A 114,080-nucleotide genomic window follows, 5' to 3' on the forward strand; every position below is an offset into this window, starting at 1 on the left:
CCAGATGACCGACGAAGCCGGCGGCGACGCCAAGGTGCTGTGTGTGCCGGCCGGTGACCACCGGTGGGACCACATTCAAGACATCAGCGACGTGCCCGACTACGAGCTGGACGCGATCAAGCACTTCTTCGTGCACTACAAGGACCTGGAGCCGGGCAAGTTCGTCAAGGCCGCCGACTGGGTGGGCCGCGGCGAAGCCGAGGCCGAGATCACCCGGTCGATCGAGCGGTTTAGAGCAGCCGAACACTGAGTCTGCTCAAGCTGGCCAAGAAATTCCAACGCGCGGCCCACGATTGTTCGGTCGCGGGCCGTCTGGTTCGGTAGGTATGCGAGGCCCACTGCTTGCCAACGCTCGGCGTTACGGTATTGATGATTAGTGGTGCTTCGGGTTCCTTGGCGACATTGATTGTGAAGGTGGTTCCGGTGTCTAAAAGTACACCGGCGCTGCGCGATTCGTTGCTAATCCTGCGCGGAAAGATAGTTCAGAAACGTAAAGCGTGGCACGACTGGCAATATTCTGTACATCGCCTCGGATTACCTTGTCTTTACTGGTGATTCGCGGCCAATAGGGGTAATGTTCACAACAGAACGGCGGTGGGGCTCGCCATAACTGCGCGTCGCGTGTCGACGGCCAACGGTCCCTGTGGAATACAGCGAGAGTGGCTGGCAAGTCTGCGGCCACATGTAACACAGGGGCAAGTCAGTGACCGTTCGATATTTGCGATCATGTCAGTGATCGAGATTTTGCGTCGCCGTGGCTGGCTGACCTTTGCCGCCACGGTTGCGTTCGACCGTGGGTTGCCGCGGTTGGCAACTCCGAGCACGGATTTTGTTCGACTGAATTCTAGGCGCGCAGATTCGCCGACCGTGAAGACGCCGTCGAGCGGTCAACTGGTCGATATGGCGAAAGATGACGTAGCGCAACAGGATGCGATCTCGTCACACGTCGCCCGGACAGGTTCTGCGTGGGTAGAACCGCCGGGCGGGGCGTCATCGGGCGGTCATTGTTGTGGGTTTAGAGGCGCACCTGCCGGACACCAATTTCGAGTTGGCGGTTTGGCCAGACGTCGGGCAGGAACGGAAGGGCCGATCTCGCCCGCCCCCGATTCGATTTCGGGCCGGCTGAGAGTCAATAACCAGTATGCGGCTCACGTGGACTCGCGCCTGCGCGGAGCACTGCATGAGGTTGCTCCGAGATCGCTGCGGAGAGGTAGGTAGCGCGCGTGAACCGGCAGCATCGCATCGTCGAGTGGAACCCCGAGAATGTTGCGGAGTGGGAAGCAGGCAATAGGCTCATCGCCCGCCGCAACCTGATTTGGCAGGTCGTGAATGTGCACATCGCGTTTGGGGTTTGGTACCTCTGGTCGGTGATGGTGCTGTTTATGCCGCAGTCGGTGTACGGCTTTTCCTCGGGCGACAAACTGCTGCTGGGCGCCGTCGCGTCTCTGGTAGGAGCGGCAGCGCGTATCCCCTATGCCTTTGCCGCCAACTGGTTCGGTGGGCGCAACTGGACGATCTTCTCTTCATCGATCCTGCTGGTTCCCACTTTCGGGACGATTCCGCTTCTGAGCCATCCGGGGTTGCCGTTGTGGCCGTATGTGGCGTGCGCGGCGCTCACCGGGTTAGGCGGGGGCAGCTATTCGGCGTCGCTAGCTAAGGTGGACGGTCTATTCCCTCAGCGACTCAAGGGGTTTGCGCTGGGACTTACCGGGGGGATGGCCAATCTTGGTTCCGCTGCCGTCCAGGCGGTCGGATTGGTGGTGCTGGCCATTGCGGGCCAGAAGGAACCGTATTGGGTATGCGCGGTCTATTTGGTACTGCTGGCCGTCGGCGGCCTCGGGGCGACCCTGTTCATGGACAACGTCGTTGCGCACCGTACGGGCATATCGCTGGCGAATCTGCGCGCTGTCCTGAAAGTTCCCGACTCGTGGGGAATCTCGTTCCTCTACCTTTGCGCCTCGGGCTCGTTTCTGGGGTTCGCGTTCGCGTTCGGAGAGCTGCTTGAGCACAACTTCGCGTCCAGCGGGCAGAGTCCCGCCCAGGCGTCGTTACATGCCGCCGAGATCGCTTTTACCGGGCCGCTGCTAGGTTCACTCGCACGGGTGCTCGGTGGCCGGTTGAGCGACCGATTCGGTGGCGGTCCCGTCAGTCTGGCGGTGTTCGCCTCGGCAACGGCCGCCGCAGGGTTCTTGGTCGTTGTGAGTACTCATGACGACGTCGCTCGTGGAGCGGGAGATCCGGCGAGCGTTGGTACGACCATCGCATACACGGCCGGTTTCATCGCGCTCTTCCTGTTCTGTGGCGCGGGAAAGGGAGCGGTCTACAAGCTGATCCCTTCGGTCTTCGATGTGCGGAGTCGCGCCCTCGACCTCGACGACGATGAACGCCACCATTGGACGCGCGTCCGGTCTGGGGCACTGATCGGGGTTGCCGGCGCGTTCGGCGCGCTCGGCGGTGTCGGAATCAATCTGGCTCTGCGGCAGTCCTATGCCAGTACCGGCACCGAGACTCCTGCGTTTTGGGCTTTTCTGGCGTGCTATGTCGCGGCGGCGGTCCTGGCGTGGGTGCGATACGTGCGGCACCAGGGTGACGGACGTGAGACGCCCCGGCGGCGTGAGCGTTGGGAGTCCGCCCATGCGTGAGTTGAGCCGAACCTGGCGGCGAACCCGAGGCGCCGCCATCAAGCAAGAAATAGGCAATCGCCAAACTGCCCTGACGGAACGGAGACCGGAAGCCATGGATGAAGCCGCAGTCAGTGAATGCCTGGACAAGATGATTGCAATAGCAGTCGAATCCGGGCACCTCATTCTCAAGTCGTACCGAAATCCCGAGCTTGTCCGGGATAAGGGAGATCATGGTGAGGACACTTCGCCGCTGACTGTGGCGGATTTGGAGTCAAATAAAAATATCGTCACACAACTCACGGCGTTCTACCCGCGCATCCCGATAATTTCAGAGGAGGCCGTGCTACCGGACTACGACAGCAGAAAGATGTGGCCGTTGTTCTGGCTGGTAGATCCGTTGGACGGCACTAAGGAGTTCTTGTCGGGGAACGATGAATTCACGGTCAATATCGCCCTCATAGAGAATGGCCGGCCGGTGTTAGGCGTCGTGTACATACCACCGAAAGATCTCCTCTACTACGCGGCAGACGGACGGGGAAGCTGGAAACGGGAAGCGGGAAAGCCACCCGTCCGGATATATTCGTCGGTGCCGGATCTGAGTCGAGGTCTCACCATCGTAGAGAGTAAGTCACACCCGTCGCCTGCCCTCGAAAACTACTTAAAAGATTTTCCCGTCAAGAGACGGATTGCCGCAGGTAGCTCGCTGAAATTCTGCGCAGTGGCCGAGGGGCTCGCTGATATCTACCCTCGGCTCAACCCCACGATGGAGTGGGATGTCGCCGCAGGCGACTGCATCTACCGAAATTCCGCCCGGTCAGGGCAGCGTAGATCATCGTTGACTTACAACAAAAATACGCTGAAAAACGACAGTTTTGTTATCGGATTCATGTAATGACCCGACGGCGATCATAGTGCATTCGTTGCGACCACGAACGAGAAGGATTCTGCTATGAATTTGAACATCACCTGGCATGAACAGAGCGTCACCCGTAAAGAGCGGGAGGTGCTCAACGGCCATCGAGGATGCGTCATCTGGTTTACCGGGCTGAGCGCTTCCGGCAAGAGCACCGTGGCGAACCTGGTCGACCGAAAGCTCTACGAGCGTGGCACCCACGCCTATTTGCTCGACGGAGACAACGTCCGGCATGGCCTTAATGCCGGTCCCGGATTGCTCAAAGATCGGCACGGAGAGAAGTTTGCTAAACGGTTTGGGCTCGGATTCTCATCCGATGACCGTGAAGAAAACATTCGCCGCGTCGGAGCGGTTGCCAGACTGTTCTGCGAAGCGGGAGTCGTTGCGTTGACAGCATTTATCAGCCCCTATCGAGTTGACCGGGACGGGGTGCGGTCCACCTTGGCCGAGAATGACTTCGTCGAGATCTTCATCGACACGCCGATAGAGATCTGCGAACAACGCGATCCGAAAGGTCTGTACAAAAAGGTTCGCGCGGGCGAGATCAAAGGATTCACCGGAATTGACGATCCCTACGAGGCGCCGGTGAATCCAGAATTGAGACTCGACGGGGAACGGGATGCGGACTCCCTGGCGGATGAAGTAATTCGTTATCTTGAGACGGTCGGTGTGATTCCATGCTTGTCGACTACCGGTCTTGGCCTTGCCCGGGATTAGCCTCACGGCCTGTTGTTATCCGCTGATTCGTCATGATGTCCATGAAAGGCACTTGCGAGATGCTGCATAATCACAACTTCACGTCTTGGGATCCGGAAGACAGCGCAGCATGGGAGGCCGGCAACAAACTCGTCGCCCGCCGCAACTTGGTCTGGGGCATCGTGACCTCGCATATCGGGTTCTCGATCTGGTACCTATTCTCCGTCATGGTTCTGTTCATGCCGGAGGATATTTACGGATTCTCGACCAGCGACAAGCTGCTGATCGATGCCACCGCATCGCTGGTAGGAGCTGCCGTGCGCATCCCTTACCCGATGCTCAACGCCAAGTTCGGTGGCCGGAACTGGACGTTTTGGTCTTCGGTGGTACTGGTGATCCCCACCGTCCTCACCATCGTCCTGTTGGCGCATCCCGGTTGGCCGTTGTGGCCGTATCTCGTCTGCGCCGCGCTGACGGCACCTGGCGGCGCCAACTACACGGCGTCGTTGGCCAACGTCGATGCCCTCTACCCCCAGCGACTCAAGGGCTACGCGATGGGGCTCGTGGGCGGGATATCCAACCTCGGTTCGGCGTCCATCCAAGCCGTCGGATTGTTGGTGATAGCAATCGCTGGCAACAGGCAACCGTATTGGGTGTGCGCCATCTATTTGGTGGCGCTCTCGGTCGGCAGCGTCGGCGCGGCGCTCTACATGGACAATCTCAAGTACCGCGTGAAGGTGAGCGACCTCAAAGCCGTTCTCGCCGTATCTGATACGTGGCTCATCTCGTTTCTCTATCTGTGCTTCTCGGGCTCTTACCTGGGATTCGCGTTCGCTTTCGGTCAGTTGCTCCAGCACAACTTCGTCCTCGCTGGGCAGTCGAGCGGCCAAGCAGCGTTACACGCCTCCGAGATCGCGTTTATCGGACCGCTGCTGGGAGGAATCACGCGTATCTACGGCGGTAGGTTGAGCGACCGTTTCGGCGGCGGGCACGTCAGTCTGGCCTTGTTGTTCGGGATGATCCTCGGTGGTGGATTCATCGTCGGTGTCAGCACCTACAGCGACCATAACGGTGGCGACGGCCACCAATCGCTGCTGGGTATGGCCGGCTACGTCATCGGCTTTATGTGGTTGTTCGCGTTCTCTGGCGCGGGCAAGGCATCGGTGTACAAGCTGATTCCATCGGTCTTCCGAGCGCGCAGCCACCATTTGGACCTCTCCGAGCCGGAACGCAACCAGTGGGCATTGGCCCGATCGGGATCCGCGATCGGATTGGCCGGCGCATTCGGTTCCTTTGGCGGAGTTGGGATCAACTTGGTGCTGCGGCAGTCCTACAAGGCCACCGGCACTGAAACCCCGGCGTTCTGGATCTTCTTGGGATGTTACGTGCTGGCCGCGTTCGTCGCTTGGGCACGTTATGTGCGGCCGCGAGAAATAGACGAAGCTATGCCGACTCCGGCCCCCCAATTGACCGGCGCCGAGGCCGCCGTCGTGCGCTAGCGATGACTAGCAGGCAGGCCGTCGGAGGGTGCTGCGGGTGGTCGGCATGCAGGACAGGCCGGCCTCTGCGGTGCCCCCTTGGCGCGCCACCGACGCGTTCAGGGCTGAAGAAAGCCGCTGGAAGTGTGCTGTGCATCCGCTTGGGTCTTATCCGTGCAGAGCGTCCCCTGTGTACCATTGAAAACCACGGCGATGAAGCTCGCCATAACCGCCCGCAAGGCTGATGGCTTCTACTCGTACAGCGACGATGAGTAGAAACGGGTTTACCTTATGCGGCTTGTGCGGATTCTCTTGTATTTCCTGATCAAAGCCCCGCTTCCGACAACTGCGGGTACTTCCCGCGTGTTCGGTCGTCCTGGGCTGAACACGGGTCAGCTCCGATGCTGTCTGGAATTGTTCCAGGTCACGGTCGCGGCCGGCTCCACCGGAGAAATTGACGGTATCTGGCCCGGCGCGAGAATGCTCTGACCTGTCCCTGCTTGCGTTGGCGTATGGGGAACGATGGTGCGGATCAATAGATCTAGTCGACAGAAATTTGCGTCATGCAGTTTTCGGTAGTTCTGCGAGAAAGGGTTGGCCATGTCGGATTTCGGGATTTTGCCACCGGAGATCAATTCCAGCCGGATGTATGCGGGTCCGGGGTCGGCGCCGTTGACAGCGGCGGCAGCGGCGTGGGCGGCGCTGGCGGGACAACTGGATGCTGCCTCACGTACCTACTTGTCGGTGGTCTCCGGACTCCGGGGCGAGGGGTGGTCTGGAGGCGCATCGGATGCCATGGCCAGCGCTGTCGGCCCCTATGTCGCGTGGGTGACAGCGCTGGGAACGCAGGCGGAGGAGACCGCCAGCCGAGCGCGCGCCGCCGCGGCAGCCTATGAGGTGGCGTTCGCCGCGACCGTGCCGCCCAACCTGGTGGCGGCCAATCGTGCCCAGCTGACGGAGCTGATCGCGACCGACTTCCTGGGACGGAATGCGACGGCGATCGCGGCGACCGAGGCGGCCTATGCGGAGATGTGGGCACAAGATGTCGCGGCGATGTACACCTACGCTGCGTCGTCGTCCGCAGCGACCCAGCTGACACCGTTTTCCCAGCCGCCGCAGACCACGAACCCTGCAGGCCAGACCGGGCAGTCGGCCGCTGTGGCCAATGCCGTCGGATCGACGAGCGCAGGGAATGCCCAATCGACGGTGTCACAACTGATTTCAGCGATACCAGCGCAGCTTCAAGCCCTCACGGGGGGTGCCGGTGGTGGAGCTGCAGCCGCCCCCACGGCGGCAGATGCGAGCTCCTTGCTGACATTGTTCAGTAGTTTCAACACTTTTACCTGAGTTTGGACACGCTCAGCGATTTTGGCGTTGCGTAGCTTCCTGACCTGGTGTTTTGATCGCGGGGGCGGGTGGTTTGGGGTACTAACCGGGTAGGTTCGTGCGGTGGCGTACGTGCGGAAGGTGCGCACCGCCTCGGGCGCGGTGGCGGTGCAGGTGGTGCGTAAGGACCGGGGCAAGGTGGTGATCCTGGCGCATCTGGGCTCAGCGCATACCGATGCTGAGCTGGGGATTCTGCTCGATGCGGCCGAGCAGGTGGTCCTTGACGGCCAAGCTGCACTCGATTTCGAAGTCGCCGCGCGCGCTCAGTCGATGGCTGATGTGGCCGACTTCCGGGACCGCGCGTTGATCGCAGCGCCGGCTGAGCCCACGGCCCCAGCACCGGTGGTGCCGCCAGGTCGCACGCTGGGCACGAACTCGCGGCTGCTCTATGACCTGCTGGCCCATGTGTACGAATGGCTGGGTTTCGACGGGGTCGGCGACGCGGTGTTCCGGGACTTGGTGATCGCCCGAATCGTGGAGCCGACCAGCAAGATCGACGCGTTGCGGGTGCTGGCCGACCTGGGGGCGACACTGGTGTCATACAAGACGATTGACCGCCATGTCCGCGGCCTGCACGCCGGCCCGGCCCGGGGTATGGTCGCCGCGAAATGCTTTGAGTACTCCCGTGATTGCGGTGGTCTGTCGCTGCTGCTTTATGACACAACGACGCTTCATTTTCAGGCCGAACACGAAGACGAGCTGCGCCGGGTCGGGTACTCCAAAGACCGGCGGGTCGACCCTCAAATTGTCGTCGGGCTGCTGGTGGACCGCACCGGGATGCCGTTGGAGATCGGCTGTTTCGAGGGCAACACCGCCGAGACGACCACCATCGTGCCGATCATCTGCGACTTCGTCGAACGCCACCAGTTGCGGGGCATTCCGATGGTGGTGGCCGCTGACGCCGGGATGCTCTCAGCGGCCAACCTCAAAGCCCTCGATGAGCTGGAGCTCTCCTTCATCGTCGGGTCCCGGATGACCAAAGCACCCGGTGATCTGGAGTCCCATTTCCATTGGAACGGCGATGTTTTCGCCGACGGGCAGATCATCGACACCGTGACCCCGCGCCACGCCAACAGCACCGTCAACGACACTAATAGACGCGCCGAACCAGTCTGGGATCCCACAACGCATCCCGATGCGTGGCGGGCGGTCTGGGCATACTCAGCCAAACGTGCCCGCCGCGATCAGAAGACCCTGGCCGCCCAGGAGACCCGGGCCCGGGCGATCGTCGACGGCAGCAAGCCGGGTAAGTCCGCCCGGTTTGTCAAGGTCCGCGGCGATGACCGCACTGTCGATGAGCCCAGTCTGGCCCGCGCCCAGTCACTGGTAGGCCTCAAGGGATATGTGACAAATGTGCCGGTCACGGTGATGCCGGCTGGCGAAGTCATCGCGAAGTACCACGACCTGTGGCACGTGGAGAAGTCGTTCCGGATGTCCAAGAGCGACCTGCAAGCCCGGCCGATGTTCAACCGGATGCGGGACGCGATCGAAGCACACCTGACCATCGTGTTCGCCGCCCTGGCAGTCTCCCACGTCATCCAGTCGCGCACCGGCGTCTCGATCGCCAAGGTCGTCAAGGCACTACGGCCGCTGCGCAGCGCCACCATCAACATCAACGGCGCTACCCAGACCTTTCCACCGGCAATCCCCACCGCCGAGGGCAAGATCCTCAGCGATCTCGGCTTCAAACCGGGGTACTAAGCCAAATGTCCAAACTCAGGAGCGCAGGGAATGCCCAATCGACGGTGTCACAACTGATTTCAGCGATACCAGCGCAGCTTCAAGCCCTCACGGGGGGTGCCGGTGGTGGAGCTGCAGCCCGGCGGCGGCGGGGCGGTCCACGGTGAGCAGCGTCTTGCGGGTCGGGCCCCGCCGCTTCAAGATGCCCCGGCCATCGGCGGGAGGTTAGCGACAGAGCTGGACGTAGATACGCGGTCGGCGTTAGTGGGTGAGTCGGCGGTCAGGAGAGGAGGGGAGACCCATGCTGGATTTCGGTGCTTTGCCGCCCGAGATCAACTCGGCCCGGATATATTTCGGCCCGGGGGCGGGGCCAATGATGGCCGCCGCGGCAGCGTGGGGAGCCTTGGCCGCGGAGTTGGAGGTCGCCGCATCCTCCTACCAGGCGACGGTGTCGGAACTCGCGCAGAGCTGGCAAGGCCCCTCGGCGACCCGGATGGGCGTTGCGGCCGCGCCCTACGTCGCTTGGATCAGGCAGACCGGCGTCGAGGCTGAGCAGACCGCCGCCGCGGCAACCGCTGCCGCGGGCGCCTATGAGGCCGCTTTTGCCGCGACAGTCCCACCACCGGTCATCGAAGCGAATCGGGCGTTGCTGATGTCGCTGATCGCCACTAATTTCCTGGGGCAGAACACGCCCGCGATCGCAGCCGCCGAAGCGGCCTATGCCGAAATGTGGGCGCAAGACGCAACGGCCATGTACACCTACGCCGCATCCTCCTCGACCGCAACCCGACTGACGCCGTTTGGCCAGCCGCCGTCGACCACCAACAGCGCCGGCCAAACTGCCGCTTCGGCACAAGCCGTGGCAGGGCATGTTCAGGGCGCCCTCGCGCAGCTGGTGGGGGCGACTCCTGCGCACCTGCAATCCCTCGCGGCAGCCGGCACCGCCAACCCTGTTGCCGCACATGCCGCCCCGGCCGCGACAACACCATCACTGCTCACCTTGTTCAGTGATTTCAACGCCTTCGCTGGACCGCTGACACCGGCCTGGCAGACCACATACTCGACCTTTCAGTGGGTAAACCTGGGTTATGCGGTCAAAAGGGACTTGGAGGCCAACCCCGCCCCCAATCCGAACCCGGTGCCGCAACTTGTCACCGCTACGCCGGCGGCGCCGGGCACCGATCCGGCCGCCGGACGCCATTCCGTACTCGTGCGCATCGGCCAAGCACCGACCGTCGGCCAACTGTCAGTTCCCCAGACGTGGGCATCGGCGGCACCGACATCAGCGACTGTCGCTGAACCGGTGGGTCGTGCGGGCACAGGTTTCCGCGCGCTTCCCGCCTGGGCGACCAACCAACCGAGCCAGGCCGTCCCGGGAGCGCCACCGGCCATCGGCCCGATGAGAGACATGACGCCGGCCCCAGGAAAAAAGATCCTCGCCATGCGGGACCGCCGTTTTAAGATGCCCCGCCCGGCGGCAGGCGGATAGCACCACGAACTGTGTCGAAGATGTCTATCAGGCGTGAAGTCCGCATTCGACCTTGCCGGTGCCCTGCCAGCGTCCGCTTCGCGGATCGGCCCCGGCAGCCGGCCTCGCCGTGCAGGGAGCGCAGCCGATCGACGGGTATCCCTCGTCGATAAGCGGGTTGACCAGCACGTTGTGTTCGGCGATGTAGTCGGCCACTTGGGAGTCGGTCCAGTTGACCAGCGGATTGATCTTCACCAGGCCGAACTTGTCGTCAAAGCCGACTACCGTCGCGTCGTTCCGGGTGGACGCTTCGTCACGCCGCAACCCCGTCACCCAAGCGGCGTAACCGCGCAGTGCTTTGGACAGGGGAGCGACCTTGCGCAGCCGACAGCATTCGTTGGGGTCGCGGGAGAACAGATTCTTGCCGAGCAGGGCGTCTTGTTCCGCCACCGTGTGTTCGGGAGTGATGTTGAGTACGCGGACGTCGTAGACCGCTTCGACGGCGTCTCGGGTGCCGATCGTTTCGGCGAAGTGGTAGCCGGTGTCCAGGAAAAGCACTGGGACGCCCGGCCGAACTTTTGCGGCGAGATCGATCAGCACCGCGTCAGCCATGCTGGCGGCCACCACGTAATTGCAGGTCGCCGTGCTGCGCGGACCGCCGACACCGCCGAAGGTTTCATCGGCCCAGCGCAGCACCTCGGTGGCAGAGGCGCCCTCGAGCTCGGCCGAGCCGCGTTCCGCCAGCTCTCTCAGCCTGGCCTCGGGCCATCGGTTTGTCGCCGGGTCTCCCGATTTCCAATGTCCGCGAGGCGCGGCATCGCTACGCGTCTTGGGTAATGTCATCGGATCTCCTTCGCGGGAGGAGCCGACCTGGATCACGACAATCGCCGGTGCCTGGTCCGGCGACGCAGATCCGGCAGCCAGCTAAAAAAGCAAGTGGGACGGGTCTACGGCATCAAGACAGACAGCAACAGCTACAGACACGCTTGAAATCGATATGCCGCCGCTCCGTCAACGGGACAGAGAGCAAAGCGGACACCTCATCAGTCTGCCACGAAGGCCACGACGGTCCCAAACTGAAATGAATTGGCGGGGCAGGCTTGTACCGAAGCCAGGTTCGGTTTCTGCAGCACAAGACGGGCGCGGCTATAGTAACTGGCTAAGTGATGTGAATGACCTGTACATAAAAATGGTGAATGGATCGGGGCCAATTGAGTTCTGCCCCTTCCGGCGCGCTGCGGCCCTGGCCGCCACGACAGGCACCATGTGCAACCGAAACCGAATGTGAATTGACCCATGCCGATGCACAGTCCTGGCGGAAACGCTAGTTGCGACCTCTTCGCTTGGCGTCGACGGGCTTCGACGGCACGCGAACAGGCGCCGGTGGTTGCGGCAGTCGCTTTGGGTGGCGCCATCGGCGCGTGCGGTCGCTACGCCATGGATTTGGCGTTGCCGACCAGAGCTGACGGATTTCCCTGGTCGACATTGGCTGTCAACATAAGTGGGTGTGCGCTGATGGGTGCGTTGATGGTGGCGATCACCGAACTGTGGGTGGGGCACCGGCTGTTGCGCCCGCTGTTGGGTACCGGCGTGCTCGGTGGCTACACGACGTTTTCCACCTTCGCGGGCGATGTCGACGGCCTCGTCGGCGCCGGACATTCCTTCCGGGCACTGGTCTATGTGCTGTCCACGCCGATCGCGGTGTTGATCGTGACGTGGACCACCGCGAGCTTGACTCGACGTCTGATCATTAGGAGGACATCATGACCCAGCTCAGCGGCTCCGCGCTCCGGATGACAGTGTTCGTGGGGGAGAGTGACACGTGGCGCCGCAAGCCACTATTCAGCGAGATCGTGCACCGTGCTCGGAAGGCCGGGCTGGCCGGTGCGACGGTATTCCGCGGTGTCGAGGGCTACGGTGCGTCCTCGATGATCCACACCACCCGACTGTTGTCGCTGTCGGAGGACCTTCCGGTCTCGGTCATCATCGTCGACGCCGCGGAGCGGATCCGCGCCTTCCTGCCGGAGCTGGACGAGTTGGTGACCGAAGGCCTGATCATGCTCGACGAGGTCGAGGTAGTCCGGCACGTCGGCCGAACTGCCGACGGCCAGTGACCTGGCTGCTGGTCATCGCCGGCGCCGCGGTGGGGGCACCGCTGCGCTACCTGACCGATCGATTCATCCAAGCCCGCCACGACTCCACGTTTCCGTGGGGAACGTTCGTCGTCAATGTGCTGGGCAGCCTGATCCTGGGTGTGGTCACCGGCGCGGTCAGTGCCGGCGACGTGAGTTGGCACCTACTGATCGGCACCGGCTTGTGCGGGGCGCTGACCACCTACTCGACCTTCTCCTACGAAACGCTGCAACTGGCCGGAGCCGGCGCGCGGCTCTACGCGGTGGGCAATCTGGTGCTCACCCTGACCTGCGGGCTGGGGGCCTACTACGCCGGCAGCTTCGCGGCACACGCTATCTGGTCGTGACCTCGAACACCCGCTGGAAAGAGTCGACGCCGTAACTCGTCGGCTTGGGCTCACCCGGGCTCAGCCGGAAGGTCCGAGCACCGTCGGGGCGGCGTTCGGCGCGCAGAAACAAATCTCCCGGATCGCGACGTTCGCACATCCCATGGGCAAGGTCGTAGAGGTGGGTGACGAACACGACCTTGACGCCGGCCTCGACCAAGGCAGTGATCACCCCACGCGCGATTTCAGATCCCTCGCGTTCGTTGGTTGATGCGAAGGATTCGTTGCACAGCAGCAGGGCCCCCGGGGCGATGAAGTCCGCTATTCGGCGCATCCGGGCGAGCTCTTCGTCGAGCTTGCCGTGCGTCATGGTGGTGTCCTCCTCCCGTTTGAAATGAGTGAGGATCCCGTTGCGGACGTCGGCCTCGAAAGACTCGGCAGCGACAAACATCCCTGCCTGCATCATCACCTGCGCGACACCGACGCTGCGCAGAAAGGTCGATTTGCCTCCTTCGTTCGCACCGGTGATCATGACCATCGTCTTTCCGGTGGCATCGACGTCATTGCCGGTGACGCTCTTCTCGGTGGCCAGGCACAACCCCACGTCTCGTAGACCCCGGAAGTTCAACCGGGGGCACCCGGGCGCAGTCGGCACCGGATAGCAGATCGGGACACCGGATTGGCTGAGCCGGTCATACAGGTTGGCGCAGCCGAGGTAGAAGCCGAGTTCGGTGCGTAGCTTCCCGAAGAAGCCCTGGACGTGATCGCTGGATTGCGTGACCACATTGGCGACGTCGTTGACTGCGCGCCCGGCCAAGGCGGTCAGGGCCTGCGAGCCGGCCTCGTCGCGGTCGTCGACCACGAAGCCGTGGTTGTCATGACCATCGGTCAGCTTCTCCCACCAGCTACGCCTGGGTGACTGGTGCAGTCGGTGGAGCTCGCCCTTGTTGCCGAGTCCGAGCTGTGCGGAAAGCAGCACACCGCGCGGCAGGTGGAGTTCTGCGAGCTGATCATCCAGCTGGCTCAGGTACTCGTCAGAGAGCTGTTCGCTGAACATCGCCAGCAGCCGGCGGAATCCCCGGGAGTGAAACGTCGATGAGTGTTGGTCGGCCAGGCTGCGCAGCTGCTTGAGGTTGTTGCTCAGGTATTCCAGAATTCGCACCGATCGGCGTAGTACGGTCTCCGGATCGCGAAACAGCATCCCGCCCAGGAACACTTTGCGATTCACCTCGGAACCATCCGTGGCCAGATCGTAAATACGTTGCACGACAGCCCGGTTCGTCAAGGTATCCTGCAGGATCTGCTGGCGGTAGACGAGCGCACGACCATCGACCACTGTTGCTCGGAGTGCTTTGCGAGCCGTATCGAGCAGAAACGCGTCACCGGCGGCCATCGCCGTGTAGACCCGGGACAGTTCCAGATCGCTGTCGACCAGGTCGGTCAAGTCCCAAGGCAGGCGCTCCGCCATGTCGAAGTCGCGGTCGGGATCTAACAGGCGGACCTTCATCGCGTGACCCTCCGTAGTAGCGCGTCATGGTTGAGTCCGTATTTGTCGGCCAGTGCTGCGGCATATGCCAATCCGTCGGCGGGGCGGCGGGTGAATCGAAACGTTCGACGGGTCGGATCGTCATGGGCGACTTCGCCGACCATGCTGACGCACACTGGGTCGAAACCCGCCAGTTCATCAAGGAAGGTGACGTAGACGGCTATGCAGCCAAGCTTGATCATGCGGGTGAGCACCTCGACGCCGATCTGCAGGGCGTCGCAGGCGGTGGTGGAGGCGAAGCTCTCGTTCATCACCACCACGCTCGCCGCGGTCGCGCGGGACAGGATGTCGTGGATTCGCACCAACTCGTCATCGAGCTTGCCGTGCAGTGTCGCCAGTGTTTCTTGCCGTTCGAAGTGGGTGTAGATCTGATCCGGCAGCGTCAGCCTCGCGGCGCGCGCGGGCACCGGGCAGCCCAGGGTGGCAAGGTACAGGCATTGGCCCACCGTTCGTGCGAATGTCGTCTTGCCCCCCTGGTTCGGGCCGGTGATGACGAAGATCCGCTCCGGACCAGACAGCGCAAAGTTGTTGCGTACGAATGGTGTGTTGTCATCGATCAATTTGATTGCCAACGCCAGGTCGAACGCGTCGTCGACGTCGATGACACCGGGTTCCGAGGTGACGTCGGGGTAGCTGAACTCCAGGCCTGCAGCGGTGAACCGCTCCATGAGGGACAGGTAGCACAGATAGAACGGAATCTCGCGGTCGAACCGGGCAACGGTCGGTTCAAAGAACGCTGCGTTGTCAGCGCAGAACCGGTCCAGCTGTCCAAACTGGTCGGGATACAAGTTGGCGACGTGTTCGAGTATCTGCTCCTCGACGTGGTTCATGTCGGGGTACTGCTGCAGATCGATGCGGTAGTCCTTGGCTTCCTGGCTGACGAACCGCTCGAACACGGCGATGACTTGGGCGGTGTAATCGGTTTGACCGGTGTACCTCTCGACATGTACCCGCAGACCGTCGATGTGGACCGCGTAGCGGACCTCACGTAACCGGTCCCGGACGTTGTGGGTATCGGTGACCAGGACCCGGAATCCATTGCCGTGGACGTAGCCCGCCAGAAAGTCAGCGAAGTCGCGCAGGCCGCGCGATACCGGATTGATTTGAGCCAGCTCGTTGTGGAGGATCTCGACAGCGTCGCAGTACGCTTCGGCCGCGTAGATGAACCACCCCTGTTGCTGCAGCGGATGCCAGAGGTGTGCCGACTGCTCCAGGCGTTGCCGGGTGGTACGCATGCCTGCGACGAAATTCTCGATGGGCTGTTGGACTTCCGGGCGCTCCAAATCGCGAAAGATGTCCTGGCGATATCGCACGGTCGCGGTGTCTTGCAGGGGCACGTAGAAGAACGGCTCCAAGCCTTCGTCGGCGTGGCCGAAGGTTACCCCGGCGATGATCTGGTCCAGATAGAGATCATCGAAGCACTCAGGCCGGGTGACATCGTCGAATGCCATCTCATCGGTCGACAGGATGCTGGCGAAGCCGCCGCTGTTCGTCATCTCGTGCACCTCAGCCGGCTGCCGGTGACCGGGGTATGACACTGGGCCGCCGCAGTCTCGCTGCGGCATTATTGGCGCCGCGTCCTGCCAGCGTGCCCAGCATGGCCTCTCCGAAGACGCCCGGTGGCAGGGTTGAAGACATCGCCGGCGTGCTCATCGGACCGCTTGTGCCGGTGCTGGCGAGGGCACCCGGAGCAAGAGGTGCCGCGGCTTCGACCGCAGCCCAGCTCTGCGGCACCGACAACGTCCCCACCACACTGGCCCGACCCATCAATGCTGAAACGGGCGGAGCGGCAACGGCTACCGGGCTCAGCGAGACCACCGGCCGGACTGCGCCGGCGATGAAGGGTCCGATGCCCTGGTGCTCGTCACGCAGCGCGTTGACGGCCAGCGCGTGGTTGGTGGTCTGGATGGCGACGCCTGAGAACGTCGAGCTCGTCGTCGACGCGGCCGCACTGGTCAATGACGGGACGTCCAGTGCGATCGAAAGCAACGTGGACGGGTCTAGCGCCTGTGCGGGTTGGGCGGCCACGGCCGGCGCGGAGGTCGTCACGGCGGGGGGTGCGGTGAACGGCGTCAGCGTTGAGGCGCTCGCAGCCGATGCGGCATAACCGTGCATGGCGACGGCATCCTGGGCCCACATCCGCTCGTAGTCGGTTTCGGTGGTGGCGATCGCCGGACTGTTCTGGCCGAAGAAGTTGGTGGCGATCAGTGCTGACAACTTAAGTCTGTTGGCCGCGATCAGTGGCGGGGGCACTATGGCAGCCCGAGCCCTCTGGTAGGCCGCCGTCGCGGTCCTGACCTGGGTGGCGGTCTGTTCGGCTTGGCCGGCGGTCGCATGCAACCAGTCCACGTACCGGCTCGCCGCGACCGCCATCATCGCCGATGACGGACCCCGCCAGCCGTCGGTGGCCAACCCAGCGACTGCCGAGCGGTAGGACGCCGCCGAGCTATTCAACTCCTGGGCGAGCTGTTCCCAGGCGGTAGCTGCCGCCAGCATCGGGCCGCTGCCCGGCCCGCCGTACATTTTTCCCGAGTTGATCTCCGGTGGCAGAGCACCGAAATCCATATCGAAGTCCATGGCGTGACCGTCCTTTCTAGCCGGCTGCGGGGCAGCGCACGATGATCGGTTTGCTTTTGGCGGGTGCGGTTTTGGGACCGTCCCGCGACAGCGTTCCCAGCACGGATTGGCTGAAGATGCTGCCGGCAGTGTCGGCGGATGTGGCCGGGACAAGATCGGTGGTTGGAGCCGGCAGTACCATTGCGGCCGGACGTATTTCGGGTGCGGCGGCAACCCACGATTGCGGGGCGGAGAGCCGGCCTACCAGGGTGGCCCGGCCCACAGCCGCAGCGACCGCGGGCGGCGCCGGCCGCGAGGGGCTGGTGCTGACCAGCTGTGGTACCGACACAAGCCGTGTGTCGGGCGAGAGCTCCTCCTGGGCGGCAAGCCGCATGTTGATGACATAGATTCCGCGGCCCGAGGTGACAGCGTTCGACGAGGACAGCACGGAATTCGTCACGTTGGGGACGTGCTCGAGGATTTGGACCAGCGGTGAGGACAACGCCGTCTGAAGCTGCTGAGCTCCGGTCTCGGCGGCTGGGTTGACCGTCCGTGGTGGTTGGTTCAACGACGGCAACGCGGTTGCGAGCGCCGAGGTTTGGGCATAGACGTTCATAGCGGTGGCATCCTGGACCCACATCTGCGCGTAGTGCGCTTCGGTGACGGAGATCGCCGCGGTGTTCTGTCCGAAGAAGTTGGTGGCGACCAGAGCCAGCAGCAGGCTGCGGTTGGCCGCGACCACCGGCGGTGGAACCGTCATCGAGAAGGCAAGCTCATAGGCTGCGGCGGCCGCCCTGGCTTGGCCGGCGAGCTGCGCAGCGTTGCCGGCCGTCTCATTCAGCCAGCCCGAGAACGGTGTCGCCGCCGCCGCCATCGCCGCCGAAGTCGACCCCAGCCAGGCGATGCTCGTCAGTTCGGAGATGATCGAGGTGTACCCGCTTGCGGCAATGGACAATTCGGCGGAAAGTGCGTCCCAGGCACCCGCGGCCGTCAACAAGGATGCCGAGCCTGGGCCGAGATACATCCGTCCGCTATTGATTTCCGGAGGAAGTGCGGCGAAATCCAGCCCTGCGGCGGCGGAAGCGATGTTGCCGTAGACCATCCGGCACCGCCTTCCACCGCGAATAAATCGGGGTAGAAGCTATTAGCCGGGCGCGGCGGTTAAGGTGAGCCTCATCACCTAGTGGAATGCTACCCGTCGGGATTGGTCAAAGGACAGTCATTCGGGAGCATCAGTTCGCGGTGCGGTTGCAGGCTTCCACCAGCCAGACGCCGTCGACCAGGCTCAACTGATTCCAGCAGGCGGTGTCCTGGCGGACCTGCTCCAACGAAGGGTCGAGTTGCTTGAGCAGCGCCTGGTTGAAGGCGTCGTGAGAGACCATGACCAACGGACCGGGACCGAACTCAGCCACCAGTTCGAAGAAGGCTCGCCGGGCCCGCTCGGCCAGCGCATCGACCGGTTCCACGCCCGGGGCCGCATCCACGCTCCCGTACTGGCTTTCCACCTCGGTGCGCGGCCGGCCGGTCTGCGGCCCATAATCGCGATCGTTCAACCGGTTGTCGACCTGCGCGGTGACACCCGCAGCGTCGGCGATCGCCTGGGCGGTCGCCACTGCACGCTGCAGTGGACTGGAGATCACCAATGTGGGCTTGCGGGTGGCGAGGTCCGCGGCCAACCGGGCCGCCTGGTCGATGCCCACCTGGTCCAGCGGCGGGTCCGCGAGCCCGCGCAGTCGCCCGTCGGCGTTGAGCGCGGTGCGTCCGTGGCGCGCCAGGTACACCCGTGTCGTCTCCGGCATGCCAGCCTCCTTGCAATCGTCGACTTAGCTCTGCACACATCATTGGTGCCGGCCGTGGTCCACGACAAGACCGAGATGCCACAATCAAGCCGGCTTGTCCAATGGCCGCCCACGGATTCCCAGGAGAGATCATGACGTTCTCGGTAGAACTCAGTGATGACGTGATCGAGGTGCGCGACTGGGTGCACCAGTTCGCTGCCGACGTCGTTCGCCCCGCCGCCGCCGAATGGGATGAGCGGGAAGAGACGCCGTGGCCGATCATCCAGGAGGCCGCCAAGATCGGCCTGTACTCGCCCGAGCTGTTCGCTACCCAAGCCGCCGAACCGAGCGGGATCGGCATGCTGACGGTGTTCGAGGAGCTGTTCTGGGGTGACGCCGGCATCGCGTTGTCGATTCTGGGCACGGGCCTGGCGGCAGCTGCCCTGGCGGGCAACGGCACCCCCGAACAGCTGGGCCAGTGGCTACCGGAGATGTTCGGCACCGCCGATGACCCCAAACTCGGAGCCTTCTGCTCCTCGGAACCGGACGCCGGCTCGGACGTCGGCGCAATCCGGACCCGTGCCCGCTTCGACGAGGCCACCCGCGAATGGGTGCTTAACGGCACCAAGACCTGGGCCACCAACGGCGGCATCGCCAACGTGCACATCGTGGTCGCCTCGGTCTACCCCGAACTCGGCTCGCGCGGACAGGCCACGTTCATCATCCCGCCCGGCACCGCCGGCCTGGCTCAGGGGCAGAAGTTCAAGAAGCACGGCATCCGGGCTTCGCATACCGCCGAGATCGTGTTGGACAACGTTCGCCTGCCCGAGGACCTGATCCTGGGCGGTCGGGAGAAGTTCGAGGCTCGTGTTGCCCGGGTCAAATCCGGTGCGTCGGCCGGCGGACAGGCCGCCATGAAGACCTTCGAGCGCACCCGCCCGTCAGTGGGGGCGATGGCTGTCGGAGTGGCCCGCGCCGCCTACGAGTACGCCCTCGACTACGCCTGCCAGCGCGAGCAATTCGGTCGCAAGATCGGCGAGTTCCAGGCCGTCGCCTTCAAGCTGGCCGACATGAAGAGCCGCATCGACGCCGCCCGGCTCATGGTGTGGCGGGCCGGCTGGATGGGACGCAACAACAAGGCGTTCGACAATGCCGAGGGCTCGATGGCCAAACTGTTCGCCAGCGAGACCGCGGTCTATGTCACCGACGAGGCAATCCAGATCCTCGGCGGCAACGGCTACACCCGTGACTATCCGGTCGAGCGAATGCACCGGGATGCCAAGATCTTCACCATCTTCGAAGGCACCAGTGAGATCCAACGACTGGTCATCGCGCGGGCAGTGACCGGCTTGCCGCTGCGCTAGCCGGCCGTTTTCCCGTTGTCGGTCAGGTAGACCGCGCCGTGCACCGCGGCAGCGGCATCACTGGCCAAAAAGGCGATCACCTCGGCGACGTCGCTCGGGGCGCTCATGCCGCGCGGCGAGGCCACCCGCATGATCAGGTTGACGTCGGCGCCCTCGGGGAGCTGGAAATTGGTCACCTGCGGTGTCAGCATCCCGCCCGGGCAGACCGCGTTGACCCGCAGCTTCTCCGCGGTGAACTCCACGGCCAACGCCCGGGTGAGCCCGACGAGTCCGTGCTTGGCTGCGCAGTAGCCCGCCGAGTACGCCTGCCCTTCCACCCCGGCGATCGAGGCGACGTTGACGATATTGCCGGCGGTCTCCAGCAGATGCGGCAGTGCCGCGCGGCACAGGAAGAACGGCCCGTTGAGGTTGACCGCCAGATCGTGGGCCCACTCGTCGTCGGTGACGGCCAGCGTGTGGCGCATCTGATGGGCGCCGGCAACGTTGACCAGAACATCGAGCCGGCCGAACTGGGCGATGCACTGCTCGACCGCCGCGGTGCACGCCGCCGCGGTACTGATGTCGGTGGGTGCGTACTGCCCCCCGGGTACGTCGGCGAACACCGCGGCCAGCCGCTCGGCATCGCGCGCCAACCCGAACACCGTCGCGCCGCGCCGGGCGAACAGTTGGGCCGTCGCCGCGCCCAGTCCGGACGACGCTCCGGTCACCAACGCCACTTTGCCTGACAGATCGGTCATTTCGACTCTCCGCATCACCCAGTCGACCGGCACTGGGGCGCAGCCGTCTACCGTCCAGTTATGGCTTCAGTATCAGTGATCACCGGAGGCGCGGGCGGCATGGGTCTGGCGACGGCCAAGATCCTGGGCCGAGACCACACCGTGGTGCTGTGCGATGTCCGGCAGGACCGGCTCGACTCGGCCCAAGCCGCGCTCGAGGACCTGGGCATCGCCGCGACCGCCGTCAACTGCGATGTCACCGATCGTGACGCGGTCACCCGGCTGTTCGACACCGCGACCGGTCTCGGGACGCTGGCGTCGGTAATCCACACCGCAGGGGTGAGCCCGAGCATGGGTGACGCCGAATTCGTCATGCGGACCAACGCGTTTGGCACCCTCGTCGTCAACGAGGTGTTCTACGACTTGGCAGGGGACGCCCACGGCGACGGCGCGGTGATCGTCAACGTGGCGTCGATGGCCGCGCAGCTGCTGCCCGACAAGGCATATCCCACCAAGCAGTTCCCGCTGGCGTACAGCGACGGCGACGCCTTCGTGGCGGCGATGACGGCGTACTGCAACAACGCACCCGAGCAGCTGCGCTCGGGCTTCTCCTACACGGTCAGCAAGGCCTTCGTGAAGTGGTATTGCGCTTCGCAGGCCGAGCGCTTCGGCGGCCGCGGGCTGCGCATCGTCTCGGTGTCGCCGGGCAACATCGATACCGAGATGGGGCGGCGCGAAGAGAAGGCCGGGGTGGGCATGATGATGCCCGACGCGCTGATCCCGCGGTGGGGCACGGCCGAGGAGATGGCCGAGCTGTTCGCCTTCTGCGCCGGCAACAAGTGCGCCTACCTCACCGGCGCCGACATCCTCGCCGACGGGGGAGTGGTCGCCTCGATGGCCGAACGCGCCCGGGTGGCCGCCGAAGTTGGGTAGCGTGCCGGTGAGGGGAAGGGAGCGCCCATGCACTACACCCGCACCGATCCCATCACGGCCCGTCCCAGCGACGTCTGGGCCGTCCTGACCGATGTCGAGCATTGGCCGGACTGGACGGCATCGATGCGTGAGATCCCCCGCCTCGACTCCGGTCCGCTGCGAGTCGGCAGTACCGCACGCGTCCGCCAACCCACCGGCCGGCCGATGGTGTGGACCGTCACCGATCTGGTTAACGAGAGATCTTTCACCTGGACGGCGTCGACGGCCGGAATCCGCTTCACCGGCTTCCACGAGCTGACGCCGACCGCGTCGGGGGTGCGGGCGGTGTTGACTTTTACCCTGACCGGTCCGATGGCCTGGCTGGCCGGCCTGCTCGCCGGTGGCCGGATTCGTCGCTACGTCGACATGGAGGCGGACGGACTCAAGCGGCAGTCGGAAGGCCGCGCGAGGCCCTAGTGGCGACCGCCGGAAGGGCGGCTGCGGTTGGCGCGTATTGCTGAGGGTTCCGATGGTGCTGGGGCCAGACGCGATGTCCTTCCGTCGGCGGTGCGTATTCGATCGATCGATTTCTGCCCCGTTCGGCGGTCGAGGCTGCGCGTTCGGCTTGACCAAACGGAATCGTCGTTGGTTAACTTGCACCGGGCGATGGGTCCCGCCGGGAAGCTCGACTTCCGAACCGCCACGCTGCTGATGGCCCCTGCGAACGAGGGAGTCGCAGGGTGGCGGATGTCGTTTTCCAGTCTGGTCCGGTTCGACCATGACCAATTTGCCGCTGCCGGTGATCCAATGCCTGCAAGTGATTACTGTCGCTGGCGGTGCACCGGGTGTAAGCGGTTTCATCGCCGCCTTCGAGGCTCGACTGCAGGGCCGTCGCGGTCCGCGCATCCTGCAGCCCTACTTCGATCTGGTCAAACTTTTCGGCAAAGAATCGCTGGCGCCGCACGGAGCGGGCCCATTCTTTCGCCTCGCGCCGGTCGCATCCTTCGCCTGCTATCTCACCGTCCCGATGTTGATCCCGGTACTCACCAGTTACGCGCTCCCGCTGGGATACATGGGGGACATCCTCGGTGGCGGACTGATCCTGGCGTTCGCCAGCTTCTTGGTCGCGGTCGCCGCGGCCGAAACCGGAGACTCCTACGCCCAATTGGCCTCCAGCCGAGCCAAGACGTTCGCCGCGATCACCGAACCGGTGATGCTCCTGGTGTTCTTCACCGTCGCGATGATCACCACCACCGACCTGCCGTACGTTCTGGCAGCCACGGTACGTAGCGGGCCCAACCAGATCCTGCGGCCCGCGCACCTTCTCGCCTCCGCGGCGTTATTCATGGTGATCCTCTACGAGACGGCGCGCATTCCGGTAGAAACACACACGGGCACAATCGAATTCGGGATGATCGAAACTGGACGGGCCTTCGAGTATTCGGGGCCGGATCTGGCCCTGCTGCACTGGGGATCTTCGGCCAAGCAGTTGGTGCTCTACACCATCTTGATCAACGTCTTCGTTGCCCCGTGGGGGCTGGCGTCCGACGCCTCTCCGATTGCGGTCGGGCTCGCAATACCCGCCATTCTTGTCAAGGCCGCACTGCTCGGATGTGTAGTCGCCGTCGTGGACAACAGTTACGCCAAGCTGCGGTTGTTCAAGATTACCGAGTTCGTTTCGGCGGCATTTCTGTTGGCGATCCTGGCGGTCTTCACGCTGTACCTGGGGGGCGGCTGATGACGGTGACGGCCAGCCAGTACGTCCCGCCTGTCTTCGACGGCGTGGCGAACACCGTGGCGCTCATCGTGCTGCTGCTGGAGTTCGGGATGCTACGGGCAGCGCTACTGCGCGCACAGGTCCGCCTGTACGCGGCCCAGTCCCTCGCCGTGAGCGTGCTCGCCGCGGTCGTCGCGTTCGGTCACAATGTTCCCGAACTGTATGCACTGGCGGTGCTTTCACTGCTGCTCAAGGTGATCGTCGTGCCAGTGCTGGTGCTCAGGCTGTTGCGGGAAGCCAGCGAGGAAATCGCCGGGAGCGGTCTGCTGGGTGTGGCCAACGAGGTGCTGATCTCGATTGCCGTCGCAGCATTCGGGTTTTTCGCCGTCGGCGTCTTGGACATTCACTCCGACATATTGCCCACCGCCGCGTTGAGCTTGTCGGTCGCTGTGGTGCTGGTCGCGTTCATCCTGATGATCGTGCGCCGTGACGTAGTGAGCCAGGCGATCGGCTTCTTCTCGCTCGAAAACGGTGTGTCGGTAGCCAGTTTGGTGGTCGCTGCGGGAATGCCGCTGATCCTCGAGGTGGCGTTCCTGTTCGACTTGCTGGTGGCGGTGGTGGTCTTCGGGGTACTCATGCGCACCCACCATCGGCGAACTCGATCCCTGTCCACTGCCACCCTCGACCGACTCAGGGGTTAGCCGATGTCCGTGGTGATGGTGCTCCTCGTGCTGGTACCGCTGGTAACCACCCTCGTTTGCGCACGTGTCTCACATCGCGTTGCCGCGACAGTCACTGCGCTGACCGGAATCGCCACCTTTGTTCTGGCGGCGACATTGGTGCCGGCCAGCGTCGCCCACACCGTCACCGCCCTGCGCTACCTGCGCGCCGACGCGCTGTCGGTGGTGTTCTTGCTGGGCACTTGCTTCCTGTATGCAGTCGTCGCGATCTACTCGATCGGCTATCTGGCCGACGAAGAGCGCGCGGTGCGCTCCGACAGCGCCGAACAGCAGGCACTGTTCGCCCGCCACAGCACGCGGTTCTATCTTGGCCTGAATGCTTTTGCGTGGTCGATGATCTGCGCGCCATTGGTCAACGGGCTTGCCCTGTTGTGGATCGCCGTCGAAATCACCACCGTGGTCTCCGCACTGCTGGTCGCACTCGACGACACCGAGGGTGCGACCGAGGCGGCGTGGAAGTACGTTCTGATCGCGTCGTCGGGACTCGGGATCGCGCTGCTGGCGACCATCTTCATGTATTACGCCGGAGCGCAGCAGCTGGGTCAGTCCTATGATCTGGCGTTCGATCCGCTGCTCGGAGCAGCCGGCCAATTGCAGCAAACGCCGGTGCGATTGGCATTCGTGTTGGCCGTGGTGGGATTCGGCACCAAGGTGGGGTTGTTTCCGGTGCATACCTGGCTTCCTGATGCGCATGCCGAGGCACCTACCCCGGTTTCGGCGCTGCTGTCCGGATCGCTGCTGGCGGTGAGCTTCTATGCGATCTTGCGGTACTACCAGATCAGTGTCATAACACTGGGGCCGCGCTTCCCGCAGACGGTGCTGCTGGTCTTCGGCGTGCTGTCCTTGCTGCTGGCGGCGCTGTGTCTACTTGAGCAACGCGACATCAAGCGACTGCTGGCCTATTCGAGTGTCGAACACATGGGCATTCTCGCCATCGGTGTCAGCTTCGGCGCCCCAATCGCCCTGTCCGGGGTGCTACTGCATGTCTTGGGGCATGCGGCTGCGAAAGGGAATGCATTCATGGGCGCCGGGGTGTTGGTGCGCAAGTTCGGCACCAAGGAACTCAGTAAAATGGCCGAGGGTGTCCGGCTGTTGCCATGGTCGGGCCCGCTGTTTTTGACCGCTGTGATGGCGCTGTCGGCGATGCCGCCGTTTGCCTTGTTCCGCAGTGAATTTGAGATCGTCTCGGGTGGCTTCGCACACGCACGCAATGCTCCCACCGCGGCGCTGGTCTGCCTGGTCACCCTGGCCTTTTTCGGGCTCGCGCTGGCGACCACCCGGGTCTTGTTCCGCCCCAAACCGGATATGCCGATCGCGGGGTCACTGGTGCTGGCCCCAGGTGAACCGAGCCGCTGGATGGTGGCACCGGTGGTAGTCGGGGTACTGGTGCTGCTGGTGCTGGGCCTTGCGCCGCCGTCAGATCTGGTTGATCTGCTCAACCGCGCCGCTGTCGAACTAGCGGTGGGTGCGCCGTGACGACCGCGACATCAACTACGGTCCTCGACCTACCACCGGAGCAATGGCGACTGCGGATGGCCGAACGTGTCGCGGGCGGTGATCGCTTCGCCGGCGTCTATGCCTCCCACCGTGGCGATGCCGCACAACTGCACGGCTTGCTGGTCGGCGGCGACACCGTCAGCTGCCTGCGAACAGAGCTGACCCCGGACGCGGCGGGCGCGCTGGTCTATCCGTCGTTGACACCCGATGTGCCGGCGGCGTTTTGGTATGAACGTGCGCTGCACGACCTGTCGGGCGTGCTACCGACCGGACATCCGCGACTGGACCCGTTGCTGCTGCCCCGCACTCCCGGACAGGCCTCGCCGCGGCCCGGGCACCCCGACCGCAGCGTGCTTGATCAGCACATCCACTCCAGCGCCACCGAACAGCACGGACCAGTCGATGTCGCCGGCGGCGGGGTGTTCACCCTGCCGCTGGGGCCGGTGCGCTCCGGTGTCTTCGAATCGATCGAATTCCTTGTCGAAACACCCGGTGAGGACATTCCGCACCTGAACATCCGCCCGCACTACAAACACCGCGGGATCGCCAAGGCCTTCGAGACGCTATCGATGGCAGACGGGATTCTGGTGGCCGAACGCGTCGAGGGCATTGCCTCGGTCGCGCACGCGTTGGCGTTCGCGCACGCCGCCGAGCAGCTGTCCGGGGTGGACCCGCCCCGGCGGGCGCGGCTGATCCGGGTGATCCACGCCGAACTGGAACGCATCGCCAATCACCTCGATGTGGTGACCCGACTCTGCGATGCCGCCGGGATCGCCGTGCCGACCGCACGGTTCGGGTGGCATAAGGAATGCGTGATGCGCCTGGTATCGGCATTGTGTGGAAACAGGTTTGGCCGATCGGTGATCTGTGTAGGAGGGGTGGCAGCCGAGCCACGATGGACTCCGCACGCGGTGTCTGACCAACTCGCGGTGATCGTGCGGCGGATTCGAGGCGATCGAGACGCCCTGATGGTCGACGCGTCGTTCCTGGACCGGCTGCGCGGCACTGGCCACCTCGATCCGACGCTGGCCGCCTCGCACGGGGCGTTGGGGCCGGTCGGCCGCGGCTCCGGGTGCGACGACGATGCCCGCCGACGTGGCTACGACGGCTATCTGGAACTGCCCGGGGTGGAGGGGGGATCAGGGGGACGCGCTGGCCCGGCGGGGGGTTCGGTGGACCGAAATCGACATTGCCGCCGAGCTGATCCAGCGGGCGTGCGACCGGCTGACCGGGCTGGCCGACGCCCCGATCGTCGCGACCGCCCCGGTGGTCGACGGCTTCGCATTGGGTTGGGCCGAGGCGCCGCAGGGCGAGGTGCTGTACGGCCTGCAGGTTCGCGACGGCGTGATCGGTCGGTGTTTCGCCCGTTCTGCCTCACTGCACAACATGCTGCTCTTCCACGATGTGTTCAACGGCGACGTCTTCACCGACTTCCCGTTTATTGAAGCCAGTTTCGGGTTGTGCTACGCCGGGGTGGCGATGTAGATGGCGTGGATATTCCGAGGGTTGCGCAACGGGATCGTGACGACCCGGTGGCCCAAAGCTGCGGATGAGTACTTCGACCGGTTTTCCTCGGCGGTACGGGTGATCGACCGAGCCGACACCGCGGTATCGGCCACGGCCGTCGTCGCCGCCGCGGAGGCATGTCCCACCGGTGCGATCTCGGTGGACCCGCGGCCTGCGCTGGATCGTGGCCGCTGCATCCTGTGCGGTCGTTGCGTCGAGACGGCACCGGACTGGTTTTCCTGGGATCGCGGGTCGGCCACCGCGGAACTGAGCCGCGGCGCGCTGGTGGTCGGTGAGGTCGAAGAAACCGATGCGGCGCTGTCCGAGCTGCGCGCCGGCCTGGCGCGGCGAGTACGCAGGCTGCGCCGCTCGGTGCATCTGCGCCACGTCGACACCGGCTCCGACGGCAGCGACGAATGGGAGATCCAGGCCCTGACCAACCCGGTCTACGACCTGCACCGGTTGGGGATCTTCTTTACCGCCAGCCCCCGGCACGCCGACATCCTGCTGGTCACCGGTATAGGCGCCGCCGGGATGATCGAACCGCTGCGCCGCACTCTCGACGCGATGCCGGCGCCGACCGTGGTGATCGCCGTCGGCGCCGACGCCGTCAGCGGGGGGCTTATCGGCGGTGCTTACACAAGGGACGTCGGCATCTCCGAGCATGTGCCGGTGGACATCTGGGTGCCGGGAGCCCCCGCGTCTCCGTTCAGCGTGCTGCACGCGATCCTGCTGGCGCTCGGCCGGATACCGGTTCCTGAAGACGGGGCTGCGCGGTGATCGGCGCCGGCCTGCTCGCCACCGCCGTGGCGGCACTGATCGGTTGGTGTGCGGGGTCGACCGGCGGCAGACGCGCGCCGATAATCCTGAGCACGGCCGCGTGGACGGTCAACATCGTCGCCGCGGTGTTCTTCGTGCTCGCCGGCGCGACCGGCCTCGCCGGTCGTGCCGAGCGGGTCGACCTCGGCGGGTTGGCCGGTCTCGGTCCGGCCAGCCTGTCCGCCGACGCGTTGTCCGGACTGTTTCTCGTCATCGCGTTCGGTGTGGCCATCCCCGCCCTTGCTGTCGCTGCGGCACCGGGTAATCGCAGCCGTCCGCGGTTGCCGGTGGCAGTCGCCCTGACGCTGGGCGCCGTCGCTGTGATCATCACGGCCGACAACTTCTTCGTGCTGCTGTTCGGATGGGAGTCGCTGACCGTCGCCTTCTACCTGATGGCCGGCTACGACCGAGATCTGCCTGGTAGGGTCGGCGGCTCGGTCATCACCGTGGTATTCGGAAAGGCCAGCGGCGCAGCGGTGTTGATGGGTGCCCTGCTGCTGGCCGGGCAAACACACACGTTCGCATTCACCTCGGGCTCGCTGGACCCGCACAGCGCCGTAGGTCAAGCCGCCTACGCGCTGTTGCTGTTCGGATTCGGAATCAAAGTCGGATTGGTCCCCGCCCATGTCTGGATGCCGCGCGGCTACGCCGCGGCTCCGGGGCCTGCACGCGCGGTAATGGCCGGCGTCGCGGTCAATGTCGGCTTCTACGGCATGTGGCGAACTCTCCAGGTGCTGGGTGCTCCACCGGTGTGGCTGACCTGTGTGGTGCTGATCGTCGGCGGAATCACCGCGATCCTGGGTATCGCACATGCCACGGTCAACCCTGATCTGGCCGGGCTGATCTCGTGGTCGAGTGTCGAGAACGCGGGTGTTATCACCGCGGGATTCGGGGCGGCGATGGTCGGCGCGGCGGCCGGTGAGCCGAAGCTGACCGCGGCCGGCTTGGTGGCCGGCACCGCGCAGGTGATGGCGCACGCATTAGGTAAGACATTGCTGTTCGTGTCGGCGTCTACCGTCGAGCAGGCAACCGGGACTACCGATCTGGACCGACTCGGTGGCGTGGTGCGCCGGCTCCCGTGGGCCGGCACCGGTTTGGTGATCGGCTCATTGACCCTGGCCGGACTGCCGTTGACCGCCGGTTTCGCTTCGGAATGGTTCACGTTGGAATCGCTGATGCAGCAGTTCCGGGTTTCGGGTCTGGCCATGCAGTTGTCCACCGCCGTGACCGGAGCATTGGTTGCGCTGACGATCGGTCTGGCTGCGGTGACTTTCGTTCGGCTGGTGGGTCTCACCGTCTTCGGTCCCGCCCGCGTCGATGAGCCGCAACTGGATCCCGCTCTGAGCCGGGTGGATAGCCAGTGGCCCTTCCGATTCGGAGTGGCTGTTTTGGTAGCGGCCTGCCTGGGTGCGGCGGCGGTCGCGCCGCTGCAGGTGCGGTTGATGGCACGCGGCTTGAGCCCCATCGTGGGAGGCCAGGCCGACGCGGCCAACGCCGGGCCCTGGGTATTACAGCCGGTGTTCGCCGACTTCTCCGCGCTGTCGCCGAGTTGGCTGTGGATAGCGCTTCCCGCGATGTCGGTCCTGATCAGCGTTTTTGCCGCGTTGTTCGCGGGCCGAAACCCGTGGCGGACGCGCCGTGTGACGCCATGGTCGTCGGCGTCGCCGGGCGTGGACCGAGGTGTCGGTTACACCTCGTCCGCCTACGCCAACCCGGTGCGCAACGTATTGGCGAACGTGTTGTTGACCCGGACCGAACTGGTGAAAACGGCTGCAGGGCCCAGCGACCAAGTCGTCGCCCCGCTGTTGTTCACCTACCGCGTCGATGTCGTCGACGTCGTCGAACGTTTCTTCTATCGGCCGTTGACCAGGGCGCTGCTGTTCGTGTCACGCGCGGCGCGCCGATTGCAATCAGGTCGCCTGGACGCATACATGGCTTACATGCTGATTGCGGTGCTGGCGGTGCTCGCCGTGGTGATTGCGACCGCATGATCGGAGCTGATCAGTGAGTGGCAGGCGGCAGCCCGAAGGACAGTTCGGGGGCCGAGGCGGTGATTTCGAGGAGCCTGTTGTATTTGGCTACCCGTTCGCCCCGTGCCGGCGCACCGGATTTGATCTGACCACATCCCGAGCCCACCGCAAGGTCGGCGATGAACGAGTCGTCGGTCTCGCCCGAGCGATGCGAAATCATGGCGCCGTATCCCGCCCGTCGGCACACGCTCAGCGCTTCAAGGGTTTCCGACACCGTGCCGATCTGGTTGACCTTGATCAGCGCGGCATTGCCGATACCGGAACGGACCGCGGCGGCGATCACAGCCGGGTTGGTCACGAAATTGTCGTCGCCGACCAGTTGTACGCGGTCACCGAGCGCAGCAGTGAGCTGCTGCCAGCCCGCGGCGTCGTGTTCACCCATCCCATCCTCGAGACTCCACACGGGAAACTCGTCGACGATTCGGGCGTAGCGCTCGATCAGTTCCTGACTCGACAACGATTCCCCGCCGACCCGGTAACGGCCGTCGCGATGGAACTCGCTTGCGGCAGGGTCCAGCGCGATGGCGACGCCGTCTCGCCCGGCGACATAGCCGGCATCGCTGATGGCTGCGGTGAGCAGTGTCAAGACCTCTTCCGGGCTGTCGATCTCGGGGGCGAAACCGCCCTCGTCTCCCAATCCGGTGGACATTCGGCGGTCGGCCAGTGTCGAGCGCAGCGTCCGGTATATCTCGGCGCCGGCCCGGATCGCCTCCGGCAGCGACGGCGCACCGACCGGCGCGATCATGAACTCTTGGAAGTCCAGATTGTTGAGGGCGTGTACTCCGCCGTTGACGACGTTGAAGTGCGGGACGGGCAGCCGCGGCAGCGCTTCGGCGGGAATCAGATACCGCCACAACGGTTGTCCAGATTCCAGTGCGAACGCCCGGGCGGCGGCCATCGAGACACCGACGATCGCGTTGGCGCCCAGCCGGGACTTATCAGTGGTGCCGTCCAGATCTCGCAGTACCTGATCGACATCATCCAACGAGGAGAACGATCGGCCGATCAAGGCATCGGCGATTGGCCCGTTGACGTTTTCGACAGCCTGCCGCACACCTTGGCCGGCGTACCGCGCGTCGTCATGGTCCCGCAGTTCGACGGCCTCGCGGCTCCCGGTCGAGGCGCCAGACGGTACGCCGGAACGCACTTGCCTCCCATCGCTGAGCGCCGCCCACACCGACAGGGTGGGCCGACCGCGCGAATCCAGGACCTCGATTGCGGATATCGACGAAAAGCGTACGGCCATCTGCGTTCCTCCGCGCCAAAGCTGATCCGGTGTCGCTGGAGGGTGAGAAATCCGCCGACGACTGTGCCCGCCAGCCTACCAGCGCAGCCAGTCCCCGGGAATCCTCGAAATCATCGGAAGACCGTGTGGTGCAAGGGAATGAGGGTACCGCGCTGGGCGGTGCTGCGGGACGCGAGCGTCGTGATTGGAGCACTGTTGCTGACGGCGAGCTGGACGGCGTTGGCGGTATCGGTCGCGGCGCTGGGCGGTCTCGGTGTGCTGCTGGCGACAAACGTGGGCGGGCGGCGATCGGTGTGGGCGGCGGGCTCGATCATCGCCGAAATCGTTGTGACGACCATCGGAGTGGAAGTGGATCTCGTATGAGCGAGGAGATCGCGCCCGGTGCGCCCCGTCGACGCTTCCCGCCCGCAATGAAGTTCGTGTTGATGGTCGGTGTGATGAGTTTCTTCGCCGACTTCACCTACGAGGCATCCCGCAGCATCGTGGGCCAGTTTCTGGGCCTGTTGGGAGCCGGTGCACTGGCGATCGCGGTGATCACCGGCTTCGGGGAGTTGCTCGGCTACGGGCTGCGGTTGTTCTCCGGGCGCAGCGCCGACCGCACCGGACTGTACTGGCCGATCACCATCGGCGGCTACCTGCTGCAGATGTCAGTGGTGCCGCTGCTGGCGCTGGCCGGCAGTTGGCAGATGGCCGCCGTCCTGGTGATCGCCGAACGGATCGGCAAGGCCATCCGCAATCCGCCGCGCGATGCCATGCTCTCGCACGCCGCCAAGCAGATGGGTTACGGCTGGGGCTTCGGCGTGCACGAGGCGCTGGACCAGTTCGGCGCCATGTTCGGCCCGTTACTGATCGCGTTGGTGGTGGCCAGCACCAACGACGACTACCGGCTGGCATTCGCCACGCTCGTCGTCCCGGCGGTGATCATGTTGTCCCTGCTTGCGGTGGCCCGGCTGCTCTACCCGCGTCCGCAGGATCTCGAGCAGGCCGCTGGTGCTGTACAAACCCACGGCCTGCCCCGGGTGTTCTGGGTCTACCTGCTGGCCGCGGCATTGGTGGCCGCCGGGTTCGCCGATTTCCCGGTGATGGCCTACCACTTTCAGCAGGCCGGGAGCGTCTCGACCACCTACATCCCGCTGTTCTATGCGGCCGCGATGGCGGTGTCGGGCACCGGATCGTTGGTGTTCGGGCGGCTTCTCGACCGTTTCGGGATCGGTCTTTTGGTACCGCTGACCGTCGTCGCGGCGGCCTATGCGCCGCTGACGTTTCTCGGCGGTTTCTGGCCCTCACTGATCGGCAGCTGCTTGTGGGGCCTGGGCATGGGTGTGCACGAATCGATCATCCCCGCCGCGGTGGCACCGATGGTGTCGCCGGATCGGCGAGCCTCCGCTTACGGCTTGTTCACCGGCGTCTACGGCGTCGCCTGGTTCGCTGGCAGCACCGCGATCGGTGCGCTGTTCGGGGCGTCACTGAGCGCCGTCGTCGTGTTCTGTGTGGCCATCGAACTTGCTGCTGTCCCGCTGATCGTGGTGGTCTGCCGGCGCCAGCCGGTTTCGGAGGCGCCCACCGAATAGGCGGGCAACGCCGCGCGACGACCTAGCGGCGTTAGCTGGGGCGGCTGATCGGGTCGGTGGATTCGGGATGCGGGATGCGCCGAAGCAGCTAAGTTAACGGTTGACACACGGCGGGGTGGGTGCTTACCGTGGACCAAACCTACGGGACCGTAGGTTGGCTGGGGGGCCAAGCGACAACCCACTTGTCGATGGGGGAGGGGACCAAAAACTATGGTGAATGTCCAGACGGCATTGCTTCATGAGCTGGAGCCGATTGTCGAGCAAAACCTCAATCGGCATCTCAAGGCCGCCAAGCCGTGGCTGCCGCACGATTACGTGCCGTGGAGCAAGGGGCGCGACTTCGCCTTCCTCGGGGGCGAGGACTGGGTTCCCGAAGACTCGCCGCTGGACCCGGTCGCCAAGGCCTCGCTGCTGGTCAACCTGCTGACCGAGGACAATCTGCCGTCGTACCACCGCGAGATCGCTACCCGTTTCGGTCGCGACGGCGCCTGGGGCACCTGGGTCGGGCAGTGGACCGCCGAGGAGGGCCGCCACAGCATCGCGCTGCGCGACTACCTCGTGGTCACGCGCGGCATCGACCCGGTCAACCTCGAGAACATGAGGATGCGGCACACCATCGCCGGCTACGACTCCGGCGACAAGACGCCGCTGCAGGCGCTGGCCTACGTGTCGTTCCAGGAGCTGGCCACCCGCGTGTCGCACCGCAACACCGGCAAGGCATCCGGCTGCCCGCTCGCCGACCAGTTGCTGGCGCGGGTCGCCCTCGACGAGAACCTGCACATGGTGTTCTACCGCAATCTGATGCAGGCGGCCCTGGACATCGCCCCGGATGAGGCCATGTGCGCCATCCGCGACGAGGTGCTCGGGTTCTCGATGCCCGGCATGAACATGCCCGGTTTCCAGGACAACGCCGTCCTGATCGCCAAGGCCGGCATCTACGACCTGCGGATCCACCACGACGATGTCGTGCAGCCGGTGCTGCGGTTCTGGAAGGTCTTCGAGCGCGACGACTTCGGCCCGGCGGGCGAGGAAGCCCGCGAGCAGGTCGACGGTTTCCTCAAGATGGTCGACGAACGGGCCACCTACTACGAAGAGAAGGCCAAGGCGCGCGAGAGCGTCTCCGCCTGATCGGGGCTAACCTCGCTTGATCGAGGTGTAGTAGGTTGTGTCGGCCATCGACACCGAGTCGGCGCCCCGGGCGGGCGTCGGGCGGCCGTGCTGCGTCAACAGCTCGGTCATGGACTGGCCCGTCGAGGACCAGCCCAGGCCGTCGAGGTACTCGGCGACGTCGTTGCGAGCACCCTGATAGCCCAGTTCGGAGAACTCCAAGTCGAAGCCGTGCGCGCGCCATTTCTCGGCGGCGCTGCGCATCATTTCCTTGGCCTGCTCGTGCTGGGCCTCGGAGATGTTGGGGATGGCCTCGGTGGCCAGTCGGCTGCCGTCAGCGCTCAGTGCGGTGATGTTGTCCAGCAGCCGGTCCTGTGCTTCGGGTGGGAGATAGCCGAGCAGTCCCTCAGCGATCCATGCGGTGGGCTGGGTGCGGTCGAACCCCGCCCCGATCAATGCGGCCGGCCAGTCATCGCGCAGATCGACGGCGACGCCGCGGCGATCGGCGGTGGGCTCCGCGCCCAGGTCGGCCAGTGTCGCGGTCTTGAAGGCCAGCACCTGCGGCTGGTCGATCTCGAAGACTGTCATACCGGCGGGCCAGGCCAACCGGTAGGCGCGCGCGTCGAGGCCGGAGGCCAGGATCACCGCCTGGCGGATTCCGGCCTGAGTGGCGTCGGCGAAGAACGCATCGAAAAAGCGGGTGCGGACGGCCATTGCGTCGGGCATCTGCCCGAGCTTCCAGATGGACTCGTGGTCGTCGAGATCGGCGTCGGCCAGATCCCCAGTGGCCCACTTGGTCAGGAAATCGACGCCGACGGCCCGGACCAGTGGCTCGGCGAAGCGGTCGTCGATCAGGGGATTGTCGGCCTTGGTGGCGATCGCTCGGGCGGCGGCGACCATCGTCGCCGTGGCTCCCACGCTGGTGGCCAGGTCCCAGGTGTCGTTGTCGGTGCGTGCCATGAGCGCTCCTTGAATTGGTGGACAGGGCGATTTGCTTAGTCTAGCAATTAATTAGTTCATTTAACAAACGTTACGAGTTGGACGATGGTTCCCGGTCTGCCGCCCAGGTAGTGGGCAGCATCGGAACCGTCGGGCCACTGGAGTGGGTTCGGCCAGGCCTAAGGAGGCCCGTGTTGGGGTCGGACACCGTCGCCTAGCGCAGGGTCAGATAGATCAGCACCACATTGAGCAACCCGATCACCACGGTGATCGCCCAGCCGAGGGCCGAGGTCAGCGGGCCGTTGGCATCGCCGCCCATCAGCGCCCGGTCGCCGGTCACCCGGATCAGCGGTACCAGCGCGAATGGAATGCCGAAGGACAACACCACCTGCGAGATCACCAGTGCCCGAGTGGGCTCGATCCCCAGGGCCAGAATCGCCAGCGCCGGGCCCAGCGTGATCAACCGGCGCCAGAGCAGCGGCACCGACACCCGCAGCAGGCCCTGCATGATCATCGCGCCGGCATAGGCGCCCACCGAGGTCGATGCCAATCCGGAGGCCAGCAGTCCGATCGCGAAGAACAGGGCGACCGTCGGGCCCAGGGTGTTGCCGACCGCGGCGTGTGCGCCCTCGATGGAACCGGCGTCGTCCAGGCCGCGCAGGTTATTGGCGGCCACCACCAACATGGCCAGGTTCAGTGTGCCGGCCACCAACATCGCCAGCCCCACGTCCCAGCGCGTCACTCGCAGCAGTCGCCGTCGCGCCGGGCCGGGTTCGGGCTGGCCGTGCCGGTCGCGGGCCAGGCCCGAGTGCAGGTACACCGCGTGCGGCATCACCGTCGCGCCGAGGATCGCGGTGGCCAACAGCACGCTTTCGGTGCCGTCGAAACGGGGCAGCAGGCCGGCGGCGACCTCGGCTGGCGCCGGTGGGGCGACCACCAGGCTGGCCAGGAATCCGATAGCGATGATGATCAGCAGCCCGCTGGTCACCTGCTCGAAAATCCGCGGGCCGCGCCGGTCACCCACCACCAGCAACACCATCGACACCACCCCGGTGATGACGCCACCAAGCAGCAGCGGCAGCCCGAAGATCAGGTTCAGTGCGATCGCACCGCCCACTACTTCGGCGAGATCTGTTGCCATGGCCACTAATTCGGCCTGGAGCCAATAGGCGATCCGGGCCGGTTTGCGGCTGTGGGCGCCGATCACCTCTGGTAGCGAGCGGCCGGTCACCAAGCCGAGCTTGGCGGACAGGTACTGCACCAGCCCGGCCATAACGTTGGCCGCGACGATGACCCAGACCAGCAGGAAGCCGAATTTCGCCCCCGCGCTGACATTGGCGGCAACGTTGCCCGGGTCAACGTAGGCGATCGCAGCGACAAAAGCCGGGCCGAGCAACGCCCAGCCCGGCCTCTCCCGCTGCTTCATCAGGGCCTAGCGTAGAGCCCTCGTCCGGTGACCAGTGGCAGGTCCAGCGTGGTTCGGATGCCCGGTTCGGCCGCAACCACCGCGGGAATGGCGTTGACGACCCGCATCGCGGTGGCCACCAGGCCGGCGTGGTTGTGGTCGCCATTGGGGCTGGACAGGCACAGGTCCAGCGCGTACGACGGCTCACCGGTCACCTCGACGCGGTAAGAGCCGCCGGGTTGGGCCGGCTGCGGCCAGTCCGGGCAGAGGTCTTCGCGCAGCCGGGTGACGTGCTCGAGGACCACGGCGGCGTTGCCGTCAACCATCCCGCGTACCTCGAATCGCAGTGCCGCGGCGGTGCCTTTCGCGATGTCACCCGACGAGATCGAGAAGTCCTCCGGTGCGGGCACCCGAATATGGGACTGCTCGACCGAGTCGAGTTCCAGGCCCAGGCCGGCTGCGAGCTGGCGCACCACCGAACCCCACGCCAGGCTGAGTACGCCCGGCTGCAGCAGCATCGGGGTGTCGTCCATCGGCCCGCCGAAGCCCATCACGTCGAACATGACGGCGGCGCTGTCGTAGGTGGCGTAGTCCACGATCTCCATGCAGCGGATCTGCTGCACGCTTTGGCAGGTGCCGGCCAACGCCAGCGGCAACAGGTCGTTGGCGAAGCCCGGGTCGATGCCGTTGACGAACAAGCTCGAATTGCCTTGCTGCGCAGCCTCGTCGATCGGGGTCAGCATCTCTGCCGGGATCACCTGCCACGGGTATTGCAGGAACACCGCGCTGCTGCCGACCACGTTGATACCGGCGGCCAGGATGCGCTTGAAGTCTTCGAGCGCCTCGACGAGCCGGTTGTCGGCCAGTGCGGTGTAGACCACGCAGTCGGGCTTGGCGTCGAGTACTTGCTGCAGGTCGGTAGTCGCGAGCACGCCGGTCGGCGTGTTCACACCGGCCAGTTCCGCAGCGTCTTTGCCGGCCTTGGCCTCCGAGGACACCCACACCCCGGTCAGGTCGAACTCAGGGTTGGTGATCAACGCTTTCAGCGCGTGGACACCGACGTTGCCGGTGCCGATCTGCGCGACACGAATAGTCATAGGTCAGTTCCTCACAGGTCGGGGACGGGCAGGTCGAGGTTCGGGAAGGTGATGCCGCCGTCGACTTCGAGCACCTTGCCGGTCAGGTAGGCGCCGGCCGGGGAAGCCAAATACAGGGCGGCGGCCGCGATCTCCTCGGGGTCACCGAGTCGACGCAGCGGCGTGGCCTTCTCCATCGGGGTGCGCAACTCCTCGTTGGCAGCCACCACGTTCAGCGCCGAGGTCATGATCGATCCCGGGGCAATGGCGTTGACGCGAATCTTGGGGCACAGATCCAGCGCGGCCAGCCGGGTGTAGTGGGCCAGCGCGGCTTTGGCCGTGCCGTAGGCCGCGAAACCCCGTCCGGGCACCCGCCCCATGGTGGAGGTGATGTTGATGAACGACCCGCCACCGGAGTGCTCCAGCATCAGTGGCACTGCCGCGATGGTCAGCGCATGCGCCGTCGCGACATTGAACGTGAAGGCGTCTTTGAGGTCTTTGGTCGACGTGGTCAGCAGGGTGTTGGGCATCGTCCCGCCGACATTGTTGACGACGATGTCGAGCCTGCCGAACGCCTCGACCGCTTCGGCGGCCAGCTTCGCCGTCTCCTCGGGATGGGCGAGATCGGCGACGACGATGTGGGCACGACGACCCGCCGCGCGGACCTGCTGCGCGACGGCCTCTAGTTCAGATTGGGTACGTGACGCGATCACCACGTCCGCGCCGGCTTCGGCGAATGCTACCGCGATGGCGGCGCCCAGGCCCCGGCCAGCGCCGGTAACGACGGCTGTTTGATTATCGATCCGGAATTTGTGGAGTATCACGGCGCCACGCTAACAAGGATCGATCGTGCGCTGAACCCCTTTTTTGAAACACGTTCTAACGGCGCGCGGATCGGCTGACAACGGCCCTGCGACGGTCAGCTGTGATGTCTCAGGACATCGGTGACAGTTCTGCATCAGGACAGTGGTGACACTTTGTGTGTCAGGACATCGGTGACGGTTTCTCGGGGTCGGGGCCGGCCCGTAGTCCTGGGTCCGGCATCAGTCGACGCAATCGGCCGGGACCGGCAACTCCTGCTCGGACCTGTCCGTACCGCAAGTGGGACCGGCGACACGGACGAAGTGGTCGGATCGGTCGACGAAGGCATCCGCCCCGGAGCACTGATGCCGACCACACACAATGGTCAGATCCTAATGGTCTATGGCATAACTGCCACTGGCCAAGACGCTGGGGACCGGGCACGATCGGTTACCGATGGACAATCACTTCATTGCCGTTGTGGCCCTCGACGGCGTCACCGCACTGGACCTCGCGATTCCGATGGACGTCTTCGGGATCGACCCCGACGTGCCCTATGAGCTGCGTGTCTGCGGCGTGACTGACCGCGTCCAGACCGCATCCGGTCTGACATTGGCGATCGACCACGGTCTTGAGGCCGTAGCCGAGGCGGACACCGTCATCGTTCCGGGATATGAGCCGGTAGATCGACCCGTCCCCACCGCGGTACTCGACGCACTGGCAGCCGAGGTCGAACGGGGCACGCGAGTGGCGTCGATCTGCACCGGCGCGTTTGCCCTGGGCGCAGCCGGCATTCTCGACGGTCTACGCGCGACCACGCATTGGCAGCACATGAAGGAGTTCGAGGCGCGGTTTCCGTCGGTGCACCTCGACCGAGACGTGCTTTACGTCGACAACGGCAACATTCTTACCTCTGCCGGAATGTGCTGCGGAATCGACATGTGCTTGCACATCGTGATGCGGGATCTCGGGGCGGCTACCGCCAATCGGGTGGCCCGCACGTTGGTCGCCGCGCCTCATCGCGATGGCGGCCAGGCGCAATACATTCCCGCCGCGGTAGCCGTCGCCGGTGATGCTTCATTGGCCGCTACCCGGGCTTGGGCGTTGGAACATATAGCCGATCCCATCGGCGCTTCGGAGATGGCCAGACATGCCCGGATGTCGATGCGGACTTTCATGCGCCGCTTCGCCGAAGAGACTGGAACCACCCCGTTCCAGTGGCTGCTGAATGCACGCATCACCTCCGCACGCGAACTGCTTGAAACGACCGATTATTCGGTTGACCGTGTCGCCCGGGACTCCGGGTTGGGATCAGCCGCCAACCTTCGACTGCACTTTCGCCGGAGCCTGGCGACCACACCGACCGGGTATCGCCGAACTTTCACGTGCGTTCCTGACACTGCGGCCGGCTGAGGGACCCCGGGCAGCGATCGGTGCCCGGTCGCCGCCATCCACGATGGACCGAATCATCGCGCATTCCGAACATCGGAGAGCTCAGGGGCCGCCCCAGCGATCGAGACGGCCCCTGCTCAACTCCCGCCGTCAGCCCCCAGCCCCGATGATGGCGACCACTTCGACCTCGATGCGCATCTCGGGCATCCCCAGCGCCTTCACCCCGAGCGCGGTCCACAACGGCAGGTGCTTCCCGGCACGCTTGCGGAATTGGCTTACGACCGCGGACATGTGGTCGTCACCGATGGAGTCCTCACGACTCGGGACGTGATATGTCTTGACGCTCACGACGTCGTGCCAGGTGGCCCCCGCCGCCGCAAGAGTCCTTTCGACGTTTCCGAAGGCCAGATCGATCTCCTCCTCCACGGAGTCCGCGGAGACGACCTGGTCGTCGTCCCATCCACCCTGACCGGAGATCTCGACCCGGTCCCCGACACGGAGCGCCTGACTGTAGCTGTATCGGGAACGCGTGATTTCTCCGTAGCCGGGAGTGTCAAAGAACTCGACGGTGGACATGCAGCTGCTTCCTTTCATCGTTACTTCCATTCTTCCGGAGTCCGGAATCTTTCTTCATCATTCGATCGTTGCGGCAGAAGCTGTTTCGATGAAGTCAATCGGGGCTCAGTTGCCCCACCGCGAACCGCCCTCGGCGATGAGCTCCTCGACGAAGGTGGTCCCGAATTCGTTTCTCTCCCGGAGAATCTCCCCCGGCGGGTGATAGCGCGGAGCATTCTCCGGGTTCATGGCGGCATGCCCGGCGACCGCGTCCAAGACTGACGTCGCCATGTTGAATCGGGGATAGGCGTCGTGAATAACGGCGCCGATGTGCGCGGTCACCGCTTCCCGGTGCGAATCCGGAAGACCGAGCACTCCTCCGAAGTCGATCGCGATGCCCTGATAGGTCAGTGATGTCAGCGCACCCATCCGTTCAGGTATGACGGCCGTGTTGTGCAGTGCAATGGCCTCCCACACGGCATCAACCTTGCGAGCCTCCAAACCGTGCCCGGCGAGGAACTCGGCGGCACGGTCGGCACCGTCCACCTCGAATCGAGTGCCGCCCTTTGCCAGGGGGGACAGTCCGACGTCATGCAAGACGCACGAAAGGTAGAGCAATTCTTCATCGAAATCACTACCCGCGATGAGTCCGATGCGCGGGGCGAGCAACCGTGCGAACAGGAAGCTACGCACACTGTGATTGGCGATGGCCGGCGACTCCGCGGCTTGTACGAGTTCCAGGGCCGCCGTGGCCAACGGCGTACCGGGCAGCGTCAATAGGCCAGTATCGTTGGCGACGGATCCCTGAGAAGCGGTTATCGGATTCGAAAATGTCATGAAGCAAGTCTGCGATCGCCGGGGCGGACCGGCCAGCGGCGGATTTGCCGATCATCGCCAGGTTTACGCCAAACCGACGGGGTGGGGCGTTCCGCGAGCGCCGGATGCAGACGGCTCGCCGTATCGCGGCTGGCGGTGTGGGAAGGTCTCCCGTCAGGCCGAATTGACGACGTGTTCGGTGTGCCGCCCCGTCACCGGGTCCGCGTTGATTTCGCGTTTCATCGGGGGCGTGCCGATGATTCAGGCTTGGTCTGCGTGCCGGCCCCGCGCTGGGCTAATGCGTCGATGGCCGCCGTGATCTCGGCTGGCCGCTCCTGATGAACCCAATGCCCCGCGTCGACCTCGCGGACGTCCAGGTCATCGCAGAGCTCCCGCATCGGCGCCGCGAGTTCGGAGTACGCCGCATCGTTGACGTAGTCATGTCGGCCGATCACCAGTAGAGCCGGGAATTCGACCCGGTCTGAACCGGCTTCCTCGACGAATGTGCGATTGTCGACATCGTTCACGTACAACGCGTTTACTCCGAAGAACCCGGTTTCCGAGTAGGCGTCGACGAAGTGGTCCAGGTCCTCATCGCTGACCACGCGGTGGTCCGCGTCCACGGCCGGGGCGGGGCCGCCATCGAACCATCCTCCTCGCCGACACACGGTAGCCGTGGGCCAGACCACGTTCTGCTGCCCCGGCTCGTCGCTACGCAACACATTGGCGAAGAAGGACCGGACATCGGACTCAAACTGCCGGCGTGCGTCGAGGAAACACTCGGAGTAGAACCGGTAATAGTCCACCTGCCCGGCCGGATACTCCGACTCCGGATACACATCCCGGCGAACGAATGAGACGACTCGCTCGAATCCCCTTTCCAGAGTGTCGTAGGGCGTGCTCAACGACCCGGCAGCGGCGAACCGGGCAGGGTGATGTCGGGCGGCGCACCACACCACCGGTGCGCCCCAGTCGTGCCCGACCCAGGTCGCTCGGTCGATGCCGAGCCCGTCGATCAGTGCGATCAGATCGGCCACGTGGTGGCGTAGCGAGTAATGCTCAGGTGCCGGGAAAACGGTCGATCCGCCGGTCCCCCGCAGATCGGGTGCGATCACCCGGTAGCCGAGGCTCCCCAGCCCGACGAGTTGATGTCGCCAGGCTCGGGAGGTCTGCGGCCACCCATGCACCAGGATGATCGGCCGACCATCTGACGCTCCGGATTCGCGGTAGGCGATCACATGTTCGCCGACCCGAAGTTGCCGCAGCGGCGGCGCTTCACTCACGTCGTTACCGCCGGCCGGCCGCAATGGCGGGTAACTGGCCCCGGAGTCGTGGGCTTTCACAACTGCGAGATCCCGCCGTCGACGACCAGTTCCGCTCCAAGCACAAAACGGGACTCGTCGCTGGCGAGGTACAGGGCCGCCTGCGCGATCTCCTCCGCAGTTCCCATGCGTCCCGCCGGCGTGCGTGCCGCAAGATCGTCACGTACCGCCTGCGCTTGCGCTTCGGTGCGGCCTCGGCTCTGCAACGGTGTGTCGATCCCGCCCGGTGAAATCGCGTTCACCCGGATCTGGCGGTCAAGCAGTTCGCGGGACCAGCTGCGGGCCAGGGATCGAACGGCGGCCTTGGATGCCGAGAGCAGCGACAGCCCCGGGCGCCCAACCTGATTGAGAAACGACGTCAGCAGGATGACCGATCCCCCCCGCCGGATCAACGGCGAAACCGCCTGCATCGAGAAGAACACCCCTTTGACGTTGATGTCCATCAACTGGTCGTAGCGCGCCTCGTCGGTCTCCGCCAACGGTGTCGGGTACGCGACACCGGCGTTGGCCACGAAGATGTCGACTGCACCGTCTGCGGAAGCGATCTGCGTTGCTAGGGACCGCATCTGGTCAACCGAGGTGACGTCGGCCCGAATAGCGGTGCACTGCTCCCCGAGCTCACCTTCAACACGCTGCAGTGTGTGCGGGTCACGCCCGGTCACGAATACGCGCGCACCATGCTCGACGAACAACCGGGCGGTAGCCAGCCCGATTCCGCTGGTACCCCCAGTGATCAGCGCGGTCTTGCCCTCAATTCGTTGCATGATCTGCCCCTTCCGGTGTCACGGTCCGTTCCGCGGCGGCAGCCATCGCAGCGACCAGCGGCGCCAATCTCTGCTCCGCCCTGATGCGGGTGCCGGCGTCGGCGCGATCCGGGGTACCGACCGTGTATGGCGGATCCGGGTCGTACTCCATGACCAGCTGACGCACTTTGGCGGCGTCTTCGCCGACCAAGGTCGCGGCCAGATGAAGCCCGAAGTCGATGCCCGCGGTGACCCCGCCACCGGTGATACGGTTCCGATCGACGACGATCCGACCGTCCTCCGGGAGAGCGCCGTAGGCTTTCAGGAAGCGCCGAAACGCCCAATGCGATGTGGCGCGGTAACCGGTGAGCAGCCCGGCGGCAGCCAAGATGAGTGAGCCCGTGCAGACACTGGTGACATACCGCGCATCCGCCGAGACCGATCGCAGAAACGCCAGCGTCTCCGCATCCTCGACCATCCGGTGGGTGTTCCTGGTCCCGGGCACCACCAGCACGTCATAGGTGGGTCGGCAATCGGCAAAGGTCTTGGTCGGGATGACGGCTACCTGGCTATCACTGATGACCGGCTCGGCGGTCTTGGCGACCAAATCGACTGCCACGCCTGGAACTCCGGTGAGCACCTGGTGCGGGCCGATAAGGTCGAGCATGGTGAAATCCGGGTAGATCAACATCGCGATAGTGGTGGGAGACACCTCGTCAGTCGGCATCGGCGGCACTCCTTTCACTGGGCAACGTTGGGAGTCGACGATCACGGCTACGCCCAGCTAGCGGCGCGGAATGGCAGCGGGACGTAGTCGATCTGCGCCCCGAGTTCGTGGGCCGCGCGCAGCGCGAAGTGCGGGTCTCGAATGAGTTCCCGGCCAAGGAAGACGGCGTCAGCTCGCCCGTCGGCGAGAATTCTCTCCGCCTGATCCGGCGAGGTGATCTTGCCGACGGCCGATGCGAGAACCCCGCCGAGTTCGCGGACGCGTTCGGTCAGTGGCACCTGATAACCGGGCGATACGGAGATGAAGATGTCGCCGGTGAGGCCCCCACTGGAGATGTCGAAGAAATCTGCGCCGCGTTCGTTTGCCCACCTGGCCACGCAGGCCGTTTCGTCTACGGTCCATCCGCCGTCGATCCAATCGGTACCGGAGAAGCGCACGAAAAGCGGTGTGGTCTCGGGGATCACGCCGCGGATTCGATCAACAACCTCCAGGAGGAGCCTGGCGCGATTCTCCAGTGACCCGCCGTAACCGTCAGTGCGCGCATTGCTCAGCGGCGAGAGGAACTGGTGCAGTAGGTACCCGTGGGCGGCGTGAATCTCTATGACGTCGAATCCCGCGGCCACGGCACGCTGTGCCGCGGTGGCGAAGTCGTCAAGGACTTTGGCGATGCCACTCGAATCCAGTTCGCTGGGGGTGTCCATGCCGGTGAACGGAATCGGCGATGGCGCTACCGTCGTCCAGCCGCCCTCCTCGGCGGGTTTGGTGCCACCGCTCTGCGCGGTGTCCACGCCGTAGTCGGAGGCCTTCCGTCCGGCATGTGCCAGCTGTATGCCGATCCGGGCGTTCTGGCGGTGGACGAAGTCAACGACGCGACTCCAGCGGTCGCGTTGTGCATCGTTCCAAATGCCGGCGCACTCCGTGGTGATCCGCGCTTCGGGGCTGATACCCGTGGCTTCCACCACGACGAGGCCGACGCCGCCGGCAGCGTACGTGCCGGCGTTCACCAAATGCCAGTCATCGGGCATCCCGTCACCGTCGAGGCACATGTACTGGCACATCGGGGAGACCCAGATCCGATTGCGGAAGGTCACCTTGCGGATCGTCAACGGTTCAAAAAGACGTGGGCTCACAGCTGCAGGAATCCTCTCTGGGTTCAGGCGTTCATCCCGCCGTCAACGGTGATGCCGGTACCGGTGATGTTCCCGGCTGTCGGGCCGACCAAGAAGCCGACGGCCGATGCGATGTCGCCGACACGCGCATAGCGTCCCAATGCCATCAGCCCCGTCAACCCGTCGGCGCCCGCACTGTCTGCCGGATTCATGTCGGTATCCGTCGGCCCCGGATGGACGAGGTTGACGGTGATTCCGCGTGGCCCGAGTTCGCGGGCCAAGCCGCGGGTGAAGGACAGCAACGCAGATTTCGACATCGAATAGACCGTTGCGTAATCGATCGCCACCCGTTCCGCCAAACAGGAGCCCAGCGAGACGATGCGGCCGCCGTCGGGCAGATAGGCGAGCGCAGCCTGCGATGCCAGCACGACCGACCGGATGTTCACGGCGATCAGGTGGTCGATCTGCTCTAGGGTGGTCTCGACCAGTGGAGCCGAGTACAACACACCGGCGTTGTTGACCAGGATGTCCAGTCCGCCGATGTGCGACACCGCTTCCGCTACCGACGACGTCACCGCAGCGGCGTCGGCGCTGTCGGCTTGGATCGCGACGGCCTTCTGTCCGAGCGACCGAATCCTGCCGGTCACCTTTGCTGCCGAATCGGTCGATCGCTGGTAGGTGATCGCGACGTCGGCGCCACGTGTGGCCAGTTCTACGGCGATGGCAGCGCCGATCCCGCGCGCGGCGCCGGTGACCAACGCTCGCTTTCCCGTCAGGTCTGTCATCGGTTCCTCCCGCTCATGTCCGGCTTCCGGTATGAGCCTGCATCTTCTGTCGGCGTCACACGAGTGGCGTATCTGCCCGAATACGAAAGGCTTTGGCCAAAATCCGGGTCACCGACGATCAGCGCGGGTAGCGCTATGAGGTTGGGCCTCCTGCCAGCCAACACCGGACCAGCCATACCCAGACTTGCAGGCGCTTCATGGAGCGTCTGTCGTTCGTGCGCAACCGGGCCGCTCATCACGAAGCGATTCACCAGCGCAATCTCGCGCGCGACGTCGATGATGCGGTAACCCTCATGGGCTGGGTTCACCTGACGCCGCCGGATGGGTGCGCGCTGGCGAGCGCGTCACTGCCAAGGAATCGAAGCAGGCTCTAAGCCAACAGAATCCATTGTTGATGTTGCCATCTATACTCCCGTGCGACTGTCCTCCCGCACGACATCAGGGCGAGTCGAACACGGAGTGGTCGCCGATCCTGCACCACCGGCAACGGAGTTCGTCGTCGACTGTAACCAGTTCGAAGGTGGCACGACCGTGGGGACTTTCGAACGACCAGGTCATTTCCAATACGTTGGGCGCGAAACGCCAGGTTGGCAGTATTCCAACATTGCAGTAATGACGCAATGCAGTTCTGCGTCGTGCCGGCATCCTTGGTGGTACTGACGGGATGCATGCATCTTGTGAAGACTTTTTGGGTCGGGCCCACTGGGTGGCGGGACCGTCAAGAACCCGACTGCACGGTGATCTGGACCGCGCCCACCGGGCACACTTATGTCACCAAACCCGGCGGTGCCCTGTATTTCCCGCAGTTAGCCACCCCCGTCGGCGTACCCCGAACACGCCAGACGCATCACCGCCGCCAACGACCCACCCCCGTTTTGGCGAGGTCTGGTTGGCGGCATTCTATGGTGGATGCCGTGACTTCGAACCTCGACCTTTCCGGCGTACCGACCTGGTCGCCGCGTGAAGTCGAGCTGTTGGAGGTCACCTTGCAGCTGCTGCAGGAGAACGGCTACGACCGGCTGACGGTTGATGCGGTCGCGGCCACCGCGCGCGCGAGCAAGGCCACGGTGTACCGCCGTTGGCCCTCGAAGGCCGAATTGGTGTTGGCCGCGTTCACCGAGGGCATCCGCCAGGTCGCGGTCCCACCTGATACCGGCACGCTGCGCGGCGATCTGTTGCGACTGGGTGAGCTGGTTTGCCAACAGGTCGCGCAGCACGCCGGCACCATGCGTGCCGTGTTGGTGGAGGTATCGCGCAATGCCGCGCTGAACGAGGTGATGCAGCACCAGTTCATCGATCAGCGCAAGGCGTTGGTCCTGCACATTCTGGGACGGGCCGTCGACCGGGGCGAGATCGAGGCCGACGCCATCGATGACGACCTCTGGGACGTATTGCCGGGATATCTGATCTTCCGGTCGCTGGTCTCGGGCCGTGCGCCTACCGCACACACCGTGGCGACTCTCGTCGATCAAGTGGTTCTGCCGGGCCTCACTCGTCGAGCCGGCTGATGGCGCCCGCACGAAATTGCGGCGCTGCGCACTATTGAACCGTACGGTTCCGTACCGTACGCTTACTTCTCATTCGACCCGCCCACGGATACCGAGAGGCTTCCGGTGAAGAGACCGTCGTTTGTGCCCCTGGTCCGGCGTGGGTGGATGGTCTTAGTGGCGGTCGCGGTGGTGGCCGTCGCGGCATTCTGCGTGTATCGGCTGCACGGCATCTTCGGCTCGGGCGACACCACATCGACCGGCGGTGACGGCGCCGAGGAGATCGTCCCGTTCAACCCTAAAGACGTCGTCTACGAGGTATTCGGCGCCCCGGGGGCTGTCGCCACCATCAACTATCTCGATGTCAACGCCGCTCCCCAGCAGGTCATCGATGCCTCGCTGCCCTGGCGATATCAGGCGACGACGACCGAGCCGGCCGTCATCGCAGATCTGCGGGCACAGGGCGACGGCGACACGCTGGGCTGTCGCATCTTGATCGACGGCGAACTCAAGGACGAAAGGACCGCGAACGCCGTGAGCGCCTACACCTTCTGCTTAGACAAGTCCGGATGAGCGAGCCCGGCCGGCCGCCCTTCTGGCCACGCACCATCCGGCGCCTGGCGCTGCCGATCGTGCTGTTCTGGGTGGCCCTTGCCGCCGTGACGAACAGCCTCGTGCCGCAGCTGGAGGTGGTGGCCGAAGCCCACAACGTGGGGATGAGCTCGCACGACGCCCCCTCGTACCAGGCGGCGAAGCGCATCGGAAAAGTGTTCCAGCAGTACGACACCGACAGCGCGGCGATGATCGTCATCGAAGGAGACCAGCCACTCGGTGCCGATGCGCACCGGTTCTACGACACCCTGGTAGCCAAACTTCAGGACGACACCAGGCACGTCCAGCACATCCAAGACTTCTGGGGCGATCCGCTGACCGCCGCCGGTTCGCAGAGCAACGACGGCAAAGCGGCGCTGGCGCAAGTGTTTCTGGCCGGAAGCCAGGGCGAGACGTTGGCCAATGAGTCGGTGGCCGCCATCCGCGCCATCGTCGAGCAGACGCCGGCGCCGCCCGGCGTCCACGCCTACGTGACGGGCGCCGCCCCGCTGGTAGCCGCCCAATTCTCGGTCGGCAGCGAAGGCACCAACAAGGTCACCGCGATCACCTTCCTGGTGATCGCGCTCATGCTGTTCGCCGTCTACCGATCGATCGGCACCACGCTGCTGGCGCTGCTCACCGTCGCAATCGAGATGGCCGCCGCGCGTGGATTCGTCGCCTTCCTCGGCTACCACGAAATCATCGGATTATCGACGTACTCAACGAATCTGATGACCCTGCTGGCGATCGCTGCGGGAACCGACTACGCGATCTTCATCATCAGCCGCTATCAGGAGGCACGCGCGGCCGGTGACGACCCGGAGACAGCGTTCTACACCATGTACCGGGGCACCGCCCATGTCGTGATCGGCTCGGGCCTGACTATCTCCGGCGCGTAGTCGGTTCCCGCAGCGATCGCCAGCAGGGTCATCAGATTCGTTGAGTACGTCGATAATCCGATGATTTCGTGGTAGCCGAGGAAGGCGACGAATCCACGCGCGGCCGGTGACGACCCGGAGACAGCGTTCTACACCATGTACCGGGGCACCGCCCATGTCGTGATCGGCTCGGGCCTGACTATCTCCGGCGCCGTGTACTGCCTGACCTTCACCCGGCTGCCCTACTTCCACACCCTCGGGCTGCCCGCCGCCATCGGCATTTTCGTCGCGCTGATTGCCGCGTTGACCCTGACATCGGCGGTGCTCACGCTGGGCAGTCGGTTCGGATTCTTCGAGCCCAACCGGGCGATGCGCACCCGCGGCTGGCGCCGGATCGGTGCCGCCATCGTTCGGTGGCCCGGACCCATCCTGGTGGTGGCCTGCGGCGTGGCCCTGATCGGCCTGCTTGCCCTGCCGGGCTACAAGACCAGCTACGACGCCCGTATCTACATGCCGGATCGTGCCCCGGCCAACATCGGTTATGCGGCGGCCGAACGCCATTTCTCGCAAGCTCGGCTGAACCCCGAGTTGCTGATGATCGAAGCGGACCACGACCTGCGCAACCCGGCATCCTTCTTGGTCTTGGAACGCGTCGCCAAGGCGGTGTTCCACACGCCGGGCATCGCCAAAGTTCAATCGATGACCCGGCCATTGGGCACGCCGCTGAAGCACACGTCGATACCGTTTTCGGTCGGCCAGGGAAACGTCGCGCAGACCCAGAATCTGAAATACCAGATGGACCGGGCGGCCGATCTGCTCAAGCAGGCAGCCGAAGCCGAGAAGTCGATCCACACGCTGGAACAGCAATATGCGCTACAGCAGCAGCTTGCCGATGCCACCCACTCCGAAACCCAGAGCTTTCACGACACCGTTGACCTCACCAACGAATTGCGTGACCAGATTGCGAACTTCGACGACTTTTTCCGGCCGATCCGCAGTTACTTCTACTGGGAACCGCACTGCTTCGACATCCCGGTGTGCGGGGCGCTACGCAACGTGTTCGACCTGCAGGACGGCATCGACAAGCTCAGCGAGAAGCTCGGACAGCTCACGAAGACGTTGGACAAGTTGGATGCCCTGCAACCGCAGTTGGTGGAGCTGATTCCGTCCCAGATCGAAAGCCAGCGGGTCAACCGCGACCTGGCGCTGAACAACTACGCCACCAACTCCGGGATCAGCGACCAGTCCGCCGCCGCCAACGACAACCCGGCCGCCATGGGCCAGGCCTTCGACGAAGCCAAGAACGACGACTCCTTCTACCTGCCGCCCGAAGCGTTCGACAACGCTGAGTTCAAACGCGGGATGAAACTGTTCATGTCGCCGGACGGCAAAGCGGCGCAGATGATCATCACCCACGAGGGCGATCCGGCGACCCCCGAAGGCATCGCGCACATCGACTCGATTCGCAACGCCGCGAAGGAAGCCTTGAAAGGTACTCCGCTGCAGGGCTCACACATCTACCTCGCCGGCACCGCCTCGACCTACAAGGACATCGCCGACGCTGCCAAATACGACCTGCTGATCGCCGGGATCGCCGCGCTGAGCCTGATTCTGTTGATCATGATGATCATCACCCGCAGTCTGGTCGCCGCGATCGTCATCGTGGGCACCGTTGCGCTTTCGCTGGGGGCCTCCTTCGGGCTGTCGGTGCTGGTGTGGCAGTACCTGTTCGGCATCCATCTGTACTGGATCGTGTTGGCCCTGGCCGTCATTCTGTTGCTGGCGGTGGGCTCGGACTACAACCTGCTGTTGATCTCGCGGTTCAAGGAGGAGATCGGTGCGGGCCTCAATACCGGGATCATCCGGGCGATGGGCGGCACGGGATCGGTGGTGACCGCCGCCGGCCTGGTGTTCGCCGCAACCATGGCGTCGTTCATCTTCAGTGACCTGCGGATCCTCGGCCAGATCGGGACCACTATCGCGCTCGGCCTGCTGTTCGACACGTTGATCGTGCGGTCGTTCATGACGCCGTCCATCGCGGCGCTGCTCGGGCGCTGGTTCTGGTGGCCTCAACGGGTGCGCCAGCGGCCCGCGGTGACCGCGGGCGGCTGGTCCGACAGTGTCCGCGAGGACGTGGTCCAACCGACCTGACGTTGCGCGGGCTGAGCTCAGTCCGCGACGGGGCGCAGATCGTGGGCGAAATGGTAGTTTTTATGCCATGAGGACAACCATCGACCCGGCGGGGCGTTTGGTGATCCCCAAGCGGATTCGCGATCGCCTTGGCTTGCGCGGGAACGAAGAGGTGGAGATCACGGAGCGCGATGGACGAATCGAGATTGAACCAGCATCTACCGACGTCGAATTGGTTCGGGAAGGTTCGGTCCTTGTCGCGCGTCCGGACCGTGAGCTGCCCCCATTGACCGACGAAATCGTTCGCGAGACGTTGGATCGTGTGCGACGGTGATCACGCCCGACACCAGCGTTCTTGTGGCCGGATTCGCAACCTGGCACGAAGCGCACCGACCCGCCGCGCGTGCCCTTAACCGGGGCGTTCATCTGGTCGCACACGCGGCGGTGGAAACCTATTCCGTTCTCACGCGCCTACCACCACCGCATCGCGTAGCGCCCGCGGCAGTTCACGCGTACTTGGCCGACGTTACGTCCGCCGACTACCTCACGCTGGACGCACGATCGCATCGCGAGTTGATCAACTACCTTGCGGCGCAGAACGTCACCGGTGGCGCAACCTATGACGCGCTCGTCGGATCGACCGCGATGGCTGCTGGAGCAACGCTGTTGACACGCGACCGGCGAGCAGTCAGGACCTACGAGCTGCTGCAAGTGGATTACGAACTGGTGACCTGAAGCGGATCAGGATTTTTGGGCGGCAGTCTTTTTGGCCGGTGCTTTCTTAGCCGGCGTCTTCTTTGCCGGTGCCTTTTTGGCCGGGCTGTTCTCGGCTGTCGACCGCTTCTTCACGCTGGCCTCCAACTTGGCCAGCAGGTCGGAGACATCCTCGGTGGCATCCAGTTCGGCGGGCCGCTCCTCGGGAGTGAACGCCTCGTCGCCTTCGAGTTTGGCGGCGATCAACTCGTGCAACTGGTCCTGATAGGTGTCGTGGTAGCGGTCCGGGTCGAAATCGTCGGCCATGGACTCCACCACCTGTCCGGCCATCTTCAGCTCGGCCGGCTTGATCTCGACCTTGGTATCCAAGGCGGGGAAGTCCGGGTCGCGGATCTCGTCCGGCCATAGCAGGGTGTGCACCACCATCACCTCGCGCTTGGAGAAGTCCTTGATCCGCAGCGCCGCCAGCCGGGTCTTGTTGCGCAGCGCGAAGTGGACGATCGCCACTCGGTCGGTCTCGGCTAGCGTCTTGGCCAGCAGCACATAGGATTTGATCGATTTCGACGCCGGTTCCAGGAAGTAGCTGCGGTCATAGAGCATCGGGTCCAGGTCCGCGGCCGGCACGAACTCGAGCACGGCGATCTCATGGTCACGCTCTTCGGGGAGGTTAGCGATGTCGTCGTCGGTGATCACCACCATCCGGCCGTCGTCGGACTCATATGCCCGCGCGATATCGCCGTAGTCGACTACTTCACCGCACTCCTCGCAGACCCGTCGGTAGCGGATCCGGCCGTGGTCCTTGGCATGGACCTGACGGAACTTGATGTCGTGGTCTTCGGTGGCGCTGTACACCTTCACAGGCACGTTGACCAGACCGAATGCGATCGAACCCTTCCAGATGGAGCGCATGGAGTCAGTATGCCCACCCCGGCGCGTGGGCAACCGGGTTTAGTGCGAGGGGTGCCAGGCGCTGACCGCCCAGATCACGATGACATCGAGCGCGATCACGATGATCGCCCACACCGGGTAGTGCGGCAGCCAGAGGAACATGCCCACGATCGAAATCGACGCCATCACCACCGCGGCCGCCCGGGCCCACGACTTACCCCAGAACAGGCCGAAAGCTACCGCGGTCAGCGCCACGCCCAGCACGATCAGAATCCAGCCCCACACCGTGGTGTTGAACTCGTAGACGTAGTCGAGGTCGCCTTGCCCGACGACCACCAGGTCGTCGCCGCCCAGTGCGGAAATGCCCTGGAGAACCGTCAGTAGCGCCGAGGTCAGGATCAGCGCGGCGGCGGCGAACGTCGCACTGCCTGCCAGCACCTGCTTGGTCGGGAGGTGTGCTTTGGGGGAGGTCTCGCTCATCGATATCTCCTGACTTCGGGAAAGAACGAAGCAACGTTACCCCCGCGCACCGCCAACCCGACGTAGGTTGGCAGCATGGGCGCTGAGTCCGTCAAGACCCGGGTCACGCTGACCAACGCCGACAAGGTGCTTTACCCCGGCACGGGCACCACCAAGGCGCAGGTCTTCGACTACTACACCCGAATCGCCGCAGTGATGCTGCCGCACATCGCGGGACGCCCGGCGACGCGCAAACGCTGGCCCGACGGTGTCGAGCAGGGCTCGTTCTTCGAAAAGCAGCTGGCCGCCTCGGCGCCGGGCTGGTTGGCCCGCGCCGAAATTCAGCATCGCTCCGGCATCACCACCTATCCGATCATCGAGGACGTCGACGGCCTGGCCTGGATCGCCCAGCAGGCCGCACTGGAAGTTCATGTGCCGCAGTGGCGTTTCGAAGCCGAGTGGACGCACGGTGGAAAGGTGCTCAAGCCCGGGCAGGCGACCCGTCTGGTGTTCGACCTGGATCCCGGCGAGGGCGTGACGATGAGTCAACTCGCCGAGGTGGCACGAGCCATCCGAGACCTGATGTCCGAGCTGGAGCTGGACACCTTTCCGGTCACCAGCGGCAGCAAGGGAATTCACGTATACGCCGCCCTCGAGCGCCCGGTGAGCAGCTCCGGTGCGGCCACGGTGGCCAAACGCGTTGCCCAACAACTGGAAACCGCGATGCCCGAGCTGGTGACCGCGACCATGGCCAAAAAACTGCGGGCCGGCAAGGTCTTTCTGGACTGGAGTCAGAACAACGCGGCCAAGACCACCATTGCGCCGTATTCCCTGCGCGGCCGAGACCATCCGACGGTCGCCGCCCCACGCACCTGGGCCGAACTGGACGACCCGGACCTGCGCCAGCTGCGCTACGACGAAGTGCTGGAGCGGGTCGCCCACGACGGCGACCTGTTGGCCGATCTAGACGGCCCCCTGGCAGGGCAAGATCGACTGGCCGTATACCGGGCCAAGCGTGACGCGGGCCGGACACCCGAACCGGTGCCGGCCGCGGCGCCGGCGCCGGGCGAGGGCAACAGTTTCGTCATCCAGGAGCATCATGCCCGTCGGCTGCACTACGACTTCCGGCTGGAGCGCGACGGGGTGTTGGTGAGCTGGGCGGTGCCCAAGAACCTTCCGGAGACGACGTCGGTCAACCATCTCGCGGTGCGCACCGAGGACCATCCGCTGGAGTACGGCAGCTTTGAGGGCACCATCCCCAAGGGCGAGTACGGCGCCGGCACCGTGCGCATCTGGGATTCGGGTACCTACGTGACCGAGAAGTTCGAGTGCCCCGCCGGGAAAAGCGCGGAGAAGGGGGAGGTGATCGTTGTGCTCGCCGGCAGCCGGATCTCCGGGCGATACGCGCTGATCCGCACCGGCGGTGACCAGTGGCTGGCGCACCGGATGAAAGACCAGCAGGCATTCACGTTCGACGGGCTGGCCCCGATGCTGGCCACCCACGGTTCGGTGGCGCGGCTCGATCCCAGTCAGTGGGCCTTCGAAGGCAAGTGGGACGGCTACCGGTTGCTGGTGGAGGCCGACCACGGTCGGCTGCGGTTGCGCGCCCGCAGCGGGCGCGACGTCACCGGCGAATACCCGCAGCTGCCGTTTCCGGCCGCCGACCTGGCCGAGCACCACGTAGTGCTCGACGGCGAACTCGTTGCGCTCGACGACGAGGGTGTCCCGAGCTTTGCGGAGATGCAGCACAGCGCCCGTTCGGACAGGTTGGAGTTCTGGGCGTTCGACCTGCTCTACCTCGACGGGCGCCCGCTGCTGCGGGTGGCGTATCGGGATCGCCGCCGCCTCCTGGAAACCCTGGCGCGCGGGACCGACCTGGTGGTCAAAGACCTCTTGACACCCGACGGTGCGAAGGCACTCGAGCAGTCCCGCGGCCTCGGCTGGGAAGGGGTAGTCGCCAAGAAGTGGGATTCGCCCTATCAGGCCGGGCGCCGTTCTACGGCGTGGGTCAAGGAGAAGTACTGGCGGACCCAGGAGGTCGTGATCGGCGGCTGGCGGGCCGGTGAGGGTGCTCGAGCCGGGGGTATCGGGTCGCTGCTGATGGGCATTCCCGACGGTGACGGCCTGCGTTTCGTCGGTCGGGTCGGTACGGGTTTCACCGAGCGTCAGCTGGCCGCGCTGAAGACGATGTTGGTGCCGCTACGTGCCGGCGAATCACCTTTCGGGGCGCCGCTTCCCGCGCCAGACGCCAAGGGCGTCACGTTTGTGGAACCGACTGTGGTGGGGGAGGTGCGGTTCAGCGAACGGACCGCCGACGGTCGACTGCGCCAGCCCAGCTGGCGCGGACTACGCCCCGACAAGACCCCTGACGAGGTAGTGGGTGAGGATTGACCGGTGCGATGGGTGACCTATCGAAGCGAAGACGGTGAGCGCACGGGTGTGCTGGACGGGGACCTGATCCATGCGCTAGCGCCCGGCGTGACGCTGCTGGAGCTGATCCGGCTCGGCCCCGATGGCCTGCGCGACGCCGGTGAACGGGCGTTGACGACACCGTCGGCGACGGTGCGGGCCGACCAGGTGGCGCTGATGGCGCCGATCCCGCGTCCACCGTCGATCCGCGACAGCCTGTGCTTCCTGGACCACATGCGCAACTGCCTGTCCGCGACCGGCCGCAGCCGCGACCTCGACGACACCTGGTACCGAATACCGGCGTTCTACTTCGCCTGCCCGGCAACGGTTCTGGGCCCCTACGACGACGCGCCCATAGCGCCAGGCAGTGTCTGCCAGGATTTCGAACTGGAGGTCGCCGCGATCATCGGCACGTCCGGCGCAAATCTGTCGGTGGAACAAGCCGAGCAGGCCATCATCGGATACACCATCTTCAATGACTGGTCGGCGCGGGATCTGCAAGCTCAGGAGGGCGTGCTGGCGATCGGGCAGGCCAAGGGCAAGGACAGCGGGGTCACGCTGGGGCCCTACCTGGTCACCCCGGACGAACTGGAGTCCTACCGCCGCAACGGCAGACTCAGCCTGCACGCCACCGCGATCGTCAACGACGTGATCGTGGGCCTCGGGTCGACCGAAGCCATGGACTGGAGCTTCGGCGAGATCATCAGCTACGCGTCGCGTGGGGTGCCACTGGAACCGGGTGACGTCTTCGGATCCGGCACCGTGCCCACCTGCACACTGCTCGAACATCTCGATCCCGCCCTCCCGCAACCGTTTCCGGGCTGGCTCAGTGATGGCGATGTGGTGACCCTGCAGGTGCAGGGCCTTGGCGAGGTTCGCCAGACGGTGCGCGCCAGCGCTCCGCCGATACCGCTGGCGGAGCGCCCGCGCCCCTAACTTGCCTAGGACGCCTAGGACGCCTAAGACGCCTAAGACGCCGTGACGGTCACCTTGATGGTGGAGGCGCCATCTGAGGTGATGATCAGCTGCGAGGCGTTGGGTCCGGAGGTGACGTGTCCGCCGGTCACGTTGACCGTGTAGCCGTTCGGGTACTGGCTGGCCGGTACCGAGATGGTGGTCTGGGAACCGGCGCCGAAGCTGCCGGAGCCGTCGGCCTGGTCGGTGGAGTAGCTGAAGGAGAAGACGCCGCCAGAGAACGACCAGGAGGTCGGGGTGCCCGAGATGAGCTGCGGGTAGGGCTGGGACAGGGCGTCAAGCTTGTCCCAGTTGACGTTGTCGCCGACCGGCGCCTTGCTCGGGTCGTACACCAGCGCCTGATCGTCCGGCGAGATGCTGGTGATGTCCTTGCCGGAGTAAGCCCATTCGGACCAGCCGAACAGATAGTGGTTGGACCCCTGCACGCTCGCGTCAATGGCTCCGATGTTGTTGGTGGCGCCGAACTCGCTGAGCCATCCCGGAACGTTGTGCTCCTGCATGTAGTCCATCGCGTACCCGAACACGACGTCGGCATTCCAGTCGCAGCCGAAGCTGGTGCCCGGGAACAGTGATGCCGTGAGGCAATAGTGGTGGAAGGAGAAGGCCGAGTTGGGGTCGTCCACCGTGCCCAGGTGGGTCGGCACCGGCAGGCTGCCGAACAGGGTGTTGGGTTCGAAGAACACGGTCTTGTTCGGGTCGACGGACCGGATGGCCGCGTCGATCTGGTTGTAGAACGGGGTCAGCTGCTGGGCGTCGAAGTAGGTGTTGCCCAACAGGCTGCCCAGCCAGTGCGAACCGGCCCATGGCTCGTTCATGATGTCGTAGCCGGCGACGTTGGGGTCGCCCTTGAAGTAGTTGGCGACGGCCTGCCACGACAACGCGTAGTGGTTCTGCAGCCCTATCCCGTCGGAGGCTTTGGTGTTGGCCCAGAACGTATCCCAGGCGTGGTTCTCTGCCGGGCTCAAGGGGTAGGTGGCCGGGAAGCCTAGACCGACGTGGGGGAGCCCGCCGTTGAAGGTGGCCCAGTCCGGAGCACCCTCGCCGCCGAACTGCTCGTTGTACAGGTCCTGATGCATGTCGAGAATCGCGACGATGTGGTGCCGGGCCAGCATGTCTACGGTTTCCTTGACCGAGGCCAGGTAGGCGTAGTCGATGACGCCGGGTTGTGGCTCCACCCCGGCCCAGATGATGCCCAGGCGCACCGAATTGAAGCCGTTGGCGGCCAGGAACGCAGCGTCGTCCTCGCTGAAGCCGTCGCTGGACGGTGCGTAGGGCGCGACCTTGTAGACCTGGTTGAGGCCGTGCCAGATGACGACTTGTCCGTCGCTGTTGGTGAGCCAGCCGTTGGACACCTCGACCGGTGGGGCGACGGTTCCGGTGATGCCGCCGGGCAGGGTGCCGTAGTGGCCGACCGCGCCGTGGGTTCCGTCGAGCAGGCCGGCGACGCCGCCGACGCCGCCGAGTGCGGGCAGTCCGCTGGCGGTGGCGCCGTTGCCGGCGCCGCCGCCGTGGCCGCCGTTGCCGAACAGCCGTGGCCGCCTTGCCGAACAGCCAGGCGGCGGCGCCGCCGTCGCCGCCGGCGGCCCCAGTCCCGCCCGCCCCGCCGGCGCCGCCGTCGCCGAAGATCCCGACCGCTGCGCCGCCGTGGCCGCCGGCGACACCGTCGGTGGTGCTGTTCCAGCCGGCGCCGCCGTCACCGAAGAGCCAGCCGCCGTTGCCGCCGTCGGGGTGGTCTTGGGTGCCGGGGGCGCCGTTGCCGATGACCGTCGAGCCGAAGAGCTGGTTGATGGCGCCGTCGACCTGGGTGCCCAGGTCGCTGTCGATCCACTTCTGGCCGAGGTCGTGCAGGCCGGTGTAGAGGTCGAAGGCCACCGCGGGGCTCGGTTCGGCCAGGGCGGCAAAGGCGGCGTCCCAGTGCGCCGAGGACAGGAAGGTGTCCCACGCGGAGGCGTCGAAAACCGCGCCACCGTCAAGAGCGCCGTCGGCGGTAACGAACGGGGTGAACAGCACGTCCATCATGTCGTCGAGGTCGGCGTGGGCCGGCGGGGTGATGGGCGCGATCGCCAAAAACGCGGCGACTCCGACAACCTTGCTGCCCACAACCTTGCTGCGGTGACGAGACATCTCGACAAACCCTTCTCATGGACACGCGCGGTTTCTTAACTGTGTCTGAGAAGGTAAACGAGTTACTTATCCTGCGCAAGGTTGGCGCCGGGGCGGCGCGGGCGTCGGCGGGTCGCCGCCTAGGACGCCGTGACGGTCACCTTGACGTTGGAGGCGCCGGAGTCGGACGTGATGATCAGCTCCGAGGCGTTGGGTCCGGAGGTGACGTGTCCGCCGGTCACGTTGACCGTGTAGCCGTTGGGGTATTGGCTGGTCGGAACGGAGATGGTGGTCTGTGCTCCGGCGGCGAAGGCTCCGGAGCCGTCGGCGTGGTCGGTGGAGTAGCTGAACGAGAAGACGCCGCCAGAGAACGACCAGGAGGTCGGGGTGCCCGAGATGAGCTGCGGGTAGGGCTGGGACAGGGCGTCGAGTTTGTCCCAGTTGACGTTGTCGCCGACCGGCGGCTTGGTCAGGTCGTAGACCAGCGCCTGATCGTTTGGTGAGGTACTGGTGATGTCGCCTCCGGTGTAGGCCCATTCGGTCCAGCCGATCAGATGCTGGTTGGCGGCGTTCATGCCGGCGGTGATGGTCGGGATGTTGTTGGTGGCGCCGAACTCGCTGAGCAGTGCCGGGATGTTGTGCTCCTGCGCATAGTCCATCGCGTAGCCGAGGACGACGTCGGCATTCCAGTCGCAGCCGAAGCTGGTGCCCGGGAATAGCGACGTCGTCATGCAGTAGTGGTGGAAGGAGAAGGCGGTGTTGGGGTCGTCCACCGTACCCAGGTGGTTGGGCACCGGAAGGCTGGCGTCGAGGGTGGTCGGACCGAAGAACACGGTCTTGTTCGGGTCGACCGATCGGATCGCCGCGTCGATCTGGTTGTAGAACGGGGTCAGCTGCTGGGCGTCGAAGTACGAGTTGCCCAACAGGCTGTCCAGCCAGTGCGAACCGGCCCACGGTTCGTTCATGATTTCGTAGCCGGCCACGTTGGGGTCGCCCTTGAAGTAGTTGGCGACGGCCTGCCACATCAGCGCGTACTGGTTCTGCAGCCCGATCCCATTGGGGCCGTCGGTGTTGGCCCAGAACGCATCCCAGGCGTGGTTCTGCGCCGGGCTGACGAAGTAGCTGCCCGGGAATCCGGCCTCGATGTTGGGCTGCCCGCCGGTGATGGTGGCCCAGTCCGGCGCGCCGTCGCCGCCCAGGCTGCCGCTGTAGAGGTCTTGGTGCATGTCGAGGATGGCGACGATGTTGTGGTTGGCCAGGATCTGCACGGTCTGTTGGATCGAGGCCAGGTAGTTGTAGTCGATGACGCCGGGTTGCGGTTCGACGCCGGCCCAGATGACGCCCAGGCGTACGGCGTTGAAGCCGTTGGCGGCCAGGAACGCGGCGTCGTCGTCGCTGAACCCACCAGCGGAGGGCTCGTAGGGGGCGATCTTGTAGACCTGGTTGAGGCCGTGCCACATGACGACCTGTCCGTCGCTGTTGGTGAGCCAGCCGTTGGACGCCTCGACTGGTGGGGCGACGGTTCCGGTGATGCCGCCGGGCAGGGTGCCGTAGNCGCTGTCGATCCACTTCTGGCCGAGGTCGTGCAGGCCGGTGTAGAGGTCGAAGGCCACCGCGGGGCTCGGTTCGGCCAGGGCGGCAAAGGCGGCGTCCCAGTGCGCCGAGGACAGGAAGGTGTCCCACGCGGAGGCGTCGAAAACCGCGCCACCGTCAAGAGCGCCGTCGGCGGTAACGAACGGCGTGAACAAGACGTCCATCATGTCGTCGAGGTCGGCGTGGGCCGGCGGGGTGATGGGCGCGATCGCCAAAAACGCGGCGACTCCGACAACCTTGCTGCCCACAACCTTGCTGCGGTGACGAGACATCTCGACAAACCCTTCTCTGACGTGCCTATTTCTGAGGCCTGTCTGAGAAGCTAAATGAGCTACTTAACAACGCGCAAGGGTGCGGCAGAAATGGAGTGCGATTCGGTTGTCGGCTTGCGCGACCGCAGCTCTGCTGGATCGGTGGTTTTGGCTGGTGGGCGCGTTGCAACGCCGTCATGGGTCAGATCGAGCGATAGTTCGCTAGGACAATTATTTCGACTGCCCGATCAGCACTGAGTTGCGGCGCGAATCCACTGGCGCCGGGCGTCGCTCTGCCCGGCCTCCGATGCTGCGGCGCGAAGCAGGCGGATAACCCGTTGGTGGTCGCCGTTGCCGATGCGCAGATCGACCGGCAGATACTTTTGTGTCTTCATGTGTGAATACCCCCTGCAGGTCACGCAACGAGAACTGCAGTACCCGACCGCTTTGGGCGGTCAGTGCACGTACTGGTCAACGCTGGCGGCGGCGGAATGTATCCCGAATCGGCCGGTCAAAACAGTGAGCGTGCACACGCGTGTGCAACAACGTGACTGGTGTCACCCCGCCTTGGCGATGACGTGCTCGGCGAACCGCTCCAGGTTGCGGATCTTGGTGTCCAACGGCTCGGTGTCGGGTCCGACGATGTAGGGCACCCGGAAGCCGACGATGACGTCGGTGACGCCCTTGTCTTCCAGGCGCTTGATGCCGTCGAGGGTGAATCCGTCGACCGAGATCACGTGGATCTCGAACGGGTCATCGGCGCGGCCCTCCTCCTCGCGGAGCTGCTTGAGCCGGGTGATGAGCCCATCGAGCTCGGCCGGGTCGCCACCGCCGTGCATCCAGCCGTCGTGCCGGGCCGCACGGCGCAGCGCGGCTTCGGCGTGGCCGCCGATCAGGATCGGGATCGGCTGCGACGGAGCCGGGGCCATCTTGGTCTTGGGGATGTCGTAGAACTCGCCGTGGAACTCGAAGTAGTCGCCGGTGGTGAGCCCCTGGATGATCTCGATGCACTCGTCCATCCGCTTGCCGCGCCGGGCGAACGGCACTCCCATCAACTCGTAGTCCTCCGGCCACGGGCTGGTGCCCACGCCCAGTGCCAGCCGGTTGTTGATCATCGCGGCCAGCGAGCCGGCCTGCTTGGCGACCAAGGCCGGCGGGCGGATGGGCAGCTTGACCACGAACGGGGTGAACCGCAGCGTGCTGGTGACCGCGCCCAGCGCTGCGATCAAGACGAAGGTCTCGATGAAGGCCTTGCCGTCGAGGAATTCCCGGTTGCCGTCGGGGGTGTACGGGTATTTCGAGTCGGATTCGAACGGGTAGGCGATACTGTCGGGAATCGTCATGCTGTGGTACCCGGCGGCCTCGGCGGCCTTGGCGAGCGGAATGTAGTAGCTCGGGTCGGTCATCGCTTCGGCGTAGGTAAACCGCACGTCGTCTCCTCGGTCTCGGGTATTGGGGCGCTGTTCTCTGCATAGCAGACTGGCCCGGCCCGACCCGCGTGGGGGAGTGCGATCACATGCGCGGCGGCATCGCGATCTCGACATCCTCCAAGGCAAACGGCGGATATCCGGCGGCGCCGATCACGGTCAGCGTGCCCCACGGCGTCCGCTCGGCGACGCGCCCTTGCGCGGTGTGCTCGCCAATCCGGATGCTGACCTTCGAACCGGTGGCATTGGCCCCCGGAAGTTCTGCAAAAAGCATTCCCTGCCAATGGTATTGGCCATCGATCGGATCGAAATACCCGGTCAGTCGGACTCGCGTCGGGTAGTCCTCGCTGTTGTGGGTGAGGACCGCCGGGCCGTCGTAGATTTCGTCATCGACTGGTTCGGAGCCGGTGAGGTAGAACCGGGAAATCCCGCGGGTCGGCAACACTGGGTGCACCCGCAGCCGTGGCGAGCGAGACTCGATGCGGCTGGCTCCACTGCGCCGCAGGGCATCAATGATCCCGGCCACGTACCGGGCCTGCCGGCGGGTGTGCGGACCGGGAATCTGGAATCGGTTGGGGAGGCCATGCCGGGCGACGGCGTCGTCGGTTGAGGCGGCCGTGCCGATCAGTGTCCGGGCGGTCAGCTCTTCGCCGTCGGCGGTCCGCACCGTCCAGGTGTCGGTGCCGCTGTCGAATCGGGTGGTCGCGTTCGTTGCATCGACGGCGCGAACGTCGTCGATCAACCCGTGCAGCCGTGTCGGGTCACCCAGCGCCACTACGTCGAGGACGCCCTTGCGGCTCACAGGAATCCGGCCCGCCGCCACATCCGCCGGGCCAGTCCGCCCATCAGCCCGACTTCGGTGAAGAATGCGGCCAGCGGCGCGAACGACGAACGGGACGCCGCATGGAAGTGCGGGTTGGCCCGCGCCACCCGGCGCGCCTCGCGGCCGTCCAGCCCGACTCGGCTGTAGACGACCGGCAGGGTGAACAGGTGGCGGTAGAACGGTCCGCCGACACCCTGCAGGTTGGCCAGCAGAAGCCGGCGGTAGCGGGGCATCGCCGGGACGCTGCGCCGCAGACCGTCGCGGGCGTACTGAATGTGGCGGGCTTCCTCGGTGACATGGATGCGCATCACGCGTCGCACGATCGGCTGCAGGTCCGGGTCGTCGAGGATCTGGCGTTGCAGCGAGTCGAAGATCTCCTCGCCGACCAGCGCCGCGCCCCACAAGATGCTGCCGCGGAACAGGAAGGGAAGCGCGTTGATGACAATGCGCTGGTGCAGTCGCGGGCGTACCGGCACTCCGCCGATCCGGTCGATGGTCTTGCCGAACATCAGCATGTGGCGGGTCTCGTCACCCAGTTCGGTCAGCGAGTAGTGCGTGGTGCGTGCGGTGGGGTTCTTGTGCATCATGTCGCGCAGCAGGGCTTGGTTGAGGATGTTCTCGAACCAGATGCCGGCCGACAGGACGTTGACCAGTTCCTGGCGCGACATCTCGATCTGCTGTTCGCGGGTCATGGCCTCCCACAGACCGGTGCCGTAGAGGGTGCACATCCGCGGCGGCAGGAAGAACTTGTCCTCCTCCAGCGGAGCGTTCCAGTCGATGTCGACGACCGGTGCGTAGGACTTTTTCACCGAGCCCTTCAGCAGCCGCTCGGCAAATTCCTCCCGAGTCGGTTCGCTCGGCCGCACCGCAGTGGTCATCACGGAATCCCTTCTCGATCGGACTTCAAAAACTAGGAGTCGCAACAAGGCATGTCAATACCGACGGTACCGGATACCTCCGGTTCGATGTGTGATACCCATCACACGCCTTGGCGTGGCGGTATTCCCGCTGAAAGCCCCGGTGAAGCCGACGCCGGCACTGCCACAATTGTGGCCATGCGACCGGGTCTGGCGGACCGCAGAGCTGAGACGTCAGCTCTGTGCACGTTCCTGGACGCCGCCCTGGCCCAGCCCGCGACCCTGCTGCTCGAAGGCGAAGCCGGCATCGGAAAATCCACGCTTGTGTGGGAGGCGGCCGCGACGGAGCGGGGCTACCAGGTGTTCTCGGCGGTGGGCGCTCCGACCGAGGTCCGCTACGCCTACGCCGCGGTGGCAGACCTGCTCGGCGGTGTCGACGTCGAGGTGGCAGAACACGGCTCTGTCCGGATCGATCCGGCGCCTGAGGATCACCTCGCTGACGCGGGGCGGTGTGCACTCGCTGATTTCCACCCGGCTGGGGTGTACCTTGCCTCGGCCTTCGATCACGCGAATTCACGAAATATCTTGCGGCAATCCATTTTTCGCTATCGAACTGGCGCGCTTCATCGCCGAAGACCTGGACAAGGCCGTCGTGCGTCTGCCGGGCAGTTTTGCGGCGCTGGTGAGCGACCACATCGGGCAGCGTATACAGCGCCGCCGGCTCGTCAACGCGCCGGGCGATGCACCGTCGCCTTGCCGAGACCGTCGAAGAGGCTGAGCTGGCCGCGCGTCATTTGGCGTTGGCGGGCCATCAGTGCCGACCCGGAGGTGCTGCTGGCGCTCGACGAGGCTGCCACGGTGACCCAGGAACGAGGAGCGCCGGCAGTAGCGGCTGAACTGATCGAACTCGCGATCAATCTGGGCGGCGGCACCCCAGTGCGGCGAATGAGGGCTGCTGAAAAGCATTTTCGCACCGCAACTTGGCGATCCGCTCGCGCGCCAGCCTGCACGCCGCGCTCAATCCAGAGTGAATTTCCAGGGAAACCCCTGGTTTCATACGGGGTCTTCTTCATTAGCGTCGGTCCGATGGGCGACGGTGAATCGGGGCGTCAGTGCTTCCTTGTCGAGTGGTACCAACCCGATCTCGTTGAAGCGGCGGTCGACGCCGCTATCGATCGACTCTCCGGCGCCGCTGCGGCCGTTCGTGCCACGTTGCTGGTCACGCTGACCTCGCCAAGCGACGAGACCCTGTTCGGGGTGGTTGCGGCGGACTCCGCCGATGCAGTGGTGACGGCGTGCCAGCAAGCCGGCTGGCACATCGACCGGATCACGTCCGGGGTGCGGGCCCGGATCGGCGCTATCGAGAGTTAGCGGCAGCAACCCTGGGTGCTAATCCCCGGGGGATCGCCAGGGAAGCCCTGTATCGGTGCAGTATCTCGGCGACGCCGCCCCGCCGGCGCGTCAGGGGGCGTCGGTGATCTCAGCCGACAGTGCGGCGGACAGCCCGGCGCGCGAGCGGACCGCTTTGCCGACACCGCTCGCGCTTCGGATTCCCGACCGACCAACCCTCCCGCCACGACCAACATTTTGGCAACGCGCAAATGCCCGCCGCATCCGATCAGCCAAAGTGCCGCGGTGAAAAGGAGTCCTGGTGGACGCGGTAATGGCAGGATGACGCCATGGCATCGTTTCTGCTTCGTGCGGCGCTGACCGGATTCGCGCTGTGGGTGGTCACTCAGATCGTTCCCGGGATCGAGATCGTCGGCGGTGACACCACGCTGCAACGGGTCGGCATCATCTTCGTCATCGCCCTGATCTTCGGGCTGGTGAACGCGTTCATCAAGCCGGTGGTGCAGCTGCTGTCGATTCCGCTGTACATCGTCACCCTGGGGCTGTTCCACATCGTGGTCAACGCGCTGATGCTGTGGATCACCGCGTGGATCACCGACAAGACGGCAAAGCACTGGGGGCTTTATATCGCCGACTTCTGGTGGGATGCCATCTGGGCCGCGATCGTGCTGTCGCTGGTGAGCTGGGTTCTGTCGCTGGTGCTGCGCGACGCCCGGCGCATCACCGGGTAACCGGGCAGACTCGAGGGCATGCCCGAGCTGCCCGAAGTCGAAGCACTCGCTGATCATCTGCGTCGGCACGCCGTCGGTTGCACGATTGGCCGGATCGACGTGTCGGCGCTGTCGGTGCTCAAGACTTTCGACCCGCCGCCGACGGCGCTGCAGGGCCAGCAAGTGACCGGCGCGCACCGCTGGGGAAAGTATCTGGGGTTGCAGGCCGGTGAGCTGTTCTTGATCGCGCACCTGTCTCGGGCGGGTTGGCTGCGCTGGTCGGATCAGCTGGCGGCTGCGCCGCTGCGACCGGGTAAGGGACCGATCGCGCTGCGGGTGCACCTGGGCGTCCCGGGGCAGGCCCCCGGCTTCGATCTGACCGAAGCCGGCACCCAGAAGCGGTTGGCGGTCTGGTTGGTCGATGACCCAGTGAAGGTGCCGGGCATCGCCACACTGGGGCCCGACGCGCTGGCGATCAACGCCGACGAGCTCGCTCGATTGCTGGCCGGCAATACCGGTCGCATCAAGACCGTTCTGACCGATCAGAAGGTGATCGCCGGCATCGGCAACGCCTACAGCGACGAGATCCTGCACACCGCCCGGCTGTCGCCGTTCGCCACCGCCGGCAAACTGTCGGCAGATCAGCTGACCGCACTGCACGAGGCTATGCACGCCGTGCTGACCGATGCCGTCACCCGCTCGGTCGGTCAACAGGCCGCCACCTTGAAGGGGGAGAAGCGGTCCGGTCTGCGGGTACACGCCCGAACCGGGCTGCCGTGCCCGGTGTGCGCCGACACGGTTCGGGAAATATCTTTCGCCGATAAGTCATTTCAGTACTGCCCGACCTGCCAGACCGGCGGCAAGGTACTGGCCGACCGACGGATGTCGCGACTGCTCAAGTAATTCTTCGAGGTGACTTCGACAGCCTGCGGCCGCCGTTAAGCTGCTTTGGTGACCCGTCAGAAAATCCTCATCACTGGTGCCAGTTCAGGACTGGGTGCCGGCATGGCCCGCGCTTTCGCTGCGCAGGGACGTGACCTGGCCTTGTGCGCCCGCCGAACGGACCGGCTTGACGAACTGAAAGCCGAACTGACCGAAAAGTTTCCGAAAATCAATGTCGCGGTGGCTGCGCTCGATGTCAATGACCACGACGAAATACCCAAGGTGTTCAACCAATTCGCCGCCGAATTGGGCGGAATCGACCGAGTCATCGTCAATGCCGGCATCGGCAAGGGCGCGCCGCTCGGATCCGGCAAGCTCTGGGCCAACAAGGCCACCGTGGAAACGAACCTGGTCGCTGCGTTGGTGCAGGTCGAGACCGCGCTGGAGATCTTCAAATCTGCCGGCGGCGGGCATCTGGTGCTGATCTCATCGGTATTGGGCAACAAGGGGGTTCCGGGCGTCAAGGCGGCGTATGCCGCCAGCAAGGCCGGAGTGTCGTCGTTGGGCGAGTCGCTGCGTGCGGAGTACTCGCGCGGCCCGATCAAGGTCACCGTGCTGGAACCGGGCTACATCGAATCGGAGATGACTGCCAAAACGGCGTCCACCCCGTTGCTGGTGGACAACGAATCCGGGGTCAAGGCCATGGTGCGGGCCATCGAACGCGAAACCGGCCGGGCCGTCGTCCCGTCCTGGCCGTGGGTCCCATTGGTATGGCTGCTGCGCCGCATGCCCCCGCGGTACACCAAACGCTTCGCCTGATCTGCCTCTGCTCGGGTCAGCGGGTCATCCAGTCCAGGGCTTTGGCTCGCCTGCGGTAGATCAGCAGCGCCGCCTTGGCGATCAAGAACGCAACCGCCACGCCCATCAGGAGCGTGGACACGGCGTACGCGCCGTACTCCGCCCCGCGGTGGTAGCGATCGTTGACCAACAAGGTCAGGGTCTGAGAGTGTCCCGGCAGGTTCGAGGACACCATGATGACCGCGCCGAACTCGCCGAGTGTGCGCGCCGTGGTCAACACCACGCCGTAGGTCAGTCCCCAGCGGATCGAGGGCAGCGTGACCCGCCAAAGTGTCTGCCACGCATTGGAACCCAGTGTGGCGGCGGCCTGCTCCTGGTCGATTCCGATCTCCATCAGCACCGGCTGGACCTCGCGCACCACGAACGGCAGCGTGACGAAGATGCTGGCCAACACCATGCCGGGCAGCCCGAAGATGATCTTGAACCCCAGGTTGTTCTCGACGAAGCCCAGCGCCCCCGACGACCCCCACAGTGCGATCAGGGCGACCCCGACGATGATGGGCGAGACCGCAAACGGCAGGTCCAGGATCGCCTGAAGCGTTGATCGGCCCCGGAATTTATTGCGCACCAGCAGGATCGACGTCGAAACGCCGAACAATGCGTTCAGCGGCACCACGATGATCACCAGGAGCAGCGACAGTTTCAGCGCCGAGATCGCCGCGGGAGTGCTGATCCAGGCCCAAAAATGGCCCAGCCCGGGCTCAAACGTGCGGTACAGAATCACCGATACCGGCGCGATCAACATGACACCGACATAGGTCAAGACGGTGAGGCGCAGGACGTGGCGCTTCTCCAGCCGCGCCGTCACTCGGACTCCTCCTCACGCTTGGCCGCACGCCCGCCCACGGTCCGCAGGAGCACCAGCACCGCGAACGAGATCGCCAACAACACGATCGATATCGCCGCCGCGCTGGTGTGGTCGTCGTTCTCGACCAGCGAGCGGATCCACTGCGAGGACACCTCGGTCTTGCCCGGCACCGCACCGCCGATCGTGACGACCGAGCCGAATTCGGCGATGCACCGCGAAAACGCAAGTCCGGCACCGGTCAACAACGCCGGCTGCAACGACGGCAGCACGACAGCCTTGAAGGTCACCAGGCGCGTCGCGCCGAGTGCTGCGGCCGCCTCCTCGACATCCCGGTCGATCTCCATCAGCACCGGCTGGACGGCACGGACCACCAGCGGCAGCGTGACGAATGCCAGCGCCATCGCGACCCCGGGTGGGGTGTGCTGCAGATGAATGCCGATCGGACTGGAGTTGCCGTACAAGGCGAGCATCACCAAACTGGTGACGATGGTCGGCAGCGCGAACGGTAGATCGATCAGCGCATCGATCACGCCTTTTCCGACGAAGTCGTCGCGCACCAACACCCAGGCGGTCGCCAGGCCGAACACCACATCGAGCACGGTGACCAGAACCGAGATCGTCAGTGTTACGCGGAACGATTCGAGTGCCGCGTGCGAGGTGACGGCCAGGCGGAAACCCTCCCAGCCTCGATCGCCGGCTTGCCAGGCAATGGCGACCAACGGCAGTAGCACGATCACCGACAGCCACAGCGTGGTCACGCCGATACGCAGCGGTGTGATGACGGACCGGCTCGGAGCGGTGGGGAGGGCGCCGGCGTCCACCACCTCCGCGCTGGGGTGGACACGTTGAGACGGTGCGAGAGGAGTCGCGACTGTCATCGGCTGGATCCGAAAGAAGAGTGCATGCTGGCCTTCCAATGCCTGAGATGTTCGGCACCGGTCACCGAAAGTGACTACCGAGAATTAGCTAGTGGCGGAAGAGTCAGCGACAACAGTGCAGAAAGCCCGCGACGCCGCTTCCGAAGGCACCGCGGCGGCGGCCGAACGCCGTTGCGGCGCTCCGCCCAACGCGGGATGGCATCTGCATGGCGGGTAGCTTAAAGAAAGCTGGAGGTCGAAATCTCTGTCGTGTCGCGATAGGTTTCCCGGCCGGAATGCAATCTGTCGCACTTCAGCGGGACCGACGCCGGCGGCCGCCGAAAAAAGTCAGGGTGAGGGAAATGCTGACGGCGGGCTCTAGGTCGCCCGGCCGCGCTCTGCGCGGTAGCGGCGCACCAGCGCGTCGGTGGAACTGTCGGTCTGGCGCCGTGGCGAGGCGTCGTCGGTGAGCACCGGCAGCAGGGCCTTGGCCTGCGTCTTGCCCAGCTCCACACCCCACTGGTCGAAGGAGTCGATGCCCCACACCACACCCTCGGTGAACACCTGGTGTTCGTAGAGCGCGATCAGCTGGCCCAGCACCGAGGGGGTGAGCTGGGTAGCCAGAATGGAGGTCGTCGGACGATTGCCGGGCATGACCTTGTGCGGCACGACATCTGCGGAGGTGCCTTCGGCGGCGATCTCCTCGGCGCTCTTGCCGAACGCCAGCACCTGGGTCTGGGCGAAGAAGTTGCTCATCAACAGGTCGTGCATGCTGCCGGTACCGTCCGCGGTGGCTAGGTCGTCGACGGGTTGGGCGAAGCCGATGAAGTCGGCCGGTATCAATCGGGTGCCCTGGTGCAGTAGTTGGTAGAACGCGTGCTGGCCGTTGGTTCCCGGCTCGCCCCAATAGATTTCACCGGTGTCGGTGCTGACCGGCGTGCCGTCGGCGCGGGTCGACTTGCCGTTGGATTCCATGGTGAGTTGCTGCAGGTAGGCGGCGAAGCGGTCCAGATCGTTGGAGTAGGGCAGCACCGCGCGGGACTGGGCGCCGAAGAAGTTGGAGTACCACAGTCCGATCAGGCCCAGCAACGCCGGCGCATTGGATTCCAAAGGCGCAGTGCGGAAGTGCTCATCGACGATATGGAAGCCGGACAAGAACTCCGCGAAACGCTCGCGGCCGATGACGGCCATCACCGACAGTCCGATCGCCGAATCCACCGAGTATCGTCCGCCGACCCAGTCCCAGAAGCCGAACATGTTCGCGGTGTCGATGCCGAACTCCTCGACCAACGCAGCGTTGGTGGAGACCGCTACGAAGTGCTTGGACACCGCGGCGTCGCCCAATGCCTCGGTAAGCCAGCGGCGGGCCGCGGTGGCGTTGGTCAGCGTCTCCAGCGTCGAGAACGTTTTGGAGGCGACCACGAAAAGTGTGCTGGCCGGATCCAAGCCGGCCAGTTTCGCGGTCAGATCGGCCGGATCGACGTTAGAGACGAACCGTGCCGAGATGCCGGCGTCGGCGTAGTGACGCAGCGCCCGATCCACCATCACCGGGCCCAGGTCCGAGCCGCCGATGCCGATGTTGACCACGGTCTCGATGCGTTTCCCGGTGGCGCCGGTCCATTCGCCGCTGCGCAACCGGCCGGTGAAATCGCCCATCGCATCGAGCACCGCGTGGACGTCGGCGACGACGTCCTGGCCGTCGACGTGTAGATCGGCGTTGCGCGGCAGCCGCAACGCGGTGTGCAGCACCGCCCGATCCTCGGAGGTGTTGATGTGCACCCCGGCGAACATCGCGTCGCGCCGGTCCTCCAAGCCGGCCGTCCGGGCCAGATCGACCAGGAGACGGATGGTCTCGGAGGTGATGCGGTGCTTGCTGTAGTCGATGTAGAGATCACCGACGGTGGCGGTGAACCGTCTGCCGCGTTCGGGGTCGCCGGCGAAGAACTGACGTAGGTGGGTGTCGCCGATCTGCTGATGATGCTTGCGCAACGCGTTCCAGGCCGGGGTGGTTGAGATGTCCGGGATCTGGGGAACGGAGCTCATCCCCCGACATTAGCGGCGACCACCTTCGAGATCGCACTCATGCAGGAAAAGTTCGAGTAGCGGCCTGCGTGAGTGAGATCTCGGCGCGTGGAGGGTGCAGCGAGACGCGGGAAGGGGCCCAGCGCCCTAGTGGCCGAGCCGGCCTCGGCCCAGGCGCAGCAATAACATCGCCAGGTCCTTGCCGTCCTGGCCGAGCTCGCTGTAGCGCTCGAGCACCTTCATTTCGCGGCTGTGCACCAGGCGGGTGCCGCCGGACGCCATCCGGGCCTTACCGATCTCCTGCGAGATCTCGGTGCGGCGTTTCACCGCGGCCAAGATCTCGGCATCGAGCCGGTCGATCTCGTGGCGCAGCTCGTCGATGTCGGGTAGCTGTTGGGGTTGGGCAGACATGATCAAAACTCCAGGTTCTCGCTGTTGGTGGTTTCTGGTCCCATCGGCGATCCGGCCTCACACAACAGACGAGCCCCGGGTCGGCGATGCGGACCGCGGGGCTTGGCGTTGCAGCTAAACCACGGGCTCCGCGTACCACTGCCCGTAGGAATTGGAAAAGCAAAATCGACGCTGCATGTCGAGCACGCACCGAGTCTGCCACTAAGGGCCGTGCCAGCGCAAAGACTGTCCCCGGGCGGCGGTACGTTGGGGGGCGTTATGACCGTGCACGCCAGTACGCAGACCGATCACCTCCTCGAGGGGCTCAACCCGCAGCAGCGCCGGGCCGTCCTGCACGAGGGCACTCCGTTGCTGATCGTGGCCGGGGCCGGCTCGGGGAAAACCGCCGTGCTCACCCGGCGAATCGCCTATCTGTTGGCCGCCCGTGACGTAGGGGTGGGCCAGGTGCTGGCGATCACCTTCACCAACAAGGCCGCGGCAGAGATGCGCGAGCGGGTGTCGAGCCTGGTCGGCCCCCGCGCCCGGGCGATGTGGGTGTCGACCTTTCACTCCACGTGCGTACGGATCCTGCGCAACCAGGCCTCGGTGGTACCTGGCCTGAATTCCAACTTCTCGATCTATGACGCCGACGACTCGCGGCGCCTGCTGCTGATGATCGGCCGTGACATGGGGCTCGACGTCAAGCGGCACTCACCGCGACTGCTGGCCAATGCCATCTCCAACCTGAAGAACGAACTGATCGACGCCGACCGGGCCCTGGCCGAGCTCACCGAGGATTCCGACGACCTCAGTCGGGTGGTGGCTGCGGTCTACACGGAGTATCAGCGGCGGCTGCGCTCGGCCAACGCACTGGACTTCGATGACCTGATCGGGGAGACGGTCGCGATTCTGCAGGCCTTCCCGGAGATCGCCCAGCACTATCGGCGCCGGTTCCGGCACATCCTGGTCGACGAATACCAGGACACCAACCATGCGCAGTACATGCTGGTGCGCGAACTGGCGGGCCACTCCGCCCAGGGCGATCCCGCCGACGACTTGCCGCCGGCGGAGTTGTGCGTGGTCGGTGACGCCGATCAGTCGATCTACGCGTTCCGCGGCGCCACCATTCGCAACATCGAGGATTTCGAACGCGACTACCCCGACGCGACCACCATCCTGCTGGAGCAGAACTACCGCTCCACCCAGAACATCCTGTCGGCAGCCAACGCGGTGATCGCCTTCAATTCGGGGCGTCGTGAGAAGCGGCTGTGGACCGACGCCGGTGACGGCGAACTGATCGTCGGCTACGTCGCCGACAACGAGCACGACGAGGCACGTTTCGTCGCCCAGGAGATCGACGCCCTGACCGACTCCGGCGCGGTCAACTACAGCGATGTCGCGGTGTTCTACCGCACCAACAATGCGTCGCGTTCGCTGGAAGAGGTGTTCATCCGCAGCGGCATCCCGTACAAAGTCGTTGGCGGAGTGCGCTTCTACGAACGCAAAGAGATTCGCGACATCATCGCCTACCTTCGCGTGCTGGACAATCCCGGCGATGCGGTGAGCCTGCGGCGCATCCTCAACACGCCGCGCCGGGGTATCGGCGACCGGGCTGAGGCGTGCGTGTCGGTGCACGCCGAGAACACCGGCACCGGATTCGCGGCCGCGCTGACGGCGGCCGCTGACGGCGGCGTCGCGATGCTCAACAGCCGCTCGCAGAATGCGATCGCTGCCTTTGTCGCGATGCTCGACGAGCTGCGGGCGCACCTCAACACGTGCGGGGACGACCTGGGCGGTCTGGTGGAGATGGTGTTGGACCGCACCGGCTACCGCGCCGAGCTGGAGACCTCGACCGACCCGCAGGACCTGGCCCGGCTAGACAACATCAACGAACTCGTCAGCGTCGCACACGAATTCAGCATCGATCGGGCCAACGCGCTCGCCGACCAGGACGGCACCCTCGAGGAAGAGGACGTGCCGGACGTCGGGGTGCTGGCGGCGTTCTTGGAGCGGGTCTCGCTGATCGCCGACACCGACGAGATCCCCGAACACGGGTCGGGCATGGTCACCCTGATGACGTTGCACACCGCCAAGGGGCTGGAGTTCCCGATGGTGTTCGTCGTCGGCTGGGAGGACGGCATGTTCCCGCACATGCGCTCGCTGGGGGACGCCCGCGAGCTGTCCGAGGAACGCCGGCTGGCCTACGTCGGCCTGACTCGGGCGCGGCAACGGCTGTACCTGAGCCGGGCCAAGGTGCGTTCGTCGTGGGGACAGCCCATGCTGAACCCGGAATCGCGATTCCTGCGGGAGATCCCGCAGCAGCTCATCGACTGGCGACGGACCGACGTCACCGCCTCACCGAGCGCACCGGTCAGCGGCGCCGGCCGGTACGGCACCCCCAGACAGGCAAAGCCGGCACCGAGCCGATCGGGCAACCGGCCGTTGCTGGTGTTGGCGCCGGGGGACCGGGTAACGCGTGACACAGGAACAGACTGCCGAAGGTCAGCAGGGCGACCACCGCGCCGACCGCGATCAGGTGGCGGCCGACTGGACGTCGCAGCAGCAGCATGATCACGCCGGACAGCGTCGTCCCGGCGAAAACCAGACTCAAGAAGCCCACCGCGACGCAGAACAGCCGATCGGTGTGCCACCAGCTGGCGATCAGGTCGGTGGACACCACCGAGGTGGCCCAGCAACCGACGAGAGCCAGCACGCAGGCGCTGATCGCGACACCGGCCGACGGGTATCGCGCCGGCAGTGCCGCCGGAGTGGGCTGGATGGATGGCGGTATCCGCCCAGAGCCGGTGACGATCGGGATGGCGCCGGTGGGTGCCCGACGGATGATGCGGCTGGGAGAACTCGCCGGATCGGCGGGTCCGAAAGGACTGGCGCCGGTAGGTGGATGGTGGCGGTTGCTCACCCTGTCCAGATTAGGCGAAGTTGATGCCGCGCTTGGCGAGCCAGGACGCCGGGTCAATCCGGTTGGTGCCGTTCTGCAGCACCTCGAAGTGCAGATGCGGGCCGGTCGAGTAGCCGCGATTGCCCATCTCGGCGATCTGGTCGCCCGCCATCACGCGCTCACCGACGCTGACCAGCGACCGGTTGATGTGGCCGTAGAGGGTCACGGTGCCGTCGGAGTGGCGCAGCTTGACCAACATGCCGTAACCGGCGCTGGCACCCGACTCGATCACCACGCCGTCGGAAGCCGCCAGGATCGGGGTGCCGATGGCGTTGGCGATGTCGATGCCGGCGTGCAGCACGCCCCACCGGTAGCCGAAGTTCGAGGTGAACGCGCCCTGCGTGGGGGCGACGAACAGCGGGCGCTGCAGCCGGGCTTCCCGCTCGGCGCGCTCCTGCGCGAACGCCACGCCCTTGGCCAGCTCCTCGTTGTGCACGACGACGTTGGCCGCGGCCTTGACCGTGATCATCTGCAGGCCGTGGCTGGAAGTGGTGGTGGTGCCGTCGTTCAGCGTGGTCTTGCTGGCCGCCAGTACGGCGGGCCGGGCGACGGTGTCGCCGGACTGGTGGGTGGCCGCGTGTGCGGCGGCAGCAGCAGCACCGGCAGCCATCGCCGCGATCATCACGCGACTCTTGACGGCACTGGCCGGTTGGCTGCGGTGCTTCCCGCGGCGCACGGGCAGCGGGGCCGCTTGGTGCGGGTGGTAGTAGCTGGCCGGGTAGCCACCGCGGGGGAATGCCAGCTGCAGCACTGGCATGTTGTCGGTGTCGGTCATGTCGTCCAGCTCGGGGGCCAGCAGCACGTCGGAGGCTTCGTCGAAGGTGTCTTCGCTGAAGGCATCCTCAGGCCAGCCGAACTCGTTGAACGGAATGATGTCGGTGACCTCGGAGGGACTGGGTGCCGAAGGTCGGGTCGCAGCGACCGTGGTGCCGTTTCGACGTCGAGGGAGAGCCTCGCCGGAAATCGGACGCATCGGTGCACCGTGCTGCATCAGTCTGGAAGTTCCTCTGGTCGTGATCAGAACGTTATAAAGACCTGGACCTGGTGACGGTAACCACTCGCCCTGGGGCGTGGCAAGCTATCGGCCAAATCCCGTCATTAATGTGAAACGAATCACGTTTTTCTGGCGGTGAGATGTGCCACAGCAGTGGTAGGCGAGGAGGGAACCCCGCCGCACTCTCGATACAGTGCCTCGGGAGCTAAATCTCTCACAATCCGACAGCGCCGGCTTGCCGGCGACCCGCAATAAGACAGTGAGCCCATGGATCTTTTCGAGTATCAGGCGAAGGAGCTGTTCGCCAAGCACAACGTGCCCACCACCCCCGGTCGGGTAACCACCTCGGCTGAGGACGCCAAGGCCATCGCCACCGAGATCGGTCGCCCGGTCATGGTGAAGGCGCAGGTCAAGGTCGGCGGTCGCGGTAAGGCCGGTGGCGTCAAGTACGCCGCCACCCCGGAGGACGCGTTCACCCACGCGCAGAACATCCTCGGTCTGGACATCAAAGGCCACGTTGTCAAGAAGCTGCTGGTAGCCGAGGCGAGCGACATCGCCGAGGAGTACTACATCTCCTTCCTGCTCGACCGCTCCAACCGCACCTACCTGGCCATGTGCTCGGTCGAGGGCGGTATGGAGATCGAAGAGGTCGCCGCCACCAAGCCGGAGCGGCTGGCCAAGGTGCCCGTGGACGCCGTCAAGGGTGTCGACCTGGCGTTCGCCCGCTCGATCGCCGAGCAGGGCCACCTGCCCGCCGAGGTGCTCGACGCCGCCGCGGTGACCATCGCGAAGCTGTGGGAGGTCTTCGTCGCCGAAGACGCCACCCTGGTCGAGGTCAACCCGCTGGTGCGCACCCCCAACGACCAGATCCTGGCACTGGACGGCAAGGTCACCCTGGACGGCAACGCTGAGTTCCGTCAGCCCGGCCACGCCGAGTTCGCCGACTTGGACGCCACCGACCCGCTGGAGATCAAGGCCAAAGAGCACGACCTGAACTACGTCAAGCTTGACGGTGAGGTCGGCATCATCGGTAACGGCGCCGGCCTGGTCATGTCGACCCTGGACGTCACCGCCTACGCCGGTGAGAAGCACGGCGGCGTGAAGCCGGCCAACTTCCTCGACATCGGGGGCGGCGCCTCCGCCGAGGTGATGGCCGCCGGCCTGGACGTCATCCTGGGTGACAAGCAGGTCAAGAGCGTGTTCGTCAACGTGTTCGGCGGGATCACCGCCTGCGACGCGGTGGCCAACGGCATCGTTTCGGCGCTGGGGATCCTCGGTGACGCTGCGACCAAGCCGCTGGTGGTGCGCCTGGACGGCAACAACGTCGAGGAGGGCCGGGCGATCCTGGCCGAGGCCAACCACCCGCTGGTGACCGTCGTTGCCACCATGGACGAGGCCGCCGACAAGGCTGCTGAGCTGGCTTTCGCAGCCGGAAAGGACGCATAAGTCATGTCGATCTTCGTCAACAAGGACAGCAAGGTCATCGTCCAGGGCATCACCGGTGCCGAGGCGACCAAGCACACCGCACGGATGCTGGCTGCCGGCACCCAGATCGTCGGCGGCGTCAACGCCCGCAAGGCCGGCACCACGGTGTCGCACAAGGATAAGGACGGCGCCGACGTCGAGCTGCCGGTGTTCGGCAGTGTCGCCGAGGCCATGAAGGAGACCGGCGCTGACGTGTCGATCGCCTTCGTGCCGCCGGCCTTCTCCAAGGACGCGATGATCGAGGCCATCGACGCCGAGATCGGCCTGCTGGTCGTCATCACCGAGGGCATCCCGGTGCAGGACAGCGCCTACGCGTGGGCCTACAACGTGGACAAGGGTGAGAAGACCCGGATCATCGGGCCGAACTGCCCCGGCATCATCACCCCGGGCGAGTGCCTGGTCGGCATCACCCCGGCCAACATCTCGGGCACCGGCCCGATCGGTCTGGTGTCGAAGTCGGGCACCCTGACCTACCAGATGATGTACGAGCTGCGGGACTTCGGCTTCTCCACCGCCATCGGTATCGGCGGCGACCCGGTGATCGGCACCACCCACATCGACGCCATCGAGGCGTTCGAGAAGGACCCGAACACCAAGGTCATCGTGATGATCGGCGAGATTGGCGGCGACGCCGAGGAGCGGGCCGCGGCCTACATCAAGGCCAACGTCAGCAAGCCGGTCGTCGGCTACGTGGCGGGGTTCACCGCTCCGGAGGGCAAGACCATGGGCCACGCCGGCGCCATCGTGTCCGGCTCCTCGGGCACCGCGGCCGCCAAGCAGGAGGCCCTGGAGGCCGCCGGTGTGAAGGTGGGCAAGACCCCGTCGGCCACCGCGGCCCTGGCTCGACAGATCCTCGAGAGCCTGTAGCTGTTTCTTGGCGCGAGCAGACGCAAAGGTGCCCTTTTCAGCCCGAAAAGCGGCACTTTTGCGTCTGCTCGCTATAGAAGGGTGAGCACATGAGCATCGATCCCCGCACTCCCGTCGTCGTCGGTGTCGGCCAGGCCGCCGAGCGCATCGACGACGCCGACTACCGCGCGCTGTCGCCGGTGGAGCTGGCCGCAGCCGCCGCTCGGGCGGCGTTGGCCGACTGCGGGGCCAGTGCCGAGCAGGTCGCCGCGGCCATCGACGCGGTGGTGGCCACCCGCCAGTTCGAAATCTCCATTCCGAAAGCCCCCGCCCCACTGGGCAAGTCGAATAACTTCCCGCGGTCCGTTGCGCACCTGATCGGCGCGGAGCCGGGTCGAGCGGTGCTGGACAAGGTGGGCGGTCAGGGGCCGCAGAAGCTGCTCACCGAGTTCGCCGGCGAGATCGTGGCCGGCACCGCCGACGTGGTGCTGCTGTGCGGATCCGACGCAACCTCGACGCTGCGCCACTTCGCCAAGGCCGACAACAAGCCGGACTTCACCGAGACCATCGACGGGCAGCTCGAAGACCGCGGCTTCGGCCTGGAGGAGTTCGTCGAGCGCTACACCGTCATCCATGGGCTGACCGGCGCTCCGGTTCAGTACGGTCTGCTGGAGAACGCCCGGCGTGCCCGGCTGGGCCTGAGCACGGCCGACTACCTGCAGGCGATGGCCGAGCTGTTCGCGCCGATGACCAAGATCGCCGCCAAGAACCCGTTCTCGGCCTCGCCGGTGGAGCGGTCGGTCGACGAACTGGCCACGATCAGCGCCGGCAACCGGATGATCTGCGACCCTTACCCGCGGCTGCTGGTGGCGCGCGACCAGGTCAATCAGGGTGCCGCGGTGCTGGTGATGTCGGTGGAGGCCGCCGGCCGCCTGGGCGTGCCCGAAGACCGCTGGGTGTATCTGCACGGTCATGCCGACCTGCGGGCTCAGCGGCTGCTGGAGCGGCCTGACCTGAGTGCCTACCCGGCGGCCATCACGGCCACCACTGAGGCGCTCGAGATGGCCGGGATCGGCTTCGACGACGTCGCGGCCATGGACCTCTACAGCTGCTTCCCGGTCCCGGTGTTCGCCATCTGCGACGCCTTCGGCCTGTCTGCCGATGACCCGCGCGGCCTGACCCTGACCGGCGGGCTGCCCTTCTTCGGCGGCGCCGGCAACAACTATTCGATGCACGCGATCGCCGAGGCCGTCGCCTCAGCGCGAAGTGTCCCAGGACAATTCGCGTTCGTCGGCGCCAACGGCGGCATGATGAGCAAGTACGCGGCCGGGGTGTACTCGACCACTGCGGTGCCGTGGACGGCAGATCGCAGTGCCGAACTGCAGGCGCAGGCCGATACTGCACCCGCGGTGCCGGTCACCGAGAGTGCCCAGGGCCCGGGCACCATCGAGACCTACAGCGTCCGCTACGACTGGGAGACCCGGACCGGGATCATCATCGGCCGACTGGACGCCGACGGCACCCGGTTCCTGGCGACCACCGAAGACGACGACCTGGTGGCCCTGCTGTCCGACGGCGACCCGCTGGGCGCTCCGGTGACGGTGCACGCCTTCGACTACGGCAACCGCTGCTCCTCGCGCTGAGCCACCCGGCCGCGAGGGTGCGCAAAATGCCAGCACAACTGGCGTGTCACTGGGCAAACACGCACTTTCGCGCGGTTGGGGGCCTCGCCTAGGCGCTGAGCCCCAGCTTGGCGGCCAGGCGTTCCACGTAAGCCGCCACCTCGGACTCGGAGCGGTCCGGCAACCCGAACAGCGTCTCGGTGACACCCAACTCGGCCCAGTGCGCCAGCTTCTCGGGAACCGGCTTGAAGTCCAGCGCCACGATCTGCGGTGCGCCGTCGCGACCGGCGGCCGCCCAGGTGTCCTGCAGCAGCTTGACCGGCGCATCGATGTCGAAGTCACGCGGCGTGGTGATCCAACCGTCGGCACTGCGGGCGATCCACTTGAAATTCTTCTCGGTCCCGGCCGCACCGACCAGCACCGGAATGTGCGACTGTGCCGGCTTGGGCCAAGCCCAGCTCGGGCCGAAGTTCACGAACTCGCCTTCGAAAGACGCTTCCTCCTGGGTCCACAGTGCCCGCATCGCCTCCAGGTACTCCCGAAGCATGGTGCGCCGCCGGCCGGCCGGGACGCCGTGATCGGCCAGTTCGTCGGTGTTCCAACCGAATCCAACGCCCAGGCTGACCCGCCCGCCGGAGAGGTGATCCAGCGTGGCGATCGACTTCGCCAGCGTGATCGGATCATGTTCGACCGGCAGCGCCACCGCAGTCGACAGTCGCACCCGCGAGGTCACCGCGCATGCGGCTCCCAGGCTGACCCACGGGTCCAGGGTGCGCATATAACGATCATCGGGCAGCGACTCGTCCCCGGTGGTCGGGTGAGCGGCCTCTCGCTTTACCGGAATGTGTGTGTGCTCCGGTACATAGAAGGTGGTGAAGCCGTGATCATCGGCGAGTTTGGCGGCCGCTGCCGGGTTGATTCCACGGTCACTGGTGAATAGCACGAGCCCGTAATCCATATCCCCGATTAGAACGTGTTCCTGTTCGGCCGGCAACGGGGGGGTCCTTGTCGCGCAGTGTTGACCCAGCGACTAGGCCCGCAAGTGCGCTAGCGTGGATGGTCGAAGAGCGCCGCACCGCCCAGAAGCGCCATGCCCACAAGCACAGGAGAGGTCATGACCTACTCGCCCGGGAATCCCGGCTTCCAACCTTCTCAACCATCAGGCTCCTATGGACCGTCGACCCCGTCGTTCGCGAAAACAGGCGGCGATGCCGAGAGCAAATTGCCGCAGTACCTGCGGATAGCGGTCGTTGCGTTGGGGCTGGGCGTCTACCTGGCGAACTTCGGGCCGATCGTGACGATCACCGACGTTGACTACCCGCTGATCCTCAGCGACGCCGGCCACACCGTTCCGCTGGCGGTGCTGGCCGCACTGCTGGCCGGGGCGGGTTTGCTGCCCAAGACGAAGGGCTACGCGGCAGTGGTCGCCGTGGTCTCGACGCTGGGTGCGCTGCTGGCCATTTCGACCACCGCCGATGCCAGTGGTAGTTACACCATCGGTTGGGGGCTATGGCTGATCCTGATCTTCAGCGTTTTGCAGGCCACCGCCGCGGTCGGATCGCTGCTGCTGGAGGCGGGCGTGGTGACCGCGCCGGTGCCGCGTCCCAAATACGACCCCTACGCCCAGTACGGCCTGCCGCCGGGCGGTAACTACTACGGTCAGCCCGGCCAGCAGGGCTACGGCAGCCAGGGCCACCAGAGCCATCAGGGCCAGCAGCAGCCTGGCTACCCGTCGTCGTACGGCAGCTACCCGTCTGCACCGTCCAGTGGCGGGTTCGGCGCGCAGCAGGCACCGTCCTCCCCTTCGACGGGCGCTTACGGCTCCGGCGCACAGCAGGCGGCGCAGCAGGGGCCGCCGACCCCGCCGACCGGATTCCCCTCCTACAACTCGCCGTCGTCGGGTGGGTCGGGAAGCGCGTCGACCGGTGGCCACAGCGCGGCCGGTTCGGATCAGAGCTCGACGGGTGGCCAGCAGTCGCAGGGCGGCTCCGCCTCGTCGGGGCCGGCGCAGCCCTAACCCGCGCCCGCGCGCCGAGTTGAACGTGCTCGTAGCGTGACATCGGTGACCGGCGGCAAACCAGGCTCGAATCCGACCCGCGACCTGGTACGGGTCGCATTCGGCCCGTCCGTCGTGGCGTTGACGGTCATCGCAGCGGTGACGCTGCTGCAGTTGCTGATCGCCAACAGCGACATGACTGGGGCCTCGGGTGCCATCGCCAGCATGTGGCTGGGCGTGCACCAGGTGCCGATCTCGATCGGTGGTCGTGACCTGGGTGCACTGCCGCTGCTGCCGGTGCTGCTGATGGTGGCCGGAACGGCACGAACCACCGCGCAGGCCACCGCCCGCGGCGCCTCATGGTTCGTGATCCGCTGGATCGTGGCCTCCGCGGTGGGCGGCCCACTGTTGATCGCGGCGGTCTCCCTGGCGGTCATCCACGACGCGGCTTCGGTCATCACCGAACTGCAGACCCCGCTTGCCCTGAGTGCCTTCGCGCACGTCTTTGTGGTGCATGCGATCGGTGCGGCGCTGGGCGTGGGGACGCGGGTGGGCCGGCGGGCGCTGGTGGAGGCCCGGCTGCCGGATTGGCTGGCGGATTCGGTGCGAGCCGCGATCACCGGCATGCTGGCGCTGTTCGGCCTGGCCGGGGTGGTAACGGTGCTGTCCCTGGTCTGGCACTGGGGGACCATGCACGAGCTCTACGCGATCACCGATTCACTGTTCGGCCAGCTCAGCCTGACCCTGCTGGCGGTGCTGTATGTGCCCAATGTCCTGGTAGGTGCGACGGCGATGGCGGTCGGTTCGAGTGCACACATCGGCCCCGCGCTGTTCAGCGCTTTCACCGTCCTCGGCGGCGACATCCCCGCGCTGCCGATCCTGGCTGCGGCGCCCACCCCACCGTTGGGTCCGGCATGGGTGGCGCTGCTGATCATCGGGGCGGCGGCTGGAGTGGCCGTCGGGCAGCAGTGTGCCCGCCGGCCGCTACCGCTGCTTCCGGCGCTGGCCAAGGTCGCGGTGGCGGCCTTCATCGCGGCGGTCGCGATGGCCCTACTCGGCTTGGCCGGCGGGGGACGACTGGGCAACTTCGGTGACGTCGGGGTGGATCAGCTGACGTTCGGTCCCGCGGTGTTCGGCTGGTTCGCCTCGATCGGAGCGCTGACGGTGGTGATGATCGGCGGGGTCCGCGCTGATGCGGCGGTCGGACCTCAGCGTGTGCTGCCGCCCGCGCCGGAGCGGCCCGCGGAGTCCGAAGGGGTCCCCGAACCGGGTCCGGCGCCCATCGTGGACGTCGATCCCGAGGACCTCGCAGCGGCCGGGGAGCCCTTCGAAGCCGACGAGCTGTTCGACGCCGACTTCGAACCGGGCTTCCAATCAGACGAGTTCACCGACGACGGCGAGTTGAATTGGACGCCAGAACCCGAGCCGCCGCGAACGTTCCGGTCGCACGCGCCGACCCAGCCGCCGGGCCCGCTGGAAGACCCCGAAGACCTGATGTACACCGACGACGACGGATATGACCGCTAAATAGAGGACTTCGGTCCCTTATATATGTGTCCTCGGGCTGATCGGATGGGTAGTGCTGACCGTCCGACTTCAAGGGGACGACATGACCGACGTCGCGAGCACCGAGACCGCCGGCAAGAGCGTCCCATCTGGCGTGCCGAGGCGGCGGAGCCTGCAAATGCTGGCGGGCGCCCGGGCCAAAATGCTGACCGGGCTGATCCTGCCGCCGGGTCATGAGCGGGTGCTCGACGTGGTGGCCCTGATCTGGACGGACGGCGTCGAGGCCGGGATGCAGATGATCGAGCCATCGCCCGCCTGCGGGTTGACCGATGACCTGGCGGTGTCCCTGTACTACGAGCTGGAGGGCGCGGGGTTCTGCAGTGAATACGACGAGTTCCCCGAGTTGGACGACCCCGACTTTCAGGACCTGGCGTACGGGAGGGTCAGCAAGCTCGGCAAGATGACCCAGCCGATCGGTCATCCCGAGGTCACCTGGGACATGGCCGAGATTTGGACCGACGGCGTGGCGGCCGCCCTTCGGGTGGCACGGGATCGAGCGCAGCGCTCCGCCTGAACTTGCTGGTGTTGCGGCGGTGACCCGCGGCGCCCGGCTTCGCCGGACTCGCGATCACCGCGTTAGGCTCAGTCACCGTGCAACCGATCCATGTGGCCCCCAGCGCCCCCGCTCGAATGGTGGTGCTGGCTTCGGGCACCGGGTCGCTGCTCGAGTCGTTGCTGGCCGCAGCGGTAGGCGACTACCCCGCGCGGGTGGTCGCCGTCGGTACCGACCGGGACTGCCGCGCGGTGGAGGTTGCCGCGGCGGCGGGGTTACCGGTGTTCACCGTCCGGGTGGGCGACTACCCGAACCGGGCGGCATGGGATCTGGCGCTGACCGAGGCTACCGCGGCTCACAGTCCGGACCTGGTGGTCTCGGCGGGCTTCATGAAGATCCTGGGCTCGCACTTCCTGTCCCGGTTTCTGGGGCGCACCGTCAACACCCATCCGGCGCTGCTGCCCGCTTTCCCGGGAGCGCACGCGGTGCCCGAGGCGTTGGCCTACGGGGTCAAGGTCACCGGCTGCACCGTGCACCTGGTGGACGCCGGAACCGACACCGGCCCGGTGCTGGCCCAGGAACCCGTCGCCGTGCTCGACGGTGACGACGAAGACTCGTTGCATGAACGCATCAAGAAAGTGGAGCGCAAGCTCTTAGTTGACGTGCTGGCCGCATTGGCGACCGGCGGCGTGACCTGGAACGGACGAAAGGCAACCCTAGGATGACCGACGGCAAGCGACCGATTCGTCGGGCGTTGATCAGCGTCTACGACAAGACCGGACTGGTCGACCTGGCCGCCGGCCTGCACGCCGCCGGCGTGGATATCGTCTCCACCGGATCGACCGCCAAGTCGATTGCGGCCAAGGGTATTCCGGTGACGCCGGTGGAGCAGGTGACCGGCTTCCCGGAGGTGCTCGACGGCCGGGTCAAGACTCTGCACCCCCGGGTGCACGCCGGGCTGCTGGCCGACCTGCGCAAGTCCGAGCACGCCGCGGCGCTTGATGAGCTGGAGATCGCCGCGTTCGAGCTGGTGGTGGTCAACCTGTACCCGTTCAGCGAGACGGTGGATTCCGGTGCCGGCGAGGATGAATGCGTCGAGCAGATCGACATTGGCGGGCCCTCGATGATCCGGGCGGCCGCTAAGAACCACCCCAGCGTCGCCGTGGTGGTCGATCCGCTCGGCTACGACGGTGTGCTGGCCGCGGTCAACGCCGGCGGCTTCACCCTCCAAGAGCGGAAGCGCTTGGCGTCCCTGGCATTCCGGCACACGGCCGAATATGACGTCGCGGTCGCCAGCTGGATGTCGTCGACGCTGGCACCCTTCGAACAGGCCGGAGAGCCGCGTCACGCGTTGCCGGAATGGTACGGGCGCACCTACCGCCGTGCCGCGCAGCTGCGCTACGGCGAGAACCCGCATCAGCAGGCCGCTCTCTACTGTGACGCCGGTGCCTGGCCGGGCTTGGCTCAGGCCGAGCAGCTGCACGGAAAAGAGATGTCCTACAACAACTTCACCGATGCGGACGCCGCGTGGCGGGCGGCGTTCGATCACGAAGAGACGTGCGTAGCCATCATCAAGCACGCTAACCCGTGCGGCATCGCGGTCTCGGCTACCTCGGTGGCCGAGGCCCACCGTAAGGCGCACGAGTGCGACCCGTTGAGCGCGTTCGGCGGCGTCATCGCGGCTAACACCGAGGTCAGCGTGGAGATGGCGGAGTACGTCAGCACCATCTTCACCGAGGTGATCGTTGCGCCGGCCTACGAAGCCGGTGCCGTCGAGATCTTGTCGCGCAAGAAGAACATCCGGGTGCTGTTGGCCTCCGAGCCGTTGCGCGGCGGCACCGAATGGCGCCAGATCAGCGGTGGGCTGTTGATGCAGAGCCGCGACGGCCTCGACGCTGCGGGCGACAACCCGGCGAACTGGACGCTGGCCACCGGGGCACCGGCCGATCCGGCCACGCTGGCTGACCTGGTCTTCGCCTGGCGGGCCTGCCGTGCGGTCAAGTCCAACGCGATCGTGGTCGCCGGCGACGGCGCCACCATCGGCGTGGGCATGGGCCAGGTCAACCGGGTCGACGCGGCCCGGCTGGCGGTGGAGCGCGGTGGCGAGCGGGTGGCCGGTGCGGTGGCGGCCTCCGACGCGTTCTTCCCGTTCCCCGACGGGCTGCAGACGCTGACCGCGGCCGGGGTGAAGGCGATCGTGCACCCGGGCGGCTCGGTGCGCGACGACGAGGTGACCGCGGCGGCGGCCGAGGCCGGGGTCACGCTGTACCTGACCGGGGCACGGCACTTCGCGCACTAGCCCTTGACAAAAAGATTGCAAGCACTCACCATCTAACTCAACCCCTGAGTTAGGAGTGCCGTAGTGGGCTATGACCTGATCATCCGCAACGGACTGTGGTTCGACGGCCTGGGCAACGCCCCGCAGGTCCGTACCCTGGGCATCCGCGACGGTGTCGTCGCCGACATCGTCGCCGGGGAGCTGGATGAGACCGGCTGCCCAGAGGTGATCGACGCGGCCGGCAAGTGGGTGCTCCCGGGCTTCATCGACGTGCACACCCACTACGACGCCGAGGTTCTGCTGGACCCGGGCCTGCGGGAATCGGTGCGCCACGGCGTCACCACGGTGCTGCTGGGCAACTGCTCGCTGTCGACGGTGTACGCCGAGTCCGAGGACGCCGCCGACCTGTTCAGCCGCGTCGAGGCGGTCCCGCGCCAGTTCGTGCTGGACGCGCTGCAGTCCAAGAAGACCTGGTCCACGCCCGCCGAGTACGTGCGCGCCCTCGAGGAGTTGCCGCTCGGGCCCAACATCAGCTCCATGCTCGGCCACTCGGATCTGCGGACCGCGGTGCTCGGGCTGGACCGTGCCACCACCGACGGCGTCGTCCCCACCGATGCCGAGCTGGAGAAGATGGCCGCGCTGCTCGACGAGGGGCTGCGGGCCGGGCTGTTGGGCATGTCCGGGATGGATGCCCCCATCGACAAGCTCGACGGCGACCGGTTCCGGTCCCGGGCGTTGCCGTCGACGTTTGCCACCTGGCGTGAGCGTCGGCGGTTGATCAAGGTGCTGCGCAAGCGCGGGCGGATGCTGCAGAGTGCGCCCGACGTCCGAAACCCGTTGACGGCCTTGAACTTCTTCCTGACCAGCAGTGGCATGTTCGGCCGGCGGCGCGGGGTTCGGATGAGCCTGCTGGTCTCCGCCGACGCCAAGTCGGCGCCGGGCGCGGTCCGGGTCTTCGGCCCGGGCGCCCGACTGCTCAACGCCGTGCTCGGCTCCAGTGTGCGGTTCCAGCACCTACCGGTGCCGTTCGAGTTGTATTCCGACGGAATCGATCTGCCGGTGTTCGAGGAGTTCGGCGCGGGAACTGCCGCACTGCACCTGCGCGACCAACTGGAGCGCAACGCGCTTTTGGCCGACACCGAGTACCGCCGCCGGTTCCGCAAGGCCTTCGACCGCAAGAAGCTGGGTCCGTCCTTGTGGCACCGCGACTTCCACGACGCGGTGATCGTCGAATGCCCGGATGCGAGCCTGGTCGGCAAGAGCTTCGGGCAGATCGCCGAGGAGCGCGGGCTGCACCCGCTGGACGCGTTCCTGGATGTGCTGGTGGACAACGGCGAACGCAACGTGCGCTGGACCACGATCGTCGCCAACCATCGGCCTAAGCAGCTGGACAAGTTGGCCAACGAGCCGGTGATCCACATGGGGTTCTCCGACGCTGGAGCGCACCTGCGCAACATGGCCTTCTACAACTTCTCGCTGCGCCTGCTCAAGCGCGTCCGCGACGCGGAAGCGGCCGGGCGACCGTTCATGAGCGTCCAGCGGGCGGTCTACCGGCTGACCTCCGAGGTCGCCGACTGGTTCGGTTTCGACGCCGGCACGCTGCGCCAAGGCGACCGCGCGGACTTCGTGGTGATCGACCCGGCGGGCCTGACCGACGCCGTGGACGGCTACCACGAGGAGAAGGTGCCGTTCTACGGTGACCTGAGCCGGATGGTCAACCGCAACGACGACGCGGTGGTCGCAACCGGCGTGGGCGGCACTGTGGTGTTCCGGGGCGGGCAGTTCTGCGACGGCTACGGCACCACCGTGAAGTCCGGCCGTTTCCTGCGTGCCGGATCCCGTGAGCTGCAATCGGTCTAGCGCATGGCCAGAACCCAGCAAGAGCGCCGCGAAACCACTGTCGCCGCACTGCTCGATGCCAGCATCGCCACCATCGCCGAGATCGGTTACGCCCGGGCGTCGGCCAAGGTGATCGCCGCGCGCGCCGGGGTCTCCGACGGGGCGCTGTTCCGCCACTTCGGCACGATGGGCGACTTCATGGCGGCCACCGCCCAGGAGGTGCTGCGACGTCAGCTGGAACTGATCGCGAAGCAAGTGGCGGAGATTCCGGCCGGCGACTCGACGCTGGAAGCGGTCTTGACCCTGCTGCGTGATCTGACGGCGAACTCCAACAACGCGGTGGTCTACGAGCTGCTGATCGCCGCCCGCACTGACGAGAAGCTACGGACCACGCTGGCCGAGGTGTTGGACGAATACGGCGCCAAGATCTATGACACCGCCCGTGGATTTCCCGGTGCCGACGCATTTCCCGAGGAGCTGTTCCCCAACGTGGTTGCGCTGCTGACCAACACCTTCGACGGCGCGGCGATCGTGCGCGCCGTGCTGCCGCAGCCCGAGATCGAGGCCAACCGTATTCCGCTGCTGCTGGCTTTGCTGCAGGGGCAGAGCTAGGTGTTGTGGGACGGCAGGTTGTTGACGTCCGGCCTTGCACAGTCGCCCCAGGAGTGTCCCCGATTAGTTGCTTCGTAGGACAGTGGTTGAGTCGACGTCGACTCGGTTGCCGTGAGAGTCGGTCGGGCGCAGTTGGGCCAGAGGGAGGCCGCTCTCGTCCACCAGAACGGAATGCGCTTCGTTGTCGGCGAACGCGTGGCGCTCGCCCCACTGACGCATGGCCACGATGACGGTCAAGAGGTCGCGGCCCGCGTCGGTGAGTACATAGATCTGGCGGCGTCCGGATATTGCCGTCTCTCGCTTGAGGATGCCGTGATCGACGAGGCGACGAAGCCGGTCGGTGAGGATGTTGCGCGCGACCCCGGTGCGACGCTGAAAGTCGGTAAATGACCGCGCGCTGTCCATCGCGTCGCGAATGATCAGCAGGCTCCACCGGTCTCCGACGAGGTCGAGCGTCCGCGCGACTGGGCATGTGGGGTCGGTCCAGGTCACGTCGTCAACGTGCACGACTGGCTTCATCACGGCTCCCGATGAGTTGCAGATTGAAACCATTCTGCCATAATCCAAACAGTTGCAAATTGCTACTGTTTGGAGAAGGTGTGGGACTCATGCATGGCCGAAGGATGATCCTGCTCGCGATGGTCTGCTCCGTCGCCGTCGCGACGATCTACGTCGCCCAGCCCCTGCTCGCGCAGATCGGGCGAGACTTGGGAGTGCCCGAGTCTGACCTGGGATGGATCGTGGCAGCTGGACAGATCGGCTACCTGGTCGGCTTGGCCTTCCTCGTCCCCTTGGGAGACATGCTGGACCGGCGCAAGCTGATCGGGGGCCAACTCCTCCTCGCCGCGGTCGGCATGCTGGTGGCCGCAGTCGCTCCTGGGCTGTGGCTTCTGCTCATCGGTCTCGCCGTAACGGGTCTGTTCGCCGTCGTCGTACAGACCACCGTCGTATTCGCTGCCGACCTATCGACGCCTACGGAGCGTGGTCGCACGCTCGGAATCGTCACGTCCGGTGTCATCATCGGAATCCTGGGAGCCCGCACACTGGCGGGGATCCTCGCCGACCTGTGGGGATGGCGAAGCGTCTATGTCGCGCTCATGCTGCTGCTCGTCGTGCTCTCGATCGTGGTGCTGAAGCAGCTGCCAGCAGACCACCGGTCGAATCGTAGGACCTACGGCGACGTGCTGACCTGGCTCGGGCGCCTCTTCCGCGAGCCGTTATTCATCTCGCGCGGGCTGATCGCGTTCTTCCTCTTCGCTTCCTTCGGCACGCTCTGGAGCGGACTCGCGCTACCACTTGCTGCCGAACCGTGGCAGCTGAGCACGGCCCAAATCGGCATGTTCGGAATCGCCGGGCTCGCTGGCGCACTGGGAGCTGCACGGGCAGGCCGATGGGCGGACACCGGCAGAGCCAACCCCGTGACCGGTACCGCACTCGCACTGCTGGCACTGTCCTGGGTCGCGTCCGGGCAGGCGACCTGGTCACTCTGGCTAGTGATCGTCGGTGTCATCGTCCTGGACTTCGCGGTCCAGGGCGCGCACGTCAGCAACCAGGCTCTTCTTACCGCTGCCTACTCGGACCAGACCAGCAGCGCCATCGGTGGCTATATGATCTTCTACTCGCTCGGCTCCGCCCTCGGCGCGACCGCCACCACCACGATCTACTCCATTTCAGGGTGGGCGGGATCTGCTGTTCTCGGTGCAAGTTTTGCGCTCTGTGGACTGCTCACCTGGACGCTCGGCCGGCGCACGGTCACGAGAACGCGACGTGACGCTGCCGGTCACAGATCAGTTCGCGCGGCGCGACGCAGAAGGAAGGTTGAGGATGACTCATCCGAACGCGCCGCTGTCGATCGAGGGCCGACGACGATTGATCGAGCGATGCATCCGCTGACCCGCGGCTATAGACGAGAGCCGCGCCGAGGCATGTTCACCAGCGTGTTGGGAGAGGGTCGGCGAACCGCTGGTAGTGGCCGGTGGTTTTGAATTGTTCAACGGCACTGTGTGATTCGCCGGGCCAGCGGATGTGGGGGACAACCTCGGTGGCCGCTCGGGCGCCGTCGGTCAGATGCCCGGTCGGTACCTCCTCGGTCGTGTGGGCGGGGCGCAGGTAGGGGTGGGCCAGTCGGGGGCCGAAGACGATCAGATTGTGAGTTCCCGGGAGTGCGGCCGAGGGGACGATCATGGCCGGCGCACCGGACTGGCGGACGGTGTCGGCGAGGTGTTGGGTGGGCGCGTAGTCCTCACCGACGAGCTCGTCGGGGGTGATGCCGTGATCGGTGCAGTTGGCGAAGTCGATCGCCACCACACCGGGTACGTCGACGACTGCGGCCCACAGGTTGAGCATCAGGTGGTCGGGGTCCCCGTCGGGGCCGATCTGGTGGCGCAGCATTTCGGCGGCAGGGCCGAGCGGGTGCAGGCAGAGGTATTGCACGGTGTCTTGGCGCCCGCGGTGGAATCGGCCCGGGCGCGAGCTGGGGAACGCCCACCACGGGGTGTCGTAGGCAGCGTGTCGGAAAACGTGCAGCTTCACGTCGTCATGGCGCGGGCCGCGGTGGCCGCTGAGAGGACCTCGGGGTAGTCGGTCGGGTCAGTCAGCATGTCGATGGGGGCGCGGCCGAGCATAGGGTGCACCCGGGTGAACCAGGCCAGCACGCCCGGTCCCGTGAAGGTGTGGCGCAGCTGGTTGGCGATCTGCGCGACGATCCGGACGCGGGCGGCGTCTATGCCTGCCGGTTGTGCGCCGCCGGGTGCCAGCCAACGCTGTAGCTGGCGGACTGATACCCCGAACAGTTCGGCGGTGGCGGTCTGTGGTGCGTCGATGATGGCCATGGTGGCGGCGAGTACGTCGCTGATGGGGATGTCGTCGCCGTAGGGGCGGCGCTCGACGATGTCGCGTAAGGCCTGGCGGACCTGTTCGAGTGCCAGGCGCACGTCGCGGCGTGCGTCGGTTGGATTGTCGTGGCGCAGGGCTTTTTCGGCACGGAATGCTGCGGACCAGAGTGTGGTGGTCAGATAGGCGTCGGCGTCGATCGGCCGGGGTGCGCCCAAGCGGTAGTCGAGGCTGTCGATGAGCTCGCCGACCTCGGGTGGCACCTCGGGTGAGGTGGCGAGGAGTTGGGTTGCTGCGTTGACCTGGGCCAGTAGCGGTTCCAGCCCCACTCCTGTCGTAGTCATGTCGCTATCATACCGCCATATGTACGCCAATGGAGGCTTCCGTGCGGGCGCACGAATGTCAAGGCGTCATACAGCTAGGCGCCGAGAGTCGACCCGGCGCCCGGTTGCGCATCGACAGTGACCTGGCCGATGAAGTCGGCGATCTCGGCGACCGCCCGGCGAGCGTCCGGGTTGAAATCGAAGGTGAGCTGGAACATGTGCAACGCGCGGTCCCACACCTGAACCCAGTTCGGCACGCCGGCTGCGGTCAGCTTGTCCGCCAACACAAACGTGTCGTTGCGCAGCATCTCGTTGTTGCCGACCTGCAGCAGGAACGGTCCCAGCCCACGCAGCTCCGCCTCCGGCGGCATCACCGGCAGCTCACGGGTGCCGTTCACGGTGGCGAACACCCGGTAGATGAACATGAACGCCATGAACGGGAAGAACGGGTCGCGGTGGGTGCGCGCGGCCTCACGTTTGATCTCCATGTCCGACGAGGTCAGCGGTGACATCAACACCTGACCTGCGGGCGCAGGCAGCCCGGCATCGCGTGCGGCAATCGCGGTGTTCACCGCCATCAGTCCGCCGGCCGAATCTCCCGCGACCACAGTGTGATCGGCGGTGAACCCCGCGTCCAGGACGCGGCGGTAGGCGCACAGGCCGTCGGCGACGGCCTCTTCGATGCCGGCTAGGGGCGCCAGGCGGTAGCCGACGTTGAATACCTTCGCACCGGTGACCGCCGAGAGCTTGCTGGCGAAGCGGCGGTGCGAATTGAGGCCCAGCGTCACCAGGGCTGAACCGTGGAAGTAGACGATCACCCGGTTCGAGTCGCGAGCGTTCGGTGCCACCACCCACTCCGCCGGGCAGTCGGTCAGCCGCTCCGGTGTCACCTCGGTGCCCGGCAGCGCCCGGATGTAGCGCATCGGCTGGTCGATCAGGTCCAGGCGCGCCCGCTGCAATCCGGCGGGCCAGAACCGGTTGACGACCATGCCGACCAGCGTCAGCACGGCGATCGAGGTGCGCAAAAAGATCGCCGCGACCGCAGCCAGCAGTCGGGCCTGCCAGGACGCCGGACCGAAATACGTCTGAGCCGGTCGTTCACGCCATTCCGGAAAGTTCACGGTACCCAGGGTATCGGGTATTGGGTGGCCGGATAAACCGGGACATCGTGACGGACTAACAGACCCGTCGTAGCGTGGAGTGGTGACCGCGCCGAATGCCCCGCACGATCTGCCCAAAACTCTCGGTGAGCTGCGTGCTGCCGGCCACCGCGAAAGGGGGGTCAAACAGGAGATCGCCGAGAACCTGTTGGCCCGACTCGGCGACGGTGACGATGCCGCGGCCATCTGGCCCGGCATCTTCGGGTTCGAGGACACCGTGCTGCCGCAACTCGAGCGTGCGCTGATCGCCGGCCACGACATCGTGCTGCTCGGTGAGCGCGGGCAGGGCAAGACCCGGCTGTTGCGCGCGTTGACCGGATTGCTCGATGAGTGGACCCCGGTGATCGCCGGCGCCGAGCTGGGTGAGCACCCGTATTCGCCGATCACGCCCGAGTCAATTCGCCGGGTCGCCGAGCTCGGCGACGACCTGCCGGTGACGTGGCGACACCGCAGCGAGCGTTACACCGAGAAGTTGGCCACCCCCGACACCAGCGTCGCCGACCTGGTCGGCGACATCGACCCGATCAAGGTGGCCGAAGGCCGCAGCCTGGGTGACCCCGAGACCATCGCCTACGGGCTGATCCCACGGGCGCACCGTGGCGTGGTCGCCGTCAACGAACTGCCCGACCTCGCCGAGCGTATCCAGGTGGCGATGCTCAACGTGATGGAGGAGCGCGACATCCAGGTGCGCGGCTACACCCTGCGGCTGCCGCTGGACGTGCTGGTGGTCGCCAGCGCCAACCCGGAGGACTACACCAACCGCGGCCGCATCATCACCCCGCTCAAGGACCGCTTCGGCGCCGAGATCCGCACGCACTACCCGCTGGAACTCGACGCCGAGGTCGGCGTGATCGCCCAAGAGGCGCACCTGAGCGCGCAGGTGCCCGACTACCTGCTGGCGGTGCTGGCCCGATTCGCCCGCTACCTGCGCGAGTCTCGCTCGGTGGATCAGCGCTCAGGCGTCTCGGCGCGCTTCGCGATCGCCGCCGCGGAGACGGTCGCGGCCTCGGCGCGCCACCGCGGCGCGGTGCTGGGCGAAACCGATCCAGTAGCCCGGGTGGTGGACCTGAGCACGATCGTCGACGTACTGCGCGGCAAGCTGGAATTCGAATCCGGCGAAGAGGGCCGCGAGCAGGCCGTGCTGGAGCATCTGCTGCGCCGGGCCACCGCCGATACCGCATCTCGGGCACTGGGCGGGATCGACGTGGGTCCGCTGGTGGCGGCGGTCGAGAACGCGACGGTGACGACGGGCGAGCGGATTTCGGCCAAGGCGGTGCTGGCGGCGCTGCCGGATCTGCCGGTGATCGATGCCGTCGCACAGCGGCTCGGTGCGGAATCCGACGGCGAACGCGCCGCGGCGCTCGAGTTGGCTTTGGAAGCACTGTATTTGGCCAAGCGCATCGACAAGACCTCCGACGAGGGTGAAACCGTCTATGGCTAAGAGCCATGCCTCCCGGTATTCGGCCTACAGCGGTGGGCCGGATCCGTTGGCGCCGCCGGTCGATCTGGCCGAGGCGCTGGAGGAGATCGGGCGCGACGTCATGGAGGGAACGTCGCCGCGGCGAGCGCTGCAAGAGTTGCTACGCCGCGGCACCAGGAAGCTGACCGGAGCTGATCAGCTGGCCGCCGAGGCGCAACGACGGCGCCGGGAATTGTTGCGCCGCAACAACTTGGACGGGACCCTGGCCGAGGTCAAAAAACTGCTCGACGAGGCGGTGCTGGCCGAACGCAAAGAGCTGGCCCGTGCGCTCGACGACGATGCCCGCTTCGCCGAGATGCAGATCGAGGGGTTGTCGCCGTCGCCGGCCAAAGCGGTGCAGGAGCTGGCCGACTACCAGTGGCGCAGCGCCGAGGCCCGGGAGTCGTACGAGAAGATCAAGGATCTGCTCGGCCGCGAGATGCTCGACCAGCGTTTCGCCGGCATGAAGCAGGCGCTGGAAGGCGCCACCGACGCCGACCGGCAGCGGGTCAGCGACATGCTCGACGATCTCAACGACCTGTTGGACAAGCACTCTCGGGGCGAAGACACTCAACAGGACTTTCAACAGTTCATGGACAAGCACGGCGAGTTTTTCCCGGAGAACCCGAGCAATGTCGAGGAGCTGCTGGATTCGCTGGCCCAGCGGGCGGCGGCCGCGCAGCGCTTTCGTAACAGTCTGAGCGCCGAGCAGCGTGCCGAGCTGGATGCGTTGGCCGAGCAGGCGTTCGGTTCACCGGCATTGCAGCAGGCGCTGGGACGCCTGGACGCGCATCTGCAGGCGGCCCGGCCGGGGGAGGACTGGACCGGCTCGTCGGAGTTCTCCGGCAACAATCCGCTCGGCATGGGGGAGGGCGCTCAGGCCCTGGCCGATATCGCCGAGCTAGAACAGTTGGCTGAGCAGCTGTCGCAGGCGTATCCGGGCGCGAGCATGGACGACGTCGACCTGGACGCGCTGGCACGCCAGCTCGGCGACCAGGCTGCCGTCGACGCGCGTACGTTGGCCGAACTGGAACGTGCGTTGCTCAATCAAGGATTCCTGGACCGCAGCTCCGACGGGCAGTGGCGGCTGTCGCCGAAAGCGATGCGCCGGCTCGGCGAAACCGCGCTACGTGATGTGGCGCGGCAACTTGCGGGCCGCCGCGGCGAACGCGACCACCGTCGGGCCGGGGCGGCCGGCGAGCTGACTGGGGCCACTCGGCCCTGGCAGTTCGGCGACACCGAGCCGTGGAACGTCACCCGCACCCTGACTAACACGGTGCTGCGGCAGGTCGCCGAACCCGGCACCGCCGTGACCCGCGGTCGGCTGTCGATCAGCGTCGACGACGTGGAGGTCTCTGAGACCGAGACTCGCACCCAGTCCGCGGTTGCACTGCTGGTGGACACGTCGTTCTCGATGGTGATGGACAACCGCTGGCTGCCGATGAAGCGCACCGCGTTGGCGTTGAACCACCTGATCAGTACGCGGTTCCGGTCGGATGCGTTGCAGATCATCGCCTTTGGTCGCTACGCCCGCACGGTGACCGCAGCGGAGCTGACCGGCCTGGAAGGCGTCTACGAGCAGGGCACCAATCTGCACCATGCGCTGGCGCTGGCCAGCCGGCACCTGCGTCGCCACCCCAACGCCCAGCCGGTGGTGCTGGTGGTCACCGATGGGGAGCCGACGGCGCACCTGGAGGACTATCGCGGTGACGGCGCATCAGTGTTCTTTGACTACCCGCCACACCCGCGGACCATCGCCCACACTGTCAGGGGTTTCGACGACGTCGCCCGGCTCGGTGCCCAGGTGACGATCTTCCGGCTCGGTGACGATCCCGGGCTGGCCCGCTTCATCGACCAGGTGGCGCGGCGGGTCCAGGGCCGGGTGGTGGTGCCCGAACTCGATGGCCTGGGCGCGGCGGTGGTCGGCGACTACCTGAGGTCGCGCCGCCGTTAAAGCGCGCTAGGCGGTCACCGGGACAGCAGTCGGCGCTTTTGTGCGGCGAACTCTTCGCCGGTCAGATAGCCGGCGTCGTGCAGTTCGCCGAGTTCGCGGATCCCGGCCGCCAGCTCCACCACCGAAGTCAGCGGCGAATGCGCCGCCGCCACCGCTGGTTGTTCTGCCGAATCCGACGACGGCTTGCCCGATCCGGCGGCCGCCGTGGCTGCAATTGCCTTGCCGGACTCCGAGCGACGCTGGTTCATGACGCCGGCCAACGCGCTGCCGCCCATTCCGGCCAGAGCCATCTGGCCGAATGCGGTGCCCAGCCCGGCCGGCGACGTGGTTGCGGCGGCGCCGAGCGGCGTCGAGAAACTGGCGTGGCGGATCTCGGGGGCCAAATCGGCCCAACTGATCGGCGTCGAGAGCGTGCCGAGCGGGAACGCCTCGCCCATGGCGACCACGACCGCTTCGTGGGGAACTCGGAGGTTTTCGATCGACGGCAGTTCCTCGTGCACCCCCAATTGGTCCAGAGCGTTCAAGATGCGTTGCTGGCCGGCGCGGAGCACATCCTGGGTGTCGAAGATCTCTTGGGAGTCCTGTTCCGCGAAATGCATTGCCGCGCCGGCCAGGAAGACACCGAGGATCGACAACGGCAGGGCAACGCCCACGCCGAGCTCGTCGGCAATAATCCCGAGCCAGTCAAAGGGCCCAGACGGTATGTCGGCCGGCGCCTGCAGGGCCGTCAACGGCGATGAAGCGTCGGATGAGCCGGGGCCAGACAGCGTCGATGCCAGCCGCGACGACACCGTCTGGGCGATGTTGCCGGTGGGATCACCCGACGCGCCGTTGTGCCCCAACGGTCCAGCGGGGTTGGCGGTCTGCGGCGGCGGCGCGAACGGCTCCAGTTCGGAAGCGGTCGCCGACAAGGCCGAGTAGCTGTACATCGCGGTGGCGTCCTGTGCCCACATTTCGCCATACTGGGCTTCGGTGGCCGCGATCGCCGCGGCATTTTGGCCCAGCACATTGGTGGCCAACAACGTCAACAACTGCGCACGGTTGGCTGCGATGACCGGTGGGGGCACCGTCAGAGCAAACGCGGCCTCGTAGGCGGCCACCGCTGCTTTGGCTTGCAGGGCAGTCTTTTCAGCCTGCGTTGCGGTGGTGTTCAACCACGTCACGAATGGGGTGGCCGCGGCCGTCATCGCCGCCGAGGACGGGCCCGACCACGCCGCACTGGTCAACTCGGCGACCACCGATTCGTAACCTGCTGCCGCCGTGTGCAGTTCGGCTGCTAGCCCGTTCCAGGCGGTCGCAGCGGCGAGCATCGGCCCTGAGCCGGCGCCGAGGTACATGAGGCCGGAGTTGACTTCCGGCGGCAATGCCGCGAAATTCATTGGCAGTGCACGCCGGCAGCAGGACGCCGCGCTCGGGTAGAGCGGTCCATTGCAGTTGCATCCCTCCGGTCACGGGTCGGTGGTGGTGTGATCCGTCGATCTAACTTGCCCGGCGCTCCACCAGGGGGCTCGACACTCCGGGGCGGCAAACACCTCGACGATGGCGTCAAAGCCGACGATGCGCTGGGCGTACCACCATTCTCCGAGCCAGAACCGGTGACTCGCCATGGTGTTTGACACCCATTCGCGTGTCGCGGCAACCCGTATGGACATTGTGTGCCGCGCAGACCAGGGTGGTGGTATGAGCCGTTGGACTGGGCTCGTCGACCGATTTCGGCGGCGGGCGAGCGCGCCCGCACGGGGGTTGTTTCGCCGCGTCGTCCTGATCAACGGTTTGGTCTTCACCTTCGGCACCCTGGTGCTGGCCATGTCGCCGGCCACCGTGTCGGGGCCCGTCCGTTTGGCGGAGATCCCGGTGCTGCTCATCGGGCTGGCAGTCGTGGTCGGGGCCAATGCTCTGCTGTTGCGGTCAAGCCTGGCCCCGCTGGACCGGCTCTCGGCGTCCATGCGGCGAGTTGATCTGCTCCGCCATACCGACCGGGTGGACGATTCGGGCGACGGTGATCTGCACCACCTCATGGCGTCGTTCAACGCCATGCTGGACCGGCTGGAAACCGAACGCGCCTCCTCGAGTGCCTTGGTGCTGGTCGCGCAGGAGAACGAGCGGCAGCGGATCGCCAGAGAGTTGCACGATGAGATCGGCCAAACTCTCACCGTCGCCCTGCTCACCCTCAAACGAGCCGTCGACGCCGCGCCGGAAGGAATCCGCGGTGACCTCGCGGATGCACAGGAAATCGTGCGGGCCAGTCTCGACGAAGTGCGCGGCATTGCGCGACGGCTGCGTCCGGATGCGTTGGAAGACCTCGGCTTACCGAGCGCCCTGCAGGCACTGTGTAACCAGTTCACCCAGGCGAGCGGGATCGACGTCGTCAAAGACATTGGCCCGCAGGCAGAACGACTGAATCCCAACGTGGAGTTGGTGTGCTATCGCATCGTGCAGGAGAGCTTGACGAACATTGCCCGGCATTCCGGTGCGCAGAAAGTGTGGCTGGACTTGCATGTCGATGCAGCGGGGGAGCTGACCCTGCGGATCTCCGATGACGGCACGGGCGGGCTGAACGTGGAAGGTGCGGGAATCACTGGAATGCGCGAGCGCGCACTGCTGGTGCATGGCACCCTGACCATCACCTCCTCGGCCAACCACGGCACCGAAATCCGGCTGGTGGTGCCGGCCCGATCGGGGGCCGGACGGCCATGACGTCGACGCAACCGGCCCGCATCCTGCTGGCCGACGATCACGCCCTGATGCGCAGTGGGCTGCGGATGATCCTGGACGCCGAGCCCGACCTGTCCGTCGTCGCCGAGGCCGCCGACGGGGCCGAGGCACTCGCAGCGTTGCAGGAAACTCCTGTCGACCTGGCCATTCTGGACATCGCGATGCCGCGGATGACGGGACTGCAGGCCGCCCGCGAGATCAACCGCAACCATCCTCACGTGCGGGTGCTGATGCTGTCGATGCACGACAACGAGCAGTATTTCTTCGAAGCCCTCAAGGCCGGCGCGTCGGGCTACGTCTTGAAGTCGGTTGCCGACCGCGACCTGCTCGAGGCGTGCCGGGCGACGATTCGCGGTGAGCCGTTTTTATACGCCGGGGCGGTGACCGCGCTGATTCGCGACTACCTGCATCGGGCGCGGCACGGCAATACGTTGCCGGAGACCATCCTCACGCCCCGGGAAGAGGAAGTCCTCAAGCTGATCGCCGAGGGCTTTTCGGCGCGAGAGATCGCCAAGACCCTCGGCATCAGCGCCAAGACAGTCGACCGCCATCGGACCAACACGCTGCAGAAATTGGGTCTGCGTGACCGCCTGGCGCTGACCCGGTATGCCATCAGGACCGGGTTGATCGAGCCGTAGCGGCGTTCGCAAGCGCGGCGGAGCCGGGCGCAGCGGGACGCCGCCATAAGCCGCAGGCTGCCCTCATCAGCTATGGGTGTTTCACCCCCCGCCGAATGGGGGTTGTATTCCATGGCGCGCTGCCGCCGCGCCACACAGACTGGTTTCAGTGGTGGTGGGAGATGAGTGCGGACGTGCTTTGGGCGCGTCCGCGGTCTCCTCGCGATTGCCGCCACGACTGAACGCATCGACTTAAACGAAACGGCCCGTGGAGCGTGATGCTGGCGATACTGCTTGCCCATGTTGTTGGCACCGCTGCTGCACCCGTGTTGGTGCGCAGGTGGGGCAGGGCGGCGTTCTATCCGCTGGGATCGATCCCGCTGGTATCGCTGGGTTGGGTGGTGGCGAACTGGCCGGCCGGTCCGGCCGACGACCATCGCGTCACCGTGCCCTGGGTGCCCGGACTGTCGATGGACATTGCGCTGCGGTTCGACGCACTGAGCGCGATCATGTGCGTGCTGGCCTTGGGGATCGGCGCCCTGGTCTTGTTCTACTGCGCCGCATACTTCCGGCCCGTCGGGGCGCACGCCGAAATCGACCCGCGGCTGCCCAGCTTCGCCGCGAAGATGGTCGGATTCGCCGGAGCGATGTTCGGGCTGATGGTCGCCGACAACGCGTTGGTGCTCTACGTGTTCTGGGAAATGACGACGGTGCTGTCGTTCCTGCTGATCGGTCACTACGCCGAACGTGCCGTCAATCGCCGCGCCGCCACCCAGGCATTGCTGGTGACCACCGCCGGCGGGTTGGCCATGCTGGTCGGCATCATCATGCTGGGCAATGCCGCCGGCACGTACCTGCTGTCGGAGCTGGTGGCCCATCCGCCGTCGGGGACCGTCGTCACCGTCGGGGTGCTGCTGATCCTGGTCGGTGCGATCAGCAAGTCGGCAATCGTGCCGCTGCACTTCTGGCTGCCCGGCGCCATGGCGGCGCCGACACCGGTCAGTGCCTACCTGCACGCCGCGGCGATGGTCAAGGCCGGGATCTACCTGGTGGCCAGGCTGGCGCCGGGGTTCGCCGATTCGCCCGGCTGGCGGCCGATGCTGGTGATTCTCGGTCTGACCACCGCGCTGTTGGCCGGCTGGCGGGCGGTGCGCGAGTACGACCTGAAACTGCTGCTGGCCTACAGCACCGTCAGCCAGTTGGGTCTGATGATCGTGCTGGTCGGGGCCGGTACCGGTGATCTCATGCTGGCCGGGTTGACCGCCATGTGCGCGCACGCGGCGGCCAAGGCCACGCTGTTCATGGTGGTCGGGATCATCGACCATGCCACCGGCACCCGCGACCTGCGCGAACTGGCCGGATTGGGACGCCGCTGCCCGGCGCTGTTCGTGATCGCCGCCGCGGCCGCCGCCAGCATGGCCGGAGTGCCGCCGTTTGTGGGCTTCATCGCCAAGGAGACCATCTTCGGGGCCGAGGCACAGTCCCCGGTCCTGGGTTCTGCCGGTCCGTACGTGCTGGCGGCCGGCGTGGTCGCCTCGATGTTCACCGTGATCTACAGCGTGCGCTTCGTGTGGGGCGGGTTCGCCGGCAAGGGCCGGTCGGCACCGAGTGCGGCCGTGGCGGGGCTGCACCGCCCCGACGCGGCGTTCCTGGCGCCGCCGGCGGTGCTGGCCGGCGCCAGCCTGGCCCTGGGGTTGTGCGCGCTGACCCTCGACACCGTGTTGCGCAGCTACGCCGACACTATGCCCGGCGGAACTGGCTATCACCTTGCGCTGTGGCACGGTGTGGGGCTGCCGGTGTTGCTGTCGGCGCTGGTCTTGGTGTTCGGCGCCAGTGTGTTCGCAGCCCGCGGCCCGCTGGGGCTGTCCCGGCTGCGCCGGCTGCCAATGGGCAAGGCCGACCGGATTTATGACGACGTGCTGCGGCTGCTCGATGTGGCGGCGGTGCGGCTCACCGGCATCACCCAGCGCGGCTCCCTGCCGGTCAACCAGGGGATGATCTTCGCGACGCTGGTGGTGCTCCCGCTGACGGCGCTGGCAGTGGGCGCGCGCAACCACGTCGAGCTGGACTTGTGGGATACCCCGCTGCAGTTGACGGTCGCGGTGCTGGTGGTCGCCGGCGGGATCGGCGCGACGATGGCCCGCAACCGACTGTCCGCGGTGTTGATGGTCGGGGTGACCGGCTATGGCTGCGCCGCGGCATTCGCCTTCCATGGCGCGCCCGACCTGGCGCTGACCCAGCTGCTGGTCGAGACCGTGACCATGGTGATCTTCGTGCTGGTGTTGCGCACGCTGCCCACGATGGCCCTGAACCGGCTGCCGCGCATCTTGCTGGCCGCAGCGGTGGGTATCAGCGTCGCCGTGCTGGCGGCCTTCGCGATGGCGGCGCGCACCCAAGACGGGGTGTCCGAGGCGTTGCCGGAGGCCGCCTACGTTCGTGGCCACGGCGCTAACACCGTCAACGTGCTGTTGGTCGACGTCCGGGCCTGGGACACCCTCGGCGAGATCTCGGTGCTCTTGGTCGCCGCGACCGGTGTGGCCTCGATGGTGTTCCGTAACCGCCGGTTTGGCCGGGCGCCGCGGATCGCCGACGCCGGTACCCCGCGCAAGACCGTGGGCATCACCACCCCCTACAGCCCGGCGATCGGGTCCACCACCTGGCTGCGGGGCAGCGCCTATCACGATCCCAATGAGCGGTCGCTGGTGCTGGAGGTCGCGACCCGGATCATCTTCCCGCTGATCATGGTGGTCTCGATCTACTTCCTGTTCGCCGGGCATAACTATCCGGGCGGTGGCTTCGCCGGCGGCCTGGCCGCCGGTCTCGGGCTGGCGTTGCGCTACCTCGCCGGCGGGCGCTACGAGCTCGGCGAGACGCTGCCCCTGGACTCCAGCAAGATCCTGGGCGTCGGCCTGGCCCTGGTCGGAGGCACGGCGCTGGGATCGCTGTTCCTGGGAGCGCCGGTGCTGTCCTCGGCGGTGCTGAGCTTCACGCTTCCGGTGCTGGGCCACGTCAATGTGATGACGTCGTTGTTCTTCGATCTGGGCGTGTACCTGGTGGTGGTCGGCATGGTGCTCGATGTGTTGCGCAGCCTGGGAGTGCGATTGGACCAAGAGCTTGAATCGCAACCCCCGACCCGACCGCTGGCAGGAGTGTCATGACCGCGCATCTGGTTCCGCTATTGATGGCCGCCGGGTTGACCTCCTGCGGGGTCTACATGCTGCTGGAGCGCAGCCTCACCCGAATGTTGTTGGGCCTGATGATGATCGGCAATGCCGTCAACCTATTGCTCATCGACGTCGGCGGACCCGACGGGAACCCGCCGATCTATTGGGCCAGTTCTGGCAAAGCCACCGACGCCGACGCGCTGGCTCAGGCCATGGTGCTGACCTCGATCGTCATCACCATGGGCGTGGGCGCGTTTGTGCTGGCCCTGACCTACCGCTCGTACAACCTGACGACCACCGATGACATCGGCGACGACCAGGAAGCGACTCGCGTCTCGCAGCTCTCCGACGAAGAGGTCATCGCCGCCGAGCAGGACCACGGCGTGCCGGTGGCTGCCGGTGAGCTCGACGCCGTGCCCGAAAGCGAGGTGTCACGGTGAGTCTGGCCGCCGTCTTGATGCCGCTGCCGGTGTTGCTGCCCACGCTGGGCGCGGCGTCAACGCTGATTGTCGGCCGTCGTCCCCGGCTGCAGCGGCCGATCACCATCGGTGTGCTGTGCGCGGTGGCCGCGGTCAGCGCGGTGTTGCTGTATCTGACCGACCGCAACGGCACGCTGGTGCTGCATGTCGGAGGTTGGGGGCCGACCGAGCAGGGGTTGGGTCCGCTGGGCATCAGTCTGGTCGTCGACCGATTGTCGGCGCTGATGTTGGTGGTGTCGGCGATCGTGCTGCTGGCCGTCATGGTCTACGCCATCGGGCAGGGGGTGCGCGACGGTGACGACCGCCAGCCGGTGTCGATCTTCCTGCCCACCTACCTGACCCTGGCCACCGGCGTCTCCCTGGCGTTTCTGGCCGGTGACCTGTTCAACCTGTTCGTCGGGTTTGAGATGCTGCTGTCGGCGAGCTTCGTGTTGCTGACCATCGGCGCCAGCGCCGAACGCATCCGCGCCGGCATCGGCTACGTGATGGTCTCGATGGCGTCGTCGTTGGTCTTTCTGTTCGGCATCGCCCTGGTCTATGCCTCCACCGGCACGCTGAACCTCGCCGAGCTGGCGACGCGGACCGGCGCAATGCCCGGCGGCACCCGCAGTGCGGTGTTCGCCGTGTTGCTGGTGGCTTTCGGCATCAAGGCCGCGGTGTTCCCGCTCTCGGCGTGGCTGCCCGACGCCTATCCCACCGCGCCCGCGCCGATCACCGCGGTGTTCGCCGGGATTCTGACCAAAGTCGGTGTGTACGCGATCATCCGGGCGCACTCACTGCTGTTCCCCGACGGCGGCCTGGACTCGGTGCTGCTGGTCGCGGCGCTGTTGACCATGCTGATCGGAATCTTCGGTGCCATCGCGCAGAGCGACATCAAGCGGGTGTTGTCGTTCACGCTGGTCAGCCACATCGGCTTCATGATGTTCGGGGTCGCTCTGTCTTCCAAGTCGAATCAGCTCGGGATGTCCGGCGCCATCTTCTACGTGATGCACCACATCATCGTGATGACCACGCTGTTCCTGGCGGCCGGACTGATCGAACGCCAGGGCGGCGCGTCGTCGCTGCACCGGCTGGGCGGTCTGATCGCCAACCCGCTGCTGGCTTTCGTGTTCCTGGTTCCTGCGTTCAATCTCGGTGGTATTCCGCCCTTTTCGGGCTTCATCGGCAAGACCGCCGTGCTGCAGGCCGGTGTCGGGGACGGGTCGGTGCTGGCCTGGTGCCTGGTGGGCGGCGCGGTGCTGACCAGTCTGCTGACGCTGTATGTGCTGGCTCGGGTGTGGACCATGGCATTCTGGCGGCGCCGGGTGGACGCCCCCGAGGGAGCACTGGTGCTCGCAGCACCGCCGGTGCTGCTTGACGACGTCGGTGACGTTGCCTACGACGAGCGCGATGACGTCGGAAAGATGCCGACCTGGATGGTGGTCCCGACGCTCGCGCTGATCGCCTTGGGCCTGTCGCTGAGCGTGCTGGCCGGCCCGATCTTCGCCTACACCCAGCGAGCCGCAGCCGAGGTTCTGGACCGGGGCGAATACATCTCGACCGTGTTGTCGGTGGGTACAGAATGAGGGCCCTCGCGCTGAAGATGTTCGCGGTGTCCGCGCTGGCGACGGTATGGGTGCTGTTGTGGGGCCGCGTCACGATTCCCAACATCGTCATGGGGATCGTGGTCGCGATCGTGATCATGGTCTTGCTGCCGATGCCGCCCGTGCCAGTACAGGGCCGCCTTCATCTGGTGCCACTGGTGAAGCTCCTCGGGCTGTTCACCTGGTACCTGATGGAGTCCAGCATTCAGTTGATGTGGCTGGCGATCCGACCCGGACCGCCGCCGCTCACCGGGGTGCTACGGGTGCCGCTGACCATCAAATCCGACCTGGTTTTGGTGCTGGCCGCCAACATCACCACGCTGATTCCCGGATCGATGGTGCTGGAGATCGATCAGGTGCGCCGCATCCTGTACTGCCATGTGATCGATGTCGGATCCGCCCAAGCGGTCGAACGTTTCTTTCAGCAGGTCGCCCAGGTGGAGCGACTGCTGATCGACGCCTTCGAGCGTGACGACGAGTGGCTGCCGGCGGGAGTAGACGCGTGAACGTGATCTGGGGAACGGCGGGTGTGTTGTTGGGCATCGCCGCCGTCATCACCATGTATCGGCTGCTGGCCGGACCCAGCACCTTGGACCGGCTGGTGGCGCTGGACACGCTGGCCGCGATGACCATGTGCGGTATCGGTATCTGGGCCGCGGCCAGCCGGGACACCACCGTGACGTACAGCCTCGCGGCACTGGCGCTGGTCGGCTTCATCGGGTCGGTGAGCGTGGCACGTTTCCGGGTGCCCGACGACGCGCCGGATCTGGGGAGGCAGCCGTGATCGTGCTCGACGTGCTCGCCGGGGTACTGGTGCTCGCCGGGTCGGTGCTGGCGCTGACGGCGGCCATCGGAGTGGTGCGGTTCCCCGATACCTTGGCCAGGATGCACTCGGCCACCAAACCGCAGGTGTTGGGCCTGCTGCTGGTGCTGTTCGGCGCATTGATCCGGCTACGCGGCAGCCACGATGCGGGCATGGTGACCGTCAGCATCCTGTTCACCCTGATCACCGCTCCGGTGGTCGCGCACCGGGTGGGCCGGCTGGCCTATCAGGAGCAGGACATGAGCGAGGTGCTGACCGTTGACCAACTCGGCGAGCTGACCGACGACGATCAGCTGCCGCTGTGAGCGGGGCGCAGTACCGCGACCAGGAAATCGGAGTCCGCGGTGAAGGGCCGCAGATCCCAGGTGGACAGTTGTAGATCGGTCGCGAATCCGGCGGCCGACGCGTCGCGCAGGAACTGATCGAAGTCGTAGTCCCGGTTGGCGCCGAAGCCGATCACGGTCCGGCCGTCGTCGGCGCAGTGCGCACGCAGCCGGCGCAGGATCTCCGCGCGGGTGCTCGGGGCCACGAATGCCATGACGTTGCCCGCCGACACGATGAGGTCGAATGGTTCGGCGATGCCGCGGGCGGGCAGGTCGAGTTCGGCAAGGTCGCCCACGAGATAGCGCGGTCCGGGGTGGTCCTGCGCGGCGGCCTCGATGAGCTCCGGGTCGACGTCGACACCGACCACGTCGTGACCGCACTTGGCCAGCACGCCGGCGACCCGTCCGGGGCCGCAGCCGGCGTCGAGGATGCGGGCGCCACGGGCAGCCATCGCGTCGATGAGGCGTGCTTCGCCGGCCAGATCCTTACCGGCGCGGGCCATCTCGCGGAAGCGTTCGATGTACCACTGCGAATGCCCGGGATCGGCGGCGACTTTCTGCATCCAAAGGCTCTGCTCGACCATGAGTGCATTCTCCCAGGGCCGTCACGCGGTGGGCAGACGGACTTCCAGCGAATCCAGTAGTGCCTGTTTGGCGGCGATGTAGTGCGGGTTGTCGGCGTCGGTGGTCTGGACGGTGAGCGTGATAGCCCAGATCCTGTCCTTGGTGTTCTGCACCGCGACGATCAGGCCGGTCGCGGGTCGGCCCTGCAGGTTGTAGGTGATCGTTCGACTCGGAAAGCCTGACACTGTCCCTGCGGTGTCGGTCTCCAGCTCACCGACGACAGCGGTCACCGCGGCGCGTTCCTTGGCCAGGGCCTGCGCCGGCAGTCCGACCTGGCCGGTGAGTTCCTCCAGCGTCACCACCGCATTCGGAGTGAAACCGTGCCGTCGCAAGTCTTGGTTGTAGAGCACACCGCGTACCGGCGGTGAGTCGTTGCCGGGCAGGAACTCCCACCCCGGGGGCCGGGGGAGGGTGATCGTCGGTTCGTCGACGTCGCGGGGATCCAAGATGATCGATCCCTCGCCGGGCGGGTGACCGGAATTTGCCACTGCCAACTCCTTATCGCCCGGGCCGCCAGAGCTTGCGGAGGTAGGCGCCGCCGAAGCTGAGGTAGGAGAAGATCGCTCCCGCGGCGATCGCGCCGATCAGGTCCGTGGTCGCGGGGTTCTTCATCGAGCCGTAGATCGCAATCGCAAACAAGGTGCTGGACACCATCGGTCCGATGAGCCAAAAGAGCCACTTCGATTTTGCGTCCTTGCGGGGATCCACCGGGATGGCGATGAGAAGCATCACCAGTAGGGCGACCCCGATGATGCCGTTTGCGTTAGTGATGATCAATCCCCCTTGTCGCGGTACCCGACTCAGCCGAACAGGCCATGCCAAACATTCGAAATCCCCTCGCCCACACCCTTACCGAACTCGCTGCCGGCGAGGCCGCCGACGATCGCCCCGGTACCGGCGCCGAGGACCGCACCGATGGCGGTGCCCGGCCCGGGGCCGAAGAAGGTGCCGATCGTGGCCCCGACCTCGGCCCCTGTCTCGGCACCCAGCCCGGCGCCGACCAAACCTCCGGTGATGTCACCCGCGGTTTTGGGGACGACGTCCACGAGGGCGGTGCTCAAGGGGACTCCGTTGTTCACAGCGTTCTGGATCTCCATGACCCCGTTCGCGCCGGTGATGAAGTTCCCTGCCAAACCTAGGCGTTTGCCGAATTTCTCGACGCCCTCCATGGCCTGCGACATCGGGACACCGCCGGGAATCGCGGGGCTCGGCGACCCGCCGGGCGGGAACGCCGGCAGGTCAGGCTTGACCCACGGCGCGCCGCCCTGATTGCCCCCCTCCCCGCCGATCTCGGTGGGTTTGGACGCGGCAGGGGGCGGCCCTGTAGGTCGGGTCATCACCGGCGTGCCGGGTGGCAGCCACGGCGGGGTGGCCCCGGCGCCGCCGTCCCCGCCTTTACCGTCCGGCGTTGCGGGGGTGTGGCCATTGGCGCCGCCGGTGCCACCGTCGGCTCCCGGAACGCCGTTCGGGGCCGCGGGCTCGCCCTCGGCGTCGAACTTGCGTACCGCGACGTCGGGGTCGTAGCCGTCCTTGACTCGCAGGTTGGTCAGGGCCTGCTTCAGTGTCTTGGCGTAGTCGTTGCGGAAAAACGTCTCGTTGTGCAGGGCCGTCACGGTGTCGGCCTTGGCTGCCTGACGAACGTTCTCGATATCGGCGTCGCGATTAAGGCCCTGGTTCTTCAGGTCGAGGTAGTGGCCGATCAGGACGTCGGCGGTCTGCAGGTTCTCATTGAGTGACGTGATGTTGCCTCGTGAGGTTCCGCGGGCTTGAGCCAGGGCGGCGGCGATGGTCTCCAGGTCGGCGGCGATCTGGCCGAGCTGCTCGTTGGTGGCGTGCAGGCTGTCTTTGACGCGCTGCACCTCGGCGCCGTTGTTGATGGGTTGTTCGCCGTTTTCGCGGTTGTACTGCGTGAAGTGTTCTTGGGCGGTGCGGAAGGATTCTTCGGCGGCGGTGGCCGAGCCGGCGGCGGAGTGAAATGCCTGGGCCAGGAAGTTGATCTGGGTGGGGCTGCCGGCCTGCAGACTGTCGTCGATCGCCCAGGGGTCGCCGCCGGCCTGTGCGACGAGGTCGTCGACGTTCAGGTGCTGCAGGCTGGGACGACTCACCGCTGGGGGCCGGCGACGTCTCGCAACAGTTGGGCGTTGTGGTTGTCCATCTGGGTGAAGCCGTCGGCGGCGGTGCGTACGTTCTCGGCGATGCCGGTGAGGTTCTGGTGGTGGCCCTGCAGGGCGTCGCGATGACTGTCTTTGGCGCTGCCCAGCGCGGCGTGGAAGCCGTGGGCGTCGTCGAAATCTCCGAACATCTTGGCGGTCAGGCCGGCCACGTCGAGGCGCTGAGCACCGTCGTTGGCGTGCCCGCCGGCGTCGTCGGACACATTTGCTCCGTTACGCAGCACATGGGGGTTGACGTGCATCGCCTGCCACCTTCCGTCCGCTTGTCGCGGTAAAAGCCTACCGACGGGCGCTGAGCCGTCAATTCATCCGCTGACGCGCGCAGATGCAAGGGAAAACCCTGTTTCGCCGTCGTGTCGGCGAATCCTGCGGGGCTTTCGGGGGGAAGGCCGGGAGGGGAAGGAGCGGCCGGGTCACACCAGCGGGCGACCGGCGCGGATCCGACGGTCCAGGTCCCACAGGATCAAGTTGAACGGGAAGCCCCGCAAGAATTGGGGCAGCAGATTGTTGACTCCCCGAAGAGCACCCATCAACCGGTCGAACCGACGCTGCTTGTCGGCGTCCCAGGGCAGCTGCATCTCGTCGCGGAAGCGCTGCGGAAGGAAACCGGTGGTGATCAGCAGCGCGAGCCGTTCGTTCGCCCGCTGCAAGGGGCCGGGCACGGTCAGGCCCCGCAGCCGGCTAGCTGCGATCGGCTTCAGGTATTCGCGGACGGCGTCGTCGATGTGGACCTTGTCCAGCTGCTCCTGCCAGTACCGGTCGAAGGCGGCCCGGTCGGCGGGCCACATCTCTTCGGGCACCTGCAACATGGTGGCCATCGCCTTGCCCTCATTGCGGTAATGCCGGTCGGCGTGCTCGTCGTCCATCTCACCGAGGAAAATGCGGTGGATATCGACGTTGCCTTTGTAGAGGCAGGCACCCACCCACAGCTGCAGGTCACGGTCGAATGCGTTGTACTTCACCGGGCTGTCGGCCGTGGATCGAACCTGGCGGTGCGCGCTGTTGACCGCTTCACGGAAGGCGGCCTTCTGCTCGTCGCTGCCCTGGGTAGAAACCACCAGATAAGTGAACGTGGTGCGCGCCCGCTTGATCGGATGCAGGTCCACCCGGCCGCTTTCGACCTTGCTCTCCATCACACCGTAGCCCACCCCGGGCCGGGCCAGTTGCATGATCACGTTGGCGGGTCCGGCCAACAACGCCACACCCATCATCATGTTGTCGTCGCAGGTGACCTGCGGCAGCAAGGAACGTCTGGAACGCCTGGAACGCCGAAGTGGCGCGGGGTGCGCACCCAGCGAATGGTTCACCGAACGCTCCACCAAGGGAACCGGCTCGCTGATCGCCATGACTGCACCTCGCTGATTGTGAGAACGGTGGTTTCCTGATATTGCCCAGCTGTGGCCCCGGTGTCAAGATGGTGAGCGTGGTTTCTGCCGTGCCCCCGCGTCCCTACCGAGGTGTGCAAGCAGCCGACCGGCTGGCCGAGCGCCGGGAACGCCTGCTGACGGCCGGACTTGACGTGTTGGGCGCCCGCGAGTTGATCGAGTTGACCGTGCGAGGAATCTGCCACCGGGCCGGTGTGGCGTCGCGGTATTTCTACGAGAGCTTCGCCGACAAGGACGAGTTCGTGGCCGCGGTGTTCGACCGGGTGGTCGGTGATTTGGCGACCAGCACCCAGGCCGCCATGGCTGCGGTGCCCTACGCCGAGCAGACCCGGGTCGGCATGGCCCACCTCGTGTCCGCCATCGCCGGGGACGCCCGCGTGGGCCGGATACTGTTCAGCACCCAGCTGACCAACGCGCTGCTGGTGCGCAAGCGCGCAGAATCCAGTGCGCTGTTCGCGATGTTGTCCGGCCGCCACGTGCAGAACGTTTTGCGGGTGCCGGGCAACGACCGCATCAAGGCGGTCGCGCATTTTGTGGTTGGCGGGGTGGCTCAGACACTCAGCGCCTGGCTGGCCGGGGACGTCAGGCTCGCGCCGGAGCAACTGGTGGACCAGTTGACCGCGCTGCTGGGCCAACTCGACGATCCGGCCCTGTTCCGGGGCTAGGCCGGGTTAGGTGAGCTCCTGCACCATCGCATCGAAGGCTTGCAGGGTGTCCGAGAACATTCGCGAATCCGCCGCGTAGGACTGGGTGGACACCTTGACGGCGATTACCTCGGCGGCACGGTTGACGTAGATCAGCTGGCCGCACATGCCTTGGCACAACACCACGGTGTTGCCCGGGTAGGGGAACCACACCTGGTTGCGGTACATCCCGCCGGGCATTCCGGTGTCGTCCGGGCTGGCGGCGAACGCTTGACGCGAGTCGGCGCCGCCGTCGAGCGTGTCGGCGATCCACGCCGCCGGCACCACCTGCCGGCCGGTCAACGAGACACCGTCGCGCAAGAACAGCGACCCGAACCGGGTCAGGTCGGTAAGGCAGGCGCTGATGCCGCCGTCGAAGAATCCCGTGCCGACGGGGTCCACGCCAATGGTGGCGTCAGATTGGGCACCGAGGCGGCTCCACAGCAGCTCCGACATCAATTCGGGCATCCGCCGGCCGCCGGCGACTTCGCAGATCCAGCCCAGCACGTCGGTTTCGCACGAGCGGTATTCGAACGGCCCGCCGTGCGCCGACTTCGCCCGCAGTGTCAGCAGGAAGTCACGCAGGGTGGCGGGACCATCGTCGCTGCCTCGGGGGGCCCACCCGACCGCTTCGTCGAGGGTGTGGATCTCCGCGGTCGGGTGCAGGTAATTGTCCGAGAAGGCGATACCCGAGCGCATATCCAGCAGGTGGCGCACCGTCGCGCCGGCGTAGCCGCAGTCCGCCAGGGCGGGCACGTAGGTGGTGACCGGAGCGTCCAGGGCGATCACCCCGGCCCCGTGCAGCGCGCCGACGACGGTGGCCACCATCGACTTGCTCACCGAGAACAGCAAGTGCCGGGTGTGTGCGCCCATTGCCCCCCGGTACTCCTCGGCCACCAGCGCACCGCGGTGGGCGACGGCCCACCCGTCGGTGGCGGTGGCGTCCATGACGGCACCGACGGTCGTGGCCTCGTCCGTCGTGGTCACCGGGACCGCGGCCAGCTCGGCGCCGCTCGCGGGCAACGCCGCGACCGGTCCGGTCCCCCGGGCGATCACCGCGGTCGGCACGAAGTCTTCGACGTGCTGAAATGACCACCGCGAGTAGGGTTCTGACAGCCAGTTGTCCAGTGAGATACCGGCCGGGACGCTGCCGCTCACGCTCGCGCGACGAGCCGGGAGACGATCGGCGTGGCCGGTGTCAGGGGTGTTGAGACAAATTTCGCTCTCATGCCTTTGACCCAGCGTTGGCATCGTTCGGTCAGCCGATAGTCGGCGGTCTGCAGGTGGCCGCGGGTGACGAGTACGCCGAGTTGGGCGCCTTCGGAGCGCAAGTCGCCGGGCGCGGCGACGCGCATGTAGAACGCTTCGGACCCGTCGAGCAAGGTGGCCCAGTCGTTGGCGGACCGCGCAAAGGACACCCGGCCGTCGTCGTCGATGCGCCACACCCCGGTGCGCGGCGTTGCGGTGAAGAGCTCGACATCCGGCGAGGTCTCGTTGATGATCACCTGGCCCCAGACCTCGTCCTCGCCATAGCCTCGCTCCCAGCGTGCGTTGATATCGGCGATGTCGAGCTCATACTCCACGTCCATGTACTCGAGCAGATGGAACAGGAACAGCGGCATATCGGCGTAGGCCTCGGTGGTCAGGTTCGTCATGGGGCTGGCGCCGGACAGTCGCGGGTTGACCTCGCCGAGGTAGAGCTCGTCGGAGTCCAAGTCGTGCAGCAGGTCCACCTCGAAATAACCCCGGTAGCCCTCCCGGCTCAAGATGTCGCCCAGTTTTCGCACCATTTCTCGCGCGGTATGGGTCTTCTCTGGCGGGAGCACTTCGCGCCAGATGTCGTTGCCGCACCAGGCGCCGCGATGCGGGGTCAGTTCGGAATAACCGACCAGGCTGGTCATCGCGGGGCCGATGACGGTGCCGTGGCGAGTGACCGCACCTTCGATGCACACCTCGACATTGCGGATGCGCTTCATGACTTTGAATTCCTGCTGCGCGGTCAGCTCACCGGCGTGCTGGTCCCAGTCGGCCTGACCGCGCACAAAGAACGTCCCGCTGCCAGCGTTGCCGTAAGGGATGGAGATGACGAGGTCATCGCCCAATCCGGCGTCCCGCGCGAGCGCCAGCAGTTCTTCGTAGGAGCCGGCTCGCCCGATCGCGTGCGGCACACTCGGCACGCCCGCGGCGTCGGTCAGGCGCGTCATGATGGTCTTCGAGCCCAGGCGATTGCGCACCTCCACCGAGGGGTGCATGACCTCCAAACCGGCCTGCCGCGCGAGCGTTTGCGTTTCTTCTTCCATCATCACGAAGCAGGCTTTGCCGCCGGGGCCTCGGCCCGCGATGAATTCGAGTGTCTCGGGATCGGACAGCAGGTGGTTGCACACGTCGCCCATGGAATCGAAATCAAGGCGGTCTCGTCGCCGGGGCACGAACACTCGCGAATGCGTGCCCTCGAAAGAGTCGAAGTACGTCAGATAGAAGAAGTTGCGGATCCAACGGTCGATGCCCAGCAGGTTGAACGGGGTCGGTGAGATGAAATACAGCGGCGTGGTGTTGGTGTGGAAGAACGCGCGCACATCGGACAGACCGCTTAGCGCGCGACGCGGTGCGGGTGCGTCCATGCTCAAAGTGTGCACCGCGGATCAGAAAGTGTCGAAGGATGGGACGCGCCCAACGCTACGGTGCTATGGCTCGACAGATTCGAGGTACTTGACGAACGACGTCGGCGGATGCCCGGTGATGGTCGCTACATCGGTTGTGACCGTGGCTAGTTCGCCCGCCGCGATCGCTGCGTACGTCGACACCCATGCGTCGAGTTGCCACGAAGGAGCGTTCCACCGCTGCCGGGACCGATACGCCTCGGCGATTGTCTCGTCGTGGTATCTGACCGCGCGTCCGGTGTGCTCGCTGAGTATGCCGGCGATCTCGGCGAGGCTCAGCGCCTCGGCTCCGGTGAGTTCGTAGGTGCGGTTGGTGTGCTTCTCGGGTGCTTTCATCACGGTGGCACCGACCAGAGCCACGTCTTTGCGGGCGACCGCGGCCACTCTGCCATCGCCTGCCGGGCCGCGGATAACGCCGTCGTCGCCGGCTAATCCGCTGAGAAAGTCGATGTAGAAGTTGTCCCGCAGGAACGTGTAGGTCATTCCCGACTTGATGATGTGTTCCTCGGTGAAGTAGTGGTCACGGGCCAAGGTGAACGTCGCGTCCGGCCTGGCGCCGACGAACGAGGTGTACACCACATGGCGGACTCGGGCGCGGGCTGCCGAGTCGATAAATGTGCGGTGCTGCTCAAGGCGTTCGGCGCTCTCAGAGGCCGACACCATGAATAGCGTGGTGATCCCGCTCAACGCGGCATGTGAAGCCTCTCGGTCCCCATACGAACACTCCACGGCCTTCGCCCCGGGCAGCTTTGGCGCCCGCGACGGTGTTCGCGCCAGCAACAGCTGCGGCAGACCGGCAGCCGCGAGATGACGTGCAACCTCGCCGCCGATGTATCCGGTAGCGCCGGTGACGGCCACGCTGGGTTTCGAGAATCCGTCCACGAATACGAATTCTGTCAAACACTCCGGGGCAATGAGCGGAATGAGGTTGTCAGGTCGCCGACCCCGCCCCACAGCGAGAAACCGCGCACCTTGGTCGTCGGTGCACCCGGGGTGCGCCAGCAGCAACGTGGAGGGGGCGGGTTTGCAGTCACCACCGCGATGCGGGCACTGGGCCGGGCTTACGGTTCCTGCACGGCCAGCGGCGCGGTGTCACTCGTGTGCTCGGGCTGACGGACGTTGTCCAAACCACGGGGGTGGACGACGTGCGGCCACCAGAACCAGCGGCCGAGCAGGGTGGCGATGCTGGGCATCAGGAATGAACGCACGACCAGGGTGTCGAGCAGTAGACCGGCGCAGATGGTGGTACCCAGCTGGCCGATGATCTTCAGATCGCTGAAGGCCATCGCGCCCATTGTTACGGCGAACACCAATCCGGCGGAGGTGACCACTCCACCGGTACCGACCATGGCGCGGATCATGCCGGTCTTGAGTCCGGCGCCCAGTTCCTCTTTGATCCGGGCAACCAGCATCAAGTTGTAGTCTGCGCCGACGGCCAGCAGGATGACGATGGACATCACCATCACCACCCAGTGGATGGGCAGACCGACGATGT

At 65.8% G+C, this 114,080-nt stretch carries 105 protein-coding genes, 5 pseudogenes and 2 riboswitches (1 of these 112 running past the window's edge); of the genes and pseudogenes, 59 read left to right on the forward strand and 51 right to left on the reverse strand.

The window, feature by feature from the left end:
- The 8 genes from BN4346_RS25725 to BN4346_RS49645 form a co-directional block, all read left to right on the forward strand.
- Positions 1-250 (forward strand): inorganic diphosphatase (locus BN4346_RS25725; protein WP_167666196.1); only part of this gene is annotated, 250 nt, incomplete at its 5' end.
- 973 nt (positions 251-1,223) lie between these two features.
- Positions 1,224-2,642: an MFS transporter gene (locus BN4346_RS25730; protein ID WP_067967673.1), complete on the forward strand. Its 1,419-nt coding sequence runs from the start codon at positions 1,224-1,226 to the stop codon at positions 2,640-2,642.
- 94 nt (positions 2,643-2,736) lie between these two features.
- On the forward strand, positions 2,737-3,516 hold the full coding sequence (gene cysQ / locus BN4346_RS25735) for a 3'(2'),5'-bisphosphate nucleotidase CysQ (protein ID WP_067967676.1): 780 nt from the start codon (positions 2,737-2,739) through the stop codon (positions 3,514-3,516).
- 57 nt (positions 3,517-3,573) lie between these two features.
- Complete coding sequence (cysC, locus tag BN4346_RS25740) at positions 3,574-4,254, forward strand: adenylyl-sulfate kinase (protein ID WP_067967680.1); 681 nt, start codon at positions 3,574-3,576, stop codon at positions 4,252-4,254.
- Positions 4,255-4,313: 59 nt separating this feature from the next.
- On the forward strand, positions 4,314-5,732 hold the full coding sequence (locus tag BN4346_RS25745; protein WP_067967683.1) for an MFS transporter: 1,419 nt from the start codon (positions 4,314-4,316) through the stop codon (positions 5,730-5,732).
- A 179-nt stretch (positions 5,733-5,911) separates the two neighbouring features.
- Positions 5,912-5,972: riboswitch (Fluoride riboswitch) on the forward strand.
- 339 nt (positions 5,973-6,311) lie between these two features.
- Positions 6,312-7,058, forward strand: a complete 747-nt coding sequence (locus tag BN4346_RS25750; RefSeq protein WP_067967685.1) for a PPE family protein — start codon at positions 6,312-6,314, stop codon at positions 7,056-7,058.
- A 102-nt stretch (positions 7,059-7,160) separates the two neighbouring features.
- Complete coding sequence (locus BN4346_RS25755) at positions 7,161-8,798, forward strand: IS1634 family transposase (protein ID WP_067967689.1); 1,638 nt, start codon at positions 7,161-7,163, stop codon at positions 8,796-8,798.
- Between the two features lie 280 nt (positions 8,799-9,078).
- Positions 9,079-10,266 carry a PPE family protein gene (locus BN4346_RS49645; RefSeq protein ID WP_067967693.1) on the forward strand — a complete coding sequence of 396 codons (1,188 nt, stop codon included), beginning with the start codon at positions 9,079-9,081 and terminating at the stop codon, positions 10,264-10,266.
- Between the two features lie 27 nt (positions 10,267-10,293).
- Here the strand turns inward: BN4346_RS49645 and BN4346_RS25765 are convergent, their stop codons facing one another.
- Positions 10,294-11,088 (reverse strand): phosphoadenylyl-sulfate reductase, encoded by a 795-nt coding sequence (locus tag BN4346_RS25765; protein WP_078058437.1) that lies wholly within the window; start codon positions 11,086-11,088, stop codon positions 10,294-10,296.
- Positions 11,089-11,200: 112 nt separating this feature from the next.
- Entirely contained in the window at positions 11,201-11,284 is an 84-nt protein-coding gene (locus BN4346_RS49825; RefSeq protein WP_407695121.1) for an Ms4527A family Cys-rich leader peptide, read from the reverse strand.
- A gap of 398 nt (positions 11,285-11,682) precedes the next feature.
- Between BN4346_RS49825 and BN4346_RS25770 the strand changes: the two genes are divergently transcribed.
- Genes BN4346_RS25770 through crcB form a run of 3 tightly spaced genes read left to right on the forward strand, consistent with a single transcriptional unit; the run spans position 11,683 to position 12,724 of the window.
- Positions 11,683-12,012 carry a fluoride efflux transporter FluC gene (locus tag BN4346_RS25770; protein ID WP_235653701.1) on the forward strand — a complete coding sequence of 110 codons (330 nt, stop codon included), beginning with the start codon at positions 11,683-11,685 and terminating at the stop codon, positions 12,010-12,012.
- Positions 12,009-12,359 carry a DUF190 domain-containing protein gene (locus BN4346_RS25775; RefSeq protein WP_067967699.1) on the forward strand — a complete coding sequence of 117 codons (351 nt, stop codon included), beginning with the start codon at positions 12,009-12,011 and terminating at the stop codon, positions 12,357-12,359. Before BN4346_RS25770 ends, BN4346_RS25775 begins: the two co-directional genes overlap by 4 nt.
- Positions 12,356-12,724 (forward strand): fluoride efflux transporter CrcB, encoded by a 369-nt coding sequence (crcB, locus tag BN4346_RS25780; RefSeq protein ID WP_067967702.1) that lies wholly within the window; start codon positions 12,356-12,358, stop codon positions 12,722-12,724. Before BN4346_RS25775 ends, crcB begins: the two co-directional genes overlap by 4 nt.
- On the opposite strand, the gene BN4346_RS25785 is transcribed toward crcB, so the two are convergent.
- The 5 genes from BN4346_RS25785 to BN4346_RS25805 all read right to left on the reverse strand — a co-directional run bounded on the left by BN4346_RS25785 (position 12,711) and on the right by BN4346_RS25805 (position 18,604).
- Positions 12,711-14,210: a MutS-related protein gene (locus BN4346_RS25785; RefSeq protein ID WP_067967705.1), complete on the reverse strand. Its 1,500-nt coding sequence runs from the start codon at positions 14,208-14,210 to the stop codon at positions 12,711-12,713. The genes crcB and BN4346_RS25785 overlap by 14 nt on opposite strands.
- On the reverse strand, positions 14,207-15,745 hold the full coding sequence (locus BN4346_RS25790; RefSeq protein ID WP_067968125.1) for a MutS-related protein: 1,539 nt from the start codon (positions 15,743-15,745) through the stop codon (positions 14,207-14,209). The genes BN4346_RS25785 and BN4346_RS25790 overlap by 4 nt, the downstream gene beginning before the upstream one ends.
- A gap of 10 nt (positions 15,746-15,755) precedes the next feature.
- Positions 15,756-16,826: a PPE family protein gene (locus BN4346_RS25795; protein ID WP_407695045.1), complete on the reverse strand. Its 1,071-nt coding sequence runs from the start codon at positions 16,824-16,826 to the stop codon at positions 15,756-15,758.
- A gap of 16 nt (positions 16,827-16,842) precedes the next feature.
- The gene (locus BN4346_RS25800) at positions 16,843-17,907 is read right to left on the reverse strand and encodes a PPE family protein (protein WP_067967711.1); all 1,065 of its coding nucleotides are present in this window, start codon (positions 17,905-17,907) and stop codon (positions 16,843-16,845) included.
- Between the two features lie 26 nt (positions 17,908-17,933).
- A riboswitch (Fluoride riboswitch) is annotated at positions 17,934-17,995 on the reverse strand.
- Between the two features lie 42 nt (positions 17,996-18,037).
- Positions 18,038-18,604, reverse strand: coding sequence for a histidine phosphatase family protein (locus tag BN4346_RS25805; RefSeq protein ID WP_067967714.1), 567 nt, complete (start codon positions 18,602-18,604; stop codon positions 18,038-18,040).
- A 131-nt stretch (positions 18,605-18,735) separates the two neighbouring features.
- Between BN4346_RS25805 and BN4346_RS25810 the strand changes: the two genes are divergently transcribed.
- A complete protein-coding gene (locus BN4346_RS25810; protein ID WP_067968130.1) occupies positions 18,736-19,947 on the forward strand; it encodes an acyl-CoA dehydrogenase family protein in 1,212 nt (403 codons plus the stop codon).
- Here BN4346_RS25810 and BN4346_RS25815 read toward each other — a convergent pair.
- Entirely contained in the window at positions 19,944-20,684 is a 741-nt protein-coding gene (locus BN4346_RS25815; protein ID WP_067967717.1) for an SDR family NAD(P)-dependent oxidoreductase, read from the reverse strand. The two genes, BN4346_RS25810 and BN4346_RS25815, sit on opposite strands and share 4 nt — an antisense overlap.
- 60 nt (positions 20,685-20,744) lie before the next feature.
- Between BN4346_RS25815 and BN4346_RS25820 the strand changes: the two genes are divergently transcribed.
- The 8 genes from BN4346_RS25820 (at position 20,745) to BN4346_RS25855 (ending at position 29,845) form a co-directional block, all read left to right on the forward strand.
- Positions 20,745-21,596, forward strand: a complete 852-nt coding sequence (locus BN4346_RS25820) for an SDR family oxidoreductase (protein WP_067967720.1) — start codon at positions 20,745-20,747, stop codon at positions 21,594-21,596.
- 27 nt (positions 21,597-21,623) lie between these two features.
- Entirely contained in the window at positions 21,624-22,052 is a 429-nt protein-coding gene (locus BN4346_RS25825) for an SRPBCC family protein (RefSeq protein ID WP_067967725.1), read from the forward strand.
- A 301-nt stretch (positions 22,053-22,353) separates the two neighbouring features.
- Positions 22,354-23,313 carry a respiratory chain complex I subunit 1 family protein gene (locus BN4346_RS25830; RefSeq protein ID WP_067967729.1) on the forward strand — a complete coding sequence of 320 codons (960 nt, stop codon included), beginning with the start codon at positions 22,354-22,356 and terminating at the stop codon, positions 23,311-23,313.
- Positions 23,313-23,993 carry a hydrogenase gene (locus BN4346_RS25835; RefSeq protein WP_067967732.1) on the forward strand — a complete coding sequence of 227 codons (681 nt, stop codon included), beginning with the start codon at positions 23,313-23,315 and terminating at the stop codon, positions 23,991-23,993. The genes BN4346_RS25830 and BN4346_RS25835 overlap by 1 nt, the downstream gene beginning before the upstream one ends.
- Positions 23,994-23,996: 3 nt before the next feature.
- Positions 23,997-25,508 (forward strand): proton-conducting transporter transmembrane domain-containing protein, encoded by a 1,512-nt coding sequence (locus BN4346_RS25840; RefSeq protein WP_067967735.1) that lies wholly within the window; start codon positions 23,997-23,999, stop codon positions 25,506-25,508.
- Positions 25,509-25,564: 56 nt separating this feature from the next.
- Positions 25,565-26,974, forward strand: coding sequence for an NADH-quinone oxidoreductase subunit D-related protein (locus tag BN4346_RS25845; protein WP_235653521.1), 1,410 nt, complete (start codon positions 25,565-25,567; stop codon positions 26,972-26,974).
- Between the two features lie 40 nt (positions 26,975-27,014).
- Positions 27,015-27,815, forward strand: a complete 801-nt coding sequence (locus tag BN4346_RS25850) for an NADH-quinone oxidoreductase subunit B family protein (protein ID WP_067967738.1) — start codon at positions 27,015-27,017, stop codon at positions 27,813-27,815.
- Positions 27,812-29,845 carry a proton-conducting transporter transmembrane domain-containing protein gene (locus BN4346_RS25855; protein ID WP_067967741.1) on the forward strand — a complete coding sequence of 678 codons (2,034 nt, stop codon included), beginning with the start codon at positions 27,812-27,814 and terminating at the stop codon, positions 29,843-29,845. The genes BN4346_RS25850 and BN4346_RS25855 overlap by 4 nt, the downstream gene beginning before the upstream one ends.
- 10 nt (positions 29,846-29,855) lie before the next feature.
- Here BN4346_RS25855 and eno read toward each other — a convergent pair whose 3' ends face one another.
- Positions 29,856-31,130: a phosphopyruvate hydratase gene (eno, locus tag BN4346_RS25860; protein ID WP_067967744.1), complete on the reverse strand. Its 1,275-nt coding sequence runs from the start codon at positions 31,128-31,130 to the stop codon at positions 29,856-29,858.
- Between the two features lie 138 nt (positions 31,131-31,268).
- Here eno and BN4346_RS25865 point away from each other — a divergent pair, with 138 nt between their 5' ends.
- From BN4346_RS25865 to BN4346_RS25875, 3 genes are all read left to right on the forward strand, one after another.
- Entirely contained in the window at positions 31,269-31,493 is a 225-nt protein-coding gene (locus tag BN4346_RS25865) for a hypothetical protein (protein ID WP_067967745.1), read from the forward strand.
- Positions 31,490-32,701, forward strand: coding sequence for an MFS transporter (locus BN4346_RS25870; RefSeq protein ID WP_067967748.1), 1,212 nt, complete (start codon positions 31,490-31,492; stop codon positions 32,699-32,701). Before BN4346_RS25865 ends, BN4346_RS25870 begins: the two co-directional genes overlap by 4 nt.
- A gap of 210 nt (positions 32,702-32,911) precedes the next feature.
- Positions 32,912-33,829 (forward strand): acyl-ACP desaturase, encoded by a 918-nt coding sequence (locus BN4346_RS25875; protein WP_067967751.1) that lies wholly within the window; start codon positions 32,912-32,914, stop codon positions 33,827-33,829.
- Positions 33,830-33,835: 6 nt separating this feature from the next.
- On the opposite strand, the gene BN4346_RS25880 is transcribed toward BN4346_RS25875, so the two are convergent.
- The 4 genes from BN4346_RS25880 to BN4346_RS25895 all read right to left on the reverse strand — a co-directional run bounded on the left by BN4346_RS25880 (position 33,836) and on the right by BN4346_RS25895 (position 38,052).
- Positions 33,836-34,768 carry a class I SAM-dependent methyltransferase gene (locus tag BN4346_RS25880; protein WP_067967754.1) on the reverse strand — a complete coding sequence of 311 codons (933 nt, stop codon included), beginning with the start codon at positions 34,766-34,768 and terminating at the stop codon, positions 33,836-33,838.
- A gap of 193 nt (positions 34,769-34,961) precedes the next feature.
- Complete coding sequence (locus BN4346_RS25885; protein WP_096867447.1) at positions 34,962-36,173, reverse strand: Nramp family divalent metal transporter; 1,212 nt, start codon at positions 36,171-36,173, stop codon at positions 34,962-34,964.
- The gene (locus tag BN4346_RS25890; protein WP_067967760.1) at positions 36,173-37,249 is read right to left on the reverse strand and encodes an NAD(P)H-dependent amine dehydrogenase family protein; all 1,077 of its coding nucleotides are present in this window, start codon (positions 37,247-37,249) and stop codon (positions 36,173-36,175) included. The genes BN4346_RS25885 and BN4346_RS25890 overlap by 1 nt, the downstream gene beginning before the upstream one ends.
- Before the next feature lie 11 nt (positions 37,250-37,260).
- Entirely contained in the window at positions 37,261-38,052 is a 792-nt protein-coding gene (locus tag BN4346_RS25895; protein ID WP_067967762.1) for an SDR family oxidoreductase, read from the reverse strand.
- Between the two features lie 433 nt (positions 38,053-38,485).
- Between BN4346_RS25895 and BN4346_RS25900 the strand changes: the two genes are divergently transcribed.
- Positions 38,486-39,442, forward strand: a complete 957-nt coding sequence (locus BN4346_RS25900; RefSeq protein WP_067967766.1) for a GlxA family transcriptional regulator — start codon at positions 38,486-38,488, stop codon at positions 39,440-39,442.
- A 129-nt stretch (positions 39,443-39,571) separates the two neighbouring features.
- On the opposite strand, the gene BN4346_RS25905 is transcribed toward BN4346_RS25900, so the two are convergent.
- The 7 genes from BN4346_RS25905 to BN4346_RS25935 form a co-directional block, all read right to left on the reverse strand.
- Complete coding sequence (locus BN4346_RS25905) at positions 39,572-39,997, reverse strand: Rid family hydrolase (protein ID WP_067968132.1); 426 nt, start codon at positions 39,995-39,997, stop codon at positions 39,572-39,574.
- A gap of 105 nt (positions 39,998-40,102) precedes the next feature.
- Entirely contained in the window at positions 40,103-40,813 is a 711-nt protein-coding gene (locus BN4346_RS25910; RefSeq protein ID WP_067967769.1) for an HD domain-containing protein, read from the reverse strand.
- A gap of 218 nt (positions 40,814-41,031) precedes the next feature.
- A complete protein-coding gene (locus tag BN4346_RS25915; RefSeq protein WP_167666197.1) occupies positions 41,032-42,075 on the reverse strand; it encodes an alpha/beta fold hydrolase in 1,044 nt (347 codons plus the stop codon).
- Between the two features lie 56 nt (positions 42,076-42,131).
- The gene (locus tag BN4346_RS25920) at positions 42,132-42,878 is read right to left on the reverse strand and encodes a glucose 1-dehydrogenase (protein ID WP_067967775.1); all 747 of its coding nucleotides are present in this window, start codon (positions 42,876-42,878) and stop codon (positions 42,132-42,134) included.
- Positions 42,865-43,584 (reverse strand): DJ-1/PfpI family protein, encoded by a 720-nt coding sequence (locus BN4346_RS25925; protein ID WP_067967778.1) that lies wholly within the window; start codon positions 43,582-43,584, stop codon positions 42,865-42,867. The genes BN4346_RS25920 and BN4346_RS25925 overlap by 14 nt, the downstream gene beginning before the upstream one ends.
- A gap of 47 nt (positions 43,585-43,631) precedes the next feature.
- Positions 43,632-44,714 (reverse strand): NADH:flavin oxidoreductase/NADH oxidase, encoded by a 1,083-nt coding sequence (locus BN4346_RS25930; RefSeq protein WP_067967781.1) that lies wholly within the window; start codon positions 44,712-44,714, stop codon positions 43,632-43,634.
- A gap of 23 nt (positions 44,715-44,737) precedes the next feature.
- On the reverse strand, positions 44,738-45,478 hold the full coding sequence (locus tag BN4346_RS25935) for an SDR family NAD(P)-dependent oxidoreductase (RefSeq protein ID WP_067967782.1): 741 nt from the start codon (positions 45,476-45,478) through the stop codon (positions 44,738-44,740).
- Positions 45,479-46,380: 902 nt separating this feature from the next.
- Between BN4346_RS25935 and BN4346_RS25945 the strand changes: the two genes are divergently transcribed.
- From BN4346_RS25945 to BN4346_RS25955, 3 genes and pseudogenes are all read left to right on the forward strand, one after another.
- A complete protein-coding gene (locus BN4346_RS25945; protein WP_067967786.1) occupies positions 46,381-46,986 on the forward strand; it encodes a TetR/AcrR family transcriptional regulator in 606 nt (201 codons plus the stop codon).
- Between the two features lie 105 nt (positions 46,987-47,091).
- Positions 47,092-47,538: an MmpS family transport accessory protein gene (locus BN4346_RS25950; protein WP_268811459.1), complete on the forward strand. Its 447-nt coding sequence runs from the start codon at positions 47,092-47,094 to the stop codon at positions 47,536-47,538.
- Positions 47,535-48,425: pseudogene (locus BN4346_RS25955) on the forward strand (MMPL family transporter); the annotation flags it as partial. The gene BN4346_RS25950 and the pseudogene BN4346_RS25955, both read left to right, overlap by 4 nt.
- 23 nt (positions 48,426-48,448) lie before the next feature.
- Here the strand turns inward: BN4346_RS25955 and BN4346_RS49830 are convergent.
- Positions 48,449-48,559, reverse strand: a pseudogene (locus tag BN4346_RS49830) (MMPL family transporter); the annotation flags it as partial.
- Between the two features lie 16 nt (positions 48,560-48,575).
- Here BN4346_RS49830 and BN4346_RS25960 point away from each other — a divergent pair.
- The 3 genes and pseudogenes from BN4346_RS25960 to BN4346_RS25970 all read left to right on the forward strand — a co-directional run.
- Positions 48,576-50,585, forward strand: a pseudogene (locus tag BN4346_RS25960) (MMPL/RND family transporter); the annotation flags it as partial.
- Between the two features lie 67 nt (positions 50,586-50,652).
- Complete coding sequence (locus BN4346_RS25965; RefSeq protein ID WP_067967791.1) at positions 50,653-50,898, forward strand: AbrB/MazE/SpoVT family DNA-binding domain-containing protein; 246 nt, start codon at positions 50,653-50,655, stop codon at positions 50,896-50,898.
- Positions 50,895-51,299, forward strand: coding sequence for a type II toxin-antitoxin system VapC family toxin (locus tag BN4346_RS25970; protein ID WP_067967794.1), 405 nt, complete (start codon positions 50,895-50,897; stop codon positions 51,297-51,299). Before BN4346_RS25965 ends, BN4346_RS25970 begins: the two co-directional genes overlap by 4 nt.
- Positions 51,300-51,305: 6 nt before the next feature.
- On the opposite strand, the gene ku is transcribed toward BN4346_RS25970, so the two are convergent.
- Both ku and BN4346_RS25980 read right to left on the reverse strand, forming a co-directional pair.
- Positions 51,306-52,187 (reverse strand): non-homologous end joining protein Ku, encoded by an 882-nt coding sequence (gene ku, locus BN4346_RS25975; protein WP_067967797.1) that lies wholly within the window; start codon positions 52,185-52,187, stop codon positions 51,306-51,308.
- A 39-nt stretch (positions 52,188-52,226) separates the two neighbouring features.
- Positions 52,227-52,646: a DUF7144 family membrane protein gene (locus BN4346_RS25980; protein WP_067967800.1), complete on the reverse strand. Its 420-nt coding sequence runs from the start codon at positions 52,644-52,646 to the stop codon at positions 52,227-52,229.
- Positions 52,647-52,721: 75 nt separating this feature from the next.
- On the opposite strand from BN4346_RS25980, the gene BN4346_RS25985 reads away from it, so the two are divergent.
- Both BN4346_RS25985 and BN4346_RS25990 read left to right on the forward strand, forming a co-directional pair.
- Positions 52,722-55,016 (forward strand): ATP-dependent DNA ligase, encoded by a 2,295-nt coding sequence (locus BN4346_RS25985; protein WP_067967803.1) that lies wholly within the window; start codon positions 52,722-52,724, stop codon positions 55,014-55,016.
- A 3-nt stretch (positions 55,017-55,019) separates the two neighbouring features.
- Positions 55,020-55,967: pseudogene (locus tag BN4346_RS25990) on the forward strand (fumarylacetoacetate hydrolase family protein); the annotation flags it as partial.
- Between the two features lie 35 nt (positions 55,968-56,002).
- Here the strand turns inward: BN4346_RS25990 and BN4346_RS48710 are convergent.
- The 7 genes and pseudogenes from BN4346_RS48710 to BN4346_RS26015 form a co-directional block, all read right to left on the reverse strand.
- On the reverse strand, positions 56,003-57,706 hold the full coding sequence (locus BN4346_RS48710) for a cellulase family glycosylhydrolase (RefSeq protein ID WP_327343806.1): 1,704 nt from the start codon (positions 57,704-57,706) through the stop codon (positions 56,003-56,005).
- Positions 57,618-58,133 (reverse strand): annotated as a pseudogene (locus BN4346_RS49650) (PGRS repeat-containing protein); the annotation flags it as partial. The gene BN4346_RS48710 and the pseudogene BN4346_RS49650, both read right to left, overlap by 89 nt.
- Positions 58,134-58,252: 119 nt before the next feature.
- Positions 58,253-59,977, reverse strand: a complete 1,725-nt coding sequence (locus tag BN4346_RS26000) for a cellulase family glycosylhydrolase (RefSeq protein WP_235653522.1) — start codon at positions 59,975-59,977, stop codon at positions 58,253-58,255.
- A gap of 227 nt (positions 59,978-60,204) precedes the next feature.
- Positions 60,205-60,351 carry a hypothetical protein gene (locus BN4346_RS47520; RefSeq protein WP_154677540.1) on the reverse strand — a complete coding sequence of 49 codons (147 nt, stop codon included), beginning with the start codon at positions 60,349-60,351 and terminating at the stop codon, positions 60,205-60,207.
- Positions 60,352-60,513: 162 nt separating this feature from the next.
- Positions 60,514-61,386 carry a TIGR03619 family F420-dependent LLM class oxidoreductase gene (locus BN4346_RS26005; protein ID WP_067967812.1) on the reverse strand — a complete coding sequence of 291 codons (873 nt, stop codon included), beginning with the start codon at positions 61,384-61,386 and terminating at the stop codon, positions 60,514-60,516.
- Positions 61,387-61,468: 82 nt separating this feature from the next.
- The gene (locus BN4346_RS26010; protein ID WP_067968135.1) at positions 61,469-62,185 is read right to left on the reverse strand and encodes a DUF4873 domain-containing protein; all 717 of its coding nucleotides are present in this window, start codon (positions 62,183-62,185) and stop codon (positions 61,469-61,471) included.
- Positions 62,182-63,084 carry an AurF N-oxygenase family protein gene (locus tag BN4346_RS26015; protein ID WP_067967814.1) on the reverse strand — a complete coding sequence of 301 codons (903 nt, stop codon included), beginning with the start codon at positions 63,082-63,084 and terminating at the stop codon, positions 62,182-62,184. The genes BN4346_RS26010 and BN4346_RS26015 overlap by 4 nt, the downstream gene beginning before the upstream one ends.
- 177 nt (positions 63,085-63,261) lie before the next feature.
- Between BN4346_RS26015 and BN4346_RS48725 the strand changes: the two genes are divergently transcribed.
- From BN4346_RS48725 to BN4346_RS26040, 4 genes are all read left to right on the forward strand, one after another.
- Positions 63,262-64,434 (forward strand): ATP-binding protein, encoded by a 1,173-nt coding sequence (locus BN4346_RS48725; protein WP_235653523.1) that lies wholly within the window; start codon positions 63,262-63,264, stop codon positions 64,432-64,434.
- Between the two features lie 308 nt (positions 64,435-64,742).
- Positions 64,743-65,144, forward strand: a complete 402-nt coding sequence (locus BN4346_RS26030; protein WP_067967822.1) for a phage holin family protein — start codon at positions 64,743-64,745, stop codon at positions 65,142-65,144.
- Between the two features lie 18 nt (positions 65,145-65,162).
- Entirely contained in the window at positions 65,163-66,026 is an 864-nt protein-coding gene (locus BN4346_RS26035; protein ID WP_067967826.1) for an Fpg/Nei family DNA glycosylase, read from the forward strand.
- A gap of 48 nt (positions 66,027-66,074) precedes the next feature.
- Positions 66,075-66,824, forward strand: a complete 750-nt coding sequence (locus BN4346_RS26040) for an SDR family oxidoreductase (RefSeq protein WP_067967828.1) — start codon at positions 66,075-66,077, stop codon at positions 66,822-66,824.
- 16 nt (positions 66,825-66,840) lie between these two features.
- Here BN4346_RS26040 and cysW read toward each other — a convergent pair whose 3' ends face one another.
- From cysW to BN4346_RS26060, 4 genes are all read right to left on the reverse strand, one after another.
- A complete protein-coding gene (cysW, locus tag BN4346_RS26045; RefSeq protein ID WP_067967830.1) occupies positions 66,841-67,671 on the reverse strand; it encodes a sulfate ABC transporter permease subunit CysW in 831 nt (276 codons plus the stop codon).
- The gene (gene cysT / locus BN4346_RS26050) at positions 67,668-68,549 is read right to left on the reverse strand and encodes a sulfate ABC transporter permease subunit CysT (RefSeq protein ID WP_078058439.1); all 882 of its coding nucleotides are present in this window, start codon (positions 68,547-68,549) and stop codon (positions 67,668-67,670) included. Before cysT ends, cysW begins: the two co-directional genes overlap by 4 nt.
- Before the next feature lie 357 nt (positions 68,550-68,906).
- Positions 68,907-70,571: a glucose-6-phosphate isomerase gene (pgi, locus tag BN4346_RS26055; protein WP_067967836.1), complete on the reverse strand. Its 1,665-nt coding sequence runs from the start codon at positions 70,569-70,571 to the stop codon at positions 68,907-68,909.
- Positions 70,572-70,697: 126 nt separating this feature from the next.
- Complete coding sequence (locus BN4346_RS26060; protein WP_024443709.1) at positions 70,698-70,961, reverse strand: chorismate mutase; 264 nt, start codon at positions 70,959-70,961, stop codon at positions 70,698-70,700.
- A 258-nt stretch (positions 70,962-71,219) separates the two neighbouring features.
- Between BN4346_RS26060 and BN4346_RS26065 the strand changes: the two genes are divergently transcribed.
- A complete protein-coding gene (locus tag BN4346_RS26065) occupies positions 71,220-73,511 on the forward strand; it encodes a UvrD-helicase domain-containing protein (RefSeq protein ID WP_235653524.1) in 2,292 nt (763 codons plus the stop codon).
- Positions 73,512-73,870: 359 nt separating this feature from the next.
- Here the strand turns inward: BN4346_RS26065 and BN4346_RS26075 are convergent, their stop codons facing one another.
- The gene (locus BN4346_RS26075; protein WP_235653525.1) at positions 73,871-74,872 is read right to left on the reverse strand and encodes a M23 family metallopeptidase; all 1,002 of its coding nucleotides are present in this window, start codon (positions 74,870-74,872) and stop codon (positions 73,871-73,873) included.
- A gap of 288 nt (positions 74,873-75,160) precedes the next feature.
- Here BN4346_RS26075 and sucC point away from each other — a divergent pair, with 288 nt between their 5' ends.
- From sucC to BN4346_RS26090, 3 genes are all read left to right on the forward strand, one after another.
- Positions 75,161-76,339, forward strand: a complete 1,179-nt coding sequence (gene sucC / locus BN4346_RS26080) for an ADP-forming succinate--CoA ligase subunit beta (protein WP_067967839.1) — start codon at positions 75,161-75,163, stop codon at positions 76,337-76,339.
- Between the two features lie 3 nt (positions 76,340-76,342).
- A complete protein-coding gene (sucD, locus tag BN4346_RS26085) occupies positions 76,343-77,245 on the forward strand; it encodes a succinate--CoA ligase subunit alpha (protein ID WP_067967842.1) in 903 nt (300 codons plus the stop codon).
- 89 nt (positions 77,246-77,334) lie between these two features.
- The gene (locus BN4346_RS26090) at positions 77,335-78,867 is read left to right on the forward strand and encodes an acetyl-CoA acetyltransferase (protein ID WP_067967846.1); all 1,533 of its coding nucleotides are present in this window, start codon (positions 77,335-77,337) and stop codon (positions 78,865-78,867) included.
- Positions 78,868-78,955: 88 nt separating this feature from the next.
- On the opposite strand, the gene BN4346_RS26095 is transcribed toward BN4346_RS26090, so the two are convergent.
- Positions 78,956-79,804, reverse strand: coding sequence for an LLM class F420-dependent oxidoreductase (locus BN4346_RS26095; RefSeq protein WP_067967849.1), 849 nt, complete (start codon positions 79,802-79,804; stop codon positions 78,956-78,958).
- Between the two features lie 156 nt (positions 79,805-79,960).
- Between BN4346_RS26095 and BN4346_RS26100 the strand changes: the two genes are divergently transcribed.
- From BN4346_RS26100 to BN4346_RS26130, 7 genes are all read left to right on the forward strand, one after another.
- Positions 79,961-80,863, forward strand: a complete 903-nt coding sequence (locus tag BN4346_RS26100; RefSeq protein WP_067967853.1) for a DUF5336 domain-containing protein — start codon at positions 79,961-79,963, stop codon at positions 80,861-80,863.
- 45 nt (positions 80,864-80,908) lie between these two features.
- Positions 80,909-82,369 carry a cell division protein PerM gene (locus tag BN4346_RS26105; protein WP_067968141.1) on the forward strand — a complete coding sequence of 487 codons (1,461 nt, stop codon included), beginning with the start codon at positions 80,909-80,911 and terminating at the stop codon, positions 82,367-82,369.
- Between the two features lie 82 nt (positions 82,370-82,451).
- Complete coding sequence (locus tag BN4346_RS48730; protein WP_235653526.1) at positions 82,452-82,922, forward strand: hypothetical protein; 471 nt, start codon at positions 82,452-82,454, stop codon at positions 82,920-82,922.
- Positions 82,923-83,038: 116 nt separating this feature from the next.
- A complete protein-coding gene (purN, locus tag BN4346_RS26115; protein ID WP_067967856.1) occupies positions 83,039-83,626 on the forward strand; it encodes a phosphoribosylglycinamide formyltransferase in 588 nt (195 codons plus the stop codon).
- Positions 83,623-85,200, forward strand: a complete 1,578-nt coding sequence (purH, locus tag BN4346_RS26120) for a bifunctional phosphoribosylaminoimidazolecarboxamide formyltransferase/IMP cyclohydrolase (RefSeq protein WP_067967859.1) — start codon at positions 83,623-83,625, stop codon at positions 85,198-85,200. The genes purN and purH overlap by 4 nt, the downstream gene beginning before the upstream one ends.
- Before the next feature lie 63 nt (positions 85,201-85,263).
- On the forward strand, positions 85,264-87,039 hold the full coding sequence (locus BN4346_RS26125; RefSeq protein WP_067967862.1) for an N-acyl-D-amino-acid deacylase family protein: 1,776 nt from the start codon (positions 85,264-85,266) through the stop codon (positions 87,037-87,039).
- 3 nt (positions 87,040-87,042) lie between these two features.
- On the forward strand, positions 87,043-87,630 hold the full coding sequence (locus tag BN4346_RS26130) for a TetR/AcrR family transcriptional regulator (RefSeq protein WP_067967865.1): 588 nt from the start codon (positions 87,043-87,045) through the stop codon (positions 87,628-87,630).
- Between the two features lie 63 nt (positions 87,631-87,693).
- Here BN4346_RS26130 and BN4346_RS26135 read toward each other — a convergent pair whose 3' ends face one another.
- Positions 87,694-88,149 carry a winged helix-turn-helix transcriptional regulator gene (locus BN4346_RS26135; protein ID WP_067967869.1) on the reverse strand — a complete coding sequence of 152 codons (456 nt, stop codon included), beginning with the start codon at positions 88,147-88,149 and terminating at the stop codon, positions 87,694-87,696.
- A gap of 104 nt (positions 88,150-88,253) precedes the next feature.
- Between BN4346_RS26135 and BN4346_RS26140 the strand changes: the two genes are divergently transcribed.
- A complete protein-coding gene (locus tag BN4346_RS26140) occupies positions 88,254-89,615 on the forward strand; it encodes an MFS transporter (protein ID WP_235653528.1) in 1,362 nt (453 codons plus the stop codon).
- On the opposite strand, the gene BN4346_RS26145 is transcribed toward BN4346_RS26140, so the two are convergent.
- The 3 genes from BN4346_RS26145 to BN4346_RS26155 form a co-directional block, all read right to left on the reverse strand.
- Positions 89,560-90,162: an RES family NAD+ phosphorylase gene (locus BN4346_RS26145; protein ID WP_067967872.1), complete on the reverse strand. Its 603-nt coding sequence runs from the start codon at positions 90,160-90,162 to the stop codon at positions 89,560-89,562. The genes BN4346_RS26140 and BN4346_RS26145 overlap by 56 nt on opposite strands.
- The gene (locus tag BN4346_RS26150) at positions 90,159-90,806 is read right to left on the reverse strand and encodes a hypothetical protein (RefSeq protein WP_154677541.1); all 648 of its coding nucleotides are present in this window, start codon (positions 90,804-90,806) and stop codon (positions 90,159-90,161) included. Before BN4346_RS26150 ends, BN4346_RS26145 begins: the two co-directional genes overlap by 4 nt.
- Positions 90,807-90,880: 74 nt before the next feature.
- Complete coding sequence (locus BN4346_RS26155; protein ID WP_067967881.1) at positions 90,881-91,906, reverse strand: alpha/beta hydrolase; 1,026 nt, start codon at positions 91,904-91,906, stop codon at positions 90,881-90,883.
- Between the two features lie 82 nt (positions 91,907-91,988).
- Between BN4346_RS26155 and BN4346_RS26160 the strand changes: the two genes are divergently transcribed.
- Both BN4346_RS26160 and BN4346_RS26165 read left to right on the forward strand, forming a co-directional pair.
- Complete coding sequence (locus tag BN4346_RS26160; RefSeq protein WP_407695047.1) at positions 91,989-93,386, forward strand: sigma 54-interacting transcriptional regulator; 1,398 nt, start codon at positions 91,989-91,991, stop codon at positions 93,384-93,386.
- Positions 93,379-95,358: a vWA domain-containing protein gene (locus BN4346_RS26165; protein WP_067967889.1), complete on the forward strand. Its 1,980-nt coding sequence runs from the start codon at positions 93,379-93,381 to the stop codon at positions 95,356-95,358. The genes BN4346_RS26160 and BN4346_RS26165 overlap by 8 nt, the downstream gene beginning before the upstream one ends.
- Before the next feature lie 14 nt (positions 95,359-95,372).
- Here the strand turns inward: BN4346_RS26165 and BN4346_RS49655 are convergent, their stop codons facing one another.
- Positions 95,373-96,737 carry a PPE family protein, SVP subgroup gene (locus BN4346_RS49655; protein WP_067967892.1) on the reverse strand — a complete coding sequence of 455 codons (1,365 nt, stop codon included), beginning with the start codon at positions 96,735-96,737 and terminating at the stop codon, positions 95,373-95,375.
- Positions 96,738-97,038: 301 nt separating this feature from the next.
- Here BN4346_RS49655 and BN4346_RS26175 point away from each other — a divergent pair, with 301 nt between their 5' ends.
- From BN4346_RS26175 to mnhG, 8 genes are all read left to right on the forward strand, one after another.
- Positions 97,039-98,055, forward strand: a complete 1,017-nt coding sequence (locus BN4346_RS26175) for a sensor histidine kinase (RefSeq protein ID WP_067968148.1) — start codon at positions 97,039-97,041, stop codon at positions 98,053-98,055.
- Complete coding sequence (locus BN4346_RS26180) at positions 98,052-98,711, forward strand: response regulator (RefSeq protein WP_067967895.1); 660 nt, start codon at positions 98,052-98,054, stop codon at positions 98,709-98,711. The genes BN4346_RS26175 and BN4346_RS26180 overlap by 4 nt, the downstream gene beginning before the upstream one ends.
- A gap of 257 nt (positions 98,712-98,968) precedes the next feature.
- Positions 98,969-101,848, forward strand: a complete 2,880-nt coding sequence (locus BN4346_RS26185) for a Na+/H+ antiporter subunit A (protein WP_067967898.1) — start codon at positions 98,969-98,971, stop codon at positions 101,846-101,848.
- Entirely contained in the window at positions 101,845-102,294 is a 450-nt protein-coding gene (locus tag BN4346_RS26190) for a Na(+)/H(+) antiporter subunit C (RefSeq protein WP_067967900.1), read from the forward strand. The genes BN4346_RS26185 and BN4346_RS26190 overlap by 4 nt, the downstream gene beginning before the upstream one ends.
- Before the next feature lie 17 nt (positions 102,295-102,311).
- Positions 102,312-103,898 carry a Na+/H+ antiporter subunit D gene (locus tag BN4346_RS26195; protein ID WP_067968151.1) on the forward strand — a complete coding sequence of 529 codons (1,587 nt, stop codon included), beginning with the start codon at positions 102,312-102,314 and terminating at the stop codon, positions 103,896-103,898.
- Complete coding sequence (locus BN4346_RS26200; protein WP_067967903.1) at positions 103,895-104,422, forward strand: Na+/H+ antiporter subunit E; 528 nt, start codon at positions 103,895-103,897, stop codon at positions 104,420-104,422. The genes BN4346_RS26195 and BN4346_RS26200 overlap by 4 nt, the downstream gene beginning before the upstream one ends.
- Positions 104,419-104,700: a monovalent cation/H+ antiporter complex subunit F gene (locus BN4346_RS26205; protein WP_067967905.1), complete on the forward strand. Its 282-nt coding sequence runs from the start codon at positions 104,419-104,421 to the stop codon at positions 104,698-104,700. Before BN4346_RS26200 ends, BN4346_RS26205 begins: the two co-directional genes overlap by 4 nt.
- The gene (gene mnhG / locus BN4346_RS26210; protein WP_067967907.1) at positions 104,697-105,044 is read left to right on the forward strand and encodes a monovalent cation/H(+) antiporter subunit G; all 348 of its coding nucleotides are present in this window, start codon (positions 104,697-104,699) and stop codon (positions 105,042-105,044) included. The genes BN4346_RS26205 and mnhG overlap by 4 nt, the downstream gene beginning before the upstream one ends.
- Here the strand turns inward: mnhG and BN4346_RS26215 are convergent.
- From BN4346_RS26215 to BN4346_RS26240, 6 genes are all read right to left on the reverse strand, one after another.
- Positions 105,029-105,646: a class I SAM-dependent methyltransferase gene (locus tag BN4346_RS26215; RefSeq protein WP_067967910.1), complete on the reverse strand. Its 618-nt coding sequence runs from the start codon at positions 105,644-105,646 to the stop codon at positions 105,029-105,031. The genes mnhG and BN4346_RS26215 overlap by 16 nt on opposite strands.
- Positions 105,647-105,667: 21 nt before the next feature.
- On the reverse strand, positions 105,668-106,174 hold the full coding sequence (locus BN4346_RS26220) for an LpqN/LpqT family lipoprotein (RefSeq protein WP_067967913.1): 507 nt from the start codon (positions 106,172-106,174) through the stop codon (positions 105,668-105,670).
- Positions 106,175-106,184: 10 nt separating this feature from the next.
- Positions 106,185-106,463, reverse strand: coding sequence for a hypothetical protein (locus BN4346_RS26225; protein ID WP_067967916.1), 279 nt, complete (start codon positions 106,461-106,463; stop codon positions 106,185-106,187).
- Between the two features lie 23 nt (positions 106,464-106,486).
- Entirely contained in the window at positions 106,487-107,791 is a 1,305-nt protein-coding gene (locus tag BN4346_RS48380) for a putative alpha/beta hydrolase (RefSeq protein WP_067967919.1), read from the reverse strand.
- Positions 107,788-108,099, reverse strand: coding sequence for a DUF2563 family protein (locus tag BN4346_RS26235; protein WP_067967921.1), 312 nt, complete (start codon positions 108,097-108,099; stop codon positions 107,788-107,790). Before BN4346_RS26235 ends, BN4346_RS48380 begins: the two co-directional genes overlap by 4 nt.
- 171 nt (positions 108,100-108,270) lie before the next feature.
- Entirely contained in the window at positions 108,271-109,203 is a 933-nt protein-coding gene (locus tag BN4346_RS26240; protein WP_067967925.1) for an oxygenase MpaB family protein, read from the reverse strand.
- 68 nt (positions 109,204-109,271) lie between these two features.
- Between BN4346_RS26240 and BN4346_RS26245 the strand changes: the two genes are divergently transcribed.
- On the forward strand, positions 109,272-109,907 hold the full coding sequence (locus BN4346_RS26245; protein WP_067967928.1) for a TetR/AcrR family transcriptional regulator: 636 nt from the start codon (positions 109,272-109,274) through the stop codon (positions 109,905-109,907).
- A gap of 6 nt (positions 109,908-109,913) precedes the next feature.
- On the opposite strand, the gene BN4346_RS26250 is transcribed toward BN4346_RS26245, so the two are convergent.
- From BN4346_RS26250 to BN4346_RS26265, 4 genes are all read right to left on the reverse strand, one after another.
- Complete coding sequence (locus BN4346_RS26250) at positions 109,914-111,083, reverse strand: serine hydrolase domain-containing protein (protein ID WP_067967929.1); 1,170 nt, start codon at positions 111,081-111,083, stop codon at positions 109,914-109,916.
- The gene (locus tag BN4346_RS26255; protein WP_067967932.1) at positions 111,080-112,546 is read right to left on the reverse strand and encodes a biotin carboxylase; all 1,467 of its coding nucleotides are present in this window, start codon (positions 112,544-112,546) and stop codon (positions 111,080-111,082) included. Before BN4346_RS26255 ends, BN4346_RS26250 begins: the two co-directional genes overlap by 4 nt.
- Positions 112,547-112,609: 63 nt before the next feature.
- Positions 112,610-113,467 (reverse strand): SDR family oxidoreductase, encoded by an 858-nt coding sequence (locus tag BN4346_RS26260; RefSeq protein WP_096867448.1) that lies wholly within the window; start codon positions 113,465-113,467, stop codon positions 112,610-112,612.
- Positions 113,468-113,646: 179 nt separating this feature from the next.
- A protein-coding gene (locus BN4346_RS26265) for an MMPL/RND family transporter (RefSeq protein WP_067967940.1) crosses the window boundary here: on the reverse strand, positions 113,647-114,080 show its 3' portion. 2,437 nt of this gene lie beyond the right edge of the window; the window shows 434 of its 2,871 coding nt (coding positions 2,438-2,871); its start codon lies beyond the right edge, outside the window; its stop codon occupies positions 113,647-113,649.

Origin of the sequence: Mycolicibacter icosiumassiliensis (assembly GCF_900078685.2) — a bacterium.
GTDB classification, from domain to species: Bacteria; Actinomycetota; Actinomycetes; order Mycobacteriales; family Mycobacteriaceae; genus Mycobacterium; species Mycobacterium icosiumassiliensis.

Bases quoted from the DNA above. Each gene is read 5' to 3' on its own strand.
- cysQ (WP_067967676.1), top strand. From the start codon at position 2,737: ATGGATGAAGCCGCAGTCAGTGAATGCCTGGACAAGATGATTGCAATA.
- cysC (WP_067967680.1), top strand. From the start codon at position 3,574: ATGAATTTGAACATCACCTGGCATGAACAGAGCGTCACCCGTAAAGAG.
- BN4346_RS25745 (WP_067967683.1), top strand. From the start codon at position 4,314: ATGCTGCATAATCACAACTTCACGTCTTGGGATCCGGAAGACAGCGCA.
- BN4346_RS25750 (WP_067967685.1), top strand. From the start codon at position 6,312: ATGTCGGATTTCGGGATTTTGCCACCGGAGATCAATTCCAGCCGGATG.
- BN4346_RS49645 (WP_067967693.1), top strand. From the start codon at position 9,079: ATGCTGGATTTCGGTGCTTTGCCGCCCGAGATCAACTCGGCCCGGATA.
- BN4346_RS25765 (WP_078058437.1), bottom strand. From the start codon at position 11,088: ATGACATTACCCAAGACGCGTAGCGATGCCGCGCCTCGCGGACATTGG.
- BN4346_RS25770 (WP_235653701.1), top strand. From the start codon at position 11,683: ATGGATTTGGCGTTGCCGACCAGAGCTGACGGATTTCCCTGGTCGACA.
- BN4346_RS25775 (WP_067967699.1), top strand. From the start codon at position 12,009: ATGACCCAGCTCAGCGGCTCCGCGCTCCGGATGACAGTGTTCGTGGGG.
- BN4346_RS25785 (WP_067967705.1), bottom strand. From the start codon at position 14,210: ATGAAGGTCCGCCTGTTAGATCCCGACCGCGACTTCGACATGGCGGAG.
- BN4346_RS25790 (WP_067968125.1), bottom strand. From the start codon at position 15,745: ATGACGAACAGCGGCGGCTTCGCCAGCATCCTGTCGACCGATGAGATG.
- BN4346_RS25795 (WP_407695045.1), bottom strand. From the start codon at position 16,826: ATGGACTTCGATATGGATTTCGGTGCTCTGCCACCGGAGATCAACTCG.
- BN4346_RS25800 (WP_067967711.1), bottom strand. From the start codon at position 17,907: ATGGTCTACGGCAACATCGCTTCCGCCGCCGCAGGGCTGGATTTCGCC.
- BN4346_RS25805 (WP_067967714.1), bottom strand. From the start codon at position 18,604: ATGCCGGAGACGACACGGGTGTACCTGGCGCGCCACGGACGCACCGCG.
- BN4346_RS25810 (WP_067968130.1), top strand. From the start codon at position 18,736: ATGACGTTCTCGGTAGAACTCAGTGATGACGTGATCGAGGTGCGCGAC.
- BN4346_RS25815 (WP_067967717.1), bottom strand. From the start codon at position 20,684: ATGACCGATCTGTCAGGCAAAGTGGCGTTGGTGACCGGAGCGTCGTCC.
- BN4346_RS25820 (WP_067967720.1), top strand. From the start codon at position 20,745: ATGGCTTCAGTATCAGTGATCACCGGAGGCGCGGGCGGCATGGGTCTG.
- BN4346_RS25825 (WP_067967725.1), top strand. From the start codon at position 21,624: ATGCACTACACCCGCACCGATCCCATCACGGCCCGTCCCAGCGACGTC.
- BN4346_RS25830 (WP_067967729.1), top strand. From the start codon at position 22,354: ATGACCAATTTGCCGCTGCCGGTGATCCAATGCCTGCAAGTGATTACT.
- BN4346_RS25835 (WP_067967732.1), top strand. From the start codon at position 23,313: ATGACGGTGACGGCCAGCCAGTACGTCCCGCCTGTCTTCGACGGCGTG.
- BN4346_RS25840 (WP_067967735.1), top strand. From the start codon at position 23,997: ATGTCCGTGGTGATGGTGCTCCTCGTGCTGGTACCGCTGGTAACCACC.
- BN4346_RS25845 (WP_235653521.1), top strand. From the start codon at position 25,565: ATGGCCGAACGTGTCGCGGGCGGTGATCGCTTCGCCGGCGTCTATGCC.
- BN4346_RS25850 (WP_067967738.1), top strand. From the start codon at position 27,015: ATGGCGTGGATATTCCGAGGGTTGCGCAACGGGATCGTGACGACCCGG.
- eno (WP_067967744.1), bottom strand. From the start codon at position 31,130: ATGGCCGTACGCTTTTCGTCGATATCCGCAATCGAGGTCCTGGATTCG.
- BN4346_RS25865 (WP_067967745.1), top strand. From the start codon at position 31,269: ATGAGGGTACCGCGCTGGGCGGTGCTGCGGGACGCGAGCGTCGTGATT.
- BN4346_RS25870 (WP_067967748.1), top strand. From the start codon at position 31,490: ATGAGCGAGGAGATCGCGCCCGGTGCGCCCCGTCGACGCTTCCCGCCC.
- BN4346_RS25875 (WP_067967751.1), top strand. From the start codon at position 32,912: ATGGTGAATGTCCAGACGGCATTGCTTCATGAGCTGGAGCCGATTGTC.
- BN4346_RS25880 (WP_067967754.1), bottom strand. From the start codon at position 34,768: ATGGCACGCACCGACAACGACACCTGGGACCTGGCCACCAGCGTGGGA.
- BN4346_RS25885 (WP_096867447.1), bottom strand. From the start codon at position 36,173: ATGAAGCAGCGGGAGAGGCCGGGCTGGGCGTTGCTCGGCCCGGCTTTT.
- BN4346_RS25890 (WP_067967760.1), bottom strand. From the start codon at position 37,249: ATGACTATTCGTGTCGCGCAGATCGGCACCGGCAACGTCGGTGTCCAC.
- BN4346_RS25900 (WP_067967766.1), top strand. From the start codon at position 38,486: ATGGACAATCACTTCATTGCCGTTGTGGCCCTCGACGGCGTCACCGCA.
- BN4346_RS25905 (WP_067968132.1), bottom strand. From the start codon at position 39,997: ATGTCCACCGTCGAGTTCTTTGACACTCCCGGCTACGGAGAAATCACG.
- BN4346_RS25910 (WP_067967769.1), bottom strand. From the start codon at position 40,813: ATGACATTTTCGAATCCGATAACCGCTTCTCAGGGATCCGTCGCCAAC.
- BN4346_RS25920 (WP_067967775.1), bottom strand. From the start codon at position 42,878: ATGCAACGAATTGAGGGCAAGACCGCGCTGATCACTGGGGGTACCAGC.
- BN4346_RS25925 (WP_067967778.1), bottom strand. From the start codon at position 43,584: ATGCCGACTGACGAGGTGTCTCCCACCACTATCGCGATGTTGATCTAC.
- BN4346_RS25935 (WP_067967782.1), bottom strand. From the start codon at position 45,478: ATGACAGACCTGACGGGAAAGCGAGCGTTGGTCACCGGCGCCGCGCGC.
- BN4346_RS25945 (WP_067967786.1), top strand. From the start codon at position 46,381: ATGGTGGATGCCGTGACTTCGAACCTCGACCTTTCCGGCGTACCGACC.
- BN4346_RS25965 (WP_067967791.1), top strand. From the start codon at position 50,653: ATGAGGACAACCATCGACCCGGCGGGGCGTTTGGTGATCCCCAAGCGG.
- ku (WP_067967797.1), bottom strand. From the start codon at position 52,187: ATGCGCTCCATCTGGAAGGGTTCGATCGCATTCGGTCTGGTCAACGTG.
- BN4346_RS25980 (WP_067967800.1), bottom strand. From the start codon at position 52,646: ATGAGCGAGACCTCCCCCAAAGCACACCTCCCGACCAAGCAGGTGCTG.
- BN4346_RS25985 (WP_067967803.1), top strand. From the start codon at position 52,722: ATGGGCGCTGAGTCCGTCAAGACCCGGGTCACGCTGACCAACGCCGAC.
- BN4346_RS47520 (WP_154677540.1), bottom strand. From the start codon at position 60,351: ATGAAGACACAAAAGTATCTGCCGGTCGATCTGCGCATCGGCAACGGC.
- BN4346_RS26015 (WP_067967814.1), bottom strand. From the start codon at position 63,084: ATGACCACTGCGGTGCGGCCGAGCGAACCGACTCGGGAGGAATTTGCC.
- BN4346_RS48725 (WP_235653523.1), top strand. From the start codon at position 63,262: ATGCGACCGGGTCTGGCGGACCGCAGAGCTGAGACGTCAGCTCTGTGC.
- BN4346_RS26030 (WP_067967822.1), top strand. From the start codon at position 64,743: ATGGCATCGTTTCTGCTTCGTGCGGCGCTGACCGGATTCGCGCTGTGG.
- BN4346_RS26035 (WP_067967826.1), top strand. From the start codon at position 65,163: ATGCCCGAGCTGCCCGAAGTCGAAGCACTCGCTGATCATCTGCGTCGG.
- cysT (WP_078058439.1), bottom strand. From the start codon at position 68,549: ATGACAGTCGCGACTCCTCTCGCACCGTCTCAACGTGTCCACCCCAGC.
- pgi (WP_067967836.1), bottom strand. From the start codon at position 70,571: ATGAGCTCCGTTCCCCAGATCCCGGACATCTCAACCACCCCGGCCTGG.
- BN4346_RS26060 (WP_024443709.1), bottom strand. From the start codon at position 70,961: ATGTCTGCCCAACCCCAACAGCTACCCGACATCGACGAGCTGCGCCAC.
- BN4346_RS26065 (WP_235653524.1), top strand. From the start codon at position 71,220: ATGACCGTGCACGCCAGTACGCAGACCGATCACCTCCTCGAGGGGCTC.
- BN4346_RS26075 (WP_235653525.1), bottom strand. From the start codon at position 74,872: ATGCGTCCGATTTCCGGCGAGGCTCTCCCTCGACGTCGAAACGGCACC.
- sucC (WP_067967839.1), top strand. From the start codon at position 75,161: ATGGATCTTTTCGAGTATCAGGCGAAGGAGCTGTTCGCCAAGCACAAC.
- sucD (WP_067967842.1), top strand. From the start codon at position 76,343: ATGTCGATCTTCGTCAACAAGGACAGCAAGGTCATCGTCCAGGGCATC.
- BN4346_RS26090 (WP_067967846.1), top strand. From the start codon at position 77,335: ATGAGCATCGATCCCCGCACTCCCGTCGTCGTCGGTGTCGGCCAGGCC.
- BN4346_RS26095 (WP_067967849.1), bottom strand. From the start codon at position 79,804: ATGGATTACGGGCTCGTGCTATTCACCAGTGACCGTGGAATCAACCCG.
- BN4346_RS26100 (WP_067967853.1), top strand. From the start codon at position 79,961: ATGACCTACTCGCCCGGGAATCCCGGCTTCCAACCTTCTCAACCATCA.
- BN4346_RS48730 (WP_235653526.1), top strand. From the start codon at position 82,452: ATGACCGACGTCGCGAGCACCGAGACCGCCGGCAAGAGCGTCCCATCT.
- purN (WP_067967856.1), top strand. From the start codon at position 83,039: ATGGTGGTGCTGGCTTCGGGCACCGGGTCGCTGCTCGAGTCGTTGCTG.
- purH (WP_067967859.1), top strand. From the start codon at position 83,623: ATGACCGACGGCAAGCGACCGATTCGTCGGGCGTTGATCAGCGTCTAC.
- BN4346_RS26130 (WP_067967865.1), top strand. From the start codon at position 87,043: ATGGCCAGAACCCAGCAAGAGCGCCGCGAAACCACTGTCGCCGCACTG.
- BN4346_RS26135 (WP_067967869.1), bottom strand. From the start codon at position 88,149: ATGAAGCCAGTCGTGCACGTTGACGACGTGACCTGGACCGACCCCACA.
- BN4346_RS26140 (WP_235653528.1), top strand. From the start codon at position 88,254: ATGATCCTGCTCGCGATGGTCTGCTCCGTCGCCGTCGCGACGATCTAC.
- BN4346_RS26150 (WP_154677541.1), bottom strand. From the start codon at position 90,806: ATGACTACGACAGGAGTGGGGCTGGAACCGCTACTGGCCCAGGTCAAC.
- BN4346_RS26165 (WP_067967889.1), top strand. From the start codon at position 93,379: ATGGCTAAGAGCCATGCCTCCCGGTATTCGGCCTACAGCGGTGGGCCG.
- BN4346_RS49655 (WP_067967892.1), bottom strand. From the start codon at position 96,737: ATGAATTTCGCGGCATTGCCGCCGGAAGTCAACTCCGGCCTCATGTAC.
- BN4346_RS26175 (WP_067968148.1), top strand. From the start codon at position 97,039: ATGAGCCGTTGGACTGGGCTCGTCGACCGATTTCGGCGGCGGGCGAGC.
- BN4346_RS26180 (WP_067967895.1), top strand. From the start codon at position 98,052: ATGACGTCGACGCAACCGGCCCGCATCCTGCTGGCCGACGATCACGCC.
- BN4346_RS26185 (WP_067967898.1), top strand. From the start codon at position 98,969: ATGCTGGCGATACTGCTTGCCCATGTTGTTGGCACCGCTGCTGCACCC.
- BN4346_RS26190 (WP_067967900.1), top strand. From the start codon at position 101,845: ATGACCGCGCATCTGGTTCCGCTATTGATGGCCGCCGGGTTGACCTCC.
- BN4346_RS26195 (WP_067968151.1), top strand. From the start codon at position 102,312: ATGCCGCTGCCGGTGTTGCTGCCCACGCTGGGCGCGGCGTCAACGCTG.
- BN4346_RS26200 (WP_067967903.1), top strand. From the start codon at position 103,895: ATGAGGGCCCTCGCGCTGAAGATGTTCGCGGTGTCCGCGCTGGCGACG.
- BN4346_RS26215 (WP_067967910.1), bottom strand. From the start codon at position 105,646: ATGGTCGAGCAGAGCCTTTGGATGCAGAAAGTCGCCGCCGATCCCGGG.
- BN4346_RS26235 (WP_067967921.1), bottom strand. From the start codon at position 108,099: ATGCACGTCAACCCCCATGTGCTGCGTAACGGAGCAAATGTGTCCGAC.
- BN4346_RS26240 (WP_067967925.1), bottom strand. From the start codon at position 109,203: ATGGCGATCAGCGAGCCGGTTCCCTTGGTGGAGCGTTCGGTGAACCAT.
- BN4346_RS26245 (WP_067967928.1), top strand. From the start codon at position 109,272: ATGGTGAGCGTGGTTTCTGCCGTGCCCCCGCGTCCCTACCGAGGTGTG.
- BN4346_RS26255 (WP_067967932.1), bottom strand. From the start codon at position 112,546: ATGGACGCACCCGCACCGCGTCGCGCGCTAAGCGGTCTGTCCGATGTG.